Annotated in this window: 98 protein-coding genes (2 of these 98 running past the window's edge); 63 read left to right on the plus strand and 35 right to left on the minus strand. The window is 42.5% G+C overall.

Annotation, left to right across the window (positions count from 1 at the left end; translation table 11 throughout):
* Window positions 1-824, minus strand: the 5' portion of a protein-coding gene (gene yidC, locus ACNURT_RS11675) for a membrane protein insertase YidC (RefSeq protein ID WP_419701894.1). Its footprint begins 1,003 nt before the window's first position; only the first 824 of its 1,827 coding nucleotides appear in the window; it begins with the start codon at window positions 822-824; its stop codon lies beyond the left edge, outside the window.
* A 196-nt stretch (window positions 825-1,020) separates the two neighbouring features.
* On the minus strand, window positions 1,021-2,631 hold the full coding sequence (locus ACNURT_RS11680; RefSeq protein ID WP_419701895.1) for a CTP synthase: 1,611 nt from the start codon (window positions 2,629-2,631) through the stop codon (window positions 1,021-1,023).
* A gap of 342 nt (window positions 2,632-2,973) precedes the next feature.
* Here ACNURT_RS11680 and ACNURT_RS11685 point away from each other — a divergent pair, with 342 nt between their 5' ends.
* Window positions 2,974-6,012 carry a protein O-mannosyl-transferase family gene (locus tag ACNURT_RS11685; RefSeq protein WP_419701896.1) on the plus strand — a complete coding sequence of 1,013 codons (3,039 nt, stop codon included), beginning with the start codon at window positions 2,974-2,976 and terminating at the stop codon, window positions 6,010-6,012.
* Between the two features lie 203 nt (window positions 6,013-6,215).
* On the opposite strand, the gene ACNURT_RS11690 is transcribed toward ACNURT_RS11685, so the two are convergent.
* From ACNURT_RS11690 to trpS, 6 genes are all read right to left on the minus strand, one after another.
* Entirely contained in the window at window positions 6,216-6,791 is a 576-nt protein-coding gene (locus ACNURT_RS11690) for a dihydrofolate reductase family protein (protein WP_419701897.1), read from the minus strand.
* A 184-nt stretch (window positions 6,792-6,975) separates the two neighbouring features.
* Window positions 6,976-7,554, minus strand: coding sequence for a hypothetical protein (locus tag ACNURT_RS11695; protein ID WP_370994234.1), 579 nt, complete (start codon window positions 7,552-7,554; stop codon window positions 6,976-6,978).
* Window positions 7,555-7,721: 167 nt separating this feature from the next.
* The gene (locus tag ACNURT_RS11700; protein ID WP_419701898.1) at window positions 7,722-8,348 is read right to left on the minus strand and encodes a hypothetical protein; all 627 of its coding nucleotides are present in this window, start codon (window positions 8,346-8,348) and stop codon (window positions 7,722-7,724) included.
* Window positions 8,349-8,381: 33 nt separating this feature from the next.
* Window positions 8,382-9,110 carry a 3-deoxy-manno-octulosonate cytidylyltransferase gene (gene kdsB / locus ACNURT_RS11705; RefSeq protein WP_419701899.1) on the minus strand — a complete coding sequence of 243 codons (729 nt, stop codon included), beginning with the start codon at window positions 9,108-9,110 and terminating at the stop codon, window positions 8,382-8,384.
* A gap of 136 nt (window positions 9,111-9,246) precedes the next feature.
* Window positions 9,247-9,861: a deoxynucleoside kinase gene (locus tag ACNURT_RS11710; protein WP_370994229.1), complete on the minus strand. Its 615-nt coding sequence runs from the start codon at window positions 9,859-9,861 to the stop codon at window positions 9,247-9,249.
* A 136-nt stretch (window positions 9,862-9,997) separates the two neighbouring features.
* Window positions 9,998-10,993, minus strand: a complete 996-nt coding sequence (trpS, locus tag ACNURT_RS11715; protein WP_419701900.1) for a tryptophan--tRNA ligase — start codon at window positions 10,991-10,993, stop codon at window positions 9,998-10,000.
* Window positions 10,994-11,116: 123 nt separating this feature from the next.
* Here trpS and ACNURT_RS11720 point away from each other — a divergent pair, with 123 nt between their 5' ends.
* The 5 genes from ACNURT_RS11720 (at window position 11,117) to ACNURT_RS11740 (ending at window position 15,564) form a co-directional block, all read left to right on the plus strand.
* The gene (locus ACNURT_RS11720) at window positions 11,117-11,848 is read left to right on the plus strand and encodes a lysophospholipid acyltransferase family protein (RefSeq protein ID WP_419701901.1); all 732 of its coding nucleotides are present in this window, start codon (window positions 11,117-11,119) and stop codon (window positions 11,846-11,848) included.
* A complete protein-coding gene (gene gatC / locus ACNURT_RS11725; protein WP_419701902.1) occupies window positions 11,845-12,135 on the plus strand; it encodes an Asp-tRNA(Asn)/Glu-tRNA(Gln) amidotransferase subunit GatC in 291 nt (96 codons plus the stop codon). The genes ACNURT_RS11720 and gatC overlap by 4 nt, the downstream gene beginning before the upstream one ends.
* A 117-nt stretch (window positions 12,136-12,252) precedes the next feature.
* Window positions 12,253-12,993 (plus strand): ABC transporter ATP-binding protein, encoded by a 741-nt coding sequence (locus ACNURT_RS11730; RefSeq protein WP_370994225.1) that lies wholly within the window; start codon window positions 12,253-12,255, stop codon window positions 12,991-12,993.
* A 45-nt stretch (window positions 12,994-13,038) separates the two neighbouring features.
* On the plus strand, window positions 13,039-13,854 hold the full coding sequence (locus ACNURT_RS11735; protein WP_419701903.1) for a helix-turn-helix domain-containing protein: 816 nt from the start codon (window positions 13,039-13,041) through the stop codon (window positions 13,852-13,854).
* A gap of 60 nt (window positions 13,855-13,914) precedes the next feature.
* Window positions 13,915-15,564 carry a serine hydrolase domain-containing protein gene (locus ACNURT_RS11740; protein ID WP_419701904.1) on the plus strand — a complete coding sequence of 550 codons (1,650 nt, stop codon included), beginning with the start codon at window positions 13,915-13,917 and terminating at the stop codon, window positions 15,562-15,564.
* Window positions 15,565-15,622: 58 nt separating this feature from the next.
* Here the strand turns inward: ACNURT_RS11740 and ACNURT_RS11745 are convergent, their stop codons facing one another.
* From ACNURT_RS11745 to ACNURT_RS11755, 3 genes are read right to left on the minus strand one after another with little or no spacing between them, the layout of a single operon-like run.
* Window positions 15,623-16,672, minus strand: a complete 1,050-nt coding sequence (locus ACNURT_RS11745; RefSeq protein WP_419701905.1) for a cyanophycinase — start codon at window positions 16,670-16,672, stop codon at window positions 15,623-15,625.
* 10 nt (window positions 16,673-16,682) lie between these two features.
* Window positions 16,683-17,093 carry a hypothetical protein gene (locus tag ACNURT_RS11750; RefSeq protein WP_419701906.1) on the minus strand — a complete coding sequence of 137 codons (411 nt, stop codon included), beginning with the start codon at window positions 17,091-17,093 and terminating at the stop codon, window positions 16,683-16,685.
* An 11-nt stretch (window positions 17,094-17,104) separates the two neighbouring features.
* Complete coding sequence (locus ACNURT_RS11755; RefSeq protein ID WP_419701907.1) at window positions 17,105-18,112, minus strand: chitinase; 1,008 nt, start codon at window positions 18,110-18,112, stop codon at window positions 17,105-17,107.
* 251 nt (window positions 18,113-18,363) lie between these two features.
* Between ACNURT_RS11755 and ACNURT_RS11760 the strand changes: the two genes are divergently transcribed.
* From ACNURT_RS11760 to ACNURT_RS11770, 3 genes are all read left to right on the plus strand, one after another.
* Complete coding sequence (locus ACNURT_RS11760; protein WP_370994220.1) at window positions 18,364-18,912, plus strand: cob(I)yrinic acid a,c-diamide adenosyltransferase; 549 nt, start codon at window positions 18,364-18,366, stop codon at window positions 18,910-18,912.
* A gap of 91 nt (window positions 18,913-19,003) precedes the next feature.
* Window positions 19,004-19,225, plus strand: a complete 222-nt coding sequence (locus tag ACNURT_RS11765; protein ID WP_002996718.1) for a DUF2795 domain-containing protein — start codon at window positions 19,004-19,006, stop codon at window positions 19,223-19,225.
* A 103-nt stretch (window positions 19,226-19,328) separates the two neighbouring features.
* Entirely contained in the window at window positions 19,329-19,475 is a 147-nt protein-coding gene (locus ACNURT_RS11770) for a lmo0937 family membrane protein (protein ID WP_143013900.1), read from the plus strand.
* Window positions 19,476-19,516: 41 nt separating this feature from the next.
* Here ACNURT_RS11770 and ACNURT_RS11775 read toward each other — a convergent pair whose 3' ends face one another.
* Window positions 19,517-20,245 carry a 2-C-methyl-D-erythritol 4-phosphate cytidylyltransferase gene (locus ACNURT_RS11775; RefSeq protein ID WP_419701908.1) on the minus strand — a complete coding sequence of 243 codons (729 nt, stop codon included), beginning with the start codon at window positions 20,243-20,245 and terminating at the stop codon, window positions 19,517-19,519.
* 80 nt (window positions 20,246-20,325) lie between these two features.
* Window positions 20,326-21,375, minus strand: coding sequence for a tRNA preQ1(34) S-adenosylmethionine ribosyltransferase-isomerase QueA (gene queA / locus ACNURT_RS11780; protein ID WP_090468721.1), 1,050 nt, complete (start codon window positions 21,373-21,375; stop codon window positions 20,326-20,328).
* Window positions 21,376-21,623: 248 nt separating this feature from the next.
* On the opposite strand from queA, the gene ACNURT_RS11785 reads away from it, so the two are divergent.
* The 5 genes from ACNURT_RS11785 (at window position 21,624) to ACNURT_RS11805 (ending at window position 28,022) form a co-directional block, all read left to right on the plus strand.
* Complete coding sequence (locus ACNURT_RS11785; protein ID WP_370994218.1) at window positions 21,624-22,871, plus strand: ABC transporter permease; 1,248 nt, start codon at window positions 21,624-21,626, stop codon at window positions 22,869-22,871.
* 8 nt (window positions 22,872-22,879) lie between these two features.
* Entirely contained in the window at window positions 22,880-23,413 is a 534-nt protein-coding gene (locus ACNURT_RS11790) for a DUF3347 domain-containing protein (RefSeq protein ID WP_419701909.1), read from the plus strand.
* A gap of 329 nt (window positions 23,414-23,742) precedes the next feature.
* Entirely contained in the window at window positions 23,743-25,029 is a 1,287-nt protein-coding gene (locus tag ACNURT_RS11795; RefSeq protein WP_419701910.1) for a citrate synthase, read from the plus strand.
* Between the two features lie 226 nt (window positions 25,030-25,255).
* Window positions 25,256-27,151, plus strand: a complete 1,896-nt coding sequence (locus ACNURT_RS11800) for a RecQ family ATP-dependent DNA helicase (RefSeq protein ID WP_419701911.1) — start codon at window positions 25,256-25,258, stop codon at window positions 27,149-27,151.
* A 268-nt stretch (window positions 27,152-27,419) separates the two neighbouring features.
* Complete coding sequence (locus tag ACNURT_RS11805; protein WP_419701912.1) at window positions 27,420-28,022, plus strand: GIN domain-containing protein; 603 nt, start codon at window positions 27,420-27,422, stop codon at window positions 28,020-28,022.
* A gap of 67 nt (window positions 28,023-28,089) precedes the next feature.
* Here ACNURT_RS11805 and ACNURT_RS11810 read toward each other — a convergent pair whose 3' ends face one another.
* The 3 genes from ACNURT_RS11810 to ACNURT_RS11820 all read right to left on the minus strand — a co-directional run bounded on the left by ACNURT_RS11810 (window position 28,090) and on the right by ACNURT_RS11820 (window position 30,335).
* Window positions 28,090-28,323 carry a hypothetical protein gene (locus tag ACNURT_RS11810; protein WP_419701913.1) on the minus strand — a complete coding sequence of 78 codons (234 nt, stop codon included), beginning with the start codon at window positions 28,321-28,323 and terminating at the stop codon, window positions 28,090-28,092.
* Between the two features lie 444 nt (window positions 28,324-28,767).
* Complete coding sequence (locus ACNURT_RS11815; protein ID WP_419701914.1) at window positions 28,768-29,340, minus strand: shikimate kinase; 573 nt, start codon at window positions 29,338-29,340, stop codon at window positions 28,768-28,770.
* Between the two features lie 164 nt (window positions 29,341-29,504).
* Window positions 29,505-30,335, minus strand: a complete 831-nt coding sequence (locus ACNURT_RS11820) for a helix-turn-helix domain-containing protein (protein WP_419701915.1) — start codon at window positions 30,333-30,335, stop codon at window positions 29,505-29,507.
* Between the two features lie 101 nt (window positions 30,336-30,436).
* Between ACNURT_RS11820 and ACNURT_RS11825 the strand changes: the two genes are divergently transcribed.
* The 8 genes from ACNURT_RS11825 to ACNURT_RS11860 all read left to right on the plus strand — a co-directional run bounded on the left by ACNURT_RS11825 (window position 30,437) and on the right by ACNURT_RS11860 (window position 39,123).
* On the plus strand, window positions 30,437-30,733 hold the full coding sequence (locus tag ACNURT_RS11825; RefSeq protein ID WP_419701916.1) for a hypothetical protein: 297 nt from the start codon (window positions 30,437-30,439) through the stop codon (window positions 30,731-30,733).
* Window positions 30,734-31,190: 457 nt separating this feature from the next.
* On the plus strand, window positions 31,191-31,802 hold the full coding sequence (locus tag ACNURT_RS11830) for a GIN domain-containing protein (protein ID WP_419701917.1): 612 nt from the start codon (window positions 31,191-31,193) through the stop codon (window positions 31,800-31,802).
* 177 nt (window positions 31,803-31,979) lie between these two features.
* The gene (locus ACNURT_RS11835) at window positions 31,980-32,699 is read left to right on the plus strand and encodes a head GIN domain-containing protein (protein WP_419701918.1); all 720 of its coding nucleotides are present in this window, start codon (window positions 31,980-31,982) and stop codon (window positions 32,697-32,699) included.
* 388 nt (window positions 32,700-33,087) lie between these two features.
* Window positions 33,088-34,077, plus strand: a complete 990-nt coding sequence (locus tag ACNURT_RS11840; protein WP_419701919.1) for a c-type cytochrome — start codon at window positions 33,088-33,090, stop codon at window positions 34,075-34,077.
* 102 nt (window positions 34,078-34,179) lie between these two features.
* Window positions 34,180-35,538, plus strand: a complete 1,359-nt coding sequence (tig, locus tag ACNURT_RS11845) for a trigger factor (protein ID WP_419701920.1) — start codon at window positions 34,180-34,182, stop codon at window positions 35,536-35,538.
* Between the two features lie 353 nt (window positions 35,539-35,891).
* Window positions 35,892-36,620, plus strand: a complete 729-nt coding sequence (locus ACNURT_RS11850) for an ATP-dependent Clp protease proteolytic subunit (protein WP_076374519.1) — start codon at window positions 35,892-35,894, stop codon at window positions 36,618-36,620.
* Between the two features lie 204 nt (window positions 36,621-36,824).
* Window positions 36,825-38,063, plus strand: a complete 1,239-nt coding sequence (clpX, locus tag ACNURT_RS11855) for an ATP-dependent Clp protease ATP-binding subunit ClpX (RefSeq protein ID WP_370994202.1) — start codon at window positions 36,825-36,827, stop codon at window positions 38,061-38,063.
* 205 nt (window positions 38,064-38,268) lie between these two features.
* Window positions 38,269-39,123, plus strand: a complete 855-nt coding sequence (locus tag ACNURT_RS11860) for an AMP nucleosidase (RefSeq protein WP_370994201.1) — start codon at window positions 38,269-38,271, stop codon at window positions 39,121-39,123.
* Window positions 39,124-39,369: 246 nt separating this feature from the next.
* Here the strand turns inward: ACNURT_RS11860 and ACNURT_RS11865 are convergent, their stop codons facing one another.
* The gene (locus tag ACNURT_RS11865) at window positions 39,370-39,534 is read right to left on the minus strand and encodes a hypothetical protein (protein WP_419701921.1); all 165 of its coding nucleotides are present in this window, start codon (window positions 39,532-39,534) and stop codon (window positions 39,370-39,372) included.
* Window positions 39,535-39,816: 282 nt separating this feature from the next.
* On the opposite strand from ACNURT_RS11865, the gene ACNURT_RS11870 reads away from it, so the two are divergent.
* Window positions 39,817-41,178, plus strand: coding sequence for a pyridoxal-phosphate dependent enzyme (locus tag ACNURT_RS11870; protein ID WP_419701922.1), 1,362 nt, complete (start codon window positions 39,817-39,819; stop codon window positions 41,176-41,178).
* A 57-nt stretch (window positions 41,179-41,235) separates the two neighbouring features.
* On the opposite strand, the gene ACNURT_RS11875 is transcribed toward ACNURT_RS11870, so the two are convergent.
* The 5 genes from ACNURT_RS11875 to ACNURT_RS11895 form a co-directional block, all read right to left on the minus strand.
* Window positions 41,236-42,354 carry a DUF6438 domain-containing protein gene (locus ACNURT_RS11875; protein WP_419701923.1) on the minus strand — a complete coding sequence of 373 codons (1,119 nt, stop codon included), beginning with the start codon at window positions 42,352-42,354 and terminating at the stop codon, window positions 41,236-41,238.
* Between the two features lie 267 nt (window positions 42,355-42,621).
* Window positions 42,622-43,554, minus strand: coding sequence for a hypothetical protein (locus ACNURT_RS11880; RefSeq protein WP_419701924.1), 933 nt, complete (start codon window positions 43,552-43,554; stop codon window positions 42,622-42,624).
* Window positions 43,555-43,648: 94 nt separating this feature from the next.
* Window positions 43,649-45,214: an ArnT family glycosyltransferase gene (locus ACNURT_RS11885; protein ID WP_419701925.1), complete on the minus strand. Its 1,566-nt coding sequence runs from the start codon at window positions 45,212-45,214 to the stop codon at window positions 43,649-43,651.
* 188 nt (window positions 45,215-45,402) lie between these two features.
* Window positions 45,403-46,710, minus strand: coding sequence for a UDP-N-acetylglucosamine 1-carboxyvinyltransferase (gene murA, locus ACNURT_RS11890; RefSeq protein WP_419701926.1), 1,308 nt, complete (start codon window positions 46,708-46,710; stop codon window positions 45,403-45,405).
* Window positions 46,711-47,013: 303 nt separating this feature from the next.
* On the minus strand, window positions 47,014-47,748 hold the full coding sequence (locus ACNURT_RS11895) for a DUF4290 domain-containing protein (RefSeq protein ID WP_370994195.1): 735 nt from the start codon (window positions 47,746-47,748) through the stop codon (window positions 47,014-47,016).
* Between the two features lie 205 nt (window positions 47,749-47,953).
* Here ACNURT_RS11895 and ACNURT_RS11900 point away from each other — a divergent pair, with 205 nt between their 5' ends.
* Window positions 47,954-49,051, plus strand: coding sequence for a mandelate racemase/muconate lactonizing enzyme family protein (locus ACNURT_RS11900; protein WP_419702128.1), 1,098 nt, complete (start codon window positions 47,954-47,956; stop codon window positions 49,049-49,051).
* A gap of 43 nt (window positions 49,052-49,094) precedes the next feature.
* On the opposite strand, the gene ACNURT_RS11905 is transcribed toward ACNURT_RS11900, so the two are convergent.
* The 5 genes from ACNURT_RS11905 to ACNURT_RS11925 all read right to left on the minus strand — a co-directional run bounded on the left by ACNURT_RS11905 (window position 49,095) and on the right by ACNURT_RS11925 (window position 52,383).
* Window positions 49,095-49,220, minus strand: coding sequence for a hypothetical protein (locus ACNURT_RS11905; protein ID WP_419701927.1), 126 nt, complete (start codon window positions 49,218-49,220; stop codon window positions 49,095-49,097).
* Between the two features lie 298 nt (window positions 49,221-49,518).
* Window positions 49,519-50,889 carry a dipeptidase gene (locus ACNURT_RS11910; RefSeq protein ID WP_419701928.1) on the minus strand — a complete coding sequence of 457 codons (1,371 nt, stop codon included), beginning with the start codon at window positions 50,887-50,889 and terminating at the stop codon, window positions 49,519-49,521.
* 115 nt (window positions 50,890-51,004) lie between these two features.
* A complete protein-coding gene (locus tag ACNURT_RS11915) occupies window positions 51,005-51,898 on the minus strand; it encodes a hypothetical protein (protein WP_419701929.1) in 894 nt (297 codons plus the stop codon).
* A 126-nt stretch (window positions 51,899-52,024) separates the two neighbouring features.
* Window positions 52,025-52,168 (minus strand): hypothetical protein, encoded by a 144-nt coding sequence (locus ACNURT_RS11920; RefSeq protein WP_370994191.1) that lies wholly within the window; start codon window positions 52,166-52,168, stop codon window positions 52,025-52,027.
* Between the two features lie 71 nt (window positions 52,169-52,239).
* Window positions 52,240-52,383, minus strand: coding sequence for a hypothetical protein (locus tag ACNURT_RS11925; protein ID WP_419701930.1), 144 nt, complete (start codon window positions 52,381-52,383; stop codon window positions 52,240-52,242).
* A 502-nt stretch (window positions 52,384-52,885) separates the two neighbouring features.
* On the opposite strand from ACNURT_RS11925, the gene ACNURT_RS11930 reads away from it, so the two are divergent.
* Complete coding sequence (locus ACNURT_RS11930; protein ID WP_419701931.1) at window positions 52,886-54,325, plus strand: tetratricopeptide repeat protein; 1,440 nt, start codon at window positions 52,886-52,888, stop codon at window positions 54,323-54,325.
* 24 nt (window positions 54,326-54,349) lie between these two features.
* Here ACNURT_RS11930 and ACNURT_RS11935 read toward each other — a convergent pair whose 3' ends face one another.
* The 3 genes from ACNURT_RS11935 to ACNURT_RS11945 all read right to left on the minus strand — a co-directional run bounded on the left by ACNURT_RS11935 (window position 54,350) and on the right by ACNURT_RS11945 (window position 57,695).
* A complete protein-coding gene (locus ACNURT_RS11935) occupies window positions 54,350-54,652 on the minus strand; it encodes a hypothetical protein (protein ID WP_370994188.1) in 303 nt (100 codons plus the stop codon).
* A gap of 232 nt (window positions 54,653-54,884) precedes the next feature.
* Window positions 54,885-55,253: a helix-turn-helix domain-containing protein gene (locus ACNURT_RS11940; protein WP_370994187.1), complete on the minus strand. Its 369-nt coding sequence runs from the start codon at window positions 55,251-55,253 to the stop codon at window positions 54,885-54,887.
* Between the two features lie 144 nt (window positions 55,254-55,397).
* Window positions 55,398-57,695: an ATP-dependent helicase gene (locus ACNURT_RS11945; RefSeq protein WP_419701932.1), complete on the minus strand. Its 2,298-nt coding sequence runs from the start codon at window positions 57,693-57,695 to the stop codon at window positions 55,398-55,400.
* Between the two features lie 662 nt (window positions 57,696-58,357).
* Here ACNURT_RS11945 and ACNURT_RS11950 point away from each other — a divergent pair.
* A complete protein-coding gene (locus ACNURT_RS11950) occupies window positions 58,358-59,131 on the plus strand; it encodes an AAA family ATPase (protein WP_419701933.1) in 774 nt (257 codons plus the stop codon).
* A gap of 178 nt (window positions 59,132-59,309) precedes the next feature.
* Here ACNURT_RS11950 and fabV read toward each other — a convergent pair whose 3' ends face one another.
* Together fabV and ACNURT_RS11960 are read right to left on the minus strand one after the other, a co-directional pair.
* The gene (gene fabV / locus ACNURT_RS11955) at window positions 59,310-60,503 is read right to left on the minus strand and encodes an enoyl-ACP reductase FabV (protein WP_419701934.1); all 1,194 of its coding nucleotides are present in this window, start codon (window positions 60,501-60,503) and stop codon (window positions 59,310-59,312) included.
* Between the two features lie 335 nt (window positions 60,504-60,838).
* Window positions 60,839-62,674: a right-handed parallel beta-helix repeat-containing protein gene (locus ACNURT_RS11960; RefSeq protein ID WP_419701935.1), complete on the minus strand. Its 1,836-nt coding sequence runs from the start codon at window positions 62,672-62,674 to the stop codon at window positions 60,839-60,841.
* A 90-nt stretch (window positions 62,675-62,764) separates the two neighbouring features.
* Here ACNURT_RS11960 and ACNURT_RS11965 point away from each other — a divergent pair, with 90 nt between their 5' ends.
* Complete coding sequence (locus tag ACNURT_RS11965; RefSeq protein WP_419701936.1) at window positions 62,765-63,874, plus strand: DUF4097 family beta strand repeat-containing protein; 1,110 nt, start codon at window positions 62,765-62,767, stop codon at window positions 63,872-63,874.
* 261 nt (window positions 63,875-64,135) lie between these two features.
* Complete coding sequence (locus tag ACNURT_RS11970) at window positions 64,136-64,660, plus strand: REP-associated tyrosine transposase (protein ID WP_419701937.1); 525 nt, start codon at window positions 64,136-64,138, stop codon at window positions 64,658-64,660.
* Between the two features lie 222 nt (window positions 64,661-64,882).
* Here ACNURT_RS11970 and ACNURT_RS11975 read toward each other — a convergent pair whose 3' ends face one another.
* A complete protein-coding gene (locus ACNURT_RS11975; RefSeq protein ID WP_419701938.1) occupies window positions 64,883-66,847 on the minus strand; it encodes a M1 family metallopeptidase in 1,965 nt (654 codons plus the stop codon).
* A 214-nt stretch (window positions 66,848-67,061) separates the two neighbouring features.
* Between ACNURT_RS11975 and ACNURT_RS11980 the strand changes: the two genes are divergently transcribed.
* From ACNURT_RS11980 to ACNURT_RS11990, 3 genes are all read left to right on the plus strand, one after another.
* A complete protein-coding gene (locus ACNURT_RS11980) occupies window positions 67,062-67,994 on the plus strand; it encodes a DUF6438 domain-containing protein (protein ID WP_419701939.1) in 933 nt (310 codons plus the stop codon).
* Between the two features lie 220 nt (window positions 67,995-68,214).
* On the plus strand, window positions 68,215-70,227 hold the full coding sequence (locus ACNURT_RS11985) for a thioredoxin domain-containing protein (protein WP_419701940.1): 2,013 nt from the start codon (window positions 68,215-68,217) through the stop codon (window positions 70,225-70,227).
* A 25-nt stretch (window positions 70,228-70,252) separates the two neighbouring features.
* Complete coding sequence (locus ACNURT_RS11990; RefSeq protein ID WP_419701941.1) at window positions 70,253-70,750, plus strand: FKBP-type peptidyl-prolyl cis-trans isomerase; 498 nt, start codon at window positions 70,253-70,255, stop codon at window positions 70,748-70,750.
* Between the two features lie 501 nt (window positions 70,751-71,251).
* On the opposite strand, the gene ACNURT_RS11995 is transcribed toward ACNURT_RS11990, so the two are convergent.
* Complete coding sequence (locus ACNURT_RS11995; protein ID WP_419701942.1) at window positions 71,252-71,941, minus strand: hypothetical protein; 690 nt, start codon at window positions 71,939-71,941, stop codon at window positions 71,252-71,254.
* A gap of 278 nt (window positions 71,942-72,219) precedes the next feature.
* Entirely contained in the window at window positions 72,220-75,015 is a 2,796-nt protein-coding gene (locus tag ACNURT_RS12000; protein WP_419701943.1) for a TonB-dependent receptor, read from the minus strand.
* 125 nt (window positions 75,016-75,140) lie between these two features.
* On the opposite strand from ACNURT_RS12000, the gene ACNURT_RS12005 reads away from it, so the two are divergent.
* The 32 genes from ACNURT_RS12005 to ACNURT_RS12160 all read left to right on the plus strand — a co-directional run.
* The gene (locus tag ACNURT_RS12005; protein ID WP_370994174.1) at window positions 75,141-75,710 is read left to right on the plus strand and encodes an acyl-CoA thioesterase; all 570 of its coding nucleotides are present in this window, start codon (window positions 75,141-75,143) and stop codon (window positions 75,708-75,710) included.
* 495 nt (window positions 75,711-76,205) lie between these two features.
* Window positions 76,206-77,282 carry a fatty acid desaturase gene (locus tag ACNURT_RS12010; protein ID WP_419701944.1) on the plus strand — a complete coding sequence of 359 codons (1,077 nt, stop codon included), beginning with the start codon at window positions 76,206-76,208 and terminating at the stop codon, window positions 77,280-77,282.
* A 372-nt stretch (window positions 77,283-77,654) separates the two neighbouring features.
* Entirely contained in the window at window positions 77,655-79,151 is a 1,497-nt protein-coding gene (locus ACNURT_RS12015) for a TolB family protein (protein WP_419701945.1), read from the plus strand.
* A gap of 235 nt (window positions 79,152-79,386) precedes the next feature.
* Window positions 79,387-80,301 carry a sugar phosphate isomerase/epimerase family protein gene (locus ACNURT_RS12020; protein WP_370994171.1) on the plus strand — a complete coding sequence of 305 codons (915 nt, stop codon included), beginning with the start codon at window positions 79,387-79,389 and terminating at the stop codon, window positions 80,299-80,301.
* A gap of 579 nt (window positions 80,302-80,880) precedes the next feature.
* The gene (locus tag ACNURT_RS12025; RefSeq protein ID WP_419701946.1) at window positions 80,881-82,560 is read left to right on the plus strand and encodes a GMC oxidoreductase; all 1,680 of its coding nucleotides are present in this window, start codon (window positions 80,881-80,883) and stop codon (window positions 82,558-82,560) included.
* Window positions 82,561-82,589: 29 nt separating this feature from the next.
* Entirely contained in the window at window positions 82,590-84,020 is a 1,431-nt protein-coding gene (locus ACNURT_RS12030; RefSeq protein WP_370994169.1) for a Gfo/Idh/MocA family protein, read from the plus strand.
* A 129-nt stretch (window positions 84,021-84,149) separates the two neighbouring features.
* A complete protein-coding gene (locus ACNURT_RS12035; protein WP_419701947.1) occupies window positions 84,150-84,716 on the plus strand; it encodes a gluconate 2-dehydrogenase subunit 3 family protein in 567 nt (188 codons plus the stop codon).
* Window positions 84,717-84,810: 94 nt separating this feature from the next.
* Entirely contained in the window at window positions 84,811-85,962 is a 1,152-nt protein-coding gene (locus ACNURT_RS12040; protein WP_419701948.1) for a Gfo/Idh/MocA family protein, read from the plus strand.
* A gap of 6 nt (window positions 85,963-85,968) precedes the next feature.
* The gene (locus ACNURT_RS12045; protein WP_419701949.1) at window positions 85,969-87,021 is read left to right on the plus strand and encodes a sugar phosphate isomerase/epimerase family protein; all 1,053 of its coding nucleotides are present in this window, start codon (window positions 85,969-85,971) and stop codon (window positions 87,019-87,021) included.
* Window positions 87,022-87,166: 145 nt separating this feature from the next.
* Window positions 87,167-88,474 carry an MFS transporter gene (locus ACNURT_RS12050; RefSeq protein ID WP_370994165.1) on the plus strand — a complete coding sequence of 436 codons (1,308 nt, stop codon included), beginning with the start codon at window positions 87,167-87,169 and terminating at the stop codon, window positions 88,472-88,474.
* A 140-nt stretch (window positions 88,475-88,614) separates the two neighbouring features.
* Window positions 88,615-89,055 carry a c-type cytochrome gene (locus tag ACNURT_RS12055; RefSeq protein ID WP_370994163.1) on the plus strand — a complete coding sequence of 147 codons (441 nt, stop codon included), beginning with the start codon at window positions 88,615-88,617 and terminating at the stop codon, window positions 89,053-89,055.
* Between the two features lie 28 nt (window positions 89,056-89,083).
* The gene (locus ACNURT_RS12060) at window positions 89,084-90,334 is read left to right on the plus strand and encodes a nucleoside permease (RefSeq protein WP_370994162.1); all 1,251 of its coding nucleotides are present in this window, start codon (window positions 89,084-89,086) and stop codon (window positions 90,332-90,334) included.
* 6 nt (window positions 90,335-90,340) lie between these two features.
* Window positions 90,341-91,234 (plus strand): hydroxypyruvate isomerase family protein, encoded by an 894-nt coding sequence (locus ACNURT_RS12065; protein WP_370994160.1) that lies wholly within the window; start codon window positions 90,341-90,343, stop codon window positions 91,232-91,234.
* A gap of 51 nt (window positions 91,235-91,285) precedes the next feature.
* Window positions 91,286-92,161, plus strand: coding sequence for a sugar phosphate isomerase/epimerase family protein (locus tag ACNURT_RS12070; protein WP_370994159.1), 876 nt, complete (start codon window positions 91,286-91,288; stop codon window positions 92,159-92,161).
* A 110-nt stretch (window positions 92,162-92,271) separates the two neighbouring features.
* Complete coding sequence (locus tag ACNURT_RS12075; protein ID WP_370994158.1) at window positions 92,272-93,042, plus strand: 3-keto-disaccharide hydrolase; 771 nt, start codon at window positions 92,272-92,274, stop codon at window positions 93,040-93,042.
* Window positions 93,043-93,454: 412 nt separating this feature from the next.
* Window positions 93,455-94,249, plus strand: a complete 795-nt coding sequence (locus ACNURT_RS12080) for an NIPSNAP family protein (protein WP_419701950.1) — start codon at window positions 93,455-93,457, stop codon at window positions 94,247-94,249.
* Window positions 94,250-94,654: 405 nt separating this feature from the next.
* Window positions 94,655-95,902 (plus strand): efflux RND transporter periplasmic adaptor subunit, encoded by a 1,248-nt coding sequence (locus ACNURT_RS12085; protein WP_419701951.1) that lies wholly within the window; start codon window positions 94,655-94,657, stop codon window positions 95,900-95,902.
* A 130-nt stretch (window positions 95,903-96,032) separates the two neighbouring features.
* Entirely contained in the window at window positions 96,033-97,490 is a 1,458-nt protein-coding gene (locus ACNURT_RS12090; protein WP_419701952.1) for a TolC family protein, read from the plus strand.
* A 139-nt stretch (window positions 97,491-97,629) separates the two neighbouring features.
* Window positions 97,630-98,295: an ABC transporter ATP-binding protein gene (locus tag ACNURT_RS12095; RefSeq protein ID WP_370994154.1), complete on the plus strand. Its 666-nt coding sequence runs from the start codon at window positions 97,630-97,632 to the stop codon at window positions 98,293-98,295.
* A gap of 25 nt (window positions 98,296-98,320) precedes the next feature.
* Window positions 98,321-99,565, plus strand: a complete 1,245-nt coding sequence (locus ACNURT_RS12100) for an ABC transporter permease (protein ID WP_419701953.1) — start codon at window positions 98,321-98,323, stop codon at window positions 99,563-99,565.
* Between the two features lie 23 nt (window positions 99,566-99,588).
* Window positions 99,589-100,782, plus strand: coding sequence for an ABC transporter permease (locus ACNURT_RS12105; protein WP_419701954.1), 1,194 nt, complete (start codon window positions 99,589-99,591; stop codon window positions 100,780-100,782).
* 21 nt (window positions 100,783-100,803) lie between these two features.
* Window positions 100,804-102,177 (plus strand): sigma-54-dependent transcriptional regulator, encoded by a 1,374-nt coding sequence (locus ACNURT_RS12110; protein ID WP_419701955.1) that lies wholly within the window; start codon window positions 100,804-100,806, stop codon window positions 102,175-102,177.
* On the plus strand, window positions 102,161-103,465 hold the full coding sequence (locus ACNURT_RS12115; protein ID WP_419701956.1) for a sensor histidine kinase: 1,305 nt from the start codon (window positions 102,161-102,163) through the stop codon (window positions 103,463-103,465). The genes ACNURT_RS12110 and ACNURT_RS12115 overlap by 17 nt, the downstream gene beginning before the upstream one ends.
* Before the next feature lie 488 nt (window positions 103,466-103,953).
* The gene (locus tag ACNURT_RS12120; RefSeq protein ID WP_419701957.1) at window positions 103,954-104,274 is read left to right on the plus strand and encodes a hypothetical protein; all 321 of its coding nucleotides are present in this window, start codon (window positions 103,954-103,956) and stop codon (window positions 104,272-104,274) included.
* 101 nt (window positions 104,275-104,375) lie between these two features.
* The gene (locus tag ACNURT_RS12125; RefSeq protein WP_419701958.1) at window positions 104,376-106,046 is read left to right on the plus strand and encodes a hypothetical protein; all 1,671 of its coding nucleotides are present in this window, start codon (window positions 104,376-104,378) and stop codon (window positions 106,044-106,046) included.
* 486 nt (window positions 106,047-106,532) lie between these two features.
* The gene (locus tag ACNURT_RS12130) at window positions 106,533-107,843 is read left to right on the plus strand and encodes a hypothetical protein (protein WP_419701959.1); all 1,311 of its coding nucleotides are present in this window, start codon (window positions 106,533-106,535) and stop codon (window positions 107,841-107,843) included.
* A 9-nt stretch (window positions 107,844-107,852) separates the two neighbouring features.
* Window positions 107,853-110,051 carry a PQQ-binding-like beta-propeller repeat protein gene (locus tag ACNURT_RS12135; RefSeq protein ID WP_419701960.1) on the plus strand — a complete coding sequence of 733 codons (2,199 nt, stop codon included), beginning with the start codon at window positions 107,853-107,855 and terminating at the stop codon, window positions 110,049-110,051.
* A 316-nt stretch (window positions 110,052-110,367) separates the two neighbouring features.
* Window positions 110,368-111,591, plus strand: a complete 1,224-nt coding sequence (locus ACNURT_RS12140; RefSeq protein ID WP_419701961.1) for a glycoside hydrolase family 88 protein — start codon at window positions 110,368-110,370, stop codon at window positions 111,589-111,591.
* A gap of 17 nt (window positions 111,592-111,608) precedes the next feature.
* Window positions 111,609-112,211, plus strand: coding sequence for a TMEM175 family protein (locus ACNURT_RS12145; protein WP_419701962.1), 603 nt, complete (start codon window positions 111,609-111,611; stop codon window positions 112,209-112,211).
* Window positions 112,212-112,389: 178 nt separating this feature from the next.
* On the plus strand, window positions 112,390-112,989 hold the full coding sequence (locus tag ACNURT_RS12150; RefSeq protein ID WP_419701963.1) for an RNA polymerase sigma factor: 600 nt from the start codon (window positions 112,390-112,392) through the stop codon (window positions 112,987-112,989).
* A gap of 95 nt (window positions 112,990-113,084) precedes the next feature.
* Window positions 113,085-114,290 (plus strand): FecR family protein, encoded by a 1,206-nt coding sequence (locus ACNURT_RS12155; RefSeq protein WP_419701964.1) that lies wholly within the window; start codon window positions 113,085-113,087, stop codon window positions 114,288-114,290.
* A 288-nt stretch (window positions 114,291-114,578) separates the two neighbouring features.
* On the plus strand, window positions 114,579-115,343 hold the beginning of the coding sequence (locus tag ACNURT_RS12160; protein ID WP_419701965.1) for a TonB-dependent receptor. Its footprint extends 2,640 nt past the window's final position; 765 of the gene's 3,405 nt are visible here — the first part of the coding sequence; the start codon lies at window positions 114,579-114,581; its stop codon lies off the right edge, out of view.

The following is a 115,343-nucleotide window of genomic DNA, read 5'->3' on the forward strand; positions in this document are numbered from 1 at the left end:
AACACGTTTGAGAAGAAGTGCTGTTTAAAGGCTACCCATGCTAATTTTTTATCAGCTATTTCTTTCTGGTCGTCTTTGGAAACGCTTAGGTATTCATCATGACTTTCGGAGTCAAGATAATACACAGTTGAATACTGACGTTCCTGCTTGATGTCTTTTTCCTGTTTGTGCAGGCTGGCTGCCCAATTCAGGTTGATATTGCCACTGTTATTGATGATGCCGTCAAGTCCGGTTGGCTTAATGGTTAAGCCCAGTTTATAACCGGTACCTTTTAAGCTGTATACATAATCAATATACTGGGTAGGGCTGTAGCTTAAACGTAAGGTAACCGAAGCCGAATCTTTTTCGGCAACTTTAAGCCCAGGGGCACTTGATGTAAAATAATAATTGTCGGTATTGATAGGTGTATTACCCGCGGTGAAAGTTAAACCAAAATGATTTTGATCGCCGCTAAAAAGTATAAGTGGCTTTTTATTAAACGTTTTGAAGTTTTTCAACTCTACCGATGCAACTTTACCCCCGTGTGTGCTCAGTTTTACCAATAGTTCCTTATTCTCTAAGGTAATCACTTTTTCGCTGCCTACAGAGGCTGCTCCGAAAGGGCTTTTTAATAGGGCAGAGTCAACTGCGTGGGTTTTGCTGGTGTCTGTTTTAGCTGCTGTTGTCGCGGCAGTTTTAGCTTTGGCTAAGCCCTTTCTTATTGAGTCTTGCTGCTGTACCAGTCGCTCTTTTTTAAGTTCGGCATCAGATGGCTTCAGAAAATAAATTGAGCCAGCTATAATTGCCATGATCAGGAATAATCCTGTGAATGTATTTTTATCCATTATCTATTGTATCGAATGATCAGTTTTTTTATCAGTTATTGATCATCACTGTTAAATTTTCGTCTTTATTGTTCATGATCGATGCCCCCTTTGTTACACTATAATATTGCTTAGAGTTATCATCTGCAGGTATGTTACGATGGCTTAACTCAATTATAGTATATTCAAAACGCGTTCGGGCATTATAAATCTGTACTTACTTCTTGCGGGCATAAGCCAGTGAAGCGGCGACAAAGTTAATAAAAAGTGGGTGTGGATTAGCAACTGTTGATTTTAATTCGGGATGAAATTGCGCGCCCACGAAAAAGGGGTGGTTTTTTAACTCCACAATCTCTACCAGGTCGTTTTCCGGATTGATACCAGATGGGGTTAAACCAGCGGTTTCATATTGTTTAAGATACCCGTTATTAAACTCATAACGATGCCTGTGGCGTTCAGAAATTCGGGTTTTTCCGTATATGGTGGCGGCTTTACTACTCTTTTTTAATTCGCAGGCATAAGCGCCCAGGCGCATGGTACCGCCTTTAGCGGTGATGTTTTTCTGATCCTCCATCATGCCGATCACCGGGTACGGAGTTTCGGGGTTCATTTCGGTACTGTTGGCGTTTTCCAGCCCTAAAACATTACGGCCAAATTCCACAACCGCGCATTGCATGCCTAAACATATACCAAAGAAGGGAATATTATTTTCGCGTACATGGCGTATAGCCTGTATTTTACCTTCAAAACCACGCTCACCAAAACCCGGGGCAACCAGTACGCCGTGCATACCTTTTAATTTTTCAACAGCGTTTTCGGGTGTTAGTTGCTCCGATGGGATATATTCAACCCTCACTTTACACTCCATTTTGGCTCCAGCATGTATAAACGCTTCGGTGATAGATTTATAGGCATCTGGGAGTTCTACATATTTACCTACCAAAGCGATGCGTACATCAGCAGTAGGGTTTTTTAAACGGCCCAGGAAATCTTTCCAGCTTTCCAGATCTGGTTCATTTTTATGGGGAAGTTTAAGTTTGGTTAGTACTGTTTTATCTAATTGCTCCTTCAGCATCAGCAAAGGCACGTCGTAAATAGTTGAAGCGTCGATCGATTCGATAACCGCATTGATATTCACATTACAGAACAAAGCAATTTTTTTACGGATATCGTTGGAAAGCGGATGTTCGGTACGGCAAACCAATATATCGGGTTGAATACCATATTCCAACAACATTTTTACGGAGTGTTGGGTTGGTTTGGTTTTTAATTCACCTGCAGCTGCCAGGAAAGGCACTAATGTTAAATGGATAACCAAAGAGTTACCAGAGCCATTTTCCCATCTAAACTGGCGCACTGCCTCAATGTAAGGTAACGACTCGATATCGCCTACGGTACCACCCAACTCGGTGATCACGATATCGTACTCACCACTTTCACCCAATATGCGGAAGTTTCTTTTAATCTCATCAGTAATATGGGGCACAACCTGTACGGTTTTACCCAAAAAAGCGCCCTCACGTTCCTTATTGATCACATTTTGGTAAATACGGCCGGTAGTAATGTTGTTTGCTTTGGAAGTAGGGGTATTTAAAAAGCGTTCATAATGGCCAAGGTCCAGATCTGTTTCGGCGCCATCTTCGGTCACATAGCACTCTCCGTGTTCATAAGGGTTTAATGTTCCCGGATCTATATTGATATAGGGATCAAATTTTTGGATAGTGACGCGATAACCGCGTGATTGAAGAAGTTTGGCTAAAGAGGCTGAGATAATACCTTTTCCTAACGACGAGGTAACGCCGCCCGTAACAAAAATATATTTAGTCATGATTTTGTGTAATGTGGTACCTTTTTTACATGGTACCAATTGTTTGTGTACGGGATACAAAAGTATGAAAAATTTTGGGTTTCGCCTTAATAATTATTGAATTATTGATTTAGTGAATTGGTGATTTAACAGGATGTATTTTCTGTTTACTGAATTATACATTATATCTATAATGATTTATCCGGGCGATATATGCTAATCAATATCGAGCGCTATCGCCTTTAAATCAATATGTTAAAATGTGTTAAAAGATGTTAAGGAATGTTAATGCTCATGGACTTTTGACCCTTTAACCCGAACTTGGTCTTCAGTTACATATGACAAAACTTTACAACCTTATTTATGATACGCTACAATAAGATCAATAACCTGTTTGGCTGGCTTTGCCTGGTGATAGCCTTTGCCACCTATGTTTTAACCCTGGAGCCATCCGTTAGCTTTTGGGATTGCGGCGAGTTTATTGCCTGCGCCTACCGCTTGCAGGTATCGCATCAACCAGGTTACCCGATGTTTGCCATGCTGGGTAAATTGTTTTCGCTGTTGTCATTCGGCGATAATACCAAGGTGCCTTATTTTACCAACCTGGGTTCGGCGCTGGCCAGCGGGGCAACTATCATGTTCCTGTTCTGGACGATAACGGCCCTGGCTAAAAAGTTGCTGATTGCCAAAAACGAAGAAATTACCACATCACAAATGATTACCATCATGGGCGCTGGTTTGGTAGGAGCATTGGCCTTTACCTATACCGATACCTTCTGGTTTTCGGCGGTGGAAACCATCGTTTTCGCATTATCGTCATTATGTACCGCTGTTGTGTTTTGGGCGATACTGAAATGGGAAGCCCATGCCGATGAGCCCGGCGCCGATAAATGGATTGTAATGATCGCCTATATCATGGGCCTGTCCATCGGTATACATTTACTTAACCTACTTACCATACCGGCCATAACTATGGTTTATTATTTCCGCCGGTATAAAAATCCTACTATAAAAAGCAGTATCGTGGTGTTTTTGAACAGTATTGTGATCCTGGGTCTGGTGCAATACGGTATCAGGGAATATACCATCAAAATAGCTGCCTATGCCGATCTGTTTTTTGTAAATACCCTGGGTTTGGGTTTTGGCAGCGGGGCGGCATTCGTGTTTGTAACTATCGTTGCGCTATTGATTATGGCTATCAGGTATAGCATCCGTCATAAAAAGCCGGCACTGAACCTGGCGCTGGTTTGTGTGGCCTTTATCTATTTCGGTTATGGATCATTTATTTATATCCCAATCAGAGCTACTGCCAACACCAATTTGAACAATACGCATCCTGATAACGCTTTTACATTGAATAGTTATCTCAACAGGACTCAATATGGCGATAACCCTTTGTTATACGGCCCGCAGTTTGATGCCAAAGTTATTGACCAAAGCGAGGGCAGCGCCATGTACCGCAAGGGCCGTAACCGCTATGAGGTATCGGGCAAAAAGCAGAATTATGTGTTTGACCATAATACCATAATGCCCCGCATGCACAGCACCGAAGGCGATCAGGACTTTGCCCAGAACGTGCAATTCTACAAACAATGGCTTAACCTGCCCGATGGGCAAAGTCCGACTTTTGCCGATAATATGCGATGGATGCTGAGCTGGCAGATGTACCAGATGTACTGGCGCTACTTTCTATGGAACTTTGTTGGCCGGTATAACGACCTTGACGGGCAAACCAGCACCGCATCTACCGACGGCAACTGGACATCGGGCCTGTTTGATGGTGCGCGTCATCTGCCTAAATCTATCACCACTTCAAATACTTATACGCCTTTATATGCCCTGCCATTGGTTATTGGTATACTGGGCATGGTTTATCATTTTAAACGCAGGAGGGGCGACGCCACAATAATTGGCCTGCTTTGGTTTTTTACCGGCCTGGCCATTGTATTATATGTAAACCAGGTTAACCTGCAACCCCGCGAACGCGATTACTCGTACGTAGGCTCCTTCTATGCTTTTGCTATTTGGATAGGGCTGGGGGTGCTGGCTATTAATGATCTTTTACGCCGCAGGGTTAACGCCCACGGCGCTGCGCTGGCATCGGTGGCAACTTGTCTGTTGGTTGCCCCGATACTGCTGGCCCGGCAGGAGTGGGGAGCGCATGACCGGTCGACCAAAATGATCCCGCATGATATGGCCTATAATTTCCTGATATCCTGTCCCAAAAACGCTATCCTGTTTACTTATGGCGATAATGACACTTATTCGCTTTGGTACGACCAGGAGGTGGAAGGTATCAGGCCAGATGTACGCATTGTATGTAATAGTTTGCTCGGGATGGACTGGTATATACACCAGATGGATAAGCCTATGAATCAATCGGCTCCTTTACCGTTAACCATGCCCTTTGAAAAATACAGGTTGGGCACACGCGATGTAATAGCGTATAATGATGCCAAAATAACCGGATCGGTAGATGTAAAAGATGTGTTTGATTTTATTACTTCGGATGATAACCGAACTAAGGTACAGTACCAGAACGGCGAAACCATGAACTATCTGCCCACCAAAAACTTTAAATTGAGCATCAACCCCGATGAAGTGCTGAAGAACGGCGTAATAACCGCACAGCAAAAAGATAAACTGACCACCGAGATGGAGTGGAAATATCCGGCTAATTATATTTTTAAAGATAACCTGGCCCTGATAGATATAGTTGCGCATAATAACTGGCGCAGGCCTATCTGCTTTAGTCTTGGCTTTGGACCCGAAAGTATGGGCGGTCTGCATCCATATGCGTACAAAGAGGGTTTTGTTTACCACCTGATACCGTTTAAGGCCGATACATCTGTACAAAACCAGTTGAGTAAGGTAAATAGTCAGGTGATGTATAATAATGTGATGACCAAGTTTAAATTCGGAAATTTTAAACACGCCAGGTATCTTGATCCGGTAGCAAAAACTGAATTTTATCCTTTTATGGAAACTACTTTCCATGATTTGGCACAGGGGCTTATCAAGGATGGCCGGAATGATCTGGCTCTGAATGTGCTGCATAAATTTGACCAGGAAATGCCGGATATCAACCCCAATATCGATTCGGCCCACCGCAAACTCATGCTGGCACAGGTGGCCTATAAACTGAATGATAAAGAACTGGCTAACCGCTATGTAAAAGGTATTGATAGCTATTTGACGGATCAGCTGGCCTATAATTATACATTGCTGCAAAATAAGCCCGAAGCGCTGAATGCCAATGAAGTACAGTTTCAGCTATATGTATTGAACGGACTGGCAGATACTACCAAAAACTACAAGGAAACAGCCCTGCATCAACAATACCAGGCACAACTGGATGATTATGGGAATAAGTTTGCGGCTTTACTGAACAGGCAGGAGTAATTATAGTCTAAATTCTTTTTGGCACGATGCTCCCGCGGGATACACTTCGCTAATCCCATGGGACGTGCTTAAAGCCTGCGGCTTAAATTCAGCTGAAAACTGAAACCATATACCTAACGAGTTGGAAACTCGCCGGAGCGGGTAACAAATCAACCCTAAAATAAGATGACTGCCTCAATGTGAGATAGCCATCTTTTGGCTAATTAGTTTTCATGCTGCACCTCGTGTTGCAAACAAATTACACCTGAGCTAAAAACATGCGTTTTCAGGAGTTTCAGCGACTGCTTTTCTTTAATATTTTTAAATACCGGAATTCCTGCACCCAACAATACTGGATTGACGAAAAGCCAGCATTCATCGATCAGGTTTTCTGCCAAAAGGGTGTGCGCTGCGGTAGGACTTCCGAATAACAAGATATCTCCTGTTGTTTCCTCTTTTAATTTATGAAGAGCTGCAGCATAGTCCTTACTAATCACCGTTGTATTGGTGAATGTTGCCTGGTTCAGCGTGTTTGATAGTACCACTTTATGCGCGGTTTTGTACCAGGCGGCATGTACCCTGTCGTGTTTGCTTGCATCGGGCTGCTCTGCTGCTGTTGGCCAATAGCTTTCCATCATTTGAAAGGTTACCCTCCCATATAATGCCGTATTGGTTTGCGCGATCCTTTCCTCAACGAAATCAAAAATCTCCTGATCTACTTGGATCCAGTTCATTTCGCCTTTTGTACCGGCAGCAAAGCCATCGAGCGATGTATGCATGAATAATACTATCTTTCCCATATTGGTTTTTATTTTAATTAAAATGATTGCTTTGTATGTGATACAAATCTCAGGGAAATATAGGTAATAGAATAGGGAAAAACCGACAAATAACAGGGGTAATTACGACAAATACCGATTTGCTTATTTATCCGGATAAGCTGATAACATAAAAAAAGCCGTCTCGGGGACGGCTGCTCCTTTTTTAAATACTTGTGGTACTATTATATTGTTGAACCAGGTTCCTGATCCGTTTAAAGCTAAACTTATTTTCGGCGGTATACTGGGTGTAAACCGCATTGTTATCGCTGATCAAAGTGGTAAATTCTCCCTTACGCTGCTTTTTTGATTTAGTCATAAATACATCATCAGTTTTTAAGGGGCGGGCAATATCCGAGCCTTTGGCAACATACCACTTGGTAACTTGAGTAACAGTGTTATTTACATAAACATCGGTAGTTTCTTCGTACAAACTTATTTTCCCGGTCTCCAGAACAAGCAGGAACTCAGGCTTTGTTTTTCCCTCTTTGATAACAGCGCGGTATAGGGTATTCTTTTTGCTGATATAGTATTCTTTGATCTCTTCAGGTTTGATTTTTATAGCCTGGCTATTGGCGCTTGTTTTGTAATTGCCATAGCCGCAGGTTATTAAGGGGATCTTGATGGTACAAGGTATCGAATCACCCTTGGTAGTGATCACATAGTCCTGGGCTTGTGCTTTCACACCAAAGGTAAATAAGGCAGCAGCTATGTAGGTGATTACTTTTTTCAATAGAGGCTTCATAGCAGTGTGAGGTTAATGTAAAGGCAAAGTTATTACATGTTTAACCCCATAGTGTTATATGAATGCCATATTTTAATCAAACGATTAACTTCGGCTAATAAATAAAAGGAAGCCACTCTTCCGAAACACAGGACTAAAGTATGGTAGTTAAATTCAGCAGAAATATATTAATAGTCCAGATGGTTGTCTGGCGGGGATGGAGGTATTTGTTGACCAGTATTATACCAATGAATAAGATTGCGAAGCTGATCATAAGTGAATTTATTCTCGGTTGTATATTTATTGTATACAGCTTCGTTATCCTTGATGAGCTCAGAGAAGTTGTCTTTTCGTTCTTTCCTGGAGGAGGAAAATAACATTCCGCTGCTTTTTAGTTTTTTTGAGGTATCAGAGCCTTTGGATACATACCATTCAATCTTATTAACACCGTAGGTGCTGGGGTAATAGTCCTCGTAAAGATTTATTTTCCCTTTTTCTAAAAGTTCCAAAAATACTCTTGATGAATGATCTTCTTTAGTAGTAGAGCCCCAGAGTATATGCCGGCGGGCCACATAGTATTCTTTTACTTTATCAGGTTTGATTTTGGTTAACTTGGTAGAATCAGTTGTAGAGTACCTAAAGCCGCTGAATATGCTGATATTGATATTACAAGGGATGGAATCCCCATTCATCATAATTACATAATCCGGATATTGCTCCGGAGTTTTGGGTCTCTCCGCTTGTTCTTGTGCCTTGGCGTTTAAAGATAAACACAACACTGTGCAAGACATCAGTATTTTAGTGAAAAGTTTCATAACAAGGTTAGGTTTAGGTTTGATAAATATAATTTAAAACTTCAATTTCAACAGATCTTCCGGTACATCAACCGCGTAGGTTTCCAGTTCGGTTTCGGCAACTTTAATGCGGTAGCCGTTCTCTATCCAGCGAAGCTGCTCCAGACTTTCGGCTTTTTCCAGTGGCGACACTGGTAGTTTGGTGATCTGCTGTAATACATCGGCCCTGTAGCCATATATGCCAATGTGTTTAAAGAACGTATAAAACTCCAGCCAGTTTTCGGGCTCCTCTCCGCGGATATGCGGGAGGGCTGAGCGTGAAAAATAAACGGCTTCAGATAATTTGTTTACCACTACCTTGGGCGAGTTGGTATTGAATAGCTCTTCTTCGGTTTTTATCCTTTTAATGAGGGTAGCCAACGGTGTATCCTTGTCGGTAAAGCAAGTTGCCAGTTTACCGATCTGTTCGGGATCGATAAAAGGTTCATCGCCTTGGATGTTGATAATCACATCGTGCTCCGGATGCAGCAGGGCCACTTCAGCGCAACGATCGGTGCCGCTTTGATGCGTATCAGCTGTCATCACGGCAACGCCGCCAAAGGCCTGTACGTGGCTAAATATGCGGTCGTCATCGGTAGCTACAACTACTTCGTTCAGACTCCTGCACTTTTTGGCCTGCTCATATACCCGCTGTATCATGCTTTTACCGCCAATATCAACCAAGGGCTTACCCGGGAACCGGGAAGACGCGTAACGGGCGGGGATGATGCCGAGAGTTTTCATTTTTTGGTTCGGGGTTCGTGTTGTGTGTTTTGAGTTATCGGTTGCGGGTTTTGTGTTTCGTCTTATCAGTTGTGAGTATATGATTTGTTTTTGCGCCAAACCAACCCAAACCTCGATCCACGCCCCTCGAACCTCACTAAAACAGCCCGTTAATTTCGCGTTCGATCAGCTGAACAATGGTGGCCATATCTTCGGTGTTATTGGCAAAATCAAGATTGTCTTTATCCAATATCAATAGTTTACCCAGCTTGTAGTTTTTTATCCATTTGTCGTACTTCTCGTTCAGTTTGGAAAGATAATCCAGGCGGATACCTATTTCATATTCCCGGCCGCGGCGTTGTATGTTGCTGACCAGGGTAGGTACGGATGCTTTGAGGTAAACCAGCAGATCGGGTGGTTTAATAAACTCGGTGATATTATCAAAGATGGATTGGTAGTTTTCGTAATCGCGACTGGTCATCAGACCCATATCATGCAGGTTTTCGGCAAAAATATAGGCATCCTCATAAATAGTGCGATCCTGCAGAATATTGCGCCCGCTTTTTTGTATGTCGACTATCTGGCGGTAACGGCTGTTCAGGAAATAGATCTGGAGATTAAAGCTCCAGCGTTTCATGTCGCTGTAAAAATCTTCGAGGTAGGGATTGTTATCAACGGCTTCAAACAGCGGTTCCCATCCATAGTTCCGGGCCAGCATTTCGGTGAGGGTAGTTTTGCCCGCTCCTATGTTTCCTACAATAGCTATGTGCATACGTTGGGTTTTAGTTCATGGATAATAGTTCATAGATCATAGTAGTAGCAGAAAAATAGCTTTGAACATTTATTCTTCACCAAAATCTAGTCCCTAAAAATACACTATGAACAATGAACTATCAACAATGAACTTATTAAAATTTCCTGAAACCTATAATTTCCCTTACCTCTCGTATAGTTTTTGAAGCACTTTCGCGGGCTTTATCGGCACCGTGCTGGGCCACTTTACTCAGGTAAGCGGCATCGTTGGCAATAGCATTGATACGGTCGCGGATAGGGGCGGTGGCTGTGATCATATCTTCGGCCAGTTGCTTTTTCAGGTCGCCGTAACGGATGCTGCAGGTATTGTACAGGTTATCGAAATGAGCCAGTGTATCTGCCGACGAAACTACTTTCATCAGATCGAATAAATTCTGGATCTCTTGTGGTTTGGTTTGGTTTTCAACGGTTGGCCCCGCATCCGTCACTGCGCGCATTACCTTTTTGCGGATGGCTTCGGGTGTATCACTCAAGAAAATGGCATTGCCTTCACCTTCTGATTTGCCCATTTTTCCTTTACCGTCAAGCCCCGGAATTTTTACCAGGTTATCGCTGTAGCTAAAAGCAAAAGGTTCGGGAAAATAATCGTGATTGTACAGCCTGTTAAAACGGTTGCCAAAAGTGCGGGCCATTTCCAGGTGTTGTTCCTGATCTTTACCTACAGGTACTTTGGTTGCTTTATGGATAATGATATCGGCAGCCATTAATACCGGGTAGGTAAGTAGTCCGGCATTTACATTATCGGGATTAGCACGCACCTTATCCTTAAAGGAAGTTGCGCGTTCCAGCTCGCCCAGGTAGGCGTTCATGTTGAGGTACAGGTATAACTCGGCAATCTCAGGTACGTCTGATTGTACGTAGATAGTAGCCTTATCCGGATCAATGCCCGCTGCCAGGTACTCTACCAAAACCTGCTTTACGTTGGTGTGCAGGTCGGCAGGGGTAGGGTGCGTAGTTAAGGAGTGCAGGTCGGCGATAAAAAAAAAGCAGTTATATTCCGACTGCATTTTTATAAAATTTTGCAGTGCTCCGTAGTAATTTCCTAAGTGCAGATTTCCGGTTGATCGGATGCCACTAACAACAGTTTCCATAGGCTGCGAAAGTAAGGAATTTTTCTATTTTTGGTGGAGATGAATATGATATTGAACGGTGTTGATATTTAACATAACAGTTTAGCCTGTGGCGATTGAGTATTTTTTCTAATTTTGGTCGCCATGAAATTAGCATTAAAAAGGATCCACACTTATTTTTACAGGTATAGTGTAGGGTTTTTTTTTATACTTTTCTGGCCATTGTTGTTCCTGCTCTCCAAAAGGCCGAAACTTTACCGGTACATTAATAAGCTGCGGCAATTTATCGCCTTTATCAGCTCGGCATTCTCGGGCATATTTTATCGGGCTACCTTCGAAGAACCTATTGACTGGAGCCGTACGTATGTCATCTGTCCTAATCATACCTCCAATCTTGATGTATCAGCCATCAGTGTGCATTTGCGTAATAACCATTGTTTTATGGCTAAGGAGGAGCTCCGGAGTCATTTTATACTGAACTTCTTTTTTAATACTATTGATATCACCGTTAACCGCGAAAGTAAAATGTCGTCCTTCCGGGCGTTTAAAAAAGCATCCGAAAAATTAAATGAAGGAGTAAGTATGGTGATATTTCCCGAAGGTACTATCCCCGATGTTTATCCGCCTGCCTTACACGCGTTTAAGAATGGCCCATTCAGGCTGGCTATTGAAATGAAGGTTCCTATTATTCCGATCAGCTGCCCCGATACTTGGAAGGTACTTTGGGATACCGGTTTAGAATTTGGCAGCAGACCAGGAATTTGTGATATATTTGTACATAAACCCATTGAAACGGCCCATTTAACTTTAGATGATGCCGACGCGCTTCGAGATGAGGTTCACGCTATTATTAAACAAAAATTGCAACAGGCATGACCATTGATAAAGAAACAGTTGAAAAAGTTGCCCACCTGGCCCGTTTGGAACTCAGCGAAACAGAAAAACAGGAAATGATTAAGGATATGAGCAAGATCCTCGACTTTATGGCAAAACTGAATGAACTGGATACAACAGGTGTTGAACCCCTGGTTTACATGACCGGCGATGTCAATGTGTTGCGCGACGATGTGGTAAAACAACAGATAACCCATCAGGAAGCGCTTGAAAACGCTCCAAAACATGATGAGAACTACTTCCTGGTTGCCAAAGTGATTGAGAAGTAAGTTAAAAGTCAGAATTAAAAAGTCAAAACCCGTTCATTACACTTTTGAACTTTGGCTTTTTAATTTTGAATTATTGTAACTTCACAGGCATATCTTAGTCAAAACCAAAAATATTATATGGAGCCATTGAATACTGACAAGCCATTAATAACCATTAAAGATATCGGGCGTAAGTACGTGATCGGTGCCGAGGTGATCCACGCGCTGAAGTCGGTTACCCTGAATATCAATAAAGGCGAGTTTGTAGCATTGATGGGCCCTTCAGGTTCGGGAAAATCAACCCTGATGAATATCCTGGGTTGCCTCGATACTCCTTCAAAAGGCGAGTATATCCTGAACGGTATCAACGTAAGCCACATGACCGATAACGAGCTGGCTGAGGTGCGTAACTCCGAGATTGGTTTCGTTTTCCAGACATTTAACCTACTGCCCCGTAACACCGCGCTTGATAATGTGGCCCTGCCGTTGATTTATGCAGGGGTTAACAAAGAAAACCGCACAGAACGTGCTACCAACGCCCTCAAAAATGTGGGTTTAGGTAATCGTATTGATCATAAACCTAATGAATTATCGGGTGGTCAGCGGCAGCGTGTAGCTGTGGCCCGTGCATTGATCAACAATCCGTCCATTATTTTGGCCGATGAGCCTACGGGTAACCTTGATACCAAAACATCCATCGAGATTATGGGCCTGATAGAAGATATCCACGCCAAAGGCAATACCATCATCTTAGTAACGCACGAAGAAGATATCGCCCTGCATGCACACCGCATTGTACGTATGCGCGATGGTTTGATAGAGAAGGATTACGCCAATACCGAGATCCAAACCGTAAACCGCAAAGTAGAGGAAGTGTAGAAAGGGACAAGTCCATTAGAGTCAGTAATCAGGAAAAAAATATCCGTGAAACATTTACAAACTGGAAGCTTTTACGGACAAACCAATCAAACTATCTGTTTAAAAGGGATTACTTTAACAGATACCGAATACACCCATGATAAGGTAGATTGGCACTATCACGAAAATGCCTACTTCACTTTTATATTAGCCGGCCATGTTATTGAAGGCAACAAGAAAGAAATTTACAATTGCTCGGCAGGTAGTTTGCTGTTTCATAACTGGCAAGATCCACATTACAATATAAAACCCAAAGGCTTTACGCGTGGTTTCCACATTGAACTACAAAAAAACTGGTTTGATGGGTTTAATCTTTCTCAGGATAAAATTCAGGGCAGTTTCACCATCAATGACCCAGATGTTAAATTTTTGTTATACAGGCTCTTTAAAGAATCAAAAATTGACGATGAGGTAACCGCTCTTTCTGTTGAGGCCCTATTGTTGCAAACATTGGTCAAAATGCAGACGGGTAAATTAAGCTCATCCCAACAGGTGCCGCTTTGGGCTAAAAAAATAAAAGAGATCCTGGCAGATGAGTTTGCTCAAAAGCACACACTTGATGATCTGTCGGCTCAGTTACAAATTCATCCGGTTCATCTTTCCCGTGATTTTTCAAAATATTTTAATTGTAATCTGGGCGAGTATATCAGGAAGTTAAAGGTCGAAAGATCATTTTCCTTGTTGCATAACCACCATTTGTCGTTAACAGATATTGCTTTTCAATGCGGTTTTGCAGACCAGAGCCACTTTTTGCGCAGCTTTAAACAGTTTAGCGATGCCAATCCATCGGCCTACCGTAAGTTGCTTATGCGGGCATGTTAATTCTGTTCTATTTTGTATGAGTTTATCCATGCAGCTTTGCATATATCATATCATAAAAAAATGAAACACTATATACTTTTTATCTTAACCTTTGTTACTGCTGCCACATCATCATTTGCTCAAACCAGCAACATTACCCAACCCGAGTTGCTCACGTTACCCATTTATAAAGCCAATGTAGGGAAAGTGATTTTTTTGGCTGATACCATCAATTTAATAAGGTTAAAACAAACCGATCTACTTAATCAATTTGAATCAAGGCCTCAAAATAATCTGTATATGAGGTTTTTTATAGCTAATTCCTTAACCAATTATCAACATCAGTTAAACCCTTCGTTAAGCGTGGAGGATTTAAATAAAGGTAATTTTCAGTTTACTTTTTATGTCGACGGAAAACTGGTTTATCAGGAAAACCTGCATCGGGGTGCTAATTATCCCGCAGTAAAAAATACCAAAACAACCATAAGCATTCCGCTGGCCAGTAACAGGGGCGAGGATTCATGGGGGCGATCACTTTGGTATCGTTTTACGGTAAATGGAGGAGACAGCGCGCTTACAACCGGTCAGCATTTGCTGAAGATTGAAGTAAGACCTTATATCAGTATCCCCGACCTAAAGGTTGGTGATCTGATTGCCCGAGGCGAAATTAAATATATAGTACCCGTTATTTCTGTCAAAGAATCAAAGGTACAGGCTATAAAACCCAATAGTGGCTGGCCGGTATCAACGGAAACATTTGATTCAAAAAAAATAACTGAGCTCAATACCCTAATAGCTCAAAACAAATTCAAAGATATTACCAGCATTGTCGTTATCAAAAACGGGAAATTATTGATCGAAGAATATTTTAATGGCAGCTCGCGCGATTCATTGCATGATCCCCGTTCGGTGGGTAAAACTTTCGCTTCGGCCATGATGGGTATTGCCATTCATGACGGATTTATTAAAAGCGAAAACCAAACGCTAAAGGATTTTTACGACCTCAAAAAATTTAACAACTATTCGCCCCGGAAAGAAGGTATTACGTTAAAAAGTCTGCTCACTATGAGCTCCATATTTGACGGGGATGATAATGACAGCGATTCGCCCGGGAATGAGGAAAATATGTACCCTACACCCGATTGGGTAAAATTTACGCTTGATCTTCGTATAGACAGTACCAAAACAGCCGGCAAACAGTGGAACTATTTTACAGCTGGAGCTACACTTCTGGGCCACATTATCAATAAATCTGTACCCGGAGGCTTAGAAAAATACGCGGATAGAAATTTGTTTAAGCCTTTAGGAATAACAAAATATCAATGGCCATATTCTCCTCAACATGTTCCCAGTACTGCCGGTGGATTGCAGATGCGTTCATTGGATTATGCCAAATTTGGACAGTTATACAAAAACAATGGGACATGGAACGGTAAACAGATTATCCCCGAAAGCTGGGTAAAGCAATCGTTCACTAAATATCTTACCTTGCCAAAAGATGTGGTGGGCGAAGGATATTATGGCTATCTGTTCTGGAACAAAACCTACACCGTGAATAATAAACTATACGAAACCTTTTATTGCTCGGGCAATGGCGGTAACAAGATATTTGTGTTTACTGATGTGCCATTGGTTGTAATTGTTACGGCTACGGCATATGGCAGACCCTATGCACACTCGCAAGTTGATAAAATGATGCAGCAATATATTTTACCGGCGGTGTTGAAGTAGGTTATGGTTGACCCAAGTTGTAGTTCCAGCGTTAGACCCTTGAACTGGCAGCGGGGAATTACTTCGCCTCCTGTCGTTTTAATTTCCCTGCTTCTACCCACCACCATTGCCATTTGCCGCCCGATGCCTGTGTTGGGTTAAAATTGCTTACATCAAAACTTCCGTTGCCGGCCGTTGACCCCTGCACTTCATAAACCCGGATGGCCTGTTGGTTATTGTCCCAGGTTAAAGGCTTGCCTGGTTCGCATGTTTCGGGTGGTTTTTGGTTATTGGTCAATAAAAAGTAGGCTTTGCTGGTACCAAATACCACTGCATGACCCGTTTCGTCGACACAAACCGCGGTGTGTTCATCAGCCGCTATGCCATTAGCAAATAAGTGCCAGTCTTTAGCAATCCGACTTAAAAAGGCCACATGGCGGCCCTGCCTGTCACGGGTAATATAGTGTTGATCGGTGATTACCGATTGGAGGAATGGAGCATGAAGCAAATTATCATGATATAATGTTATCAACGGATTGTAGGGATTGGCCAGGGCCTGATCGGAAGTAACGCTGGCATTTTCGCCGCTGTAATAGATACCACCCATAATAGCGCAGCCGGCGCTGGTGCCGCCAACCGGCGCGTGTTTTACATTAAGCAGGTAATTGATGGCATCCATGGTTTTGGTGCCACGCCAGTAGTTCATGTAATTGGATTGATCGCCACCCGAGATAAAAAGCATTTCGGCATTGCGGATGATGTAGGCTACCGTATCATTATTAGCCAAAGTTCGAGAGTCGATCTTCAGGGTTTCCACCGAATTTACCTTCCCCAGGTTATAGATATAAGGGTTATAGCCATCCTTTCCCGATGCGCGGATGATCACCACATCGCCGCCGCCACTGCGGTCAATCATCCATTTAAAAGCTTCGTCAACATCCCGTCCGCCACCTATCATCACCAGGCCGGCTTTAACCGGTGTATTTACATTGGCAGTATCACCAATAATACCTATTGACGATGGACGACCGGGGATATGCTTATCTTTTTTAAGGGTATCAGGTGCACGATAAGCCCAGGAGGTTAAGTTTAAACCTAACAAAATAACGATGGAAAGAAAGCGGCGCATGTGTAAATATCTATTCGGTATTCAACCGGAATATAAATTGGTTTCGTTTATTATCGAAGTAGTAAATATCGATATATTTATAGTGGTAGCGCGCTTTTATGGCTAAAATACTTTTTACAGATATTTTTATTGGAGCAAATGGACTTTCACCTCGTGCCAGGATCGTTTTTTTCTTTTTAACAAAAAAATATAAACCTGTTTTGTTATTATAATCAAGTACATCCATTCCGTAGGATACCTTGAGTGTATCACTGGGTTTAACATCAGATTGTTTAATAACTACAACCCGATGTTTATCTCCTTCATTATATTCAGCGATAATTTTATTATTATACAGAACATGCCAATAATCAATCGTATCTGGATTGGCTGGTTTATGTAGTGATAAACCGGCCAATAATACCAAAGTGAATATGTTCATTGTTTGGGTGCTTAATATTTATAAGGTTCCATTTTACCACATGAGCAGGCACAGTTGGCATCGGTAATGCCCAGTTTCTTTAAAAAGAATTGGTAAAAACCAATGCGGTCATTCATGTTGTACATGTTTTCGCCTTTATTACATTCCACCTCTCCATTTACTATGTTGATGGTCATGCCAAAGCCAGGGGTACGGCCTTTTGCTTTGTCAACCGCGTTGGGCTGCCATTTGCCCGTCATCACATCATGTGCCGATGGTTTGTGTGTTTCTGGCGTCATCCAAAAATAAATAGCCGCTTTAAAAGCTACTATCGGGTCGGTCTCTACCAGGTCGGGATTGTTTAATAAAATTTTGGCATCACCAAATATACAGGTAGAAGCCAGGCCGTAATTACCGTTATAGCTTAGCTGCATGGGGCCGCGGCCATAATACTTTTTGCCGGCAACAGGCGGATATTCGTCGCTCTCGGCAATATAAGCCTGGCTGGTGTTGCTTTCATGGATAAACATCAGTCCGTCGGTATAAGTGGCGTTTACCCCGTGGCGGGTTTCATGAGCTATGTGCGCGAAAAATGCGGCCAGTTCCTTTTTATTAGCTTCGGTACCAAATTGGGTACAAAAGTTACCGTAATCTACTGTAAAAGTGCTGTCGGGTTTCTTTTTGGCCCAGTCCTCATTCCAATCCACATCCTGGCGAACAACGCTTGTTTTGCCCGTTTTTTTATCGGTACGAATGTATTGATAAACAGATGTTGCCCTTCGGGTGACCTTTATTCTTATCTGGCCCAATTCGTCGGCAGCCTTGATGAAGGCTGCATAGGTGTAAAACTTATCGCGTTGTGGAAAAAGATCATTGAATTGCTTTTCGCTGATCAATGTTGATATAGATGCCGTTTTTTGACCGGCGTTTTTCACAGCAGGGGCCTTGGAACTATTACTATTGCCGCAACTAAAAGCCGAGACCACTAATGCAGCAAAGGGTATAATGACAAGTTTTGATGATAATATGATCGATCTCATGATTAGTAGTTTTATAGTTATAGATTACAGTTCATGGATCATAGCTCATGATTGCACAGCTGAATTTCTTAAAACGTCGTAAGGTAACTTTTCAACTATGAACTATGATCAATGAACCATCAACTAAATGCAAGTTTAAGCGTATCATTTAAAAATTTACACTTTATTAGCAAAAATTATACTACAATAGTATCGATACAAAATATATACACGTATATTGAACTTAAAGTATAAATGCTGCCGGATAAAATATGAAGATATATACTAAAACGGGTGATAAGGGGTTTACATCATTAATAGGAGGAACCCGGGTTGCCAAACACCATATACGAATTGAGAGTTATGGAACTGTTGACGAACTAAATTCCTATATCGGCCTCATCCGCGATCAGGATATTACTGACCATGATAAGGACATATTGAAGCAGATACAGGACAGATTGTTTACTATAGGCTCCTCATTGGCTGCCGATCCGGAAAGATCAAAAATGGTAATCCCCGATCTGTATATGACCGATGTGGAGTTACTGGAACAGGAAATGGATGCCATGAACGAAAAATTGCCTGAATTGCGTCATTTTATTTTGCCGGGCGGAAATAATACCATTTCGTTTTGCCATATTGCAAGATGTATTTGCCGGCGGGCCGAAAGGATAACCGTTCATTTAGCTGAAGAAAGCCCGGTTGATGAAAAAGTGAACATTTATTTGAACAGATTGAGCGATTACCTGTTCACTTTAGCACGTAAGATTGCAAATGAGCATAAAATACCTGAAAATCAATGGATACCCCGCATGTAAAAAATGCGAAAAAAAAACTTGATTTTTCAATTGAAAATATTATACTTTTGCGAAAAAGTTAATTTACTGAAATAAATATAAATAGAGAAACATGTATTGGACACTTGAACTGGCATCTCACCTTGAAGATGCGCCCTGGCCCGCAACAAAGGATGAATTAATTGATTATGCTATCCGTTCAGGAGCTCCTGTTGAGGTTATTGAAAACCTGCAGGCACTGGAAGACGATGGTGAACCGTATGAAAATATCGAGGAAATATGGCCTGATTATCCGACAAAAGACGATTTCTTTTTTAACGAAGACGAATATTAGCAACATTAAAAGCCCTCTTACGGAGGGCTTTTTTTATGGATAACGCATTTTGGAATGATTTTAGTAATAAACCTAAAATATTTATCACTTAAAACATATCAAAATGAGAGGTCTATTGTACATTATCGCCGTTATCCTGGTAATAGGATGGATATTTGGGTTTTTCTTTGGTCATGCCACCGGACTGATCCACATTTTATTGGTTATAGCTATTATAGCTGTACTTTTAGGAATTATCCGCAGGGCATAGCAATTACCTGCTCATGCAATTAAGATTTTAAGCCAATGGCCTCAGGCCGTTGGCTTTTTATTTAAAAGCAGTTCAGCAATGGCAATATCTTCCGGAAAAGTGATCTTAATATTTTGATGACTGCCTTCGGTGAGATGTACCTCGACACCATATTGTTCAACTACGCTGGCATCATCTGTAAAGCTTTCGTTATAGGGCTGTTCGTAAGCTTTTTTTAACAAATCTGCTTTAAACGTTTGCGGGGTTTGTATCAGATAGATCTGATCTCTCAATAAGCTTACAGACCTGCCATTGATCAGCTGCCTCACCGAATCGCGGCTTTTAACGGCCGTAACCGCATTGCCATGTTCCCGGGCGTACTGATATGAGGTTTCGATAATATGATTGCTGGTAAGTGGCCGTACAGCATCGTGAACGGCTACCAGGGTGCTATCATCGGCTGGTATCTGATGAAGCCCGTTCCTGACAGAATGAAAGCGAGTCTCGCCACCGATTACTAAAGTGTGGGGCGTATTAAATTGATGGGTGTGGCAAAGCTCTTTCCAGTAATCATGATAGGCGCCCGGTAAAACTAAAATGATATTAGGTTTTATAGCCGATTGGGTAAAAGCCTTTATAGTATGCATTAAAACAGGTAAGCCGTTAAGCAACAAGAATTGCTTTGGAACAGCTGATTGCATCCTGGTGCCTGTACCGCCCGCTACTATAATGGCGTAGTTTTTATTAGATGTGAGATGTGAGATGTGAGATATGAGATTTTGATCGTCCATAAAATTTACCCAAATCTAAGGCAAAAAAAATGAGATACAAGAAAGTCTCATATCTCAAATCTTATATCTCATATCTAAACTTAGATGATCAGCATGGCATCGCCATAGCTGTAAAAGCGATATTTTTCTTTAACTGCAACCTCGTAAGCGTTCATTACATGCTCATAACCACCAAATGCCGATACCATCATCAACAAGGTTGATTCCGGTGTGTGGAAGTTAGTGATCATGCTGTTGGCAATGCTGAAATCATACGGCGGGAAAATGAATTTGCTTGTCCAGTCATTAGCGGCTTTTAATGTTTTACCAGCAGATACTGCCGATTCAATGGCACGCATAGAGGTAGTGCCAACGGCACAAATGCGTTTTTTACGCTCGATACCACGGTTTACGATATCAGCTTGTTTTTGCTCGATAATGAATTGCTCGGAATCCATTTTATGCTTGGTCAAATCTTCCACCTCAACCGGGCGGAAAGTACCTAAACCAACATGCAGGGTAACTTCGGCAAAATCAACACCTTTTAACTCCAGGCGTTTCATGAGCTCGCGACTAAAGTGTAAACCAGCGGTAGGGGCGGCAACAGCGCCTTCGTGCTTGGCAAAAATGGTTTGGTAACGCTCTTTATCTTCGGCAGTAGCCTTGCGTTTAATGTATTTTGGCAGTGGTGTTTCGCCAAGGATCTCCACGTTTCTGCGGAATTCCTCGTCGGTACCATCAAATAAGAAACGGATGGTGCGGCCGCGTGAAGTAGTGTTATCCACAACTTCGGCAATTAACAGATCGTCGTCACCAAAATATAGTTTGTTACCTACGCGTATTTTACGGGCCGGATCAACCAGTACATCCCATAAACGTAATTCCTTATTAAGTTCGCGTAATAAAAATACTTCAATTGTGGCGCCTGTTTTTTCTTTATTACCATACAAACGTGCAGGAAATACCTTGGTGTTATTCAGGATCATTACATCCTGATCATCAAAATAATCCAGTACATCTTTAAATATTTTATGCTCAATTTTTCCTGAATCTTTGTGTAAAACCATTAAACGGGCTTCGTCGCGGGTGGCAGATGGGTTATGTGCTACTAATGATTCGGGTAAATTGAATTTGAATTGAGATAATTTCATGCTTGTATTTATGAATTTTCAGGGCGCAAATGTATGAATTTTTTTTGTTACTTTCACGGATTTTTTTATGAACAACATGATTTGGATATTATTCAGTTTATATATAAAAAGAATGTAACTTAACAGCTGTAATATCGTCTAAAAAACTAAATATTCCACACCGGTATATTTTTACAAAAATATTTCGCCATTGCGGTTTATAAGTCGGTGTATCAGAATAATTAACCATCGAGATCAAAATAAGTTGTATGCTATTTTTAAAACTTTTCAGAGAAAGCTTTTTGTTTGCTTATGATGCGCTAAGGCAAAATAAGTTGCGCACCATGCTTTCCTTACTTGGTGTAACCATTGGCATATTCACGATCATCGCGGTTTTTTCGGCTGTAGACACCTTGCGTAATAATCTGCAAAAGAGTGTTGATAAACTGGGTAATAATAGTGTTTACATCCAAAAATGGCCCTGGGTTGGCGGCAGTGATTTTCCGTGGTGGAAATACTTACAGCGCCCGGTACCCAAGCTGCGCAATTTTGAGGAGCTGCAGCGCCGAAGCCAAACCGCCGAAGCATTATCATACGAAGTATCAATAGATAACCGTACCATTAAGTATAAAAGTAATACCGTTGAAGGGGCACAAATAGATGCCGCATCAAAAGATCATGATAAAACCTGGAACTTTGATTTTGCGAGCGGCAGGTATTTTACTGAAATGGAATCGAAAACGGGAGCGCCGGTTGTTAATATTGGCTTTGATATTGCCGAAAACCTGTTTCCGGCGGGTGATGCTGTTGGTAAACAGATCAAAGTATTAAATCGTTATGTTACAGTGGTAGGTGTGTTTTCAAAACAAGGAAAGGACATGCTGGGCATATCAACAGATAAAGAGGTTTTGTTACCGCTTAATTTTGCGCACAACCTGATTGATGTACAAGCTGAAAAATATGGCCCGCAAATTATTGTAAGGGGTAAAAAAGGTATCCCGGTTGATGATGTGGAAAGCGAGCTGCGGGGATTAATGCGCTCGATCATGAGCCTGCGTCCCGGACAGGAAGATAACTTTTCGCTAAACCGCACTACGATGCTTACCAATGCCCTGGACGATCTTTTCAGCATCGTAAATAAAGGAGGCTTTATTATCGGTTTGTTCTCGATGCTGGTGGGTGGTTTTGGCATAGCTAATATCATGTTTGTATCTGTAAAAGAACGTACCAATATTATAGGCATTCAGAAATCGCTGGGTGCTAAAAACTATTTTATACTCCTCCAATTTTTGATCGAATCCATTGTGCTTTGTTTGTTGGGAGGTTTAGTAGGACTTTTACTGGTGTATTTTTCAACCTTCGGGGCCAAAGCGCTATTTGATGTACAGGTTGTGCTGGATATCAATAATATTTTAAAGGGTTTAGGTTTTTCTTTGGGAATAGGTGTAATTTCGGGCATTATTCCGGCGTACTCCGCTTCAAGGCTTGATCCTGTTGAAGCCATACGCACAAATTAATTACCGATATGAAGATCAATCTTTTCAACAGTACTTTATTTGCTGGCCTCATTATAGCTGTAGCCGCCTGTAAACAAGCTAATAAACCCACACAGGAAACAACAGAAAAACCAGATAGTGTTAAAACTATCGTAGCTAAAGTAGCAGATACATCAAACACTGCAGATGTATTTAATAATTATATAGGTCTCAAAAATCAGTTTCTGAGATCAAATGTAAAGGGTATTAAGAGTACTGCCGGTATGCTGGAGGATAAACTGGCCGGCATAAAAGGCTGTACAGAAACAGCTGCGCTTGCTCATCAGATAGCAACAAGCGATGATATCAAAGCACAACGTGACGCGTTTTTGATATTAAGCAAAGACGTCATTGGTCTTTTAAAAGGTGCCAAATTCAAATCAGTTCCTATATATGTTGATTTTTGTCCAATGGCCGATAGTGGCAAAGGCGGTTACTGGCTATCGGTAAACAAAGCCATCGAAAATCCATACTTCCCCGAGCATATGAAAACCTGCGGACAGGTTAAAGAGCAGATCAATTAAATTTCAGTATAAGTATCAAGTATCAAGACAATTTTTGCTTTGTACTAAGGGAATTTCAAGAATCTCGACACCGACTATTTGATACTTAAATTATGACTGCGATGGTTGGGCATCGGAAATTTCAAAAATCCTGATACTCGATACCAGCTACTTGATACTAAAATTAAGACCGCTGCAGTTCTGCATTCGGAAATTTCAAAAATCTTGAAACTTGATACCGACTACTTGATACTAAATGATAGATTTGCACATAAAATTTACAAACAGTAAACGATCTGGATGGTTATAACACACAGATTTAATTACATTTGTTGCAACAATTATTTTCTATGTCGGATACAGCACAACTAAAGATTGGTGATAAAACATTTGACCTCCCGGTAATTGAGGGTACAGAAGGTGAAAAAGCTATTGATATTTCAAAACTCCGGGATCAAAGCGGTTACGTAACGCTGGATATCGGCTATAAAAATACAGGTGCTACCAAAAGTGCCATCACATTTTTAGATGGAGAAAAAGGCATATTAAAATATCGTGGCTACCCGATTGAGCAACTAGCCGAAAATGCCAGCTTCATTGAAGTTGCGTACCTGCTTATTTACGGCGAATTGCCAAGTGAGCAACAACTCACCGACTTTCAATACCAGATAAGCCGCCATACGCTGGTTCATGAGGATATGAAGAAGTTTTTTGATGGCTTTCCATCAAAATCACATCCAATGGGGCAGTTGTCATCATTGATTGGCGCTTTGGCTGCTTTCAATCCGGAATCATTAAAGCAGGGTCTTTCGACCGAGGAAGTTAACCTGGAGATCATAAAACTATTGGCTAAAATGAGCACAGTAGTATCCTGGATCTACAAAAAATCATTGGGCCACCCGGTTGTGTATCCTCAAAATAAATACGACTATGTAACCAACTTCCTGTACATGACCTTTGCCGAGCGTACGGAAGATTATAAGGTTGACAGGGTAGTGGTTGATGTAATGAATAAATTACTTATCCTGCATGCCGATCATGAGCAAAACTGTTCAACATCAACCGTACGTATAGTAGGTTCGTCCGATGCTAACCTGTACGCTTCAATTTCTGCTGGTATATCTGCATTATGGGGTCCGCTGCATGGTGGTGCTAATCAGGCGGTTATCGAGATGCTAGAGAAGATTAAGAACGATGGCGGCGATACTGATAAATGGATAGCCAAAGCAAAAGATAAAAACGATCCGTTCCGTTTGATGGGATTTGGTCACCGTGTATATAAAAATTTCGACCCGCGTGCAAAGATCATCAAAAAGGCCTGCGACGATATATTAGAGAAACTGGGCATCAATGACGAGGTTCTGGAAATAGCCAAAAAGCTGGAAGAAGTAGCCCTGAAGGATCCATATTTTGTGGAGCGTAAATTATACCCGAATGTTGATTTTTACTCAGGCATCATTTACCGTGCATTAGGCTTCCCTACAGAAATGTTCACTGTACTGTTTGCTTTGGGTCGTTTACCGGGATGGATAGCGCAATGGAAAGAAATGAAAGAGAACAAAGAACCTATCGGTCGCCCGCGCCAGATCTACACCGGCGATACTGATAAGGAATATGTTGACGTGGAAAAAAGATAAATTTTTGGTTCATAGATCATAGTTGATGGTTCATAGTTCATGGTCTTCAACTATTAAAAATAGCGATGATTAAGTCATCGCTATTTTTTTTCAAGTCATTCGAAGTCTCTGACTTTGAATGAATATGTTTGTAGTTTGCAAGTGAGGATGACAAATTTGTTTCCGACTGCCTTCAGACGGTTATCTATGAACCATCAACTATGATCCATGAACTACCATGAACCACATGACCATAGAGGAAATATTAAAACAGTACTGGAACCACGATAGTTTCCGGCCTATGCAGGCCGAGATCATCAAATCTGTTTTATTGGGGCGCGATACTTTGGCTTTATTACCTACCGGTGGCGGTAAATCTGTTTGTTTCCAGGTGCCAGCGTTGGCTAAAGAGGGGATCTGTATTGTAGTATCGCCGCTGATAGCCCTGATGAAAGACCAGGTAGAAAACCTGAAGGCTAAAGGCATCAACGCGGTATCCATCGTGTCGGGCATGGGTTTACGGGAGATAGACCTGGCACTGGATAATTGTGTTTATGGTTCGGTTAAGTTCCTTTATCTATCGCCCGAGCGTTTATTGTCTGAACTGGTTCGCGAGCGGATCCGGTATATGAAAGTAAACCTGATCGCTGTTGATGAGGCGCACTGTATATCGCAATGGGGATATGATTTCCGCCCGCCATACCTGCACATTGCCGATCTGCGGGAATTGCACCCCACAGTGCCCGTATTAGCTCTTACAGCCACCGCTACGGCTGAAGTGAAGGATGATATTCAGCAGAAATTATTATTCAAAGACGCGGTTGTTTACCAGCAAAGCTTCGAACGCCGAAACATCAGCTATGTAGTACAAAATGCCGAAAATAAGTTGCAAAAGATGCTGGATATCGCCCGCGGTATAAAAGGCAGCGGCATTGTTTATGTACGCAGCCGGCGGGATGCTGCAGATATTGCCAAATTTTACAACGAAAATGGTCTCAAAGCCGATTATTATCATGCCGGCTTATCCATGGATCAGCGGGCCGAAAAACAGGAAAGCTGGAAAAATAACCGTACGCGTATCATTGTAGCCACCAACGCGTTTGGCATGGGCATTGATAAGCCTGATGTGCGTTTTGTGATCCACAAAGATATGCCCGAAAGCCTGGAGGCCTATTATCAGGAAGGCGGCCGCGCCGGCCGCGACGAGCAAAAAGCCTACGCTGTTTTACTATATACCCATTCCGACCGGCTAAGGCAGGAAAAAATGTTTGTGCTGAATTTTCCGTCGGTAGATGAGATCAAACATGTGTACCATTGCCTGGCCAATTATTACCAGCTGGCTTATGGCGCAGGTGAAGGGCTGAGCTTTGACCTTGACCTGGGTGATTTTTGTAGTCGCTTTAAGCTTGACGCGGTGAAAACGCTCAATGCACTCAAATTTTTGGAAAAAGACGAATACCTTTCCTTCAACGAAAGTGTGTTTCTGCCATCACGTTTCCGGTTCGAGGTGGTTAACGAAGTGTTGTATAATTTCCAGATACAGAATGCAGGTTGGGACCCTTTTATAAAAACGCTGCTGCGCTCATATGGCGGTTCATTTGAAAACTATGTACGCTTAAAGGAGTATGACCTGTCGCGCCGCACTAACCTGAATGTTCAGCAGGTGATTGACGGCTTAATGCAGCTACAGAGCTTTGGGCTCATTAGCTATTTACAGCAGACAGATCAGCCTCAGGTAACCTATTTAAAGCCGCGCCAGCAAGCCGATCGTCTTTTTATAAACAAAAAATATATAGAAGAGCGCAAGCAAACCTATCGCCAAAAAATGGAAGCGGTTTTTGCTTATGCAACAGCAAAAAAATGCCGCAGCCAGATGTTACTGGCTTATTTTGACGAAGCCAATGCCCGTAAATGCGGCGTTTGTGATATTTGCCTGGAGGAGAAACGCCAGAAAAATGCCGACGAGATATTTGACAATATCATCCACGAAATTGTACAATTGCTTGGCATATCCACCCCGGATATAGGTACGCTGATAAATACCATTAACGTAGGTACCGAAAAAGAAAAGATGGAAACCATCCGCCTGTTGCTGGATGCCGGCAAAATAAAAACCGACGGCGAGAAGTATTACCTGGCGTAAGAAGTGGTAAGTTATAAGTCTTGAGTTTTGTGTTTAGGTGATGTGTTTTATTCTTGTTCTGGTGGTATTTGACTCGTTAACCCACAGACTTACAAAATCAGCTCTTTTTGTTCACCCTTTTCACCGACAACATTCTTTTGTTTACCGACAAAATCCCGGCGTACAACTAATACAGGCCATATTGCTGTAACGTTTTTTTAGTGCGATCGTCATATTGGTGTATTTAAAATAACAACATTAATCAACTGACAATCAAAATATTAAAATCATGAAAACTTTAGCAATCACCCTTTTTACTGTAGCAGCTATAGTATTTGGAATTGGAAATCAAGCACAAGCCACTGTTAACACAAACAACAACAAAGGCATCGTTTTAACCGACATCACCAGGATCAACCAGATCGAAGTTTACGGCAATGTTCAGGTATATGTATCCAACGGAACAGCCGACGAAGTAAAGGTTTACAATCGTTATTATGCCGAAAGCGCATTGGTACAAGCAAAAAATGGTGTGTTACGTATATCATCTTATAACAAGGCCGAAAAGTTAGTGGTTTGGGTAACCGCGAAACAACTTTCAGGCATCACTGCTTATGACAATGCTAACATCAGCTCATTTGGTAACTTTTCTGCCATTGAACTGGATGTAAAACTATACAACAACGCATCTGCCACTTTAAAATTAGATGTTTACAGCGCCCGTGTTACCATGAACGATAAAGCCTGTGCTAATCTGAGCGGTACCGTTAATGAATTCAGCTTAAACCGCAGCTATGGCTCAAGTGTAAACGGATCAAATCTGGTAGCCGAACACACCACCGAAGTGTTGAATAGTGCAAAAGTTAAAGCTGACGAGTATGCAGGTTTATAATCACCATAACAGCAGGCTAACCACCGAACAAAGCCACCTGAAGCCGGGTGGCTTTGTCTTTTTATAGCTATTTGCCCTCTATTAGTTTTTCAACAACATAAGGTGCGATGATCTTACTGGCGCCTTCAGGATCAGGGTGCAGGCCGTCAGGTACATATTTCAAATATTCTTCTTTTCCTTTATCCAATATGGCTTTCCAATGCGGGTAATGATCTATCAGTAAAAGCTTTCGTTTTTTGGCAACCTGGCGATAGAGGTCATAATAGCTATTCAGCTCGGGCCTGTCGGCCGCGTGTTCCATAAACAACCAGGATTTGGGATTTACCCGCCTGCAGATTTTTAACCAGCCGCGTTTGCGCCAAAACCGCTGCTGAAAATAACATCAGAAAAATGATGAATAGATTTAATGAATTAAAATGGGATTTCATACGTTTATTTAACAGCAAAACTTTTTAAAGCTTTATTTTAACACTTTTTTAACTAAAAAGGGGATGGAAATCACTCAAAAACTATCGAAAATTTATTCAAAACCATCGATTTTAACACTTTTTAACAAATTTTAACATGGTTTTGAAAAGTTTAAAAAGTATTAAATTATTGATGGTTAATGAAGTATTTACAAACGGTTAGTTTTTGGCCTTGTTTTTTCCTTAACTAAACAGCCCGCTTGTCTCCTGAAAAGACAAGCGGGCTGTTTAGTTATATAAATGTACGGAAAATGAGCGTCAAATTCAAATACTTGTTTTTATTTCCGCCCCGCAGGAGGGTGTGCTATGTTGTATAACTCTTTCATCTTTTCCAAAACCAGATCCACGCGCTGTTGTACCGTAGTATCGCCGCGTATCTCTAAAACGGGAGAGTTTACCAGCTTTAGCCAGTTTTCGTGTACCTGCAGGGTGCGACCCTGGGTAGTGTTATCGTCATATCCTTTGGCCCATTTAATAAATGCCTGGTAATTGGCTGCTCGTTCGGGATCGGTAAAAATAGCTTCGCCGTAGCGTTCCAGTTCGCGGTTATGCAATCGCTGCATCCGGATGTGGTGAGGGATATATAAAAACACTACCAGGTCAAACATATCCAGCCATACTGGTCCCCAGCTTACCATTGATCCGGTGAGTATCCAGTTTGAGTTACTGTTAACATCGTGCATCATCATAGCATTCCGCAATTCCGGATCACGCCTTACGGTAAAAGGTTGCTCGGTTGTCTCCCAGAAATATTTGTCGCTGTCAAATAGCGGATAGTTCAATTGTTGGGCAAGGGCGGCACCTAAAGTTGTGGAGCCGGCACATGATGCGCCCATGATGTGTATTTTCATATGTTAGGTAGTGGTGAATGGTGAATGGTGAGTAGTGAGTAGTGAGTAGTGAGTAGTGAGTAGTGAGTGGCGATGGTGAGTAGTGAATGGTGAGTAGTCAGTTCTATGTAAGGAAAATAAAAACAGAAAATCGACTCACCATTCGCCACTCACTACTCACCACTTCATACCCTCCTGTAATGGCTTGCGTTAATGTTGGTTTGTTTTTTAAAATAGTTGGATAGATGGCTTACGTCGGTGAAACCAAATTCTTCAGCTATCTGGCTCAGGGTAGAAGTTTTGTTGCCGATACGGATCTCGATCAGCTTAACCCGGTACCCGTTGATATAATCGCGGTAGCTGATATCAAAATTCCGTTTAAACCAGGCACTAAAATAACTGGTAGCGATATTAAAATGCGCGGCTACATTTTTGATCAGGATGTTTTCAGGTTCGTAAATATGCTGATGGATATAGGATATCAACTCCTGTTTACCCGGCGGACAATTAACTAATTGCGCGTCGATACGGCCCAATGCTTGTGTTATTAAACCAAAGAGCGACAATATCTGATAAAAGATGTAGGGGCAGGTAGCTATATCTGTTGACCCATTGTAGGTGGTAATATTATCAATAGTACTCCTTAAAATGGTTTTAAAGGGTTCGTCAAAGGTGAGTTTGATCTCTTTTAGCAGTTTGTGCCGCATCAGATCCTGCGGACTGAAAACGATACCTACATGTGGAATGGACTGATTCTGAGAACTAAAAAACTCATCGGTAAATTTGATCAGTGTAACGCAGGTGTATTTTTTATAGTCGAAACAGTGTTCATCCTCCGGGCATATTAAAAACAGATCTCCTGTTTTATAGGGCAGGCGGTTTTGATTAAGGATGTGTGTGCCCGATCCTTTTTGCACATAAATAATTTCATAATAAGTATGGCTGTGCCGGGATTGTATCATGCCCTCGCCTTCCACATTGCAAATTACCAGGGGCGCAAATTGCTTTTTCTTCATGTCGTAAATTTACAATTATATCGCCCCTATGTACAACAATTGTACGTGCATATATTTTTTTCTTTGAAATAGCTAAACAGTATTTTAATTGAATCACAGTTATGACACACTTCAACCTATCGGCAATAGCCCTTCCCGATGAATTTGTACAATATTGTCATCTGCATCAGTACAACCTGTCGGTTAAAAAAAAGCACATTATAGCGCACGTTTTAAAACTGGCCCAGGATGCCGATGTAGATACCCTGTCGAGGCATATCCGCGTTAATGGCGTTAAAGTGAGTACCAGCAGTATTTACCTGGTACTGCAATGGCTTATTGAGCATGGCTTTGTAGTGAAAACAGTGAACGGCCGCAGTGAGGTTTATTATCGGCCGGTAAGTCCAATGGTTAACTGAGTATTTATAATAGGTGTCATGCTGAGCACCGTCGAAGCATGGTGGGCAGGCCTTTATGCGCTATCCTTCGACGGGCTCAGGATGACAGACTGTTTTTTATAGCAACTAACTAGGAAGTATGTCATTGCGAGCGAAGCGTGGCAATCTCCTCGTTTGCATATTGAACACGATGAGATTGCTTCGTCGTTCCGCAATGACATAATGGTTTATTTTTACTTCTACTTTAGCCCCTGATCCGTTATTTCTCTTCATTTCATCCCACAATCAGCCATTTCCCTCTTTTCCTCCTAAAAATATTTTCGCCGTTCACCGATGTAAATCCCCGGTTCACCGATAAAATAAGGCCGTACATCTAATTGACCCAAAATAGCTGTAACGTTTTAAAAATGGAGGCGTCATATAGATGTATTTAAAAAATAAGGCAATACAATTAATTGACAATCAAAATATTAATATCATGAAAACAAAATTATTTACCATCGCAACTATGTTAGTTTTAGTAGGTGGTATCACCAGCACAACTTATGCAACTACCCATAATTATAACAATAACAACACCGCTACTGTGGTAAAAGAAGTAAGCAAGATCAGTAAGATCGAGATCCACGGTAATGTGGAGCTGTTTGTATCTGACGGTTCTGCCGACCAGGTAAAAGTTTACAATCGTTATTATGGCGAAAACGCCCTTGTTCAAAATGAAAACGGTGTATTGCGCATTACCTCATACAAAGCCGAAAAACTGGTTGTTTGGGTAACCGCTAATGACTTGCGTGCCATCAGCGCTTATGACAATGCACAGGTAAAATCATTTGGTAAATTATCAGCCCTTGAACTGGAAGTTAACTTGCACAATAACGCTACCGCAAACTTAAATGTAGATGCATACACTGCAAATGTTAACCTGAATGATCGTGCAAAAATTGACCTAAGTGGTACAGCTACTATATACAGCTTAAACCACAGCATTACATCAAGCGTAAACAACAACAGCTTTGCTGCCGAAAGCTTTACCGATAAATTGAATGGTATGCCTAAAGTAGATATCGCAGACGAGTTTGCCGGTCTTTAATCCAACTTTTGCAAAAGTTCATCATATATTTCTGAGAAGCTGGCACAAAATGTGGCAGCTTTTTTTATTTTTGATGTAACTTCAACCCTTTAAACAACGTCACAAAGTAAAAAATACCCATAAAACTATCATGGGCAAAAAGACCAGATAGCTTTATGACCACAAAAATCTATCATTATGAAAAAAGCAGGTTTAGCTATTGCCATTATCGCGTGCGCATCATTAAGTATCATATCGTCATGTAAGCTTGTTTGCGTGCATGGCTCAGGAAAAATAACTACCGAACAACGCAAGGCCAATGATTTTACCCGGATCGATATATCAGGCGCCTATAAAATTCATTTAAAGCAGGATAGCTCCTTAACTATTTCTATTAGCGGTGATGATAATCTGCTCAAATATGTTTCCACCTCTGTTAATGGTGATAAACTGACCATCAAAACCACCAAAACAATATGTTTGGATGATAGCCTGGTGGTAAACATTGGCATACGCAAACTGGAAGAGCTCAAATCATCGGGAGCGGTAGAGGTTTCATCAACGGGTAAAATAACTACGGGCGATCTGAATATCCACTTATCAGGCGCTACTAAAGTTAATCTTGATCTGAACGCGGCTAATGTAAACAGTCACGGCAGTGGTGTAAGCGAGTTGAATTTAACCGGGCAGGCGGCAACGCACCACGTAGAGTTTAGCGGCGTGGGCAAGATTAACGCTTTTGATTTTGTGGTTGGCGAATACACCATTAATTCATCGGGTGCGAGCCATTGCAAGATCAACGTTTTAAAAACACTGAATGTGCACTCATCAGGCGCATCAGAGATCAGGTATAAAGGGTCGCCTGCAACGGTTAACAATGATAAGTCGGGCGCATCAAGCATTGAAAAAGTTGACTAAATAGGTATTACTATTTTGTAAAAAGCAGGGGCGAAGGTCTCTGCTTTTTTTGTTGAGGTGGGAGCCTCACCTAAACGGCGAAGCCCTCATGTAATAAGCCTCTCCAAAGGAGTGGGAACTAAAAAATAACGTCATTGCGAGGTACGAAGCAATCTCTATGCTATACAGAGCAAATTGAACAGTTTAAACCCTTAATAGTTACCCTGCCTATGTAGAGATTGCTTCGTACCTCGCAATTGACGTGTGTGGTTATCGAGATGTAGCGATGGCGGGGTGAGTCGAAACAACGTAAATCTACCGCGCTATTTTTCCGTGAAAATACGGTGTAAAAGGTTGATTATAAGTTTAAAAAGTTGCTTAGTTTTGCCGCGTCCCTATTTACCCTATCATGAAAAAGATCTTAAAGTTTGCAGGCTATATGGTAATAGCCATTGTTTTAATAGCAGTAGCCGGTATAAGCTATATTACCCTGGCCTTGCCCAATGTTGGCGAACCCGAAAATATTAAAGTGGAAGCTACGCCAGAGCGTTTGGAGCGTGGTAAATACCTGGCCAATTACGTAACGGTTTGTGTTGATTGCCACTCCACCCGCGACTGGAGCATACTCGCAGGACCGGTGAAAGCGGAGTCGTTAGGAGCAGGCGGCGAAAAGTTTGATGCTAATGTTAGTTTCCCGGGTTCGGTTTATGTGCCCAATATTACCCCGTATCATTTAAAAAACTGGACCGATGGCGAATTGTTCCGGGCTATTACCACGGGGGTTAAGAAAGATGGATCGGCCATATTCCCGATCATGCCCTGGGAGTCATATTCCAAAATGAGCCGGGAAGATGTTTATTCCATCATTGCTTATCTGCGTACGCTAAAATCGCAAAAAACAGACTACCCTGAGCGTAAACTTGATTTTCCGCTGAATATACTGGTACATACCATGCCGGCAAAAGCTACGCTGGGTACAGTGCCCGATCAGCATGATACGCTGGCGTACGGCGCTTACCTGGTGCGGATAGCTGCCTGTAAAGATTGCCATAGTCAGGCCAACAAAGGTAAAATAATTGAAGGGTTGGAATTTGCCGGCGGGCATGAATACACCTCGCCAAATGGGGGTATCATTCGATCGTCAAACATTACGTCTGATAAAGAAACCGGCATAGGCAGCTGGACAAAGGCGCAGTTTTTAAGTCGATTTACACAGTATGCCGATAGTACCCATAAACAGGTTGCTGTAAAACGCAATGAATATCAAACCATTATGCCCTGGTACAGGTACGGCACCATGAAGGTTACTGATCTGGAGGCTATATACGCTTATATTAAAACCATAAAGCCTGTAAAAAACAAGGTTGATAAATTTACTCCGGCAGAATTGCGTGATTAAATTTAAAATAAAATTCATACTTTTGCGCCTCGAAATTTGTATAGCCTGAATTGGTTTTACGGCTACGTTTTGAACCATTAAATTAAAATACCCGGTAAAAAGATGAATATTACACAGGAAAAAGTAGATGCCCTGAACGCAGTTGTTAAGATCAACATTAACCCTGAAGATTACCAGCCACGTGTTGATAAAGCCATAAAAGAAAACGCTAAAAAGGCTAAACTGCCAGGCTTTCGTCCCGGAATGGTGCCCGCAGCACATATCAAAAAAATGTACGGTAAAAGTATTTTGGTTGATGAGATCAACAACTTGTTATCAGATACTTTAAATAAATACATCGACGAGCAAAAACTGGAAGTATTGGGTCAGCCATTACCAAAGGTTGATGACGAGAAAGAATACAACTGGGATTTTAACGATAATTTTGAATTCAACTATGAGCTGGGCTTAGCTCCTCAGTTTGAAATTAATTTTTCATCAAAAGATAAAGTGACCCAGTACGTGATCAAAGTTGATGACGAAACCCTGGCTTCACGTATCAAAAATATCCGCCGCAGCTATGGCAAAATGACAAATCCTGACGTATCGGCAGATGATGACGTGCTTTACGCGGATTTGGCCCAGCTTTCTCCGGATGGTTCTGTTTTTGAGGGAGGCATAAGCAATACCGCATCAGTTAGATTAGATCAGATCAAGGATGAAAAGATAAAAAAATCATTGATCGGCCTGAAAAAAGGTGATGTAGTAACGCTTGATATTCAGAAAGCTTTTGATAACGAAGCACCAAAGGTTGCCGGTTTATTAAAAATAGAAGAAGATGAAGCGGCTGAGTTGAAATCGAAATTCCAGTTAACGGTTAAAAATGTAAACCGTTTGGAAGAAAGCGATCTGAACCAGGAGTTCTTTGACAAATTATTTGGTGAAGGTACAGTAACTACCGAAGCGGAATTTACAGCTAAAATTACTGAAGAAATTGAAACCATGATGGTTCAGGACTCAGAGCGTAAATTACAGGACGATATTTACAAAATGAGCGTAGCTAAGGTTGATTTTAACCTGCCTGATGAGTTTTTGAAACGCTGGTTAAAAGCCACAAACGAAAAACTGAGCGATGAGGAACTGAACGGCGGCTATAATGATTTTGCCACCAACCTGAAATGGACATTGATCGAAAATAAGATCATTAAAGATGGCCAGATCGAGATCAAATACGACGAGGTTTTTGCTTTGGCAAAAGTTCGTCTGGATCAGCAGTTCAGAATGTACAGCCCGCAGCCTATCCCTGATGAGCAATTAGGTCAGTACACTGTACAATATCTTCAAAACAAAGAGAATGCTAACAAGATATTTGAAGAAGTAAAAGCGCTTAAAGTATTTGATTATATTAAAAGCGTGATCACTTTAGATAAAAAAGATATCCTTTATACAGATTTCAGCGAGCTGGTAAAAGAGCAGCAATAAGCTCATTTTACTTCTGTACAAAACACCAAAAGCAACTCACAAGGTTGCTTTTGGTGTATAAAGGAAATTGCATCGGAAAACATAGCGTAGACGACTCACCCGGTCATCGCTTCGCTCGACCACCCTCTCTTCGCCTTTGGCGAAAAGAGGGGTCTCAAAACTCTCAATGTATTTTCAATACCCTCTATGCGACGAAGTCGGAGAGAGGGTCGACAAGCGCAGCGAAGTCGGGGTGAGTCTTAGGAGCGTAAGATTAGCACCTTCACCAGCAAAATATTTTACTTTTTATTCAACTAAAAACTATATTTATCGCAGGTAATACCTGCATCTAAACAAATAACATAACAAAAACCATGAGTAGTAACATCGATAAGAACGAATTCAGAAATTATGCTGTTAAACATCACCGTTTAAACAGCTTACACGTAGATAAATATATCTCTGCTGTTGACAGAAGCAGAATGCCGTCTGGTATTTATACCCCAACCGGCATGACCCCGTACATCATTGAGGAACGCCAGTTGAATGTTGCCCAAATGGACGTGTTTTCACGTTTGATGATGGACCGTATCATTTTCCTTGGCGATGCCATTTATGAAAATATTGCAAACATTATTCAGGCTCAATTGCTGTTCCTGCAGTCGGCTGATAGCAAACGTGATATCCAGATCTATATCAATTCACCAGGTGGCTCTGTTTACGCGGGTTTAGGTATCTATGATACCATGCAATTTATATCAAATGATGTGGCCACTATTTGTACAGGTATGGCAGCATCAATGGCCGCAGTATTATTATGTGCCGGTACCGAAGGTAAAAGGGCTATATTGCCGCATGCCCGTGTAATGATCCACCAGCCATCCGGTGGTGCACAAGGTCAGCAGTCAGACATCGAGATCTCTTACCATGAGATCACCAAGCTGAAAAAAGAGCTGTACCAGATCATTGCCGATCATAGCGGTGCCCCATTCCAGAAAGTTTGGGATGCATCAGACCGTGATTACTGGATGATTGCCGAAGAAGCCAAAGAATTTGGTATGGTCGACGAGATTTTAAAAGGCAGCGGCAAAGCGAATAAATAAGTCGTTAGTCGGCAAGTCGGAAAAGTCCGTAAGATAGGTAAGTAGCTGCAATAGCAGGCGAATTTAAATATCTGATAAATAAAGGGTTAGGAAAGTCTGAAAAGTGGGTTTCACTTCCAGACTTTACTGACTTTCCCGACTTTCGGACTAAAGAACTTTTTTTTCTGCCACTAATTAGTTAATTTTGAATTACAAACGAATCAGATGAATAAGAACAGTAAGGAAATCAGGTGTTCATTTTGCGGTGCAGGTAAACAGGATTCCCTGATGTTAATTGCGGGGCTTGACGCTCACATTTGTGATAAATGCGTTAACCAGGCTAATGAAATATTGGCTGAGGAGTTAAAGGTACGTAAGGTAAAAGCTTCGCCTACGGCGCCTTCGTTATTAAAACCTGCCGAAATTAAAACGCATCTTGATCAGTATGTTATCGGTCAGGATGATGCTAAAAAGATACTTTCTGTAGCCGTATATAACCATTACAAACGCTTAAATCAGCGGATTGACAAGGACGAGGTAGAGATCGAAAAATCAAACATCATTATGGTGGGCGAAACCGGTACGGGTAAAACCTTACTGGCCAAAACCATGGCCAAGATACTGAACGTTCCGTTTTGTATCTGTGATGCTACCGTACTCACCGAGGCTGGTTATGTAGGGGAGGATGTGGAAAGCATATTGACCCGTTTGCTGCAATCGGCAGATTATGATGTAACCCTTGCCGAAAAAGGTATTGTTTACATTGATGAGGTTGATAAAATAGCCCGTAAGAGCGATAACGCTTCCATCACCCGCGATGTATCCGGCGAAGGTGTACAACAGGCTTTATTAAAGATATTGGAAGGTACCATGGTTAACGTACCACCACAGGGAGGCCGCAAGCACCCCGATCAAAAAATGATCACCGTAAATACCAGTAATATATTGTTTATCTGCGGCGGTGCATTTGACGGTATCGATCGTAAAATAGCTAACCGCTTGCGTACGCAAACTGTTGGTTACAAACTAAAACGTGACGATAGCGAGGTTGACCTGAAAAACCTGTATAAATATATTACCCCGCAGGATCTGAAATCATTTGGTTTGATACCAGAGCTGATTGGTCGTTTGCCGGTATTAACGTATTTGAACCCGCTTGATAGGGATGCCTTGCGCAACATATTAACCGAGCCTAAAAATTCCTTATTGAAACAATACAAAAAATTGTTTGAATACGAGGGTGTAAAGCTTGATTTTGACAATGAAGTGCTGGAGTTTATAGTTGATAAAGCCATGGAATTTAAGCTTGGCGCAAGGGGCTTGCGCTCTATCTGCGAAGCAATCATGATTGATGCCATGTTTGAGTTCCCATCCAAGAAAGATGTGAAACGCCTGCAGGTTACTTTAGACTATGCCCACGAGAAGTTTGAAAAATCGGATCTGAAAAAATTAAAAGTAGCGTAACAATTTGATATCAATTAAGTAGCTATCTTTATTACAATAAACACAGACCCTGGTGAAACGCCGGGGTTTGTTGTATAAGAAGGTTTTTATTTATTAGTATCATAATTGGTATCAAGTAGCAAGACTTGAATATTATAGCAAATACAAAAAGGATGTTTGTCGTGATACTTGATACTAACTACCTGATACTCAAAAAAAGAAAAATATGAATGAAGAATTGAATGTAAAAAAGAACCCTACCGACGCACCGGTAGTAAAAGAAGTGCACTCACCTGTAAAAGCCGGGTTGAAAACCAAAGATGCCATTGTGGTAAACTGGTTGCCGCGTTATACTGGTCGCCCGTTGGAAGCTTTTGGCGAGTATATTATACTAACCAACTTCTCGAAGTATATCCAGCTGTTTTCGCAGTGGAATGATAATGCGCCGATCATGGGGTTGGAAAAACCGATGCAAAGCGTTACTGCCAATGGTATTACCATCATTAATTTTGGTATGGGTAGTTCGGTGGCAGCTACGGTGATGGACTTGCTTACTGCCATACACCCCAAAGCCGTTATATTTTTGGGTAAATGCGGCGGTTTGAAAAAGAAGAATGCTGTGGGCGATCTGATACTACCGATAGCCGCTATCCGTGGCGAAGGTACATCAAACGATTACTTGCCACCAGAGGTGCCCGCCTTGCCGTCATTTGCTTTACAAAAGGCGATATCAACCACCATTCGCGATTTTTCGCGCGATTACTGGACCGGTACCTGCTACACTACCAACCGCCGTGTTTGGGAGCATGATAAAGTATTTAAAAAATACCTGAAAGATTTACGCGCTATGGCCGTTGACATGGAAACCGCTACCATTTTTACAACAGGTTTTGCCAACAAGATCCCGACAGGAGCATTGTTACTGGTGTCTGATCAGCCGATGATCCCCGAAGGTGTAAAAACAGCCGAAAGTGATTCATCTGTAACCGAGCAATTTGTTGAAACGCACCTGCGCATTGGTATCGAATCGTTAAAACAGTTGATCAATAACGGATTAACGGTTAAGCATTTGAAGTTTTAATTGGTTCATTAAAGTTGTCATGCTGAACGAAGTGAAGCATCTATTCAACAATAGGTATGTTGAAGAATAGATTCTTCGCTATGGTCAGGGTGACAGTTATATTTATTTCCAGCTTGTCATTTTGAAATGGTTGAGGGAAAATTTTATACGATTGATGTATCTCGCTCATGTATAAGATCTCTCCCCGTGCCTTGTTCAAGATGACATTTGTTTTTATATCCACGTTGTTTGTGTGCCACAAACAATTCAATAATCTTCTGCCGATATTTTATAAGTATAATAACTGCTCTGTCTACTTGGGCTCAGCAGCTTTTGCGAAAACGCCGGACTCTCGCAAATGCCTATCAATAATAAAATAAATATGGCAATTTTTAATGATAAGGAAAGGTTGCTATAGGTTGTAGATACCATGGGTTAAATATAAGCTTTTGGGTTATACTTAAAAGATGCAGGTTGATTAACTATTCCATAAAAAAATGTAAAGTTTGTGTGGATGAGAATCAGGAATCAAGAATCAAGACAGGAAAAAATATTAGTTTTATTCTTTCTATCTTTTGCATGAAAACAGGAGTCTTATATCTTGACTCTTGATTCTCAACTGATGTTTCTTTTTTTAAAGAAATATCATTTAAGAAAGCTAATTTTGAGGCATAGCCCGGCTAAGTATACCGGGTTAGTAGATATTAGAAATTTATGTGGTATAACAATATATTGGAAACCATTGGTCACACGCCTCTGGTTAAATTAAACAAAGTAACAAAAGACATCCCGGCAACGGTTTTAGCTAAGATAGAAACTACTAATCCGGGTAATTCTATCAAAGACCGTATGGCCCTTAAAATGATAGAGGATGCTGAGAAAAGTGGCAAGCTGAAACCCGGCGGTACTATTATTGAAGGTACATCGGGCAATACCGGCATGGGTTTGGCCATTGCAGCCGTTATTAAAGGGTACAAATGTATTTTTACCAGTACCGATAAACAATCAAAAGAAAAGTTTGACGCCTTGCGCGCTTTTGGCGCCGAGGTGATTGTTTGTCCCACCAACGTAGAGCCCGAAGATCCGCGTTCATATTACTCTGTATCATCCCGTTTGGAACGCGAAGTACCCAACTCGTGGAAACCAAACCAGTACGATAACCTGAGCAACTCCCAGGCGCATTATGAACAAACCGGTCCCGAGATATGGGAGCAAACAGAAGGTAAGATCACGCACCTGGTAGTAGGGGTGGGTACAGGCGGTACCATATCAGGCACGGCGCGTTACCTGAAAGAGAAAAATCCAAACATACAGGTGCTGGGGATTGATACTTACGGCTCTGTTTTTAAAAAATATAAAGAAACCGGCATTATGGATAAGAATGAGATCTATCCATACATCACCGAAGGTATTGGTGAAGACTTTTTACCACAGAACGTTGACTTTAGCCTGATTGATTATTTTGAAAAGGTAACTGATAAGGATGCCGCCCTCATGACCCGCGAAATTGCCCGTAAAGAAGGCATCTTCGCCGGTAACTCCACAGGATCTGCTGTGGCCGGCGCTTTACAAATGAAGGATAGATTTAAAGAAGGCGATGTGGTGGTGATCATTTTTCCGGATCATGGCACGCGTTACCTGGGCAAAATGTATAATGACGACTGGCTGCGCGATCGTGGATTTTTAAAAGATGGAAAACTAACAGCCGCCGATATCATCAGCAAAAAGGATGGGCAGGAAATCATCACTATCGACTGCGAAAAAAGCGTACTGGAGGCTATCAATACCATCAAATCGCTTAATATATCACAGATCCCGGTTACCCAAAAAGGCATGGTGATCGGTAAGATCACGGAGAGTGATATCCTGGATTCACTGATCGAGAACCCATCTATCAAATCGCAGCCGATCAAAAACATCACTACAGCGCCGTTCCCATTTGTTGATCTGAATACCTCTATTGACAGGATCTCAGCTATGATCAATAAAGATAACATCGCGGTGCTTGTTGAAGACGGACAGGGCAAAATTGAGATCATTACCCAATATGATATCATCAACGCGATATCAGCTTAATTATTTAGGCGAAAGGTAAAAGGTGTTGTGCTGTAGCATGACACCTTTTTGTTAATCTTATTTTGTGATTTTTCGCCAGTGCCAATTTTTCTCGTTTATATCAAAAAAATTAAAGCCGATGTCAATAATTACTGGCTTTTTATTTACTTCTAATTTATAAAAACGCCCATCCGTATCAATATGATGGCGCTTTTGTATATCAAAAAGCGAGCTCAATTGATAACGTGATTTAAAAGTAACGGTTGATATTTTTCCTTTTTGTAAATAATAAAACAACAAAAAGGTTTCTGATTGAGTTAAAGCCATATCCATATTAGCTGTTTTAATATATGCACCATAAGGGTAATTAAAATGTGAAACAACTTTAAAGTTAGTTGCACTTTTTAAGTTTATGCTTTGGTATAAACACCTTAATGGTGCATAAGCCCAGGTAAATTGTGCCGGAGCTGCAGCGCCATAATCGTTTACCGACTTATATATTTTGCCATTTTTTACAAAGGTTGTACTGATGGTTTGGTCATCTGTCCAGGCTACGTTGTAATAGTTTTTTAATAGATTAAAATCGGTAGTCCTAAAATTATCTTGCAGCTGTTTGTACTGCACTTTGGTAATTGAACCGGTAAATAATCCTTTCTTGGTGGTGTAAAATAGTCCATTAAATAAAACAGATCCATCAGCATTTATCATAGTACTTGAAACAGAGCAAGTACCAAAACAGCCTAAAGTTGATAAAATTATTTGATCAAACTCCGGTGTGTTGTTCTTTTTGATCTGATAATGTTTAAATGTTGCCAATCTTCCGTCAAAGAGGAATTGTAACGAATCGGTAGTAAGCTTAATAAGGCGATAATTGTTCCATTTATTACTGTCTAAGTCTAAAATCATCAGATTATTACCCATGATCTTAAATTTAGATTTTGTACCTAAAAAGATATTGATACCATTAGTGTTTTTAAAGAACCCTAATTTATAGTCAACAGAATGATCTGCATAAAAAATAAATCCAGGTTTTTCGTATTCAGGTGGTTCGAGTACTACGTTTTTACCGGTTGATACTGTTTTGTTTCTGACCTTAATCCAATTGCCCAGTATGTTTTTTTCGTTTGCCTGCTGCTTGTCATTACATGCAGAGCCACAAATGCAGATCAACAAAAGTACGGCCAATAAGTATTTCATATGATAATAAGGTTGGTATAAGTGAAACGCTTTAGAAGCGTGATTTATTACAGAAGGGTTTTATATGGCAACTGATAACTGTGCTATTCGAGGCCTTTTAATTCGAATGATAATGAATATGGGTCGCAACAGCACAAAGCGTTTTAGGTAGTCAAAAGACTACTATATTATAGTCCTTCAAGGCCAGAGACTTTTTATGTGAGTAGAATATTGATCTTTAAGTATTTTGGGAGCAAAGAGCAACGATTTTTAATCCTTTCCCTTACATCATATTTTTTCCAGTTGTTTGGTCCGTGTGTTGTAAATTTCCAGTCCGTGTAATATTTTTAAACGGTCTGCACCATTTATATAAGTTAAATTACCTTTTTTATCTCTGCTTTCACGGAATTTTGATAATACGTAACCACTTTTTGCATCCAGCGGTTTAAGATCCTGTATTTTGTCTTTTCTTACAAAATATGCATTATTCCCATTGCTATTTGAACCGATAAAATAGTACCCTTTTTCTTCGGCGAGGTCGCATAAAGCAGCTAACGAAGCTCCAAAATACAGGTTGCTATGATGTGCAACAGTACGGTCAAAATCGGATTTATAAGGAACAGACCAGGTATTCTCGGCGCCAAATACGCTATTATATTCTACAATAACAATTATTGGCGATACCGCAGTAATTTCCTTCCAAACCCAATAATCATTTCCGTCAATATCGATATGTAAAAGCCCGATATCACCTTCAAAGCCATTTTCAACGATAAGAGAGTTAATATTTTCGGCGGTAATAAAAACCGGTACAGCTGTAAGATGATAATGCCAATATAAGTTATCCTTTTTAACTGAATCCATATTGTTTTTATCCCCATCCATTATCAGCCCGGTCCAATTATTATTTATCAGTAAAAACCGCGTATTGGATTCTGTATAATCCTCCACACCAAATTCAATAAATGTGCGCTCTTGTATGTTAAGGTAGTTTATTAAAAACTGAATAATACCATCATCACCCCATTGTGAAAATACTTTAAACTCTGCTAATTGAATATCTTCAATAATTTGCCTGGCATTACTTTGATTTTGTTTTATTAAAATATTAGCAACTAACACTTTAACAGTACTGCTTTCCCGTTCTAAACGTTTTAGTTTTTTTAAAACAGATATCACTCTTCTTAAGTGTGACTTAAATTGTAGTACTTTTGAAAACATAGGTTAATAAGTTGTTAGGTTTTAAAAGTAAATATAATAAACAAAAGCGGAGTGCAGGCGAACGTTGAACACTATTGGTTTTATGGTAAGTAGGCTACTCCAGTCTTTTCCGGGCCAGTTCTTTTGTATAACGTTCCTGTAAAGGAGCTTTAATATCGGTTATCAGATAAATGCCGGTGCCTTTTTCACGGGCCAGGTAATGCTCAATTTCTCCCAGTTTTTTGTAAGAGCCTATCATCTTGCCGGCTACAAACTGCCGGATGTTTTCGCCGCCGTTATCATCCACATAAATGAGGTATTTGCAGTTCAGGCTATCCGGGGCCCAAAGCGTAAAGCTGCTGTTGAGTGATATAGCCTTCGGAAAGTTAAATTGTTTGCTGTACTGATTCAGGGCGCCTGCTTCGCCATAATTATCTGCATAAACAAGGGTTTGTTTTTGTTGCTCCTGTGTTAATCCATTATAGGCTTTTCCTACTTTTTGGGCCAGTTCATCCCAGCCATACATATCGGCATAGTCCTGGGTTAAGGGGTGTTGTTTTTGATCTTCCCAGGTGATCAAAAAATCTGTAGCCGGTATGTTTTTATGAGCAAACCTGAAAAACGCCAGCGTGTGCTCTATCGGAAATATAGGCAGCAACATGGGCAGCAAGATCATATTAGGCAACACAAATATTGTTACAGTAAAAGTGCGAAGCACATAACCTTTGGTTTTTAGCCATCGCTCAAAACCAAAGCCCCCTGCGGCAAATAGCATAGGGTAGGCGCCAAAAAGGTAATAGTTTTTGCCGTCCATCTCCAATAAAAAAATAAATATCAGCACATAGGCAATGGCCAAAAATTGAAAGTTGCGGAGCCTGAAAGAAAATATAAGGAACAGCAAACCGGTGAACCAAACAAAAAAGGCTACACCATGCACCAGCAACTGCTGTTTAATAAATTCAGTAGGTTTAATATAGCTTAATTGCTCCTGGCGCAAGGCTTTCATATGATGGATGAGCGGCCAGTGATGCTGAATTTGCCAGATGAGATTAGGCAGGCAAATTAAAAAGGCTACTAAAACCGCACCCAGTATATGCCTGTTGAATAATAGTTTACGCTGCTTACTGATAAGTATGCCAATGATCATGGCAAACGTAAAAAAGGCCATGGTGTACTTAGTGAGCATACCCAGGCCCACGGCCAGGCCCAGCCAATACAGGTATTTAACATCAGTAGTGTTGAGGTATTTGATTAGCAGCCAAACGGTAAGCACCCACCAAAACTGATCGAACACAACAGGCTGAAAAAGATAGCCGCTTGCCACAAACGCGGGCGAAAATATAAGCGCAAGGCAGGTTAAGGTGATAGCAAACTTGCGCCCGCCAAATTCAACCGTAATTAAACCGGTGAACCAAACAATAAGTCCGCTGCAAATGGTAGGAAAAATACGCGCAGCAAAAATTGAATGCCCAAAAAGAGTGTTGGAAACTTTGGCCACGATGGCAATAAACGGGGGCACTTCCTTATAACCCCAATCCAGGTGATCAGCCAAAACCAGGTGCAGTAATTCGTCGCGGTGAAAGCCAAAACGGCTTATAGCGAATAAATTAAGAACAACTTTTATAAATACAAAAATCAGTATGAAGTATGCATAAGTTGACCTTCGGTTTTTATATGGCATTGTTCTGGTAGGTTTTATAATGGCTTAAAGCAGGGGCAAAGCCAAAAGCTAAAGTAACATAACAATCCTTAAAAAGCAAAAAGATGAAATGTAACTATTTAGGGGGAGGGGAGCTGGAGGCAGAAAGCTTAAAGCTAAAAGCAAGATAAAAGGCTTTGAGCTTTAAGCTTTCCGCTTTGAGCTTATAATTATATTCTTGTTATATCGGCGCCAAGAGCTTTCAGACGATCATCGATATGCTGATAACCGCGTTCAATTTGCTCAATATTGTAAATGGTTGATTGGCCTTGTGCCGATAAAGCTGCTATCAGCAAGGCCACACCGGCACGGATATCGGGCGAGGTCATGGAGATGCCGCGCAGTTGTACTTGTTTATCCAAACCGATAACGGTAGCGCGGTGCGGGTCGCAAAGGATGATCTGCGCGCCCATATCCAACAGTTTATCTACAAAGAACAAACGGCTCTCGAACATTTTTTGATGGATGAGAACCGAGCCCTTGGCTTGAATAGCTACCACAAGCACAATACTGATCAGGTCGGGCGTAAAGCCTGGCCAGGGGGCATCAGCAACGGTCATGATAGATCCGTCGATAAAAGTTTCTATTTCATAATGATCCTGGGCAGGAATGTAAATATCATCGCCACGCAGCTCCAGTTTTATACCCAGGCGTTTAAATACATCAGGTATCATACCCAGCTCAGGGTATTTCACATCTTTAATAGTGATCTCGGAACCAGTCATAGCCGCAAGGCCAATGAATGAACCTATTTCGATCATATCCGGCAGTAAACGATGGTCTGTGCCGCCTAAATAGTCAACACCCTCAATGGTAAGCAGGTTGGAGCCGATGCCGCTTATTTTGGCGCCCATGCGGTTCAGCATTTTGCAAAGCTGCTGCAGGTATGGCTCGCAGGCAGCGTTATAAATGGTAGTAACACCTTTGGCCAAAACGGCAGCCATTACAATATTGGCTGTGCCGGTTACCGAAGCTTCATCCAGCAAGATATAGGTACCTTTCAGATTTGAAGCATCGACATTAAAAAAGCCATCGGCGGGGTTATAGTTAAATTGCGCGCCCAGTTTTTCGAAACCCAGGAAGTGGGTATCCAAGCGTCTGCGACCAATTTTATCGCCGCCTGGTTTGGGGATGGATGCTTTGCCAAAACGGGCCAGCAGCGGACCTACAATCATGATGGAGCCACGAAGGCCGCCACCTTTTGATTTAAAAGTTTCTGACTGAAAGAAATCCTGATCAATATCTTTTGCTATGAATGTATAGGTATCAGGAGCTGTTTTCTCCACAACAACGCCCATGTCGCCTAATAGCTCTATCAGTTTATTTACATCTTTGATGTCTGGTATATTACTGATGGTAACTTTTTTATCAGTTAGCAATACCGCCGAAATTACCTGTAAAGCCTCATTTTTTGCTCCCTGCGGAGTAATCTCGCCCTTTAGCGGTTTCCCGCCGTTTATCACAAATGCGTTAGTCATAGGAGTTTATAATTGATTGATCATGATTCGTTCTTAAGCACGCTTAATTTAGCAAAACAAGCGCGCTACTTTAGGGCAAAGATTATAAAATTTCCTGACTGTTCATGGGTTCAATTGTTCATTAGTCAATTGATTGTCTGAGTTTGTTGATCAAGCGTTATCAGAAATAAAATCCATATCAAAAAGCCCGGTTACTTTTGAAGATAACCGGGCTTTTTGATATGACATTGATCGTATGTACGTGCTGCTGATATATTTTAATAGTCAGGCACCAATGAACTAATGAACAATGGAACCAATGAACTAATATTTTTTGGCGCCGCCGTTGTTACGGTTACGATTGTTTTGATTGTTATTGTTACGGTTGTTTTGATTGTTATTCTGGTTGCTGCGCCCGCGGTTGTTTTGATTATTGTTCTGATTGCGCCCACGGTTGTTTTGGTTGTTATTGCTGTTGTTTTGGTTAGGACGGAACTCAACGCGGTTAAGGTTGATGTTTTCTTCCAGTTTCAGCGTACCGCCAGATAAGGCGTATAGATCGGCCAGGATGCTTTCATCGGCAACCGAATCTTTGTTCCATTGCACGTAAGCCATTTTCATGAAATTAGCTATAGCTTGTACCATGTGGCGTTTACGATCGGCATCATCAATGCTTTTGGCTTTTTCGATCATCAGCTCAATGGTTTTGCCATAATGCTTATACCTGATGCGCTGGTGTGGGTATCTTAAAGGCTGCGGTTTAATATGGATAGCCTCGGGCGATGGTTTTGGGTATGGCGAGTCTACATCAATCTGATAGTCAGATATAATATGCAGGTGATCCCAAAGCTTATGCTTAAAATCGGCCACATCGCGCAGGTGCGGGTTTAAAAAACCCATCAGGTCTATCACTACCTGCGCGTAGCGGTTACGTTCTTCTTTAGTGGGCAACGCAACAATGTATTTAACCATGTTTTGTACGTTGCGGCCATATTCAGACAGGATAAGTTTTTTCCTGGTTGAATTATAGTCAAATTCAGGCGTGTTTTGTTGAGCCATGTTTATGCTGTTGTAATGTTATTATTAAGAAGGATTTAAATTTAACCAGACAAATGCCCGTGAATTTGGGATATGAGGCTAAAATTGAATTGTTACTAATATTGTAGTAACGCAAATATAACGTAATAGTATCAATGTGCAAATTATTAGGCTAAAATGTTACTTTAGGCAATCAAAACATAAAATCTGCCCCGTGAAAAATAAAATAGCTATTACCCATATTGATATATACCGCTTTAGCATCCCTATGGAACCGTTCACCATTGCTACGGGGACTATGGATCATGCGCAGAATGTTTTTATCCGGGTACATACCGATGCCGGTTTTTATGGTGTGGGAGAATGTTCGGCCTTCCCCATGATCGTAGGCGAAACACAGGATACCTGCCTGGTGATGGCCCGTGAATTTGCAAAGTTGTGGAAAGGCTATGACGCCCTGGATATACCCGCCCGCATGCAGCAGCTGCACAATTTTACTGCCGGTAATACCACTATTAAGAGTGCCTTTGACATAGCCTTGTTTGATATTGCCGCCAAAAATGCCGGTGTACCCCTATATCAGTTATTGGGAGGAGAACGGCGCGAAGTAGAATCGGATATTACCATAGGTATTGCCGGGCCGCACATGATGGCACTTAAAGCGCTTGATTTTAAAGCTACGGGGGCCACTATTCTGAAGGTAAAACTGGGCAAAAATGCGGTGGAAGATGTTGAACGTATTCGCCAGATCCGGGAAGCGGTGGGCGACGATATCAAAATACGTATTGATGCCAACCAGGGCTGGAGCTTTGACGATGCCGTTTTTGCCCTGCAGGCTATGGGGCAATACGATATTGAATTCTGCGAACAACCTATGCGTACCTGGTATGATGATCGTTTGCCGCAACTGATGCAGCTATCACCCGTTAAGATCATGGCCGATGAAAGCGTATATAACCACCATGATGCCCGCAAACAGATCAACAGTGGCTCCTGTCATTATATCAATATCAAAATGTCAAAATCGGGTGGGATACTGGAGGCTAAACAGATCCATGATGAAGCAGCCTCAAAAGGAATTGCTTGTATGATGGGTGGCATGCTCGAGAGCCGAATTGGTTTGAGCGCTAAACTGCATTTTGTTTATGCCTGTCCTAACATTCAATTTTATGACATGGATACCTGCATGCTGGGCCATCTGGAAGACCCCTGCATTGGTGGAGTAAGCTACGAAGGTTATCAGTTAAGCATCGGAGATGAACCCGGGATAGGCGCTGATGCCAATGAGGCATTTTTGGCCCATCGTGAACATTTTAAGATTTAGGCAATGGGGGCCGCGGTGTTTGCCGGAGCCCCATCGTATGGTTTTATAACAACGGCTTGCGCTTATATCTGTTGGCACTTTTTGCCGTAGTGATCTTTTCGGCTTTAGTGTTTTTAACTTCCCTTACTTCCTTTACATTTTCGCCCTTTGATTTTTCCTTCGTTTCCATAATAGTATGTTTTATTATAAATAATACTCTCTATCAGGTGCTTTTGTTTCAAGTAAATATAACGAAAACTGTCATATTATTGTATTTATTTAATGTGAATAAAACGTTGTCATATCTATGTCAAAGGTTGCGTTGGTTTTTAGCACCTTAGTGTATTTTCCAGATGAAATTTGTATTTGAGTTTGTGGAATATTAAATGTCGAATCACCCACCGATAACAACGGGACTTTTATAAAAGCATAAGGGGTAATCGAAAGCTACCCCTTATGTATTGATATTTGAGTTATCAGTCTCTAAACTACTTACTTAGTTCCGCAAAGTATTTGTGGAACAATGGAATCGTTTCAATGCCTTTATAGTAATTGAAAATATCATACTTTTCATTAGGAGAGTGGAGCGCATCGCTATCCAGACCAAAGCCCATCAATACGGTTTTAAGACCAAGCTCGGCTTCGAACAGTGCCACAATAGGGATACTGCCTCCACCACGGGTAGGTATCGGGTCTTTACCAAATGATTCGGCAATAGCTTTTTGAGCTGCGCGGTAAGCTACACTATCGGTAGGGGTTACAGCCGGTTCGCCGCCATGGTGCGGTGTTACCTTTACTTTAACGCTTGCCGGGGCTATGCTTAAAAAGTGTTCGGTGAATAGTTCGGTGATCTTTTCGCTGGTTTGATTAGGTACCAGGCGCATGGATATTTTGGCGCTTGCTTTTGATGGTAATACCGTTTTGGCACCTTCGCCAATATAACCGCCCCAAATGCCGTTTACCTCTAATGTAGGACGAGTACCGGTACGCTCAAAAGTAGTATAACCTTTTTCGCCCCAGAGCTCCTGTACATCCAGGTCTTTTTTATATTCATCCTCATTGTAAGGTGCATTATTTAGCGCAGTACGTTCTGCCGGTGTAAGATCAATTACATCATTATAAAAGCCTGGGATAGCAATGTGATTGTTTTCGTCATGCAGAGATGCAATCATTTTGGCCAGTATAGTGGCCGGATTAGCTACAGCGCCACCATAGACACCAGAGTGCAGATCGCGGTTAGGACCGGTTACTTCAACTTCCAGATACGATAGACCACGCAGACCAGTCTCCAACGAAGGATGCTCCATACTGATCATCGAGGTATCTGATATCAATACCACATCAGCTTTAAGGCGTTCTTTGTTAGCTTTTACAAAAATAGCCAGGTTTGATGAACCAACTTCTTCTTCGCCCTCTATCATGAATTTGATATTGCAGGGCAGGGTGTTGGTTTGCATCATCAGTTCAAACGCTTTTACGTGCATGTAAAACTGTCCCTTATCGTCGCAAGCGCCACGAGCATATATTTTACCATCGCGTACAGTTGGCTCAAATGGTGGGGTTTTCCAAAGCTCCAGTGGATCTGGTGGCTGCACATCATAATGCCCGTAAACCAATACGGTAGGTTTTGAAGGATCGATTATTTTCTCGCCGTAAACAATAGGATAACCAGCAGTTTGGCAAACCTCAACCTTGTCGGCGCCTGCATCGCGTAGCTTGTGTGCCACATAGTCGGCGGTTTTTAAAACATCGGGTTTGTATTTAGGATCGGCGCTAACCGAAGGGAAACGCAAAAGTTCAAACAATTCGTCAAGTAAACGTTGTTTGTTTTCGTCTACATACTGTTTTATATGCTGCATAGTTATAGAATTTGCAGCAAATATATTGATGTTTATTGACTTAAAACAGCAACAGTTCATGCTGTCTATTGCACAAACTGTTATGATATTATATAGAGTATATAAGCTTTTGTAATTAGGCTGTAAAATCAGCCTGGCCCAGATCTTTCTTAGTACCAGCGGCAAAATCAGCCTGACCTAAATCTTTCTTAGTGCCAGCAAAATCAGCCTGACCTAAGTCTTTCTTAGTACCTGCGGCAAAATCAGCCTGACCTAAGTCTTTCTTAGTACCCACGGCGAAATCAGCTTGACCTAAATCTTTTTTAGTACCGGCAGCAAAATCAGCCTGACCTAAATCTTTCTTGGTGCCCGCAGCAAAATCAGCTTGACCTAAATCTTTCTTAGTACCGGCAGCAAAATCAGCCTGGCCTAAGTCTTTCTTAGTACCCACGGCGAAATCAGCTTGTCCTAAATCTTTCTTGGTGCCCGCGGCGAAATCAGCCTGTCCTAAATCTTTCTTAGTACCGGCAGCAAAATCAGCTTGACCCAAATCTTTCTTAGTACCGGCGGCGAAATCAGCTTGACCTAAATCTTTCTTAGTACCAGCAGCAAAATCAGCTTGACCTAAATCTTTCTTAGTGCCTGCAGCAAAATCAGCCTGACCTAAGTCTTTCTTGGTACCAGCGGCAAAATCAGCCTGACCTAAGTCTTTCTTGGTACCAGCAGCAAAATCAGCTTGACCTAAATCTTTCTTGGTACCAGCAGCAAAATCAGCCTGACCTAAATCTTTCTTGGTACCCGCAGCAAAATCAGCTTGACCTAAATCTTTCTTGGTACCAGCAGCAAAATCAGCTTGACCCAAATCTTTTTTAGTACCGGCAGCAAAATCAGCCTGGCCTAAATCTTTCTTGGTAGCTGTGTTAGGAGTTGCTTTTTTACCACCATCAGGAGTAGATGCATTTGAAATGTTAGCCACTGAAGTTAAAAAGAAGCTTAGCGCTAAAGCTGCTATGGTTGTTGATTTTTTCATGATTTTTTAAATTTGGGGGAGGAGTGAATATTTTTATTTATGAATTATTTTTGGCTTAATACTAAGATTATGTTTCTATAGCTTTCGTATTAATAGTTATTTTATCGTGTATCAGAAAATAACAGATCAATCGGCGTTGCCCAGGTCTCTTTTAAACTTGCTTGCAAATGATTGTACCTCGGTAAAATCAGTATGTGTATGTTCTTTTTTGCAGGCCGAAAAGATGCCGGTAAAAATGATAGCAAATGCGAGGATGATCAATTTTTTCATGATATATTATTGTTAATGTGCTGTTATATTTTTAAGTAGAATGTACGACGTCAAAAGCTTTAAATGCCAGGTTAATCGGCATTACCCAGGTCTCTTTTAAAAGGGGTAACTGTTTTAACAAAACTTGCTGCTTGCGGTTCTGCAACTTTTTTTGTTGATGACGATAAAATTCCCGCGCTTATCATAAGTAGCGCTAATAAGATGAATTTTTTCATAGCGGTTAATATTTGTATTCTTGTTTTACTTGATTAACTATTGTTTAATAAATATTGTGTAATTAATATTACATGCCCGGTTTGTATTTTGCTCCATTTGAACGACCCGAAACAACAGCGACTTTTTCGATATAATTCGTATCGTTTCTTGAAAAAAAATGGTAATTTTAATGACTATGACATTTTGTAAAATATTTTTTTAGTTTTTATTCGTTTTTAAATAATCAGATAGTACAGTAGCCGCACATATACCCTCGAATATTTTTTATGCTATTATTATAGTGTAGTGTATATTTTTTGTTTAAAAAGTACAATAAAATAACAAGCAATATTAAATCAACTAATTGTATATCAATTAATTAACAGTGCAAATATAGATATGTTTTTGAGTTTTGAGTAAAAAAATAAAAAATAGTTTTCCACAAGGTTTTTGCTGCAGTTATTAGATATATTAACGCTTATTTCATAACTTTCACGCTAAATTGATCGTAAAAGCGCTTTAATGAGAAAAACCTATATTCTCCTATTGGTATTTTTTATATCACTTGCTGCATATGCAAAGGATTTTAATGAAGTGACGGTACCAGATACTAATGCGGTAATAAAATTAAATAACCAGGCTTTCGCTAACCGGTTAACAAATCCCGAACAAACAGTTATTGATGCAACAGAGGCATTGGTACTGGCCAAAAAGTTGAATTATTATAATGGTATTGGGGAGGCTTACCGTATTATTGGCATTGGTAAATCTTATCTCAATCAATCTGAAAAGGCCTTTGATAATTACCTTAACGGGGTTACCTATTTTATTAAAGCAAAAAATTTGGCAGGAGAAGCAAAAACGTATAATAATATAGGTAACTTATTCCGTGACCAGGATTATAACCGATGCCTGGATTACCTGAATAAATCGCTTGCAATAGCTAATAAGATAAAAGACGAGCACCTGATAGCCGCCCTGAGTTTAAATTTAGGTAATGTATATACACGTAAAAATAGTTTTCAGCAAGCATTAAAATACTATGATCAAAGTATGGCGGGTTTTGAAAAACTTCAGGATGATGTAAACCTTGTTCAATGTGTGCTCAATAAAGGCTTTGTTTACTACAAGCTTAATCAATATGATATGGCCTTGAAGCTTTTGCTGGAAGCCCATGACTCCGCAAAACGATTAGATCTGAATGAAACGGTAGCCAGTGTTAACCTTACGCTTGCTTCATTGTATATGGCCCAGAAAAAATATACTGCAGCCATAAATGTTGTAAGAGAAGGTTTAGCCTATGCCACACTGGTTAAAGATCCTAAACTTAATTATGATTATAAGCATACCTCTTACGAATTAGAATATAGCCGGAAAAACTATGAGCGCGCTATTTTTTATTTACGTGAGATATACAAAGAAGATAGTGTAACTTTTAAACAAAATACATCGGTGCAGATAAGGCTGATAGAGGCCAAACGTAAACAGGAAGAGCAGACAAAAGAAAATGAGCGGGTTGCCGACAGGCAAGCCTATGAACGTTCCCGTTTCTGGGCCGTGAGCACTGTGGCCGGTTTACTGCTGGTTGTTATTGGTTTATTAGTGGGTAATGTGAAGCGGAAGGCAAAAACCAATGCACAACTTACCATGCTCAATGAAGAGGTTTTAAGGCAAAAAGATAACCTGGACAGGATTAATCATCACCTGGAAGAGATCATTGATGAAAGAACAAAAGATCTTCAGATCAAGAACAAAAAACTTTCTGAGCATTCCTCTTATCTTTCGCATCAGATCAGGGGGCCGATTGCTACACTGCGGGGGCTGATAAACCTGGAGAAGGAGGGCTTAGTTGATCAGGAAGAATGTATCAGTATGATGGATAAATGTGTTTCGGAAATTGACGAAAAAATAATTGAAATGAGCGATATGTTGCACGGTCCTTCACACAATAGCAATTCCTGAAATAGCCCCTGCATTTTATAATGATCAACCCAGGTTAAATGCGGCTGGCCACGTAGAGTGTATTTGTGCTTCAATAAGACCAAGGTAAATACAGTATCTGGATATCATTTGCAAAATGAGCAATTGCCTGTGCTTATCATAACCCTCGGTTTCAAAAGCAAGTGTTTCATCTCCCGCCGTAACAAAAAATCTAACCTCGCCCTGTCTGGGTTTAAATCTTGACTGTAAAAGATCAAATACCTTAACTTTAAGTTTGCTTTTGGGGTCATGAATGGTCCCATCTTTCAAGGCCTGGTTGTTTGAAATAGATATAAGATAATTTGACATAAACATTTTTTATGATAAAAAATGTTTATGCCACAATTTTTACTCCAATTTTCAATTATATGGGATATAAAATGAAATTGTGTTTATTTATTTGCCTTTTTCTTGAAAAATTTACTGAAATTAAATATTGTTAACCAATATTTAATTGAATGGAAGGTAAATTAATCGGTAATCGTATTAAGGCATATAGTATAAAGGTATAACTGTAAGGTTTACAGAACACAATATTAAATTATAGGACTAAAATGCTTTTGTTTCGCAATTCTTCGTACAGTAAAATCACTTTGCGTTGCAGACTTGCTATCTCCGATTCACGGTCTACCAGTTTTTTCTGAGCAATGCTCAGGTTTGATGGAGCAAGATCAACCTCGCCTTCTTCAACACTTAAAATTTGAGCAACTGTTATTTCGAATATATTGGCAATTTGTTCCAGGCGCGACAAGTTGATATCGGTTACACCGGTTTCGATCTTGGAAAAAGCCGGAATAGAAATGCCCAGACGGTTCGCTATATCTTCCTGGCTCCATCCGCGTTGGTGACGTAAAGTCCTGATGTTTTTCCCAACGGACTTGTTTGATTTCTTTTTGGTGCTGTCGTTCATATCAATGTTTCCTCATAATTAACTGAGCAAACATATCCAAACGGTATGCCATATTAATTTCCGTTAAAGTTATCATGAATAGCCTGCTTTTTAACGGGATACATAAAAAAGTGGGGAATTATTTACACAAAAACGGCTTAACCTTCAGTTCATATTATTTACGATGTAAAGCTTGGCAAACTTAAGCAGCAATTGTTTCTGTCCTATTTCCTTAAAAAATATGGTTGCCTTAACGTCGGGCTTATTGCCTTCCAGGCTCAACACCTTCCCAAAACCAAAACGTTCATGCTCCACTTCCATACCTACCTGCAAATTTGAAGTATCAGAAGGTTTAAAATTTGGCGATGGCACGTGTGCTTTAGCCAATATTGATGTGGTTTTAACCGGGGGCGATGTTGCCGGTTTCGGCTTGGAGAATGCGTCGGCTTGTTTGCCGCCGCTCCAGGCTTTACGGTCATCGTCAAAAAAGGCGCTGCTGCCACTGCTTGCCGGTTTGGCGCTATAGTCGAGCTCGAGGTATTTGGCATCTATCTCATCCAGGAAACGGCTTGGTTCGCAGCTTATCAGCGTACCAAATTTGAATCTTGAGGTGGCGTAACTGATGGTCAGTTTGGTTTCGGCACGTGTAACGGCCACATAAAACAGGCGGCGTTCCTCTTCCAGGTCGCTCCGCGAATTGAGGGACATTTGTGAGGGAAACAAATTCTCTTCCAGCCCTACCACATATACCTGCGGAAACTCCAATCCTTTGCTGGAGTGGATGGTCATTAATGATACGGTATCGGCATCTTTGTCCTTGTCTTTATCATCATTGGTGAGCAGGGCTACATCCTGCATAAAAACATCGAGCCCTTTTTCTTCAATATCTTCCCGTTCAGAAAACTCCTTGATACCGTTCAGTAATTCCTGTATATTTTCGTAGCGGTTAAGCCCCTCTACTGATTTATCCTCATACAGATCTTTCAGCAAACCGGAATGCTGCGCGATATATAAAGCCGACTCATAGGCAGATTTTGATTTGGCCAGCACCTGGAAACTCTGGATCATGGTGGCAAACGTGCTTACCGCTCCAGAGATCTTTCCTTCCAGGTATTTGCCCGGCTCCACAATTACTTCCCATGGGGTGATGCCATGCTGATCGGCGCTTACAATGATCTTGTCAACCGAAGTATCGCCAATGCCCCTTTTAGGGTAGTTGATCACCCGCTTCAGTGCTTCCTCGTCGTTAGGGTTAAAGGTAAGCCGGAAATAGGCTATCAGGTCCTTGATCTCCTTACGCTGATAAAAAGACAGTCCACCGTATATTTTATAGGGGATACCGAGCTTGCGCAAGGCTTCCTCCATTGATCGGGATTGCGCGTTGGTACGGTACAAAATGGCAAAATCATGCCATTTGCGGCCTTTCAGACTGCGATCCTGCATAATGGTTTCGGCTACCATTTTACCTTCTTCGTTATCGCTGAAGGCACGCATTATCTTTATTTTGTCGCCGCTTTCTTTTTCAGAAAAAACGTTCTTTTTAAGCTGATCTTTATTATTGCTGATGATGCTGTTGGCAACATTTACAATATTTTGGGTAGAGCGATAATTTTGCTCCAGCTTAAATACCTTCAGATCCGGGTAATCCTTTTCAAAGTTGAGGATGTTTTGAATGTTGGCGCCACGGAAGGCATAGATACTTTGCGCATCATCACCTACCACACACAGGTTTTCATTTACGGCAGCCAGCTTTTTTACGATCAGATACTGCGAAAAGTTAGTATCCTGATACTCATCCACCATAAGGTATTTAAACTTATGCTGGTATTTATTGAGCACTTCCGGGTGCAGTTTCAGTAACTCGTTGGTTTTGTATAGCAGATCGTCAAAATCCATAGCGCCGGCCCTGAAACAGCGGGTGGCATAAGTTTGATAGATAAGCCCCAGCTGTCCGCGGCCGCTCGAAAAATCATCGGCCTGGATCTGTTCGTTCTTTTGATATTCCTGCCACGAGATGAGGTTGTTTTTGGAGGCCGATATGCGGTTAAGTACAAAGTTTACATTGTACAGCTTATCGTCAAGGTTCATTTCCTTTAAAATGGCCCGTAGCACGCTTTTGCTGTCGTCTGTATCATAAATGGTGAAATTGCTCGGGTAGCCAATTTTGTCGGCTTCCACGCGCAGTATTTTGGCAAATACCGAGTGAAAAGTACCCATCCAGATATTTTTGGCTTCGGTACCCACCACATGGGTAATACGCTCGCGCATTTCGCGGGCGGCCTTGTTAGTAAATGTTAATACCAGTATATTAAAGGCATCGACACCCTTGCGTACCAAATGTGCCACCCTGTATGTGATAACCCGTGTTTTGCCAGATCCGGCGCCGGCAATAATCATTACCGGTCCTTCGGTTTGTTCAACCGCAGCCCTTTGTTCGGGGTTTAAACCCTGTAGATAATCCAAAATCTTGTCCTCTTTTCTTGAATCAGCGAAATTAAGGTTTTGAGCCGAAAGGGAAAAGTAAGATTGATGCCGAACAGGATAAAAATATCAACAATAGTAAAGGCGCGAAAAATGAGTGTTCAAAACTTTCGCCCTGATTCCGGCCGACGTTTTTATCAACAAAAAACAAAACTTACAAAATTCAAACCGCCTCCTGTACACGGGTGACTTTTTAAACCTTTATTTTAACACTTTTTCAGCCAAAATGAGGGTGAAATTGCTCAAAAATTGATCAGAAACTCAATAAAAACCATCGATTTTAACACTTTTTAACAAATCTTTGATAGATTTTGAAAGCTTTAAAAAGTATTAATTTATTGGTATTCAAATAACTACATACAAAACGGTCGGTTTTTCGGACGTTTTTGTCCTTTAACCAAACAGCCCTGCTTACAATTTTCAAAGTAAGCAGGGCCGGTGATTTATGTACTTAAATATACAAAAAATAGTCGGGGTTTGCAAGATCCTCCTAAATCTCCCCCGAAGGGGGAGACTGAAAAAAGCGTCATTGCGAGGTACGAAGCAATCTCTAAGCTGTACAGAGCGGCTCTGCTAACAGGGGATTGCTTCGTACCTCGCAATGACGCATGAGTTATTAATGGTATATTTAAATTTAACCAGTCATGGAAGCAAAGCCCTATCTGCAGCAAATATCGCTTAAGCGCGAGTCGGTGCCGTCATTTGACGCGTATCCTTTTCATATTCCGGCGATAAAGAATTTGGAGTCGATGATGTTTCACCGGGACGTTACTTTTATTATCGGCGAAAATGGCTCGGGTAAATCAACGCTCATTGAAGCCATATCCCTGCACCTGGGGTTTAGCATTGAAGGCGGCAGTAAAAGCGTACAAACCCAAACACATCATAATGCCTCGGTGTTGTTTGATTACCTGAGCAGTGCCAAAAGTTATCGCAAACCTTCTGATTATTTCTTTTTGCGGGCCGAGAGTTTCTATAATATAGCTACTTACCTGGAAGAATTGGACAAAGAGGAGGAGAACTATGGAAAGGGTAACTATGTAAAGGATAACTATGGTGTTAAATCCTTGCATGAGTGCTCGCATGGCGAATCGTTTATGGCCACATTAACTCATAGGCTTTCGGGCAACGGGCTTTATATTTTTGATGAACCCGAAGCTGCTTTATCGCCTGCAAGGCAATTGGCAGCCTTATCGGCTATTCATGAGTTGGTACAGGCCAATTCGCAATTTATTATAGCTACGCATTCGCCTATTTTACTGGCTTATCCCAACGCGGTTATTTATCAGTTGGATGGGGAAGGGATGCATAAAGTAAAGTATGAAGAAACCGAACACTTCCAGATCACCCAATACTTTTTGAATAATCACGAAGCAATGACCCGGACGTTGATGGGCGATCCCCTCGATCTTTCCTAAGGAAAAGACTTCAAAGAAAACGCGTCATTGCGAGGCACGAAGCAACAGCCTCACCCAACCCTCTCCAAAGGAGAGGGTCCTTAAAACATTTTTAAAGTCTCCTCCTTTGGGGGAGATTTAGAGGGGGCTGTTGCCTCGTGCCTTGCAATGACGCGCGGTTATATATTTTTATTGCTTTTTAGCTTACCAATCCCGGTATCTCAACCATTTCGTCAACGTCTTCCTGGTAGTTTACGCCGGGAACGTCAAAACCGAAAAGGTTCAGGAAATCAGTTCTGTAACCTTTCAGGTCGCCCAGATCAGGTAGGGTTTCGGTAGTAGCTTGCAGCCATAGTTTGGCTATTTGCGCTTGTACTTCGGGGTTCATTTCCCAGTCGTCCACACGTACCCTGCCTTCAGCATCGGTAGGTATAGTACCGCCGGTGAACAGGCGTTGTTCAAATAAGCGTTGTATCTGTTCAATACAACCTTCCTGCGTGCCTTCGGCTTTCATGATCTTATATAGCAATGAAATATACAGCGGAATAACCGGTATAGCCGAACTTGCCTGGGTTACCAGCGCTTTGTTTACCGATACCAGGGCTTTACCGTTAATATCTTTCAATTGCTCGCTGATCTGTTTCGCGGTAGCCTCTAAATGGTCTTTAGCGCGACCGATAGTTCCCTTGCGATATACTTTTTCGGTAACTGCCGGACCGATGTAAGAGTAAGCAACGGTAAGGGCACCATCGGCCAGTACACCGGCTGCTTTGAGGTCGTTGATCCAGAATTGCCAGTCTTCGCCGCCCATTACGGCCACGGTATTGGCTATTTCTTCGTCGGTAGCGGAGTTGATAGAAATTTCGGATACCACGCCGGTATGAAAATCGACAGTTTTATTGGTAAAAGATTCGCCGATAGGCTTTAATACAGAGTTATGGGTAATACCGGTTTTTGGATTAGTACGACGTGGTGAAGCCAGGCTGTAGATCACCAGGTCAACCTGTCCCAGATCAGCTTTGATCAGGTCGATCGTTTTTTGTTTGATCTCGTCAGAAAAAGCGTCACCGTTGATGCTTTTGGCATATAAACCGGCGGCATGGGCCTGTTTTTCAAAAGCGGCGGTATTATACCAGCCTGCAGATGCCGGTTTGCCGGGTGCCGGTGGTTTTTCAAAATAAACACCCACGGTAGCTGCACCAGACCCAAACGCGCTGGTGATCCTGGACGACAAGCCGAAACCGGTTGACGCGCCAATAATGAGCGCTTTTTTAGTACCCGCAGGGTTGTTTTTTGATTTAACGTAATTGATTTGGTTTATTACGTTTTGCTCGCAGCCTTTTGGATGTGTAGTTAAACAAATAAAGCCGCGAATTCTGGGTTCAATGATCATAATGTAAAATTGATTTTAACAATATCGGGGGCATATATAAGAATTCTTTTTCTAAAATGGTTTTAAAATTTTTAAGGAAGGGGATATATATCCATTGGGGAGACACATGTAATGTGTCTCTACGGGTAAAATGTAGAGACGCATCACATGCGTCTTAAACGAGCGCAAGTAGAGAAACATGCCGCAGAGTTTACTCACCCGGTCTACGCTTCGCTGGACCACCCTCTCTTCGGCTTCGCCGGAAAGAGGGTAGGGGAAAGATCCCCTCTATGCGCAAAGCGGAGAGAGGGGTGACGAGCGCAGCGATGTCGGGGTGAGTCGATATGCGCCTGATATTAATGCCCAACAACATTCCCAGATACCTTTACATCGACACAATCTTTCAGCTCCAAACCCTTTTTAATATCAAAAGCCTTTTCTGCCTTGATGGTGTTGTTGTTAAAAATGATCCCCGAAGTGCTTTTAGCAGAAAGTACGTGCAAGCCTTGCAAGTTGAACCGATTATCGGTAATTACTATGTTTTGATGCACCGGGCCGTCTGACCGGGTGTTTTCCGGGCAGATGATAATAGCAGGCTCGCCGCATTGTATAAATTGATTATGCCGGATGGTTACGTTTTTAGCCATGCCCGATTCATACCAGCTGGCGGCATCGTTGGCAATGGATATACCGCTCATGTGCGGATGCAGGAAAACAGTATTTTCGATCACTGTTTTTCTACGTGAGGTAACCAGTATTCCCCGTGTGGGGATACGGGCCACGGTATCGTGATGGATCCATACCTGCGGCGTCCAGGTTGTATTTTCTATTACATCTGTTGGATTTATAGACGTGGGTACGGGTTTTTTAAGCGTTAGCAGGAAATCTTTATCATTTACCTTTTGCACTTGTGTTATCACATTGCTGCTATACTCCCGCAGGGTTTCGGCATGAATAAAAGCGATGCTATCGCCCGCGGTAAAAGCATCAAAGCCATAGGTTTGGTTGTGCATAAATCGCACCAGTACCTGCCGCGGCTTTGTGGTGCTGATCACCCGTAAATACGTGCCGTGTATGTTAATGGCATCATCATTGGCGCCCGAGAGATAAGAATTACTGATCTCGATGTTGCCGCGGCAGCCCGAAAAGTGAAGGATATCTGCCCAGGCGGCACAGGTACGACCGGATGCTGGATCGGGCCTTACACTGATCCTGTCCATGCGAATGTTTTGGCAAAACTGGCTTACCACACCCATGCCATGCATAAAATTGATGCGGATGTTTTTGAGATTGATATTTTTGCTGCGCTGCATAAATATACCCGAGCAATCACGGATTACGTCACGGTTCTGGTATATTAAGCCGGTTTTAAAGCCCGGGTTCTTTTTAAAATAGGCACGCACCAGATTAGTGCCGGTTTCGGCATACCGGATGCCATCCATAGCTATATCCGTGCGCTGCAGATCATCGGTTTGCGGGTCAAGTATCTGCCATAGCCAAAAAGGTTTATGCTGCCAGCCTTCGCCCTGCCAGGTCAACAGGCTATCTTTAATGCTGTATTTCGATTCGGGATGAATTTTTAAGTCGGCAAAATGCTCACCGGTATTGACTACCTGCAACTCAGATACGGTAAGGCGATAATAATCATAGGTTATACCATCCAGGCAGATGTTTTCACTGTGATCAACGCAGGTTTCGATCATTTTACCACGCAATACTATTTTGGCCCCCTGCGCTTTGATATCCACAAACCTGCAATTGTTTACATACAAAGCGATGGCTTTCATACCATTGGGTACATCATTGGTGTTGGAGATCTGGAATTGTTTTTTTAAAGCCCCATCGGGATAAAAATTATAAACTCCCGGCGTAAAATTAACGGTAACATGCGCCGCGCTGCTCCCTTTGGCATTTAGCACCAAAGAGGTATGGAAATCGCCGGGGGCGATGATATTCACCTGGTTGCCAGCCGAAAGAGTGAGCCGGTTAAGCGGGGCAAATGTTTTCCAGGCGTGGCGGCTGTTGGTACCGGTATTTTGATCGTTGCCGTTTTGCGGGTTAATGTACCAGGTTGTTTTATCCCGGGCCATAACGTGGTTAGCCAATATCAGCCAAAAAATAAACAGCAGGAGGAGAGGGCGGTAGTTTTTCATATCAGGCAGAAAAATATAAAAAATAGTGGCAGCGTTCATGATTATTTTTTGTTGTGCAACGCGCCGGAAAATTATTTGTCATTTAAGACAGAATGTATCACTATCAACAAAAATTAAGCAACCTACAACATGAAACCTAAGCTCATTTTATTATGCCTCATCGCCGTAGTATTTGGAACAAATGCGGCAAATGCGCAAGCTCCTTCTGATAATGACGTTGCCCGCATAGATACGGCCTTTGTCCCGGTGATTACCAAAGCTTTGCCGAGCCCCTTTGAAGCTGAATATTCCGACAGCGATCTGAAAAATAAAGTGGAGAACGGCGAGGTGAAAGAAAAGGTTAAAACCTACAGTAAGGTTTACCCGGCAGCCAGCACTGATGAGTTAAAAATAGAGAACAGCTTTGGCGAGGTATCTGTAAACACCTGGGACCGGAAGGAATTTAAGATAGAGGTACAGATAAAAGTTTACGCTAATGTTGATGCCGATGCCGACAAGTTTCTGGATGTTATACAAATAAGTGATAATAAAACAGCCGGACTGGCATGGTTTAAAACCGTAATTGGCGATAATGGCAGCCTGAGCCCCGAATTATGGAAGGGGGAGGGTAAAAGCCATATCAAAAAAATTGAGATCAATTATGTGGTTTACATGCCGGCAAAAAATACGCTGAGCATCACCAATAAATACGGTAACACCACCTTGCCCCAACTAAAGGGAAAAGTAACCATACATAGTTTTTATGGCAGTTTAAATGCAAAAAGCCTGTCAAATCCGCAAAGTGAAATTAAAGTTCGCTCTGGTGATGTTAGTATCGGTAGCCTCACGGGTGGGAACTTACAAATAGCTTTCGGCAGCCTCAATTTATCAGAAGGAGACAAATTGAATGCGGATATCAGCTACGGCCCTGTTAAAATAGGCACCCTGCACACTTCTGCAAATATTAAGGTTAAATATTGCGGTAAATTGCAGATAGCCACCCTGGATAAAAACCTGAAAATACTGGATATCACCGAGGCTTACTCCGGGGTAAAAGTAGGTATCAACAACAACGAGAACGCCAACTTTGATATCACTACCTATTATGGTTTATTTAATTACGATAAAGCCCACACCAGTATGTTTGGTAAAGCACCTGGTACCGAGCCTCAAAGAAATTATACAGGTCAGTTAGGTAGGGGTAGCAAGGATAAAACGATTACTATCCGGTCGAATTTTGGACGTGTAGACTTTAATTAAGGGGTAGCCAGACAGCTTATTAAAGATTATTGGACGGGTGATAGGATTGGTGAGCGTGGACGCTCACCTTTTTTGTATTCAAGCGTTGACGTATGAATAGGCGACAAATAAAAAAAGTGCGCCAGGTCAAATGTCCACGCTCACAATAAATACCGCGCCAGTTCGAGCGTCCACGCTCGAACTAACTTTTTGTGAGCGTCCACGCTCACAAATAAATGTGGTATAATTTATTCTTCATTCAAATATATATCGGCATATTTAATGATGTCAAGAAATGCCTCAACTGATGAATTGTATTTTGTTACGCTAACAGTAACTGATTGGGTAGATGTATTCATAAGAAGAGTATACAGCGATTTTATAATAGATAATCTTGCCTACTGTCAGCAATATAAAAAGCTGAATATTTATGCCTATGTGATCATGACTAATCATATTCATATGGTCACTAATGTCTCAGAAGGCTCGTTGGGAGATGTACTGCGTGATTTTAAGACTTATACTTCAAAGCAGTTGATAAAGATGATCACCGATAACCCAATTGAAAGCAAGAAAGAATGGATGATCAGACTGTTTGAAAACGCAGGTAAGGACAATCCAGCGAATAAAATTCATCAGTTTTGGCAGCATGGGAATCACCCGGTATTGTTGTACTCGGCTAATGTTATCCAACAAAAGATAGACTATATTCATGATAATCCGGTAAGAGCCGGTTTTGTTGGTTCGGCCCATGAATACTGGTATAGTAGTGCTAATCCAGATAGCCCTTTAAAGATTATTGAATGATTGGCGATGTTTGTGAGCGTGGACGCTCACCAGGTTTGCATTCAAGCGTGGACGCTTGAATGGGCGGTCGATTTACTTGAGTTTAAAAATAAAAAAATTATGCCAGTTCAAGCGTCTACGCTTGAACTAACTTTTGGTGAGCGTCCACGCTCACTATTTTATACGCAACAAAAAAAGCGACAGGTAAAACACCCATCGCTTTTTAAAATTGTTCACTACCCACTAATTTTCCTCGTACTTGTTATTCCTCAGGTCAACATCCGGTAATTCACCTTCCGGGTCGATCACGATGGATTTGATGGCCGATGTGGATGGATATTTAAAAGTCCACACAGCGCCGCGCTGCCAGATGTTTACCGGCAGGTGAAGTGTTTCGGTTTTACCATTAGCCTGGGTGATCTTCAGATCAACCGGCATAGCCATTTTTTCTTTATTGGTTAGTGTGATCATGGCGCCTTTAGCAGCGTCGTCCTGTATATATTTAACCGAAGTAATGGCCTGGTCAAGTTTCCAGGTGGTAAAGAACCATGGTTTCCAGAACCAGTTCAGGTCTTCGCCGCTGGCATCATTCATAGCGCGGAAAAGATCATAAGGCAGTGGATGTTTAAACGCCCAGTGTTTGATGTACTCGCGGAACGCATAATCAAAACGCTCAGGTCCAAGCACTACGTTACGTAATATATCCAAACCTAAAGCGGTTTTATTATAGTACTGACCATAATCATTTAAGCCAATGGCTTCAGGCGCGGTCATTAAAGGATCTTTGCTGTTGCGGTAGGAGGCCAGTATATTCTGTGCCTGTTTTGATGGATCAGCATACTCGCCGTTGTTAAACTGCTCGCTGGCATACTCATTAATAAAGGTGTTGAAACCTTCGTCCATCCACATGTATTTGCGCTCGTTTGAACCAACGATCATCGGGAACCAGTTATGACCGATCTCGTGGGTAACATCACCCCAAAGCTGACCTTTTTTAAAGTTGCTCAGGCAAAATATGGCGCCCGGGTATTCCATACCCAAAGCCACGCCCGATACGTTAACGGCCGAATTCCACGGGTATTCAAAATAAGCTTTGGAATAGATCTCCATGCTGTTTTTTAGATATTCTGTTGAACGGCCCCAGGCATCGTTACCGGCGCTTTCAACCGGGTAAGCCGACATAGCAATACCTTTACGACCCGAAGGAAAATTAACCTGCGCGGCATCCCATATAAAGGCATTGGAGGCGCCCCAGGCAATATCGCGCGTGTTTTCCATTTTATAGTGCCAGGTTAAACTGCCTTTGAACGGACGGGTAGAGGCTTTACCAACTTCGCCGGCTTTAATGATCATTTCTGTTTTATCGCTGGTTTTTGCTTTGGCCAGCCGGCTAAGCTGGGCTGGACTAAGCACTTCCTCCGGGTTTTGCAGATCGCCGGAACCCACCACGATCATGTTGGCAGGGGCAGTGATATAATAATCAAAATCACCATATTCACAGTAAAACTCGCCCAGGCCCATGTAGGGCAGGGTGTTCCAGCCTTCTACATCGTCATATACACACATGCGTGGGTACCATTGTGCAATTTCATATACATATCCTTGTTTAAATTTTTTACGACCCATACGGTCGGCGCCATAAAAGGGGATTGCGAAATCATAATTGATCTTTACCTGGATTTTTTCGCCCTTGCCATCCAATGGGGTATTCAGGCGTAACTGCATGCGCGCATCGGAGATAACTGGCGTTACGGTATAGGTTTCGCCTTTATAGGTTACGGTAACTGAACCGATGTTGTACCCGCCGCGACTAAACCCGCGAACATCAAAACGATCGCCTGATACGGGCGTGGTTGCTGCACCGTGAGAATCGGGGCGAAAGAGGTTTTGATCCAGTTGCAGCCACAGGTAATCCAGTTTATCCGGGCTATTGTTGGTATAGGTGATAGTCACTTCACCGGTAATAGTTGTATCGCGGCCTTCGTTTAGCGTGGCTTTTATTTGATAGTCGGCGCGGTTTTGCCAGTAATTGGCTGCTGGTTGGCCGCTGGCCGAACGAGTACCGCCGCTGGTAACCGGCCAGGTAATAGGGCCAAAAACGTCCTGGTGATTGTATTTTGATGTATCGGCAGTTTGGGCTGCCGCGGGTATTGCACCGGCCAATAAGCCCATGGCGCATAAAAAGGTGATCAGTTTAAAATAGCGCATTTGAATTTTTAGTAATAAAGGCGCAAATAAAGGGAAATAATTTGTGAAGTTGGTAATCTGATTGCTTAACCGATTGCGTATAAGCGAATTTTGTCGTATGAGTAATAGTAATGTTACCTGATAAGTAATAATGGGTATGCAAGCATAAGTAACACTTTGATATATAAATTTATTGAACGACTTTCATATAGATATATTAAGTTTCCCAAACCATATGAAATACCTGCTCTTATTTTTGATTTTTTCATCCTTTATTGTTTCAGCCTTGGCCAACGGCATTGATAACCTTAAAACTGATAACGACGTTTTGAAATTTATGCTTAAAACGGATACCAATTTTAGTTATAAGGGTGAACCTCAAATTACAGTAGTACCCACAGATACTTTATTTAAATTGTTAAAATGTAATGATGTGGCACGTCAATGGAGCATTAAAAGCTGGGAAAAGACAGACTTTAATCAGGATGGAAAGACCGACCTGCTCGTAATGCTAAAAATGTCTGTAGGTTTTTATGTATATGCTGTAATTGATAAGGGAGATAATACATTTAAAATGTTGCCCATGAACCAGGGACACACCGGTGACAATTGTGAAATGGCAAAGCCCATCATGATCAATAAACAACAGTTGCTCCTTTTTTATTCAAAAATGCTCAGAATGCATAGAGATAAGGATGAACTTACTGTTGACACTGGTCCAAGAATCGATACTTTAATTTTAAAGCACGGCAATTTTGTGGAGTATAATCCCAAGCCGGATAACTATCAGATCAGTTACTTTACGATAGAAGCGAAGGGCTGTTATGGCGACTGCCCCGTCTATAAGCTCCAGGTTTCGGCCGATGGAAAAGCAACGTATGAGGCTTACGCTTATAATGAGGTAGAAGGTAACTTTAAAGGTGCCGTTTCGGTTGATAAATTAAACAGGATCAAATCGCTGATCAATTATATTCAGATCAGGAAACTCCGGGATGATTATCGTGTAGCCTGGACAGATGATGTTAAAGCGATACTTAAAGTAGGGTTTAAAAATGGTACGGTTAAAGAGATAACAGATTATGGTATGATTGGCACGCACGGATTAAGTCAGTTGTACAACTTGATTGATGAGTTGAGAACGAGTGAAAAGTGGGTTAAAGTTAAGTAGACTCATTCTGTCATCCTAAACGTGAAGGATGTGTTATGCAATTGCAAAGTCTAACAACAGATGCTTCGTTCCTCAGCATGACAAAATAGTTTTGACCTTTTTAGTAAATCTGTTCATCACGAAAAGTACCACCTCCCTGTAAAAACTTTCCAAACTTAATCTTGGTATGTTTTACAGCTTCATTTATATCCGCATCTTTGCAATAAATAACACATCTATTATGAATCGCCTGGCTAATTCGTCATCTCCATATTTATTGCAACACGCTAACAACCCTGTAAACTGGTATCCCTGGGGTAAAGAAGCCCTGGATAAAGCCAAAGCCGAAAATAAACTCATCCTGGTAAGTATCGGTTACTCGGCCTGCCACTGGTGCCACGTGATGGAGCATGAAAGCTTTGAGGACGAAGCCGTGGCCGCAGTTATGAACGAATATTTTGTTTGTATAAAGGTGGATAGGGAAGAGCGCCCAGATGTCGACCAGATCTATATGAGTGCTGTGCAACTGATGAGCGGCCGCGGGGGATGGCCTTTAAATTGTATCTGCCTGCCCGATCAGCGGCCTATTTATGGCGGTACTTATTTCCGCAAGAACGATTGGACATCCTTATTATTTAACCTGGCCGATTTTTATAAGCAAAAACCCGAGGAGGCCGAAGAATATGCCGGACGCCTTACCGAAGGGATCCAGAATTATGAATCGGTACAGTTTGTTGGGGAGCAACCCGAATATACCAAAGCCGATCTGCAAGTGATAGGCGATAACTGGAAACGCTATTTTGATCAATATGAAGGCGGCACCGGCAACGCGCCCAAATTTCCGATGCCTAACAACTGGTTGCTGCTGATGCGCTACGCCCACCTGATGAAGGATGATGAGATAGCCGCCCAGGTAAAACTCACCCTGCATAAAATGGCCTTTGGTGGTATTTATGACCATATAGGCGGCGGTTTTGCCCGGTATTCGGTTGATGGCCGCTGGCATGTACCCCATTTTGAAAAAATGCTGTATGATAATGCCCAGCTTATCAGCCTGTATTCAGAAGCTTACACCTGGAACCCTGACGCGCTTTACAAACAGGTGGTGGAGGAGATCATTACATTTTCGACCCGGGAACTGGCCTCGCCTGACTTGGGTTTTTACTCGGCCCTGGATGCCGACAGTGAGGGGGTAGAGGGCAAGTTTTACATTTTTACTAAAAAGGAAATAGAAGAGATCTTGGGTGAAGATGCCGCCGAACTCTTCTGTATTTACTACCATATCACCGAAGATGGCAACTGGGAGGAAGAACATGCTAATGTATTGTTCCGCCGGGAAAGTGATGGGGAGCTGGCCGAAAAATTAGGTTTAGGCGTGGATGACCTGCTCTCGCAGATCAAGGCTTCGCGGAAAAAGGTATTTGAAGCCCGCAGGCATCGCGTGAGGCCCGGGCTGGATAATAAGATCCTGGCTTCCTGGAACGGATTGATGTTAAAGGGGCTGTGTACTGCTTACCGGGCGTTTAATAATCCCAAGTACCTGGAACTGGCATTGCAGAACGCTCAATTTATTCTGAATAAACAAGTAAGCCAGAATAACCGGATATCAAGAGTTTATAATGTCAATAAGGCAGATGAATCTCCGGTAGCGTTTCTGGACGACTACGCCAATATCATCGATGGGCTCATTGCCCTGTATGAAGTTACTTTTGATGAACAATGGTTACATCAGGCTAAAAAACTGACCGACGCTGCTATAGAGCACTATTACGATGAAGTGAACGGCATCTTTTTTTATACCGCCGATGACGATGAACAGCTGATAGCCCGCAAATCGGAGATCATGGATGGGGTAACGCCGGCCAGTAATTCGGCCATGGCGCTTAACCTGAAAAAGTTGGGCTTGCTTTTTGATAACGAAAGCTATGCAGCGGTTTCGGCACAACTGTTACGTAACATTATGCCGCAGCTTGCAAAATATGGTACAGCCTATTCTAACTGGACCTTATTGTTGCTGGATGAGGTGTTTGGTATCTATGAGATAGCGATAACAGGCAACGAGGCCGAAACTGTGCGAAAGGAAATGGAAAATAATTACATCCCAAACAAAATAATCTTGGGAGGTAAAAAAGGAAGTTTACCTTTGTTGCAGGATAAGTTTGGTCAATCAACACAAATTTTTGTTTGTAAAGATAAAACCTGCGGATTACCTGCCAATAATATGGCCGATGCTTTAAAACAAATTGAGGCCTGATTGCTTATTAAAAAAATACTTTACAATGAAGATTGAACCACAACACGTAGTGTCATTAACTTACGATTTGTATGTTGACCGTGACGGAGCCGAAGTTTTAGCCGAAAGCGCCACACAAGAACAACCATTAACCTTTTTATTCGGCGCCGGCCAGATGCTGCCTAAATTTGAAGAAAACCTGAGCACCCTGTCAACTGGCGATGCTTATGAGTTTCGTCTTTCTGCAGAGGATGCTTACGGCGAATATGATGAAGAAGCTGTAGCTAACCTGCCAAAAGAAATGTTTCAGGGTCAGGACATTCCGGAGATCGGCAGCATTTTGCCTTTACAGGATAACCAGGGTAACCGTTTCCAGGCACAGGTTGTATCAGTAGCAGAAGATGCTGTTATTGTCGACCTGAACCACCCGATGGCTGGTCAGGAACTGCACTTTAAAGGCAACATCCTGAATGTACGTCCGGCTACCCCAGAAGAGTTATCACACGGCCATGCACATGGTCCGGATGGTCACCATGATCACTAATTTTATTGATATAAAATAGACAAGAAAACGCCGGGCATTATGTCCGGCGTTTTTGGTTAAATATGTCATCGCGAGGGAACGAAGTAATTTCATTTAAGTTTGTCATCCTGAGCGGAGCGAAGGATCTATTCTTCGACCCCGTCTTTAGCGCAAGTCTTGTGAGGTTGCCTGTGGGTTGATGACTTGCGCTTGTATACGATGCGTTGAGGTCACAAGTCAGCCTTTACTCTCAATCCCTCACACAAGACTTGCGCCATTAGGGGCCGTTGAGGTCACAAGTCAGCCTTTACTCTCAATCCCTCACACAAGACTTGCGCCATTAGGGGACATGATGGAAACACTGCATGCTGAGCGGAGCGAAGCATCTATTATGCAATTGGTATTATCGAAGAAGATCCTTCGTGCCTCAGGGCGACGAACTTTTTTAGTCTGTGGTGCGGTGGTATCACACACTCCGAACTGATTAGAGAAACATCACTAATTCACTAAATCAATAATCTACTAATTAAACTCCAAACCTCCCTCATTATCTATCCAGCACCTGATCATAATACGGCAGCCTATGGGATCGCCGTTTACGGTAGCGGGTATAAATATTTTATCTTCTTCGTTGGGCATATCAGTGCTCATGGCAAATACTCTATGATAATTGAGGCCGCTAAATAAATGCACCTTAAAATCGGCCAGGCGGCCACCCGGACTTACCAGCAGTTCAATAACCGCGTAAGATGCAGTACGACTGATGCCCATGAGCTCATTCGGTAGTTTAAATACTTTGAGGTAGGGGAGATAGCCAAAGTACCGGCCGCCGGCTTTAACAGGTTTGGTGGTTCTATCTGAATCGGTTAGTGCTTTATCTACAAAATACCGCAGGCTTGAGGTGGTATCTTCTGGCGCTTCAAATAATAAAGTCTTTTTCGTGTAGTCGTAATTTTGGAGTAAGCGGCCCTGCGGATCGTAAAAATGCCATACGCCAACTTTCTTGTCGTTATCAAAACTGCCGCTGGCCACGGCTATGTTTTTTTCGGTTACGGCCTGGTAAATGCCTTGCCGGGTACTTTTATCACTCTTGAGTACAGATATCCGTTCGGTTATCTGATCGGTAAGGCGATGTTTGCGTACTACCGTTTCCTGTGCAAAACTGGTGTTTAAATAAAAAAGCAGGGCGATAAATAAGGTTATAATTTTCAACACAGTTCAATTTCGGTAAATATAAAACAGCTTTACGTAATGTCAAAAACGGCACTGTTTAAATTATCACCACTGGTGTTCGGAAGAATATCTTTTGGCTAAAGCCCGCAAATACTTTTATTATCCGTCCCATAAATGGGACGGCAATGAATAGAAAAGCAGTTGGGTTATCTTTTATTGCCGTTGGTTTTAACCAACGGGCGATAATTAAACGTTTATGGGCTTTAGCCAAATCTTCTATTTAACTTTTATTTCGATTCTTCCCAACTCTGGTGAAATTACCCCCTGCCGCCACCACCACCTCTGCGGCCACCGCCTCCTCCACCGCCATTCCTGCGACCACCACCTCCGCCACCCGATGGGCGACTACCTTTAAATTTTTGTAAGCGCAACGTAAATGAAAGCATAAAATACCTGCCCAGCCTGTTGGTGCGGGTATCGATGATCTGGTTGCCTGATACGGTACGGCTTACACCCTTGTTTTCATTGAACAAATCGAATGCCTGGAAACGTACCGAGGCAATGTGCTTGGCCAGGAACTGGTATTCAACATAACTGCTTAGCAGGGTAGGGTTGGCCTTTACCGTACTGCTAAAGCCGTGGTTTATGGTTTGTGTTAAGTTATAACCCAGCACCCAGCTATAAAAAAAGTAGTTGCGGCCGTCAAGCCCCAGCGTCCAGGTGTTGGCATCGGTGTTTAAGGATGACGGCAGGCTGTAACGGGTGGTATTTACGCTATAGTTACCGCTTACTTCGGTGTCCATAATGCTGTCTATATCCACTCTTAGTTTCAATCCCTGACTCCATACCCAGTTTTTGCTGATATTACGCTGATTTTCGATAAAGGATACATTATTGCTGTAGCCAGCGCTGCCATTTAATGATACCGTGAATTTACGATTGGCAAATGGTTTGGAGAAAGAGTAATTACTGTTGATATTATAAAGGCCATTGGTGTTTACATAGCGGGTTTCCTGTATGGTGCTGTCGCGTTGGTTGGTTGAGCCTGTAGCCGAGGAAACAGGCGAAGTATTAGTCACGATAGCGTTTTGCGTTTCGGAGAAAGAAAGGTTAGTAAACAACGAATTACCGCTGGCGATATCAAACTGGTTGTAACGTAGGTTGATGTTATTGGTAAATGATGGTTTAAGGTCGGGGTTACCGTACACCCGGTTCTGTGGGTTCGAATAATCGGGCTGTATTTGCAATTGCGTAAATGAAGGCTGACTATTAGATCCGCTGTAATTAATGGTAAAAGAATGGTTGCGCGAGAAATTATAAATAAACCGGGCTGTAGGTATTACATTAAAAGTATTGGTTGTGGTACGGAAGTTATGCGATTCGCCCTCCAATGTTGATGGTTGTACCGCCATTCCGATGGTGTAATTGTACTTGGCGCCTATCCCGCGAATGTTTAATCCAAAACGGTTGGTAATAAACTGGTAATTATAAATAGTACTGAGCGAATCGACAAAAGTTTGACTGCCTGTTAACGGATCAACCCGGTAGTTGTACCGGTTATTGTCGGTATTGGAATAACTGTAACCATAATTGGCCTCCAGGTAAGTGGTTTTACCGATAGGCTCGATGTAGGATAGATGTACGTTTGCCCGCCGCGAGTTGTTGTCGCTGTTTACTTGCTGAAAGAGTGGTGTTTCAATGGTATCCTGCCGGGTAATGTACTGGTCGTTTAAACTCTGGTCGCTTTGCGAAAGGTTTAGACCTGCGCTTATACTGAAGTTTCGTCCTTTTTTATGAAACTTATGATTGTATAGTACATTGATGCCCCCGCTTTTTGAGGTGGCGTTGGTTAAAGCCAGTTCGTTACCCGTTACCAGCGCACCTTTGCGGGTATTACTGAAGATATCGGTACTGATATTGTCGGAGATGTTGTACGAAAAACTGGGATTGATCTTCAAATAATTGGAGGTATCTATTTTATACTCCATGTTAAAATCAAACCGATGATTAATACCATGGTTCCTGTTATCGCTGGTATCGGTATTGATGAGCGTGCCCGATTGAAAAAGGTTTTGTTGTACGGTAGTGCTATTCTGATCCCTGTCTTTATCGGCAAAACTGTAACTGCCATAAACGGTGATCTTTTTGCCCCAGTCGTCGCGGTAATTGGTACCAATCGACCGGTTGGTGGTAATGCCGTTAGCCGTACTGATCTGCGAGCCGCCACTGCCACCGCCACGACCGGCCCTGCCACCCCCTCCGCCTGCGCTGCCCAGGTTAAACGAGTTGGTATTGGTGTTGTTGAGCGTACCAATCAAGGCTATCTGCCGCGTATCCATAAAAGTATTGGCCGACAGGCGCGCCTGGTACCTGTCATCGCTACCAACACCCACGCTGCCCTGGCCAAAATTGCCCCTGTTTTTATCTTTCTGTATGGTAATGTTCAGGATCTTATCTGGATCGCCGGTTTTGATGCCGGTGAGGTTGGCCTGATCGCCGTAATCATCAATCACCTGTATGGCGTCAACAATATCGGCCGGGAGGTTTTGTGTAGCGGTTTGTACATCGCCGGTAAAATAATCCTTGCCATTAACCCGCACCTTAGTTACTTGTTTACCATGCGCTGTAACGTTGCCATCTTTATCCACACTTACACCGGGCAGTTTTTTAAGCAGATCTTCTACCGGCGAACCTTCGCGTACTTTATAGGCGCTTGCCTTATATTCTACCGTATCTTCTTTAATGGTGATTGGATTGGCTTCGGCCACGATGTGTACCGTTTTTAAAAAATTGGTTTGCACCTGGATCTTTATCGGATCGAGTTTAATGGGTTTGGTGTCATTGTCCATCACATAGCGCCGTATCAGGGTTTGATAGCCAATACCACTGATGGTTATTTTGAAATTTTTTGAATTGACCGCCGGAAAACTGAATGTTCCGCCCGGGCCTGTAGCGGCATTAAGACTGTCTTTATCGGATATTAGCTTTACGTTAACACCCGGTACGGCGCCCACGCTGTCTACCACCGTTCCGCTTACCTGCCGGCTTTGCTGCGCAAGAGCCTGCATTACGAATAAGGAAAAAATAAGAAACAGTAGTAGGTGTCTGGTCATAGTTCAGGTTTAATGATACAAATGACCATAAAGATTTGATTAAGTTTAACACGTTAAATGTATGTAATACAATTGTTGCAAATATTGCTGGCAGATGCTTAAACTTGTAACCAAACATATAATGCATGACAGCTCTCGCCGATCAATCCGATTACAAAACGGTAAGTTTTTCGCAAACTACCATTACCGAACTGATGATACCTTCGTACTCCAACTTTGGCGGGAAGATACATGGGGGTATTTTATTATCGCTGATGGATAAGGTGGCTTATGTATGCGCCGCTAAACATGCCGGTAACTATTGCGTAACAGCATCTATTGATACAGTTGATTTTTTACAGCCGGTAGAAGTCGGCGAGCTGGTATCGCTCATGGCATCGGTTAATTATGTGGGTAAAACATCGCTGGTGGTTGGCATCCGGGTGATATCCGAAAATATCAAGAACAGCTCGGTAATGCACACCAATACCAGCTACTTTACCATGGTAGCCAAGGATGATAACAACAAACCGGTAAAGGTACCCGGCCTGATCCTGGAAAACCGCGAGCAGGTAAGGCGTTTTATTGAAGCACGCCGGCGCAAGGAGATCAAGCAATCTTACATGAAGGAAGTAGAGCAGATCCAGATGCCTGATAACTATGAACATTGCATAGCCATGCTCATGGGAGAGCGCTGCCTGGTAGCGGGGGAGTAGGCGGGAAGTCAAAAGTCAAAAGTCAAAAGTCAAAAGTCAAAAGGCAAAAGGCAAAAGGCAAAAGGCAAAAGGCAAAAGGGCATTATGTTAAGTGGATTAAATCCTGAGAATCCTTCAATCGTGTTAAAAAATCAGCGAAATCAACGTAATCAAAAAAATCAACGTTGACATTTATTTGACAATAGATGAAATAAAGTATTCGATCCGGAGTTTAAACTATAGGCGTTAAGTTTAATGCCTGCGCTCATCACGAATTAACCTGCATCAAATGGAAGGACTTCATCGTCGCTAACCAACATACACACTTACTGCCCCTACTAATTGTCGGTCCCACTTACAACCCGAAGGAATACTCCGAAAAGGGTTTAAGTTTTGGCGGGGATTTGGCACAATATAATATATCTTTAGAAAATGACAATTCGGTGATATTATATCACTACATTGTGGCACTTATCCCTCTTTTAAACTATTTACTATTAACCCCCACAAAACTTAATGGCTTTTTTAAACACGGTACTTGAACCGCCTTCGTATGGCTGGACGGATGAAAACGGTGACCTCTCCAAACCCTCCAACGGCAAAATTGTAAAAGAATTTTTTTTAAGACTCAACGTATTTAAGGACAAAAAAAACTGGCTGTCGTTTCTAAGCTGGTTCCTGGTATTGGCACTGGTGCCGTTTTTAGGCCTGTTTATATTTAAATATTTCAGCATTACCGGTTTAATAGTGGCATTTGTGTACAGCATGATCATCATGGGTACGCATGGTACTATCTGGCATCACCGGTATTGTACGCATAGTGCTTATACCTTCAGCAATAAATTCTGGCGGTTTTTTACCCAGAACCTTACGCTGAAGATCATCCCGGAAGAGATCTACGCGGTATCGCACCATGTGCACCACGCCCTTTCAGATCAACCTGGTGATCCATACAACGCGCAGGGCGGCTTTATGTACTGCTTCCTGGCCGATGTAAACCACCAGCCTATTGCCCGCAATATGGGTGAAGCCTGCTACAAAAAATGTGTTAACCTCATGAAACATGTGGGCGTTATACCCAATACCTACAAACAGTATCAAAAATGGGGAACCATTGCTAACCCATTCCGTACTATTATGGGTATTATATTAAACTGGGGTTTCTGGTTCACGGTATTTTACCTGATTGGCGGTATGCCATTGGCTTGCGCCGTTTTTGGTTCGGCTGGTATCTGGGCCGTTGGCGTACGTACCTTTAATTATGAAGGTCATGGTAAAGGTGAGGATAAACGCCGCGAAGGTATTGATCATAACCGCGAGGATATGTCCATCAATCAGCTATGGCCGGGTTATGTTGCCGGCGAGTGGCATAATAACCATCATTTATTTCCAAAAAGTGCCCGCTCTGGTTTCAAACCACATCAGCTTGACCTGGCCTGGTGCTACATTAAATTTTTAAGCTTGATAGGGGCGGTGAGCTCCTACCGCGATTCCAAGAAAGAATTCCTGCTGGAGTATTGTACCGTGAAACCGGTTGTTGGGCCAGTTGCCCAATATCCGCAAACGGCCAAAACTCTGCTCGTGACCGAATAATAATATTAACAAATACGCGCTGTGCGCTGTCCGAAGTCTCTGACTTCGGACCACTATGTTCGTAGTCTTTAGACTACATGAGTTAGTTATTGAGTTATGAGGCTGTAGTTGCAATCTACAGGCATAGTCGTTCGAAGTCAGAGACTTCGAACAGCGCTGGGAATAATTAACCAATACTAAAATTAAAAGGGGGAGTGATAGCTTAGTTATCACTCCCCCTTTTTTGTTGAAAGAACGCGAATAAAACATAAAGACAGGTTGGTAAAATATATGATACTGATAAATAATGCCATACTATTTACAAATGTATTTTATAACTTAGTGAGGCCAATTATATAGTGTAATATAAACACCCGATCCATGTGTAGTAAAATGCGATTTTTGTTTTTTTGCCTGCCCTGTTTTATTATTCTTCTTAACCAAAAAGCAATTGCGCAGGTTTCCCCAACAGGGATATTTGATGATCAAAGCGATGTAGGAATTGTAAAGCATAAAGGTAATTTACAATATGACCCTAAACTACAGCAATATCATCTGGAAGGCTCCGGTGCAAACATCTGGGCCACCAGCGATGCTTTTTATTTTGTGTGGAAACGCATGAAAGGCGATTTTATATTGCGCACCAATGCCGCTTTTATAGGTAAAGGGGTGGAGGATCACCGCAAAATTGGTCTGATGATCCGCAGCACACTTGATTCCAATTCCAAACATATCAACGCGGTTGTTCATGGCGATGGTTTAACATCCTTGCAATACCGCAAAAAGGCGGGAGGCATTACCGAAGAGAAAAAATCAAGTATTACCGCTGCCAATGTGATCCAACTGGAACGGAAGGGTAATACCTATACCATGTCTGTAGCGCGCAAAGGCGACATGTTTGTGACCGAAGAGATAAACGACCTTGACCTGGGCGATGAAGTTTATGTTGGCATATTCATTTGCTCACATAACGCCAATGTAACCGAAAAAGCTGTTTTTAACAATGTGCGCATCGTAGTACCTGCCCCGTCAACGCTGGTGCCCTATAAACAATACCTGGGCAGCAGCATCGAATTGCTTGATCTGGCTACGCAAAACAGCACCGTTATTTATCAATCGCCAAAATCACTACAAGCCCCCAACTGGATGCACAACGGGCAATCGCTTATTTACAACAGCGAGGGCTCCTTATACAAATTCAATCTCAAAACCGGGCAGCCAATGGTGCTAAATACCGCTCCGGCCAAAAATAATAATAACGATCATGTGCTGTCATTTGATGGTAAAATGCTGGCCATCAGCAGTAATGACGGTGGACCTTCGATTGGTTATACCGTTCCGGTTACTGGCGGTAAGGCCAAAAGAATATCCGCCGTTGGTGTTGGCGCAAGTTATATGCATGGCTGGTCGCCAGATGGTAAGTACATTGTATTTTGCGGCGAACGGAATAATGAATTTGACGTGTACCGGATTCCTTCGGGTGGTGGAAAGGAAGTAAGACTGACCACCAGCCCGGGTTTGGATGATGGCCCCGAATATACACCAGATGGAAAATACATCTATTTTAATTCGGTACGCAGCGGCCTGATGCAGGTTTGGCGCATGAAAGCCGATGGCAGCCAACAAACCCAGATCACCCATGACGATTACAATAACTGGTTTCCGCATGTATCGCCCGATGGTAAATGGATCTGCTATATCACCTTCCTGAAAAACGAAGTGGAGCCCGGCGATCATCCATTTTATAAGCACGTATTCATCCGGGTAATGCCGGTTGGCGGCGGGCCATCAAAAGTGGTAGCCTACTTATATGGCGGGCAGGGTACTATCAATACCCCGTCATGGTCGCCGGATAGTAAACATATCGCGTTTGTGAGCAATTCTCAGTAAAGAAGCAAGAGATAAGAGTCAGGAAACAAGATATAAGAATCAAGAAGTAAGAGTCAAGAATCAGGAAATAAAACGGAGAAATTAAAGATCGAAAAATGTGCGAAAATCACCTTAATGAATTCAAAGAGATAAATTGAATTAAATGAAACGAAATAACCTAATATGTAGCTATCTTGTCTCTTGATTCTAATATCTTGATTCTTTTTCCAAATTATAACCTTAATACATCAGTCCAATGCAAACCTCCCGCAGATCATTTTTAAAAACAAGCGCTGTAGCCTTAGCGGGCGCGGCTTTATTACCTGATAGTTTAATGGCATCAGAAAAACACCTGCAGCGTGTGGGCGTACAGTTGTATAGCGTACGCGATGCTATGAAAATAGACCCAAAAGGTACATTAAAAAAACTGGCCGATGCGGGTTATCATCATGTAGAACATGCCAACTATGTTGATCGTAAATTTTATGGTTTTACTGCCAAGGAGTTTAAAAAAATAATAACCGATCTGGAAATAAAAATGCCAAGCGGCCATACCGTAATGACTGCCCAACATTGGGATGACGCCAAAAACGATTTTACCGACGCCTGGAAATATACCATTGAAGATGCCGCTACCGTTGGTCAGCGTTATGTGATCAGCCCATGGCTGGATGAAAGCCTGCGCCATGATACCGATAAATTAAAACGCTTTATGGAGCAGTTTAATAAATGCGGAGAGCTGTGCCAAAAATCGGCCATGAAATTTGGCTATCATAACCACAACTTTGAGATCAGTACCAAAGTAGGAGATATCACCCTGTATGATTTTATTATCCAGAATACCGATCCAAAATTGGTGGCCCAGCAAATGGATGTGGGCAATATGTTTAGTACGGGTGGCGTAGCGCTTGATTTTATCAATAAATATCCAGGCCGGTTTGAGTCGTTACATGTTAAGGATGAGATTAAAGTAGCTCCACGCGCTGATGGGGATGATACCGAAAGTACCATACTGGGTCAGGGTGTTTTGCCGGTTAAAGAAATTGTAAAAGCAGCAAGTAAAAAAGGAGGCACTGTTCTGTTTATTATTGAGCAGGAAGCTTACCAGGGAAAAGACCCGGTTGATTGTGTAAAAATTGATTTACAAATCATGAAAAAATGGGGTTATTGATATTATTAAGGTAATTTCACCAGACAATATTTCCTGATACACTCTTTTTTTAGTGTTTTAAGTTACTAAGTTTGATAATCGTTTTATAAACCAGGGTTCATTTATTAAGTCAATATGCCTGTAAGTACAGGTAATTTAACTAAGAACTGCTAAAACCATTTACCATATTTGTAAACACATTTGTTTAACCTATATGGCTTATACCATTCGGTCGGCTGGCTATGCATGGGGTGAAATAAAAAAAAGGAATATACATTATAGGATACACCGTAAATTGTATTTATATTTTTGAGATTGTTGTTTTTTAGAATAGATTGATAAATAATACTTTATGTTTTTAAAACACGTTTTTATTTTAAATTTTCGGTATACAAATAGGTAATGCAACGGAGTGGTTTTACTTTAGGGCGGCCAAAGCGTCGACCCCTGATGCAAAGCCAAAACAACGCTAATTGTTATAAAACCGATCAATATTCAAAGTGTAAAAAAAACACAATGCAATATTTGTAAAATAATTTTTATTCATACATTTAGCGGGATAACCAAGTACTAAACAAAATTCATTTTAACCGAATAGATATGTCTGCAAACACTTATGACGCTATTGTCATTGGCTCAGGAATTTCAGGCGGATGGGCTGCCAAGGAACTAACAGAAAAGGGTTTAAAAACCATTATGCTGGAGCGTGGTCGTAACATCGAGCACATTAAAGATTATGTGAACGCTAATAAAGCACCGTGGGAATTTCCGCACCGTGGCGGGCGTACGCAAAAAATGATAGATGATTACCCGGTATTAAAACGCGATTATCCCTTGAACGAAACCAACCTGGATTATTGGGCGAGTGATAAAGACAGTCCATATACGGAAGTAAAAAGATTTGACTGGTTCCGCGGTTATCATGTTGGCGGTCGTTCACTCATGTGGGGCAGGCAATCATACCGCTGGGGAGATATTGATTTTGAAGCTAACCTAAAAGATGGTATCGCTGTGGATTGGCCTATCCGCTATAAAGATATCGCTCCATGGTACAGCTATGCTGAAAAATTTGCTGGTATATCTGGTAACAGGGATGGGTTGGCCGTTTTACCCGACGGCGATTTTATGCCGCCGATGGAATTGAACGTGGTTGAAAAAGATGTTGCCAAAAGATTAAAAGAATACTATAAAGAAGAAAGGGCCATGATTATTGGTCGTACTGCCAATATCACTGTACCGCATAATAACCGCACCAACTGTCAGTATCGTAACAAATGCTGGTTAGGCTGTCCGTTTGGCGCTTACTTCAGCACACAATCGGCTACTTTGCCTGCGGCTATGGCTACCGGTAATTTAACCGTTCGTCCATGGTCAATCGTTACCAAAATTTTGTACGATAAGGATACTAAAAAAGCCAAAGGTGTAGAGGTATTGGATGCCGAAACCAACAAAACTTATGAATACTTTGCAAAAGTCGTATTCCTGAACGCTTCTACCATTAACTCGGCCTGGATCCTGATGAATTCGGCGAATGATGTTTGGGAAGGCGGTTTAGGCAGCAGCAGCGGCGAGTTGGGTCATAACCTGATGGATCACCACTTAAATGTTAATGCATGGGGCCATGTAGAAGGTTACGAGGATAAATACTACTTCGGGCGCCGTGCAAATGGATTCTATATTCCTCGTTTTGCCAATCTGGGTAACGATAAACGCGATTTTATACGTGGTTTTGGTTACCAGGGCGGTGCAAGCCGCGAAGGGTGGAGCCGTGATATTGCCGAACTGAGCATAGGCGGTGCCTTTAAGGATGCCTTAACCGAGCCGGGTTCATGGTCGGTAGGTATGGGTGGTTTTGGTGAAACTTTGCCTTATCATGATAATAAAGTGTTCATCGATAAAACCAAAAAAGATAAATGGGGGCTTCCTGTTATTGCAATCGACGCTGAACTGAAAGACAACGAGAAAAAGATGCGTATTGCCATGGAAAGCGAAGGAAAGGCCATGTTAGAAGCGGCAGGCGTTAAAAATGTGCAAACAAGCAGCAAAAACCCATATCTGGGCCGTGGTATCCATGAAATGGGAACCGCACGTATGGGCCATGATCCAAAAACATCTGTATTGAACAAGTGGAACCAGGTTTGGGATGCCAAAAATGTATTTGTTACTGATGGTTCTTTCATGACATCGGCAGCATGCCAAAACCCGTCACTTACTTATATGGCCATGACCGCCCGTGCAGCCAATTACGCGGTTGAGGCTTTAAAGAAAAACGAGATCTAATTAACCGGATATCCAAAATATACAAACCAATGATTGAAGAACAGGACAAAAGTACTCCCGACGCCTCCAGACGGGATTTTCTTAAAAAGGGTACATTAGCCGCTGCAAGTTTCATGATCGTTCCGCGTTTTGTGCTGGGCGGCAAAGGCTTTACAGCACCCAGCGACAAATTGCTTATTGCCGGCGTAGGCGCGGGCGGTAAAGGACAGAGCGATATTGCCAACTTTTACAAAAGCGGCAAAGCCGAGATCGCTTTCTTATGCGATGTAGACGACAGAAGAGCCGCCAATTCACGTGCTAAATTCCCTAAAGCCAAGTACTATAAAGATTGGCGCGAGATGTATGATAAAGAGTCGAAAAACTTTGACGCGGTATCAATCTCAACGCCAGATCATAACCATGCCATCATTACCTACCATGCTATGCAGTTAGGTAAGCACGTATACGTGCAAAAACCAATGACGCATGATATCTGGGAGGCCCGTTTATTAACCGAGGCAGCCAAAAAATATAAAGTAGTAACCCAAATGGGTAACCAGGGATCATCAAACGATGGTACCCGTCTGATGTCTGAATGGTATGATGCTGACCTGATTGGTGATGTGCACACCATTTACTGCTGGACAAACCGTCCGGTATGGCCCCAGGGTATTGCCTGGCCTCAGCCTGCAAAAGAGATCCCAAAAGAACTGGATTGGAACCTGTGGTTGGGTACTGCTCCTAAAAAGGATTACGTAGATAAACTGGTACCGTTTAACTGGCGCGGATGGTGGGATTACGGAACCGGCGCTCTGGGCGATATGGGCTGTCACCTGGTTGAGGCTCCGTTCCGTGTATTGGGTTTACAATATGTTAAAGATGTACAGGCCAGTGTAGGCAGTGTTTATGTGGATGAGTTTAAACAAGGCCACTTCCCTGAAAGCTGTCCTCCGTCAAGCCACATTACCTTAACTTTCCCAAAAACCGAGAAAACAAAAGGTGATGTTACCATGCACTGGATGGATGGTGGCATTACACCAGAAAGACCTGCTGAGTTAGGAGCAAATGAAAAATTTGGCGGCGAAGAAGGTAATGGTACATTGTTTATTGGTACAAAAGGTAAAATGTATGCCAGCACTTATTCAGATGCGGCTACTTTATTGCCAAAATCATTAACTGCAAGCGCCAACGCGCCGCAAAAATGGAAAAGGGTACCAGGCGGCGCCGAAGGTCACTACGCGCAATGGGTTGAAGGCTGTATAGCCGGATATGGTAAAACCGAACTAAGCTCATCATTTGATAAAGCTGGTCCGCTTACCGAAGCTTTGTTAATGGCCAATCTGGCTGTACGTGGTCATGACCTTAGCGGTGGACAGGTGAAACTGTTATGGGATAACAAGGCCATGAAGGTGACCAACTTTGATGCGGTAAACCAATACATCCACAGGGATTATCCTGATGGATTTAAACTGAAAGCCTAAATTAGTTATTGAATTATTGAGTTATTGAATTATTGATTTGAAAAGTCGATATTCGATAACTCAATATTTGCTTACTTAGTAATTCAATAACTCAATAATTCGATAATTCAATAAATCAATAATTAAATCATGAATAGAAGAGAAGCTATTGGCAGGGTTGGATTGATACTGGGAGGTACCATCATCGGCGCTGAGTTTTTTATCTCGGGCTGTAAACCAAGTTCCAAAAAAGTGAACGAATTGTTTGATGAAAACAACGTAGCCTTATTTGATGAAATTGGCGAAACCATTTTACCAGCTACCAGCACACCTGGCGCCAAAGCCGCCGCTATTGGCAATTTTATGGCCCTGATGGTTCAGGATTGCTATAAGCCCGAAGATCAGAAGGTTTTTGTAAAAGGTATCTCCAATCTGGATGAGGCCAGCAAGAAAAAATTCAGCAAAACGTTTATGGAAGCCGATGCCAAACAACGCACCGAACTGCTTACCGAACTGGATGCCGAGCAAAAGAACTACACGAAAAACAAAAAGCCCGAAGATCCGAACCATTACTTCCGGATGATGAAAGAGCTAACCCTGCTGGGTTACTTTACTTCAGAAGTTGGTGCAACTAAAGCCCTGCGCTACATTGCTGTACCAGGACGTTATGATGGCAACGTGCCCTACAAAAAAGGTGATAAAGCCTGGGCGACATAAAAAATTAGTTTTTAGTTGATTAGGTGAGTGGAGAATGGTTATAAACTTATGCAACCACTCACCAATCGATTGAATTAACCACTCACTATAAAGAATGAAACTAAGATTAGGAATGATCGGTGGCGGTCAGGGCGCGTTTATTGGCGCCGTGCACCGTATAGCCGCCCGTATAGATGGTGAATATGAACTGGTTTGCGGCGCTTTTAGCAGTAATGCCGAAAAATCACAAGCCAGCGGTTTGTTACTGGGACTACCCGCCAACCGTATCTACAACTCGTACACCGAACTCATCGAAAAAGAAAAACAACTGCCAGCGGACGAGCGTGTACAGGTGATCAGCATTGTTACACCAAACCACGTACACTTCGCTCCAACAAAAATGGCATTGGAAAACGGCTTTCATGTTGTTTTAGATAAACCCATGACCTTTTCCCTGGCCGAGGCCAAAGAGCTGGATAAAATAGTAAAAGCTACAGGTAAACTATTTTGCCTTACGCATACCTATACCGGCTACCCGATGGTTAAAGAGGCCAAACAATTGATCAAAACAGGAAAATTAGGCGCTATCCGCAAAGTATACGTAGAGTATCCGCAAGGGTGGCTCAGCAGCTTTCTGGAAGGCGATGATAATAAACAGGCCTCATGGCGCACAGATCCGGGTAAAAGCGGTATCGCAGGTGCCATGGGCGATATTGGTACCCATGCCTTTAACCTGGCCGAATATGTTACAGGTTTAGAGGTTACTAAAATTTGTGCCGATATCAATATTGTAGTTGAAGGCCGTAAGCTGGATGACGACGGCGCCGCGCTGCTCAAATTCAACAACGGCGCAAGCGGTGTACTCACCGCCACACAAATTGCTGCAGGCGAAGAAAATAATGTTAAAATACGCGTTTACGGCGAAAAAGGCGGACTGGAATGGCACCAAAGCGATGCTAATTCCCTCACGGTAATGTATACCGATAAACCGATGGAAGTATGGCGCACAGGTGGCGGTTATACCAGCTCGTTCGCACAGCATAATACCCGTACGCCAGCCGGTCATCCCGAAGGATATCTGGAAGCCTTTGCCAACCTGTACCGCAACTTTGCGTTAACCGTAAAAGCAGGTATAGAGGGCAGAACACCTACCTCCGAAGAGTTGGATTTCCCGGGAGTAAAAGAAGGTGTACGCGGCATGGCATTTATTGAAAATGTGATCGCCTCGGGTAAATCAGATAAAAAATGGACTGAATTTTCTATTTAAAAAACTATGACAACTATAAAAGGACCAGCCATATTTTTAGCGCAGTTTATAGGCGATACCGCGCCATTTAACAGCCTGGAGTCAATTTGTAAATGGGCCGCTGGCCTGGGTTACAAAGGTGTTCAGCTGCCAACCAATGATGCCCGTTTTATCGATCTGCAAAAAGCTGCCGAAAGCAAGACCTATGCGGATGAGATCAAAGGCATAGTGAATGCTGCCGGATTAGAAATAACCGAACTGTCAACACACCTGCAAGGGCAGTTGGTTGCTGTAAACCCGGTTTATGATTCGCTTTTTGACGCTTTTGCGCCTGAGGCTTATCGTAATAATCCGGCCGCCAGACAAAGATGGGCGGTGCAGCAACTGAAATATGCTGCTGAAGCATCAAAAAATTTAGGTCTTAACGCTTCTGTTACTTTTAGCGGCGCCTTACTTTGGCCAATGGTGTACCCATGGCCGCAACGCCCTGCAGGTATAGTAGATACTGGTTTTGATGAACTGGCCAAACGCTGGAAACCTATCCTGGATGTGTACGAAGAAAATGGTATTGACCTTTGCTACGAACTGCACCCTGGTGAAGATCTGCATGACGGTATCACCTTCGAAATATTTTTAGATAAGGTTGGTCATCATAAACGTGCCAATATCCTGTATGATCCATCGCATTTTGTATTGCAGTGCCTGGATTACCTGGAGTTTATCGACATCTATCATGAACGCATCAAAATGTTCCACGTAAAAGATGCCGAATTTAACCCAACAGGCAGGCAGGGCGTTTATGGCGGTTATCAGAATTGGGTCGACCGTGCGGGCCGCTTCCGCTCATTGGGCGATGGCCAGGTTGATTTTAAAGGGATCTTCAGCAAATTAACCCAATATGATTTTAAAGGATGGGCCGTATTAGAATGGGAATGCGCGCTTAAACATCCCGAAGATGGCGCAAGAGAAGGCGCCACATTTATCAAAGATCATATCATCAGGGTTACCGAGCGTGCTTTTGATGATTTCGCCGCGTCAGGTTCTGACGAAGCTTTTAACAGGAAGACGCTGGGGATATAAACACACCCCCTCTAAATCTCCCCCAATGGGGGAGACTTTTTATTTAACAATAGAAAGCCCTCTCCCTTGGAGAGGGTTGGGTGAGGTAAAAAGCATTATATTTGAGATACCAATTAACCAATTAATTCAACCTAATTATCTTTAAATGCAAACCATTAACCGTACACAGCTTTTCAGGGCCAGTTGTTTATCCCTGTTGGTAACATCATTATCATTTGGCATCCGTGCCGGAATATTGAATGATCAGGGCGTCAGATTTCACCTTAATGGCTCAGAACTGGGCACCATTGCTGCAACGGCTTTCTGGGGATTTCCGTTAGCCATTATTGTAGGAGGCTTTATTGTGGATATTATCGGTATGAAAAAATTACTGGTATCTGCATTTGTTTTCCATTTGATAGGTATCCTGCTCACTATTTTTGCAAATGGATACTGGACCCTGTTCCTGTCTACCTTAATGATCGGGATTGCGAACGGTACTGTCGAAGCATCCTGTAATCCTTTGGTTGCGTCGCTTTATACCGATAATAAAACCACTAAGCTCAATCATTTTCATCTTTGGTTCCCGGCAGGTATTGTTATTGGTACGCTGATCGTATTTGGATTGGATACCGCGCTTGCGCATGGTGTATCACCTAAGCCTTATTGGATCTCCCAGCTGGAAGTAGCTATCATGCTTATTCCAACATTGGCTTATGGTTTCCTGTTCTCCAAACTGGAATTCCCGGTAACCGAAAGGGTATCGGCAGGTGTAAGCACAAGCGATATGTACGTGTCTTTGATGAACCCTTTGTTTTTGTTTATGATCATCTGCATGTTTGGTACAGCCATAACAGAATTATTTACTAATCAATGGACGGATGTATTATTCAAAACGGTTACTAACAATGCTATCCTGATCCTCACTTTTGTTGCCTCGGTGCAAGTACTGGGGAGGGCATTTGCGGCTCCCATCGTACACCGGTTGGCTCCCCAGGGTGTATTGCTTATTTCAGCGATCCTGTCGGCTCTGGGAATTTACCTGATGGTCCATTTACATGGCGATGCTATTTATTTTGCGGCCGTTATTTTTGGATTAGGCGTTGCTTTTTTCTGGCCTTGTATGATAGGCTTTGTAGCCGAAAACCTGCCCCGCACCGGTGCGGTAGGATTAAACCTGATGGGCGGAGCAGGCATGTTTGGCGTGTCAATTTATATGATATTTATGGGGGGGCGTTATGATGCTATCATGATTCAAAAACTTCCGGCAGGAGCCAATCTGGATGCTTACCGGTCGGCAGCGGCAGGTACGGATATGGCCAAAGCTTTTGATGCTGCCCGGTCGGCCGCCGGTCCCGAAGTGCTGAATACTACGCTCATTATCCCTGTAGCATTGATAGTTGCTTTTGCCGGTTTGGTATTTTATATGCGCGGCAGAAAAAAAACAGCGCCGTTAAGCACAGTTAGCGTGTAAAAAGTACACTGATTATAATAAAAAATTGTATTTTTCACCCTCGTTAATCACAACCAAAAAAACAGAAGTAAACCAACAGGAGTAATAAGCTAAAACAGATATGCCCCTGTCAGGTTATTATTAAAAAACAAAAAACACTCATGAAAAAGGCTTTTTTTATTCTTTGTATCAGCGCGGTAGTTACAGCTTGCGGCAGCAATTCATCAACCAAAGGCGGCAGCGACAGCACCAGTGCGGCAAACCAAACCGCAAAAGCGACTAACTCTGATGCTGATACCGTTGTTGCAAAAACAGGTACAGAAGGTGCAGGCGGATCAGCAGGTTCGGCTAAAGGCGAAAGTTTGATCGCGGCGGCTGATTGCAATACCTGTCATAAAGTTGATACCAAGATAATAGGTCCCGCGTTTCAGGATGTAGCGGCTAAATATCCGGCTACCGAAACCAACATCGAAACCCTGGCCAAAAAAGTTATTAACGGTGGTAAAGGTAACTGGGGCGATATCCCGATGACGCCACACCCAACTGTATCATTAGATGATGCCAAAGAAATGGTTAAATACGTTTTATCGCTGAAAAAATAACCTGGTTTTATCTACTTAAAAAATAACTATGACCACTGGAATCAGGGTAAAACTTTCTACTATGATGTTCCTCGAATTTTTTATTTGGGGAGCATGGTTTGTAACAATGGGTACTTACCTAACAACTACGTTAAAAGCCACCGGTACACAAAATGCCGGGGCTTATGCAACACAATCGTTAGGCGCAATTATAGCACCGTTTATTATAGGACTTATAGCCGATAAGTATTTTTCGGCACAAAGGATATTAGGCGTACTGCACTTGCTTGGTGCAGCTTCGCTTTTTTATGCCACTACCATAGCCGATTTTGATAAATTTTATCCCAATATTTTGTTTTACATGATCATTTACATGCCAACGCTGGCATTGGTAAACTCGGTATCATTTAAGCAAATGCAAAACCCAAGTAAGGAATTTCCAACTATAAGGGTATTCGGTACTGCCGGATGGATAGTAGCCGGTTTGATCATTGGCTGGCTGGGCTGGGAAAAAAGCGGTTCGCTGGTGTTAACCTTTAAAATGGCTTCTGTTGCATCATTGATACTCGGATTGTTAAGTTTTACATTACCTGATACCCCACCAGTTAAAAAAGGTCAAAAAACCTCATTCGGAGATATTATTGGCTTGGATTCGATCGGGTTGCTTAAAAACCGGTCATATCTTACGTTTTTCCTGGCATCGGTTGCCATTTGTATACCGCTTGCGTTTTACTATAATTTTACCAATCCGTTTTTAAATGAAGTTGGAGTAACCGCCGCTGCCGGTAAGCAATCAATGAGCCAAATGTCTGAGTTATTATTCATGGCATTGATGCCCTTGTTTTTTGTAAGGCTGGGTGTTAAAAAAATGGTTGCTTTGGGTATGCTGGCCTGGGTGTTACGTTACATATTTTTTGCATACGGCGATGCAGGCAGTAACTACTGGATGCTGATAGCCGGTATTGTACTGCACGGCATTTGTTACGATTTCTTCTTTGTAACCGGACAGATCTATACAGATAACCTGGCCGGCGAGCGTTTTAAAAGTGCCGCGCAAGGTTTTATTACCCTGGCTACTTATGGGGTAGGTATGCTTATTGGTTCCTACATTTCGGGGCCGATAGTTGATCATTGGAAAACTTCGGCTACCAGCCATAACTGGCAAACCATATGGCTCATACCGGCTGGAATTGCAGCTGTTGTATTGATATTATTCCTTCTGTTATTTAAGGATAAAACTGATATGGCTGCTAAACCGGGCTTAGATATACAGGAACCTTCTGCACAAACTGAAATATAAAAACCTATGTCATCAAATCAAAACCGGAGATCGGCTATCAAAAACATGCTTGCAGGCACGGCTGCTATTACAGCGTCGGGTGTGCTTACTTCATTTACATCAACCGAACAAGATAAACCAATGTTACCTGATACGCTTAAAGGAAATATTAACCACGCGGTTTGCCGCTGGTGTTATGGCGATATAACCGTAGAGCAACTTTGCGCCGCCGCCAAAGATATCGGCATCAAAGGGATCGACCTGGTTGGCCCGGCCGATTGGCCTACACTTAAAAAGTATGGCCTGTATTCATCCATGTGTAACGGCGCCGAAATAAACCTGACCGATGGTTTTGGTGACAAGCAATTTCATGCACAGTTGCAAAAAAACTATTCGGAAATGATACCTAAAGTAGCCGCGGCAGGATATAAAAATCTGATCTGCTTTAGCGGCAGCCGCCGGGGTAAGGATAACGAAACCGGCTGGAACAACTGTGTGGAAGGTTTGAAGCCTTTGGTAGCACTTGCCGAAAAACATAACGTAGTATTGGTAATGGAACTGCTGAACAGCAAGATAGACCATAAAGATTATCAGTGCGACCGTGTATCATGGGGTGCCGAACTTTGCAAAAGATTAGGTTCAGAAAACTTTAAGCTCCTGTATGATATTTACCACATGCAGATAGATGAGGGCGATGTGATCCGCAACATCCGCGACAATCACCAATACATCGCGCATTATCATACAGGTGGTGTACCCGGACGTAATGAGATCGATGATACACAGGAATTATATTATCCAGCTATTATGAAAGCTATTGTGGGAGTAGGGCATAAAGGCTTTGTGGCACAGGAGTTTATTCCGAAGCAGCCAGATCATATCGCTTCTTTACGTAAAGCGGTACATATCTGCGATGTTTAAACCTTATGGTTTGCAGCTGCTCTAACCAATACATTAACCAAATAATTATACATGACAACCAGAAGAACATTCTTAGCACAGGCCGGTTTAGTTGCGGCAGGTGTGATGATAAAACCTAATTTACTATCGGCCAAAAGCACTAATGGTGTCGGGCTGCAATTATATAGCCTGCGTGATCAGTTGCCGAAAGATGTAAAAGGTGTAATAGCCCAGGTGGCCAAAGCCGGTTACAAAGAAGTAGAAACCTTTGGTTTTAATCAGCAAACCGGTTACTGGGGTTTACAAGGTAAAGATTTTGGTCAGCTGTTAAAGGATAACGGTTTGAGCACGCCAAGCGGTCACTACGGTCTGGATCAGTATTTTGGCGAAGGTAAAACCGATGACCTGAAAGCTTATATTGAAGTAGCTAACACCATAGGTCAAACTTATATTATTATCCCTTCATTAAACCATAACTTCATCAAAACGGTTGACGACTGTAAAGCCGTAGCCGATAAGATGAACAAGATTGCCGAGATCTGCAAAGCATCGGGCTTAAAGCTTGGTTACCACAACCATAATTTTGAATGGCATCCCGTTGGCGATACTACTTTTTATGATGTAGTGTTAAATAATACCGATCCAAAACTGGTGAACATGGAAATGGACCTTTACTGGGTAGTTCGCGCCGGTCAGGATCCGATAGCTATATTCCAGAAACATCCGGGCCGTTTTACATTTGTACACATTAAGGATCGTGATAAAACCAATGCCAACCTGAACACCGAAATTGGAAATGGCGACATTGATTTTAAAACAATCTTAAGTAAAGCCAAACTGGCCGGCATTAAACACTTTATTGTGGAGCAGGAAAACTATACCAATATCGATCCGTATGTAAGTATTGCCAAAAGTGCGTCGTACTTAAAAAATACACTCCACATTTAATGAGAGTGAATAGTGAGTGGTGAATAGTTAAAAATTTGCTTACGCAATCAACCACTCTCCACTCACTATTCACCATTCACTATTAATTTAAAACCAACTATAATACTAATATGAAATATCCAATTGTATTAACAGCGCTTTTAGCAGGAAGCTTTTTTGTAGCTAACGCGCAGCAGGCCAAGCCAGAAGATACCGAAATATGGGAACCTATACCCAAAGTTGTTGTACCGGGAAAAGTTTTGGGCGAGGCCCCGTCTGACGCCATTGTTTTATTTGATGGCAAAAATGAGGACGAATGGGTTTCTGTAGCCGACCAAACACCTGCATCATGGGTGGTTAAAGGCGGTATTTTAACCGTTGATAAAACCAAAGGAAATATCGAAACCAAAAGAAAGTTCACCAATTACCAGCTGCATATTGAGTGGCGCGTACCTGCCAGTATTACCGGCGAAGGACAGGCCCGCGGTAACAGCGGTATCTTCCTGGCATCATTAGGTAAAGGCGATGCGGGATATGAATTACAGGTTTTAGATTCATACAACAATAAAACTTATGTTAATGGCATGGCAGGCAGCTTGTACAAACAGGCTATCCCATTGGCCAATCCAGGCCGTAAACCAGGTGAGTGGAACGTATACGATGTAGTTTGGACCGCTCCTGTATTTAATGAGGATGGCTCTCTGAAATCAGCCGCTAAAGCTACCGTGTTCTTTAATGGTGTGCTTGTTGAAAATAACTTTGAACTGTGGGGCCCAACCCAATACATTGGCAAGGCATCTTACGAAGGTAAAAAACACGGCGCAGCGCCAATTAAATTACAGGCACACGGCGATAAAAGCGAACCGCTTAGCTTCAGAAATATCTGGGTACGCGAGTTGTAATATCCCGCATTCGTTTAAAAAAAATCCAGGGCCTGTAAATGAAGATTTATGGGCCTTTTTTATAGCTGCTTAAAGCCATGAACGCGTAATAGCCCATGAAAAGGTATAAGGCAAAACCAGGCGTCTATCGATTCACCCGGTCTATCTCCACCAGCTGGCGGATGGACCATCCTCTCCTCGCCTGCGGCGGAAAGAGGGTAGAAAAAGAAAAAAAGCCTCTATGCGCGAAGCGGAGAGAGGGGTGACAAGCGTAGCGACGTCGGGGTGAGTCGGTTCTGCGACCAGGCTTTGACCCATAGATTTGATAACTGTCCAATGAGGGGTTATTGTCCTCAAAATTGTGACAATCTCCATCGAGAAAAACACAAAAAATAACCAGATTTGAACCTATCTTTACCATTTTAATAAACTCATGAAATCACTTTACCAAATCCGCTATTCACTGTTTACAGTTATATTATTTTTTATGCTGGGCTTGTCGGCTTCTTCGGCTATGGCAGCTAAAAGGTTTTACTATCAACTTAAAATTTATCATTATAAAACAACGGTGCAGGAGGGTAGGATTGAACGCTACCTGGAGCAGGCCTATGTACCGGCTATGCACCGCGCAGGTGTAAAAAACGTAGGCGTATTTAAACCGGTAAAGCAGGATACCGCCGATATGCGTATTTATGTTTTTACGCCTTTTGCGACTTTTGACAAGCTGATAGGTATCGACAAAAAATTACAGGGTGATACAGAATACCTAACCAATGGCGACGATTACATCAACGCTGGGTATAAAGATGCCCCGTATACCCGTATAGAAACCATCGTATTACAAGCCTTCCCGGGAATGCCCGCCCCGGCTGTACCAAATTTAACGGGCGCCAAAGCGGATAGGGTTTATGAGCTGCGTAGCTATGAAAGCGCTACTGAAAAGTATAATTTTAATAAAGTGCGCATGTTTAACGTAGGCGATGAAGTAGGACTGTTTAAACGTTTGGGCTTTAATGCCGTATTTTACTCCGAAGTAATAGCCGGTAGTCATATGCCTAATTTGATGTACATGACCACTTTTAATAATAAAGAGGACAGGGACAAGCACTGGGAAGCCTTTAGTAACGATGCCTACTGGAAAAGTCTCTCAGGAAAGGCCGAATATCAGAATAATGTATCGCATGCGGATATCATTTTCCTGTATCCTGCGGCTTATTCTGATTTTTGAATTTTTGTGTAGCTGTTGTCATTTCAAACATACAAGGAGAAACTATCTCTTGAGCGGAGTGAAAAATCTTTTTCGATTAGCATATCCCGCGCAAAAGATCTCTCCTCCTACCTTCGAGATGACATTTGTTTGTTTTGTTGTTAGCATGTCCAAAAAACAGCGTTGTCATGCTGAACGTAGTGAAGGATCTTCTTCGGCAAGGATGTCGAAGAAGATCCTTCGTCCCTCAGGATGACAAAAGAGTAATCTCCCATCTCACCTCAATTCCTCATCCCCACCTGTCCATTATCATTGAAAATGTCCGGAATCGATCACTTTTTGGAAATTAAAAATTTGTAATCGTCTTGTAACCAATAGCTTGATATTGGTATAGCTCTTGCAATCCTTGTCCAAAAAAGTATCACAATGGATAAGGAAATAGCCCTTGAAGTAACTGCACAAAAACGCCGGAAAGCCGTACTGATCGCGATGATCATTATCAGTGGTTTAGTGCTGGCTGTATGGATACTAAGGGGATTCATCAAATCGTCAATAAACAGGAGCCAAATTACAGCATCCGCGGTTGTAGTAGGCAATATCGAAAATACCATCAACGCCACAGGTGAGGTTTTGCCCGAGTTTGAGGAGGTGATTACCAGTCCTATCAATGCCTCTATCAAAAACGCGCTCCTGGATGCCGGTAATAAAGTAAACGTGGGCCAGTCCATCATCACCCTTGATAAAACAGCGACCCAAACCGAATACGACAAACTTAACTTTCAGCTGGAGTCAAAGCGGAATGAGATCAGCAAGCTCAAACTCGACCTTGATAAAAGTTTTTATGATATCCAGTCAAATAATGATATCAAGCAACTGCACATCAGTAACCTGGCCGATGCGGTTGAAAATGCCAAACGCCTGTACAAAGCCGGAGGGGCCACCCGCGAAAATATTGAGCAGGCCGAGCTTAACCTGAAAGTAGCGCAGCTGGAAAAAAAACAGCTGGAAAACGAGATCAAAAATAAGCAGCAGACCATGCGTATCGAGATCAAAGAAGCGGAGATTGCCGCCGCTATACAGCAAAGCGATCTGAGCGCCCTGCAACGCAAGCTGCAACTGGCAAACATTGTGGCTACCCGTAAAGGGGTTATCACCTATGTAAACAAAAACATAGGCGCCAACATACATGAAGGCGAAACACTGGCCCGCATTGCCGATTTGGGCAGTTTTAAGGTACAGGGCAGTATATCCGACAATTCGGTTGATCAGCTGCACGCGGGTATCCCGGTAATTATCCGGTTTAATGATAACCAGTTGCGCGGGCATGTAAGCAATGTATCGCCATCAATCCAAAACAGCATCATTTCTTTTGATATCCAGTTGGACGATCGTTCCAGCAAACTGCTGCGGCCCAATATGAAAGTAGATGTGTTTCTGATAACCGCAACGCATAGCAAGGTAATGCAGGTGGCTAACGGACCGGCATTTAAGGGATCGTCGTTACAGGATATTTTTGTGATCAATGGCTCCAAAGCCGAGCGCCGGACGGTTCATATCGGGCTAACCAATTTTGATTTTGTGGAGATAAAAGACGGCGTAAAACCCGGTGATGTGGTGATCACTTCGGATATGAGCGAGTATAAGAACTCAAAAGAGATAACTATAAATAACTAAAATAAAGAGATACGTCATTGCGAGAGCCCCCTCTAAATCTCCCCCAAAGGGGGAGACTTCAAAAATATTTTAAAGCCCTCTCCTTTGGAGAGGGTGGGGTGAGGCTTCAATAACATTTACAATAAAAAGAATGAAAATTTTATATATCATAAGTTTGTTGACCATTAGCGCAGGGGCATTTGGCCGCGGTAACAGCGATACGCTGCGGCTAACCCTGCAGCAGGTGGTTGAAATGGCCAAAGTAAACTCCATAGCGGCTAAGCAGGCGGCTACGTTACGTGAAACCAAATACTGGGAGTATCGCACCTATAAGTCAAATTACCAGCCCCAACTGGCCCTGAGCGGTACCCTGCCCGATTATAATAAAACCTTTACCCAGGTGCAGCAGCCCGATGGTACCATATTGTTTCAGCCGGTTCATAATGATAATTCATCACTAAAGCTTGATTTTAGCCAAAGCATTACCGCTACCGGAGGTACCATTTATGGTACAACTCAAATACAGCGATTTTCTGATTTCGACAGGCATAATGTATTATACAATGGCGTTCCGTATGGAATTGCGTATGCCCAACCGCTTTTTCAGTTCAACAAACTGAAATGGGATAAAAGAATTGAGCCCCTAAAGTATAACGAGAGTAAACAGAAGTATATTGAAGATCAGGAAAATATAGCGGTTACAGTTGAAGGGTATTTTTTTGATCTGTTGCTGGCACAAGTTAACTTGCACGTTGCCGAAACCAATTATGCCAATACGCAAAAAATAATGGCTATAACCAATATTAAATTTGAATTGGGGAAAGTATCAAAAAACGAAATATTACAATTGCAGTTGGAACTCATTAACGCCAAAAAAGCCGTAGGAACCGCCAGGCGCGATATAGAAGTGGCCACCCTCAATCTTCGCAGCTATACTGGGCAGGAGGATGATAGTAAAATTGTATTGGCAATACCCCAAAATATCAGTCAGATGAGTGTTACTTCAGATAAGGTATTGGCCGAGGCCTATGCCAACCGGGCAGATGCTATCTCTTTTTTAAGGCGTATTGCCGAAGCTAAAAGAGATGTGGCTAAAGCTAAGGGCGAAACCGGTTTAACCGCCACGCTTAATGCCAGTTTGGGTTTTTCAAATACAGCTGCCAGTATCCCTGGTTTGTATAATAATCCGCAAAACCAGCAGATCGTATCGTTAACGCTATCGGTGCCCATATTGGATTGGGGCAGGTCGAAATCGCGTACGAAAACGGCGCTGGCAAACCAACAGCTTACCGAATATACAGTAGAGCAGGACAAACAAACTTTTAAACAACAAATTGTAACCCAGGTATCTCTTTTTAATATGATGAAGGAACAACTGATATATACCGCCGAGGCCGACAGCATTGCCTCGGAAAAATACAAAATAGCCCGCGAACGCTATGTACTGGGCGACCTGAGCATTACGGACCTGGGCATCGCCTTTAGGGAAAACGACCAGGCCAAACGCGATTATATCACTTCGCTCCGCGACTTTTGGGGGGCCTATTACCAGTTACGTCAGCTGTCATTATATGATTTTGAAAACAACCATAAGATAAGCTACCAGTAGATTTAAGTCAAAATTCAAAAAGAAATCAATAATTCAATAATAATTACCTAAACCCTATCACTAATTCACTAAATCAGTAATTCAATAATTAACCTACATCACTAATTCACTAATTCAATAATTCAATAATTAAAAAGATATGATCCGTTTACAAAACATTGAGAAAGTATACCGTACAGATACGATTGAAACACTGGCCCTCAACAGCATCAGCCTGGATATAGCCAAGGGCGAATTTTTATCCATCATGGGGCCATCGGGCTGTGGCAAAAGTACGCTGCTGAATATCATGGGCCTGCTGGATACGCCCTCTAAAGGCGATATCAAGATAAGCGATCAAAAGACCGATCATTTATCCGACAAGCAATTGGCACAGTTCCGGAACCAGAAACTGGGCTTCATTTTCCAAAGCTATCACCTGATTAACGATCTGCAGGTACTGGACAATGTGGAGCTTCCACTGCTGTATCGTAACACTACCGCCAAAGAACGTAAAATGCTGGCTACCGAAGCTTTGGAGAAAGTAGGGCTATCCAATCGCATTAAACACTTCCCAACACAGTTATCGGGTGGTCAGCGGCAGCGTGTGGCTATAGCGCGGGCCATTGTGGGCCGCCCGGAGATCATCCTGGCCGATGAGCCAACCGGTAACCTGGACAGCGCTATGGGCAACGAGATCATGGAGATCCTCATCAACCTGAACCGTAATGAGGGCACCACCATTGTAATGGTAACGCACGATGAAAATATGGCGCATAAAACTCACCGGCTGGTGCGCTTATTTGATGGCTCGCAGGTTCAGTAATACATCAGCTTAAAAAATTAAGATCATGCTTAAAAATTATTTTAAAATAGCCATAGCGGTATTACGCAGACGAAAGTTCTTTACGTTTATCAGCTTATTCGGCATCAGTTTAACGCTCACGGTATTAATGGTGCTTGCCGCTTTTATTGAAAAGGTTACCAATCCGGTTTATCCTGGCGATAAGAATAGCCGGTCATTATATATCAAACGGTTAACTTATACCTCAAAAAAGGGATGGATAAATAGTGGTGGCTCCTCATTTTATTTTTTAACCCATTACGCAGGCAGTTTAAAAACGCCGGTTAAAATGGCTATTGTTTCCAGAAGTACTTCATCAAATGCGTATGTGAACAATAAAAAAATAGTGATCGACATGAAGTACACCAATGCCGATTTGTGGAATATTGCCAATTACCAGTTTATAGAAGGTAAGCCATTTACCCCCGATCAAATTAACAAAGCCGACCGTGTAGCCGTGATTTCCGAACGTACCCGGAAAGAGTATTTTGGCGATGTTGTAACCGTAGTTGGTAAATACATAGAAGCTGATAATATAAGCTACCGGGTAACAGGTGTAATTAAAAACGTGCCAGAAATTGAGGAAGTTTTTTATGCCAACATGTTTCTGCCTTATACTGTAGCTAAGAGTGATTACCGGAATAAAGACTTTTGGGGAGATTACTCCGCGATATTACTTTCGCCATCTGAACAACTGGTAACGAAGATGCGCACAGAGTACGAGCAAATGGTTACCCGGATACCTATACCCGATGACATGAAAAAGGATTTTGATACCCTGCATTCCGATGCCGATACATACTTTGAAACCTTTACCCGCGGGTTTTTTGGCAATGCCGATAATGCAGGGTATGCACGCTTTTTGTTTTTTATGAGCCTGTTTATTTTGTTGTTTATGTTGCTGCCCACTGTAAACCTGGTTAATGTAAACATCACCCGCATCATGGAACGATCGTCTGAAATTGGTGTGCGCAAGGCTTTTGGGGCCTCGTCAAAAACGTTGGTTTACCAGTTTATTACAGAAAATATCATACTCACCATATTGGGTGGCATTATTGGCCTTATACTCACCGTAATTATTTTACAGGTTATAAACGGCAGCGGGCTCATACCTGATTTTGATTTAAGTATCAACCCCCTGGTGTTACTATATAGTTTACTGGCCTGTTTATTTTTTGGCCTTCTTTCTGGCGTTTACCCTGCCTGGCGAATGTCAAGACTTGATGTAGTAACAGCCTTAAAGGCACAATAATTCACTCTTTAATCAAAACTTTTATGATAAAGCATTTATTCAAACTCATCTGGAATAAAAAGAAACAAAATTTTTTATTGATCACCGAAATATTTATTTCGTTCCTGGTCATCTTTGGGGTGTTTACCTCATTGGTCTATTATTACCGCAACTACAAAAAACCAATGGGCCTTACTTATAATAACGTGTGGGTTATTAATTTTCAAAATAACAAGCAGTTTCACAATACCGACTCCGTAACACAGTACTATGCAACGCTGACCGCTATGCTTAAAAATATGCCGCAGATAAAAACGCTCAGTTATGCATCAAGCAATATTCCGTTTACCAGCAGTACAAGTACAACCAGGCTTATTTATAAGGGACAGGAAATAAGGCCCATTAACTTTTACCGTGTCGGTGATAACTATAGTGAAGCTTTCAATATGAACTTATTGGAGGGCCGTTGGTTTAACCATGATGACGTGGTAAGCAGCAATAGGCCGGTAGTTATCAATGCTTCGCTTAAGGAAAGTTTATTTGGAAATGGCCGGGCCTTAGGGCAATTAATAGACGATAGCCATGACGATAAACATGTTAGAAAAATAAAAGTAATAGGTGTTGTGCAGGATGTTAAGGATAAGGGCGACTATTTACCATCGGGCATGGCTATGTACAATCGTGTAGATACCAGCGATATGCGCTATATAGGTAAGCTGGTCATTAAAGTATCGCCCGATGCGGATGCAGCCTTTGAAAGTAAATTATACAAAGCCGTTGCCGGTTATATGAAGGAAGCATCGGTTGAGATTGAGCATTTTTCAAAAAAACGGGAAAGCACCAACAGAAGTACTTTAATCCCCATTATTATATTCTCTATTGTAGCCGCTTTTCTCATCATCAACGTATCATTGGGTATCTTTGGCGTGTTATGGTATAACATCAATCGTCGCCGCAGCGAGATAGGGTTACGCAGGGCGGTAGGGGCATCAGGCGGCTCGGTTTCGGAGCAGCTGATTTCTGAATCGCTTATATTAACCACCTTTTCCTTAATTATTGGGGTGTTTTTTGCCATTCAGTTCCCGTTGCTCAATGTTTTCAACATGGCGGCAAGTACTTATGTAATGGCCATGTTTTTGGCTGTAGCCTTCATTTACCTGCTGGTATTCCTGTGTTCATTGTATCCGGGCAGGCAGGCAGCTGCAATTTACCCGGCAGTGGCTTTACATGAAGAATAATTACGATATTAACCTGCTGTTATGATATTGGTAATTGATGATGATTTGGCGGTACGCACCTCGCTCGTATTGTTGCTTAAAGGCGAAGGATACGATGTGCAATGTACAGAAACTCCGGCAGAGGCATTGAAGGTTATCCGGAAACAAAATCCGGAACTGATCATACTCGATCTTAATTTTTCTATAGATACCTCGGGCAAGGAGGGCCTTGACCTGCTGGCCAAAATAAAGCAGATCAACAGCGCTATACCCGTGATATTGATAACCGGCTGGGGTAGTATTGAACTGGCTGTAGCCGGTATGAAAATAGGGGCCAGCGACTTTATCAATAAACCCTGGAGCAATGAACACCTGGTACAGTCGGTTAAAACCCTGCTCAATCTGCAGGATAACAAAGCCGAACACCGCACCCGCAAACAGCTCGACAAAAGCTACAACTTTCAGCACATTATAGGGGAGGACCCTAAAATGCTGGATATACTGGAAACCATTGGCCGGGTTGCCCAAACTGATGCCTCGGTACTCATTATGGGCGAAAGCGGCACGGGTAAGGAACTGATTGCCGAGGCTATTCACCAGAATAGCCTGCGCCGCAATAAACCATTTATCAAGGTAAATCTGGGCGGTATCAGTACCTCCTTGTTTGAAAGTGAAATGTTCGGCCATATCCGCGGGGCGTTTACTGATGCACGCTTTGACAGGATCGGTCGTTTTGAAATGGCTAACAAGGGTACCATATTTTTGGATGAAATTGGCGATCTGGATGCCAGCAGCCAGGTAAAGCTGCTGCGTGTACTGCAGGACCGTACCTACGAGGTATTGGGCAGTAGCCGCACAAAAACGGTTGATGTGCGCATCGTTTGCGCCACCAACAAAAATCTCAACGAAATGGTGAGTAAGGGAACTTTCCGTGAAGACCTGCTGTACCGTATCAACCTTATCACGGTTTACCTGCCTGCCCTGCGCGACAGGCCAAAGGACATCCCGCTGCTGGTGGAGTTTTTTATCAATAACCTAAAGGATATCTACAACCGGCCCAAACTCTCGGTAGCGCCGGGCGCTATGAAATGGCTGCAGCAGTTGCCATTGCCGGGTAATATCAGGCAGCTTAAAAACCTGGTGGAGCGCTCCATCCTGGTGAGTAAAAAAGATGAATTGGGTATTGATGATTTTCGCTCGCAACTGGAGCTATCGCCGGTAAAAAAGGGCAATATGCAGCTGCCAGGCGTGGGCACCCTTACACTGGAGGAGGTAGAGGTAGAGATGATCAAACGGGCTATGGATCACCATAAAAACAAAATAAGCCGGGCTGCCGCCGCGCTGGGCCTTACACGCAGCGCCCTGTACCGCCGCTTAGATAAATACCAGATCCCTTACGATGAAGCTGAGGACTAAATATATTTTATTTGTAGTTACCCTGCATCTGCTCGCGCTGGTGCTCACTTACTTTATTTTCAGCGATAATAAAATATTCTTCATTGCCTCAGAGTTGGTTGTCATCATTTCGGCTATCATAGCCTGGCAGCTTTACCGACAGCTGATACAACCCCTTAAGCTATTGATGCAGGGCGTAGATGCCATTAAGGACAAGGATTTTAACGTAAAACTGATCTCCACGGGTAAACATGAGGTTGATGAACTGATTGAGGTGTATAACCGGATGATGGATGAGTTAAGAAAGGAGCGTACTATGCAGGAGCAGCAGCATTTTTTTTTAGAGAAACTGATCTACACTTCGCCAACGGGCATCATGATATTGGATTATGACAATCGCATTCAACAGGTAAACCCCAAAGCGCTGCAACTGCTGTCGGTTAGTGAGGAAAGCCTAAAGGGATACTCCATCTATGAATTAGAGCATCCACTGATACAACAGATCCGGAATTTACAATCGGGCGAAACGGTGGTGGCCAGGGTTGATGGCATCAGTTCGTTTAAGCTGCAAAAATCGCACTTTGTGGATCGGGGCTTCTCCCGTCATTTTATCATGATCGAAGACCTGACCGCCGAGATCCTGGCTGCCGAGAAAAAGGTGTATGGCAAGGTGATCAGGATGATGGCGCATGAGGTGAATAATACCATTGGTCCGGTAAATTCCATTATGCAATCGGCCATGCATACCGATCGGCTTTGGGAAGGGCACGACTTTGATACCTTGAAGGATGCCTTGCAGGTAGCCATGGACCGCAACCAGAACCTGAACCATTTTATGCGCAACTTTGCCGACCTGGTAAAACTGCCGCAGGCCAACAAACAACCCATCGTACTGCAAAAAATAATCAATTCGGTAGCTACGCTCATGAGCGCCAGGGCCCGTGAAAACAATGTAGTATTTGAAATAGAACTGCCAGCCGATGAGATCCGTATCCAGGCAGACGAACAGCAACTGGAGCAGGCATTTATCAATATTGTAAAAAACGCAGTGGAGGCCATTGAAGAAGGAGGTGGCTCAGTGAAATTTACAGTCATACCAACCCAACGCCTACTGGTGATCACCGATACCGGCAAAGGCATTAGCGCCAGTGAGCACGCCAACCTGTTCTCCCCATTTTTCAGCACCAAAAAAGACGGGCAGGGCATAGGCCTTACCCTCGTGCGTGAGATCCTGATCAACCATGGTTTCGAATTCAGCCTCAAAACTGTTGCTGACAGGCAAACGGAGTTTAGAATACATTATAGTTAATCACTCCCACGTCATTGCGAGCGAAGCGTGGCAATCCCCAATTAGCAGGGCCGTTCTGTAAGTAGGGGATTGCCACGTCGTTCCTCCTCGCAATGACGTACTTTTTCTAAACCCTCTTTCCGCCGCAGGCGAAGGGAGGGGAGTCCAGCGAAGCGTAGACTGGGTGAGAAAAAAACCGGTTCCCATTCAGTGCCGTAGGTACTGTACTCGGGTTGCATACCTACGGCATGCTAAATGATTGTTGTTTGTTTTCTATAAAGCTTTTACTCCTACGGAGTATCCTTAAATAATGACATTGATCGTAGAGGCAAAATGTGTATAATGAATTACTACAAACAGGTAGCTTCCTAACGGAGCATACTTACTTAATAATACTTTAATAAGGTTTCTGCTCTTCCCAACACTTGTGGGCTGGAGTCGAGCGGCTGCATGGAGATTAATTAAAAACTTATTTATACATTTAAGCTTACCTATCCATTGGTGTTTTTATGAAATCGAAAAACGTATTATTCTTTTTGGTTCTTTTTGTTCTGGTTGCCTGCCAAAATATGGTCGATGATCAGAGTGGAATAAATAGTAAGATTGAGGATTTTGTAAAAAATAAATTATATCCGAATGATTCCTTACAATCGATAGGTTTTTCGAGATTCGTAAGAGGGACAGATAATAAACTTGTATATTATTGGCTTGACTATACTTTTAGTATAAAAATTAATGGTCAAAGAAAAGCTTTAAAATATCATTTTGAAACAGATTCTTTGTTGCATATAACAAAGTATAAAAACATTTCAACGCCTCTTCAAAATTAATTCTAATGGAGATATTGTCTTTTCACTTCAGAACTTTTCCTCCCCAAAATATTTTTATTAGCTGAATCCTTTTAGTAACGTTGTAATACCAATTTACAACTATGCAAAGACGACACTTTTTAAAACTTTCGGTAACCGCTACGACGGCCCTGCTCTTTAGCCGGATCACGCATGCTACATCAACCCAAACCAGCCTCATCAACGCTCCCGATGAAGTCTGGGCACAATCCGGCGACGAATGGTTTAAGCTCAAGGGCACAAACGGTACTTCGTTTACCTATAAAGATATTGCCGTTAGTTTTAAAACCAGTGGCCATTTCAAAAGCGTATTTGTTAGCTCGCCAACACAGCAGCTCAACGCTGTGCGCCTGAAATGGAAGCATCACCTGTCGCCCAATTCCAAATTTCTGGGTGACCATTGGGAACGCTCTTACGGCGACCTGCAATGGAAAACCCAGACCGATCATGTTAAAAATCCATGGTATGTTATTATCCATGATGATAAGCAAACCGCCTGCTTCGGCGTAAAAACCGGCTGTAAAAGTATTTGCTGGTGGGGATTAACCAATGATAGCCTGGAGCTTACTTTAGATACACATTCCGGCGGTAATGGGGTACTGTTGGGCAGTCGCCAGTTACACGCTGCGGATATTATCACCACCAACAGCAGGCCGGGCGAAAACGCTTTTTATACCACCCATAGGTTTTGCGGCATGATGTGCCCTAACCCGCGCCTGCCCAAGCAGCCGGCTTATGGTATTAACGACTGGTATTTTGCCTACGGTAATAATTCCTTTGAGCTGATCAGGAAAACAACCGCCATGATGGCCGAATTGGTGACTGATACGCATAACCGTCCATTTTCGGTAGTGGATGCCGGCTGGGCCACCTATTCGCCCTTGTTGCCTGGCGATGGCGGCTGGAACGATGATTTCTCCAAGCCAAACGATAAATTTAAAGATATGCACCTGCTGGCCAACGAGATCAAGCAGCTGGGCATGCGTCCCGGTTTGTGGATGCGGCCGCTTTGTGCCCGTCATGATGAAAAGGTCAGTCTGCTGGCACCAAAGATTCCCGGCAGGGACGATCCCAAAAATCCGGTGCTCGATCCTACCATCCCCGAGAACATCGCCCGCATTAAACATAATTTTGATGTGTACAAGCAATGGGGCTACGATATGGTGAAGCATGATTTTAGCACTTATGATATTACCGGCAAATGGGGACCCGATATGAAGAATACTATCACCGCACCCGGCTGGAACTTTAACGACCGCAGCAAAACCACTGCCGAGATCATCAACGATCTGTACAGCGCTATCCGTGAAGCTGCCGGCGATGGCATCTGCATTATTGGCTGTAATACCATGAGCCATCTATCGGCAGGGGTATTTGAACTTTGCCGTATTGGCGATGATACCAGCGGCCACGAATGGGAGCGCACCCGTAAAATGGGTGTGAATACACTGGCCTTCCGTTTGCCGCAGCATGATAAGTTTTACGCTGTTGACGGCGATTGCGTGGGTTTGACCACAGATATTTCCTGGGAACGCAACAAACAATGGCTGGAGTTGCTGGCAGGAAGCGGAGCGCCGCTCTTCATTTCGGCCCACCCCGAAGCCCTGGGCGCCGAGCAGAAAGCCGCCATAAAACAAGCCTTTGCCCAGGCTGCCAAAGTACAACCCATAGGTGAACCCCTGGACTGGATGACCAACATGCAGCCCCAAAAATGGAAACTGAACGGGAAAATGGTTGATTTTGACTGGAAGTAGAAGCCCCCTCTAAACGGCGAAGCCCTCATGTAATAATCTCCCCCAAGGGGGGAGACTTCAAAAATGATATTAAAGCCCTCTCCTTTGGAGAGGGTTGGGTGAGGCTGCCATTACGCATCCCAACAATTTTTCGTATATTTATACAAACCACAGCCCGGTACTCTTACTTCAAGAGAACCGGGCTGTTTTGTTAGGGGAAAAATAAGCCCAAAAACCAACTGATTTTTATATAGTTATTTGATAGTCGGTGATTTAATACTTCTTAAACCTTTCAAAACCCGTCAAAAATTTGTTAAAAAGTGTTAAAATGGGATGTTTCGAATAAAAAACGGGCTGTTTTTGATCAGGTTTTGCCCGGTTTTTAGTTAAAAAAGTGTTAAAATAAAACTTTAAAAAGTTCTGGGGTGCCCGGATCTGGTGTTTTTTATTTTATAAACAATGGAATTATTATCTTGTTCCACTTTTACATCACCCCGAAAATCTACCATGAAGAAACTACTGCTTTTTGCACCTATACTGTTTATACTTTCGTGCAGTACCGACCCCGCCCATAACCGCGAAAATCAAAAGCTTAACAGCCTGGCTGTTAAATATGTTAAACTGGGCCTCACCATAGGCCAATACGATCCCGACTTCGTGGATGCCTATTACGGCCCCGATTCGCTTAAACCTAAAACGGAGCCTGCCAAGGAGTTCCCAAAGGACAGCCTGCTTGCTGATGCCAATATATTAATGAATGAATTGAGGAACGTAGCGACCTCAGCCATAGTGGATTCCAATAAAATGCGTGCCGAATGGATGTCTGATCAGTTGCTTGCTTTTAGTCGCCGGATACGCATTTTTTCTGGTGAAGATCGGCCCTTTGATGAGGAATCACGCGAACTGTTTGGCGTAACCGCCCCGGTTTATACCGAAGATTATTTTAAGGCCCAGATAGCACAGCTGGACAGTATTTTACCCGGCAAAGGGCGTGTGAACGACCGCTTCCAGAAACTGGCCAATAAGTTCATCATCCCCAAAGATAAGCTCGATCCGGTGATCAAAGCCGCCATAGCCGAGGCCCGCAAACGTACACTGGCACACTATAAACTGCCTGCTGGTGAAACCTTTACACTGGAATATGTGACCAACAAACCCTGGAGCGGATACAACTGGTACAAGGGCGGCCACAAAAGCACCGTACAGATCAATACCGATCTGAAGATCTTTATCGACCGGGCAATTGATGTGGGCAGTCACGAAAGTTATCCCGGTCATCATGTGTATAATATGCTGCTGGAGAGGAATTTATATCATGATAAAGGCTGGGTGGAGATCTCGATGTACCCGCTGTTTAGTCCGCAGTCGTTAATTGCCGAGGGGAGCGCGAATTACGGTATCGAAATGGCTTTCCCAGGAGAAGAGAAAGTGAAATTTGCCAAAAGCGTGTTGCTGCCGCTGGCCGGTTTAGATACCGCGGGTGTCGACCTGTATTTCAAAGCTTTAGCTATAAAAGGTAACCTGAACTATGCCCGTAATGAAGCTGCCAGAGGGCTGGTAAACAATACCATGTCGCGCGATAAGGCCCGGAATTACCTGACCAAATACTGTTTGATGAATGATGAAACCGCCGATAAATCGCTCAGCTTTATCAAAAAATACCGGAGCTATGTGATCAACTATAATTATGGACTCGACCTGGTGAAAAACTATATTGAACGTAACGGCGGCACAGCCAAAGATCCTCAAAAACGTTGGGAACTGTTTGGGCAACTGTTGAGCCATGAGATTGCGCCTGCCAGTTTGGTGAAAAAGTAGATCATTGTTATGAAAATAAAGTTTATCCTCTTATCAGGTCTGTTTGCTATGGCCTATTGTTCCTGCAAACACAAGTCCACTGCACCACCAACGGCATATAGCGGCTGGCAAACTTATGCAGGCACCAGGGAGGGTAACCGTTATTCATCAAATGAAGAGATTAATTTAAGTAATGTATATCATCTGAAAGTAGCCTGGACCTTCAGCACGAAGGATAGGGATACGGCTAACCGCAGCCAGAACCAGTGTAATCCTATTATAGTTGATGGTGTGCTGTATGGTACAAGTCCCAAACTGAAACTATTTGCACTGGATGCTGCCACGGGCGCTCAGCGATGGATATTTGACCCGGCAAGCGTGGATACCAGCGGTAAAAACGACCCAATGGCCTATTATAAGGTGAGCAGGGGAGTGATCTATTGGCAAAACGACAAAGGCGGCGAAAAGCGTATTTTTTATAGTGTTGGTGCTAAAACTTATGCCATTGATGCCGAAGCCGGTACTCCCGTAAAATCATTTGGATTGGGCGGATATATTGACCTGACCAAAGATCTTGGTCGTGAAACCAAATCGTTTGTGGCGGGCACTACACCTGGCGTGGTTTATCATGACCTGTTTATCGTCGGTACGCGTGTGGCCGAATCTGCTGATGCCGCGCCGGGCCATATCCGGGCTTATGATGTCCGCACGGGTAAAATGCGCTGGATCTTTCATACCATACCACAGCCAGGCGAAAAGGGATATGAGACCTGGCAGGATACTACTGCATGGAAAAAGTTTGGCGGTGCCAACAGCTGGGCGGGTATGTCGCTGGATGAAAAGCGCGGTATCGTATACATTCCGACAGGTTCTATCGGCGGCGATTTTTATGGCGGTTTCCGCAAAGGGAAAAATCTGTTCGGCAATACCCTGCTGGCGCTGGATGCCGCTACCGGGAAGCTGAAATGGCATTTTCAGGTGGTACATCATGACCTATGGGATCGTGACCTGCCTGCCAATCCCAACCTGGTGACCGTTACCCATGATGGTAAACAAATAGATGCTGTGGCGCAGATCACCAAGCATGGTTATATCTTTATGTTCGACAGAACTAACGGCAAACCCATATTCCCGATAGAAGAAAAACCGGTACCTACGATGGCCTTGCCGGGAGAGCAACCCTGGCCAACTCAGCCTATACCAACTTTACCGGTGCCTTTTACCAGGCAAACTTTTAATCCGGAGGATGTAAGCGATATTTCGCCTGAAACACATCAGGATATGCTGCAGAAATACAATCAGGTTAAAAACAGGCTGATGTTTACTCCTCCCAGTAAGCAAGGCGGCTGGATATTCCCTGGTTTTGATGGCGGCGGTGAATGGGGTGGAGCAGCGGTTGATATGGAATCAAAGATCATGTATATCAATTGTTCCGAAATGCCCTGGGCGCAGGTGATGATCAATGTGCCAAAAGGTGGGGATGATCACTCGTTAAAAGGCATGGGGCAAATGATCTATAATAAAAATTGTATTGCCTGCCACGGGCCGGAGCTAAAAGGCAATGGTTCGTCGTATCCATCATTGGTGAACATCGGCAAAAAGTATAAAGAGGAGCAGATCAGCCAGATCATCACTAATGGGCGCAATATGATGCCATCATTTAAGCAAATACCCCCGGCCGATAAGAAAGCCCTGCTGGCTTTTTTGCTGAAATTACCTGATGCTAAAGCAGTCAAAATAATGGCCAAAGAACCCTCGGCCAATCATACAGCCAGCACCAAAACAGAGCAAAAAGCAATGGACGAAGTACCTTATACCATGACGGGCTACAACCGCTTTTTGGATAAGGACGGCTATCCCGGCATAAAACCACCCTGGGGTACGCTGAATGCTATCGACCTCACTTCCGGTAAACTACTATGGAAAGTACCGCTTGGCGAATACGCCGAACTCACCAAAAAAGGCATCCCGGTTACGGGCACCGAAAATTATGGCGGTCCGCTGGTAACCAAAGGCGGCCTGGTATTTATAGCCGCCACCAAGGATGAAAAGATTCGTGCCTTTGATAAAAAAACAGGCAAAGTGCTATGGGAAGCCCAGCTACCCGCAGCCGGTTATGCCACGCCTGCCACGTATTCCATTGATGGTAAACAATATGTGGTTATAGCCTGCGGCGGTGGCAAAATAGGCAGTAAATCGGGTGATGAGTATGTTTGCTTTGCGTTGTAGAAGTGTGAAATTTCTTGATTTAATCATTATCCAAAACAAGCTCTTAGGGTAATGTCATTAAGTTAAGGATACTCCGTAGGAGTAAAAGCTTTGTAGAAAGCAAAAATAAGTATTCAGCATGCCGTAGGTATGCAACCTGAGTGCAGTACCTACGGCACTGAATTGGAAATTGCCTTTTTCTACAAAGCTTTAACCCCTATGGGGTTTGCAAAATTCCTTAACTTAATGACATTGCTCTTAGCGGCTAAATTATATTGCTTGCAAATCCAACCAAAATTCGCATTTTTACGCCCAGCCAAATCTATAAATGCCTTTTATGAAGTCCAGAACTCTACTTGTTATTGCTTTTGTATTTTTATTTTCGGCGCTTAGTCTGAATCTATGCGCGCAGAGTACTTTTAAGCCACAGAAAGAACTGCTATCTACCATCAAAAAAAACTTTAAGGATGCGGCTGATCAGTATAAATTTCTGGCAAAACAGATAGGTCCGCAAGAGTTTCCTAAAACCTATCACCCGGATACTAAAAAACAGGAAAACAGCAATTCAGGCTGGTGGTGCAGCGGCTTTTATCCCGGTAGTTTATTATACCTGTATGAACAGGATCATGATCAGCAATTACTGACCGAAGCTAACCGCATACTGGGTGTTTTGGCCAAAGAACAATTTAATACGCATACGCACGACCTGGGTTTTATGATGTATTGCAGCTTTGGTAATGCCAACAGGATTGAACCCAAATCGGAGTATAAACAAATTTTAATTAATAGCGCTAAATCGTTATCTACCCGGTTTAACCCAACAGTGGGCTGTATCAAATCATGGGATTCTAAAAATCCGTCGGACTACCTGGTGATCATTGATAATATGATGAACCTTGAACTGCTGTTTTGGGCCACGCATGAAACCGGTGACTCCAGCTATTACAAAATAGCGGTTACCCATGCCAATACCACCATGAAAAACCATTTCAGGCCCGATTACAGCTCGTATCACGTGATTAACTATGATGCGCAAACAGGAGCGGTTAAAGAAAAGAAAACTGCGCAGGGTTTTGCCAATGAGTCGGCATGGGCCAGGGGACAAGCCTGGGGCCTGTATGGTTATACCGTGATGTACCGCGAAACCAAAGACAAAAAATACCTGGAGCAGGCGCAAAATATAGCTAAGTTTATCCTGACGAATCCAAATCTGCCGGATGATAAGATCCCTTACTGGGATTATAATGCCCCCAACATCCCTAATGCGCTGAAAGACGCGTCAGCGGCTGCTATAGCGGCTTCGGCCTTGCTGGAACTTTGCCGTTATGCCGATAACAACAAAGGGCAGGAATATTTTACAACTGCCGAAACCATTTTAAAAACATTATCATTACCCGCTTATAAAGCAGCAAGCGGCACAAACGGAGGTTTTATACTGGAGCATAGCGTTGGGCATTTACCCGGTCATAGCGAGGTTGATGTCCCCTTAACCTATGCCGATTATTATTTTATTGAAGCGATGAAAAGGTACCAGGCTTTTAACATAAAGAATAAAAACTAACGCTAATAAAGAAATCTATGGCATTTGGCAAATCGAGGGTAGAAGCTTTTAGTGATGGCGTTATTGCTATCATCATCACTATTATGGTGCTGGAAATGAAAGTACCTCATAGCGACAATTTTGCGTCGTTGAGGCCATTGATGCCTGTTTTGTTAAGTTACGCGCTCAGTTTTATTTATGTAGGCATTTACTGGAACAACCATCACCATATGTTCCATATCGTAAAATCGGTAAACGGAGCGGTATTATGGGCCAATCTTCACCTGCTTTTTTGGCTGTCCCTGATCCCTTTTGTAACCGGCTGGATGGGCGAAAATCATTTTACCCAACTACCCGTAGCCTGCTACGGATTTATACTGGCTATGAGCGGCGGTGCTTATACCATTTTAGAAAAAGCGCTGATCAGGCATAATGGCAAAAACTCGGTTATTGCCAGTGTGTTGGGGCGCGATTGGAAAGCAAAAAGTTCGGTGGTTATTTATGCCGCGGCAATTGGTATATCCTGGCTAAGTCCTGTTATTAGCTTTGTGTTATACGGAGTGGTTGCTGCCCTTTGGTTTATCCCCGACAAAAGAATTGAAAATAAATTAACCCACGAAGCGCTCCAAAGTAAAGAATAACTATTAGTTTATATACCCCTGCAAGCAAGTAAAAGATTATCGCCAAAAAGCTGCGGTTTTCTAAAAAGAATAAACTTTATCACAATAGTACTGTTATTGCACTTGATTTAATTTGTTTAATCGGGCGCATTAAAGGTTTATAAAAGTTTAATTATTGGGTATTATTATACACTAAACTATGTTTGAAATTACTCATGCAGATGAGAGAGAGTTGTTGATGCAGGTGGCTTCGGGTAATGAAAATGCCTTTCGCCGGCTTTTTATGAGGCATCACCAGCAGTTGGGGGGGCATATGCTACGTATAACAAACTCCATTGAACTGGCCGAAGAAATAGTACAGGATGTATTTGTGAAAATATGGTTCACCCGCGAATCATTGGTGCGTGTTGATAATTTTAAATCGTACCTATTTGTAATATCCAAAAACCATGCGCTAAACTGTTTGAAAAAACTGGCTAAAGAGCGTGCTATGATCAAACAATTGGAAGTGAGTGATAGCCCTAACCCCGAAACAGCCGGCACCAATATGTACTATAATTTATTGGATGAGGCTATTGATCAACTACCCCCTCAACAGCAAAAAGTATATTTACTGAGCAGGCATGGTCGCCTGAAATACACCGAAATAGCCGATCAATTGGAACTGTCACGCGAAACCGTAAAAAAATATTTGCAGATAGCTACCCTGTCCATAACCGAGTATGTGCATGAACATCTGGAAGTTATAGCGTTTCTAACTGTCGCGCTAAAAAGTTTTTTTATTTTTTTTAAAAGCTGATACCCCCTTTTTTACCCTGCTTGTTGTCATGTACGTGAGGTTTTCCTAAAACCCTTCATTTACCAATTATTTACTATGATAAACAATTACACGGTATGAGTGCATTGAATGCAAGGTTACGTTATCTTTTTAACAGTTATTATAATCAAACCGCTACCAGAGAGGAGCAGGATGAACTGTTTCAAATTATTAATGCCTCAACCAATGATGCTGAATTAGCGGCCCTTATTCAGCAAGCCTGGAATGATCTTGAAGTAAATGAACCTCTTTTTGCCCCCTCAAAAAGTATGGATATGTTAAATAATATCCTGAAAAATGGAAATCAGGACAATGTTCACATCATTAAGCCTCCCGATCAATATAAATTATGGTTACGATTGGGCACTGCCGCTGCATTGATGATCTTTTTAGGATTTGGGGCCTATGTATTGATCAATAAAAAAAAGCCTTCTGATACAAAAAAAAATATAGCCAAAACGCAGCCCCGGCATGATGTGCAGCCTGGAGGAAACAGGGCATTATTGACGCTTGCTAATGGTAAAACGATTTATTTAGATAATGCGCAAAACGGTGTACTGGCAAAAGAGGGGAGCACACAAATTAATAAAACGCGCGATGGGCAACTGGTTTATAAAGGTGGCAAAGATGCGGATGACAAGGGGGCGGTACCTATAAATACCATTACCACACCAAGAGGGGGGCAATATCAGTTGGTACTTAACGATGGAAGCAAGGTTTGGTTAAATTCAGCATCGTCATTAAGTTTTCCGGCTGTATTTACCGGTAAAACCAGGGATGTGGAAATTACCGGTGAGGCTTATTTTGAAGTAGCCAAAAACGCGGCTATGCCATTCAGGGTAAAAACTAACCACACTGTTATTGAGGTATTGGGCACCCATTTTAACACCATGGCTTATAATGACGAAGCCGCGATGAAAACCACCTTGCTGGAAGGATCTGTAAAAATAAGCAATAACAACTATACCAGTATTCTAAAACCGGGCCAGCAGGCTTCGTTAAATCAGAGCGGAGAGATCAGGGTGGTTAACGATGCTGACGCAGAAGATTCGATTGCCTGGAAAGATGGTCTGTTCCAGTTTACGGGTGCCAGCATCCAGTCTATCATGAGGCAGGCTGCCCGCTGGTACGATGTGGAAGTTAGTTATGAAGGCCAGATCCCGGTTAGAGAGTTTACCGGGCGTATATCCCGTAATGTAAAAGCGTCTGAACTTTTGGGGATGCTTAAATACGCGGGTGTTAATTTCAAAATAGAAGATAAACACATTACTATAATGCAATGATCCTGTTGATCAGGATAAACTAAATCTCAAGACAACTAATCAATTATTCACCTTAAACAACCCTATGATGGAAGAAATACCAAAGATAAGTTAGCTCCGGCGGGGGATCCACAACTTGTCATGCACTGTTTCTGCCCGGTATAATTCACACGGCAGAAATCCAGATACAGACATATAGATAAAAAAACCGGGAAGTGTTCGCTGCACTTTCCCGGCCAAACTATCTGGGTCCCAGAAAAATGCAATCAACGAATTGAATTTAATGTTTAACCCAAACACAACAAACTTATGAATTTTAATTCTAAGGCTACGCCTTTGGCATGGCCTCAATTATCCAAAATAATACTGGCTATGAAGCTAACGGCTATTATTATAATTGTAGCCCTTACCAATGTAAGCGCAAAAAGTTTTAGTCAGATAGTGACCTTGCATCAAAAGAACACTACAGTTGAAAAAGTTCTGAAAGCAATTGAAAAACAAACCGGCTATCATTTCTTATATGATAAAAAGGATGTATCCCATGCAGGCGGAATAAATGTTGAAGTATCGAACGCTACGCTACAGGAAGCACTTGATCAGTGTTTTAAGGATCAGCCTTTAACGTACAAGATATTCGAGGAAACCATTGTAGTTAAAAAGAAAGATGCCGAAGCACCAACCGCTCCCGCGGCGGCCTTTAAGGTGCAGGGTACAGTGAGTGATGATAAAGGTCCTCTTCCCGGTGTAAGTGTCAGGGTGAAGGGTTCAAACGTGGGGGTAGTTACCGATGTGAACGGTAAGTATACTTTAAACGCGCCCGATGCCAACGGAACCCTTGTGTTTAGCTTTGTTGGTTATGTGACACAGGAAGTGCCTATCGCTAATAAAGCACAGCTTGATGTAAAGCTTGTTGAAAGTCCAAAAGCGCTAAGTGAAGTGGTGGTGGTAGGTTACGGTACCCAAAAGAGAGTTGATCTTACCGGCTCTGTAGGTAGCGTAAGCGCCAAAGGATTGCAAGAACGCCCCGCGATTAACGTGGAGCAGGAGCTTGCCGGTAAAATTGCCGGTGTTAAC

Origin of the sequence: Mucilaginibacter sp. NFX135 (assembly GCF_048565145.1) — a bacterium.
Classification (GTDB): Bacteria; Bacteroidota; Bacteroidia; order Sphingobacteriales; family Sphingobacteriaceae; genus Mucilaginibacter.

Coding starts and splice junctions, on each gene's coding strand:
- ACNURT_RS11680 (WP_419701895.1), bottom strand. CDS start 2,631: ATGACTAAATATATTTTTGTTACGGGCGGCGTTACCTCGTCGTTAGGA.
- ACNURT_RS11685 (WP_419701896.1), top strand. CDS start 2,974: ATGATACGCTACAATAAGATCAATAACCTGTTTGGCTGGCTTTGCCTG.
- ACNURT_RS11690 (WP_419701897.1), bottom strand. CDS start 6,791: ATGGGAAAGATAGTATTATTCATGCATACATCGCTCGATGGCTTTGCT.
- ACNURT_RS11695 (WP_370994234.1), bottom strand. CDS start 7,554: ATGAAGCCTCTATTGAAAAAAGTAATCACCTACATAGCTGCTGCCTTA.
- ACNURT_RS11700 (WP_419701898.1), bottom strand. CDS start 8,348: ATGAAACTTTTCACTAAAATACTGATGTCTTGCACAGTGTTGTGTTTA.
- kdsB (WP_419701899.1), bottom strand. CDS start 9,110: ATGAAAACTCTCGGCATCATCCCCGCCCGTTACGCGTCTTCCCGGTTC.
- ACNURT_RS11710 (WP_370994229.1), bottom strand. CDS start 9,861: ATGCACATAGCTATTGTAGGAAACATAGGAGCGGGCAAAACTACCCTC.
- trpS (WP_419701900.1), bottom strand. CDS start 10,993: ATGGAAACTGTTGTTAGTGGCATCCGATCAACCGGAAATCTGCACTTA.
- ACNURT_RS11720 (WP_419701901.1), top strand. CDS start 11,117: ATGAAATTAGCATTAAAAAGGATCCACACTTATTTTTACAGGTATAGT.
- gatC (WP_419701902.1), top strand. CDS start 11,845: ATGACCATTGATAAAGAAACAGTTGAAAAAGTTGCCCACCTGGCCCGT.
- ACNURT_RS11730 (WP_370994225.1), top strand. CDS start 12,253: ATGGAGCCATTGAATACTGACAAGCCATTAATAACCATTAAAGATATC.
- ACNURT_RS11740 (WP_419701904.1), top strand. CDS start 13,915: ATGAAACACTATATACTTTTTATCTTAACCTTTGTTACTGCTGCCACA.
- ACNURT_RS11745 (WP_419701905.1), bottom strand. CDS start 16,672: ATGCGCCGCTTTCTTTCCATCGTTATTTTGTTAGGTTTAAACTTAACC.
- ACNURT_RS11750 (WP_419701906.1), bottom strand. CDS start 17,093: ATGAACATATTCACTTTGGTATTATTGGCCGGTTTATCACTACATAAA.
- ACNURT_RS11755 (WP_419701907.1), bottom strand. CDS start 18,112: ATGAGATCGATCATATTATCATCAAAACTTGTCATTATACCCTTTGCT.
- ACNURT_RS11760 (WP_370994220.1), top strand. CDS start 18,364: ATGAAGATATATACTAAAACGGGTGATAAGGGGTTTACATCATTAATA.
- ACNURT_RS11765 (WP_002996718.1), top strand. CDS start 19,004: ATGTATTGGACACTTGAACTGGCATCTCACCTTGAAGATGCGCCCTGG.
- ACNURT_RS11770 (WP_143013900.1), top strand. CDS start 19,329: ATGAGAGGTCTATTGTACATTATCGCCGTTATCCTGGTAATAGGATGG.
- ACNURT_RS11775 (WP_419701908.1), bottom strand. CDS start 20,245: ATGGACGATCAAAATCTCATATCTCACATCTCACATCTCACATCTAAT.
- queA (WP_090468721.1), bottom strand. CDS start 21,375: ATGAAATTATCTCAATTCAAATTCAATTTACCCGAATCATTAGTAGCA.
- ACNURT_RS11785 (WP_370994218.1), top strand. CDS start 21,624: ATGCTATTTTTAAAACTTTTCAGAGAAAGCTTTTTGTTTGCTTATGAT.
- ACNURT_RS11790 (WP_419701909.1), top strand. CDS start 22,880: ATGAAGATCAATCTTTTCAACAGTACTTTATTTGCTGGCCTCATTATA.
- ACNURT_RS11795 (WP_419701910.1), top strand. CDS start 23,743: ATGTCGGATACAGCACAACTAAAGATTGGTGATAAAACATTTGACCTC.
- ACNURT_RS11800 (WP_419701911.1), top strand. CDS start 25,256: ATGACCATAGAGGAAATATTAAAACAGTACTGGAACCACGATAGTTTC.
- ACNURT_RS11805 (WP_419701912.1), top strand. CDS start 27,420: ATGAAAACTTTAGCAATCACCCTTTTTACTGTAGCAGCTATAGTATTT.
- ACNURT_RS11810 (WP_419701913.1), bottom strand. CDS start 28,323: ATGGAACACGCGGCCGACAGGCCCGAGCTGAATAGCTATTATGACCTC.
- ACNURT_RS11815 (WP_419701914.1), bottom strand. CDS start 29,340: ATGAAAATACACATCATGGGCGCATCATGTGCCGGCTCCACAACTTTA.
- ACNURT_RS11820 (WP_419701915.1), bottom strand. CDS start 30,335: ATGAAGAAAAAGCAATTTGCGCCCCTGGTAATTTGCAATGTGGAAGGC.
- ACNURT_RS11825 (WP_419701916.1), top strand. CDS start 30,437: ATGACACACTTCAACCTATCGGCAATAGCCCTTCCCGATGAATTTGTA.
- ACNURT_RS11830 (WP_419701917.1), top strand. CDS start 31,191: ATGAAAACAAAATTATTTACCATCGCAACTATGTTAGTTTTAGTAGGT.
- ACNURT_RS11835 (WP_419701918.1), top strand. CDS start 31,980: ATGAAAAAAGCAGGTTTAGCTATTGCCATTATCGCGTGCGCATCATTA.
- ACNURT_RS11840 (WP_419701919.1), top strand. CDS start 33,088: ATGAAAAAGATCTTAAAGTTTGCAGGCTATATGGTAATAGCCATTGTT.
- tig (WP_419701920.1), top strand. CDS start 34,180: ATGAATATTACACAGGAAAAAGTAGATGCCCTGAACGCAGTTGTTAAG.
- ACNURT_RS11850 (WP_076374519.1), top strand. CDS start 35,892: ATGAGTAGTAACATCGATAAGAACGAATTCAGAAATTATGCTGTTAAA.
- clpX (WP_370994202.1), top strand. CDS start 36,825: ATGAATAAGAACAGTAAGGAAATCAGGTGTTCATTTTGCGGTGCAGGT.
- ACNURT_RS11860 (WP_370994201.1), top strand. CDS start 38,269: ATGAATGAAGAATTGAATGTAAAAAAGAACCCTACCGACGCACCGGTA.
- ACNURT_RS11865 (WP_419701921.1), bottom strand. CDS start 39,534: ATGGTATCTACAACCTATAGCAACCTTTCCTTATCATTAAAAATTGCC.
- ACNURT_RS11870 (WP_419701922.1), top strand. CDS start 39,817: ATGTGGTATAACAATATATTGGAAACCATTGGTCACACGCCTCTGGTT.
- ACNURT_RS11875 (WP_419701923.1), bottom strand. CDS start 42,354: ATGAAATACTTATTGGCCGTACTTTTGTTGATCTGCATTTGTGGCTCT.
- ACNURT_RS11880 (WP_419701924.1), bottom strand. CDS start 43,554: ATGTTTTCAAAAGTACTACAATTTAAGTCACACTTAAGAAGAGTGATA.
- ACNURT_RS11885 (WP_419701925.1), bottom strand. CDS start 45,214: ATGCCATATAAAAACCGAAGGTCAACTTATGCATACTTCATACTGATT.
- murA (WP_419701926.1), bottom strand. CDS start 46,710: ATGACTAACGCATTTGTGATAAACGGCGGGAAACCGCTAAAGGGCGAG.
- ACNURT_RS11895 (WP_370994195.1), bottom strand. CDS start 47,748: ATGGCTCAACAAAACACGCCTGAATTTGACTATAATTCAACCAGGAAA.
- ACNURT_RS11905 (WP_419701927.1), bottom strand. CDS start 49,220: ATGGAAACGAAGGAAAAATCAAAGGGCGAAAATGTAAAGGAAGTAAGG.
- ACNURT_RS11910 (WP_419701928.1), bottom strand. CDS start 50,889: ATGCAGCATATAAAACAGTATGTAGACGAAAACAAACAACGTTTACTT.
- ACNURT_RS11915 (WP_419701929.1), bottom strand. CDS start 51,898: ATGAAAAAATCAACAACCATAGCAGCTTTAGCGCTAAGCTTCTTTTTA.
- ACNURT_RS11920 (WP_370994191.1), bottom strand. CDS start 52,168: ATGAAAAAATTGATCATCCTCGCATTTGCTATCATTTTTACCGGCATC.
- ACNURT_RS11925 (WP_419701930.1), bottom strand. CDS start 52,383: ATGAAAAAATTCATCTTATTAGCGCTACTTATGATAAGCGCGGGAATT.
- ACNURT_RS11930 (WP_419701931.1), top strand. CDS start 52,886: ATGAGAAAAACCTATATTCTCCTATTGGTATTTTTTATATCACTTGCT.
- ACNURT_RS11935 (WP_370994188.1), bottom strand. CDS start 54,652: ATGTCAAATTATCTTATATCTATTTCAAACAACCAGGCCTTGAAAGAT.
- ACNURT_RS11940 (WP_370994187.1), bottom strand. CDS start 55,253: ATGAACGACAGCACCAAAAAGAAATCAAACAAGTCCGTTGGGAAAAAC.
- ACNURT_RS11950 (WP_419701933.1), top strand. CDS start 58,358: ATGGAAGCAAAGCCCTATCTGCAGCAAATATCGCTTAAGCGCGAGTCG.
- fabV (WP_419701934.1), bottom strand. CDS start 60,503: ATGATCATTGAACCCAGAATTCGCGGCTTTATTTGTTTAACTACACAT.
- ACNURT_RS11960 (WP_419701935.1), bottom strand. CDS start 62,674: ATGAACGCTGCCACTATTTTTTATATTTTTCTGCCTGATATGAAAAAC.
- ACNURT_RS11965 (WP_419701936.1), top strand. CDS start 62,765: ATGAAACCTAAGCTCATTTTATTATGCCTCATCGCCGTAGTATTTGGA.
- ACNURT_RS11970 (WP_419701937.1), top strand. CDS start 64,136: ATGATGTCAAGAAATGCCTCAACTGATGAATTGTATTTTGTTACGCTA.
- ACNURT_RS11975 (WP_419701938.1), bottom strand. CDS start 66,847: ATGCGCTATTTTAAACTGATCACCTTTTTATGCGCCATGGGCTTATTG.
- ACNURT_RS11980 (WP_419701939.1), top strand. CDS start 67,062: ATGAAATACCTGCTCTTATTTTTGATTTTTTCATCCTTTATTGTTTCA.
- ACNURT_RS11985 (WP_419701940.1), top strand. CDS start 68,215: ATGAATCGCCTGGCTAATTCGTCATCTCCATATTTATTGCAACACGCT.
- ACNURT_RS11990 (WP_419701941.1), top strand. CDS start 70,253: ATGAAGATTGAACCACAACACGTAGTGTCATTAACTTACGATTTGTAT.
- ACNURT_RS12000 (WP_419701943.1), bottom strand. CDS start 75,015: ATGACCAGACACCTACTACTGTTTCTTATTTTTTCCTTATTCGTAATG.
- ACNURT_RS12005 (WP_370994174.1), top strand. CDS start 75,141: ATGACAGCTCTCGCCGATCAATCCGATTACAAAACGGTAAGTTTTTCG.
- ACNURT_RS12010 (WP_419701944.1), top strand. CDS start 76,206: ATGGCTTTTTTAAACACGGTACTTGAACCGCCTTCGTATGGCTGGACG.
- ACNURT_RS12015 (WP_419701945.1), top strand. CDS start 77,655: ATGCGATTTTTGTTTTTTTGCCTGCCCTGTTTTATTATTCTTCTTAAC.
- ACNURT_RS12020 (WP_370994171.1), top strand. CDS start 79,387: ATGCAAACCTCCCGCAGATCATTTTTAAAAACAAGCGCTGTAGCCTTA.
- ACNURT_RS12025 (WP_419701946.1), top strand. CDS start 80,881: ATGTCTGCAAACACTTATGACGCTATTGTCATTGGCTCAGGAATTTCA.
- ACNURT_RS12030 (WP_370994169.1), top strand. CDS start 82,590: ATGATTGAAGAACAGGACAAAAGTACTCCCGACGCCTCCAGACGGGAT.
- ACNURT_RS12035 (WP_419701947.1), top strand. CDS start 84,150: ATGAATAGAAGAGAAGCTATTGGCAGGGTTGGATTGATACTGGGAGGT.
- ACNURT_RS12040 (WP_419701948.1), top strand. CDS start 84,811: ATGAAACTAAGATTAGGAATGATCGGTGGCGGTCAGGGCGCGTTTATT.
- ACNURT_RS12045 (WP_419701949.1), top strand. CDS start 85,969: ATGACAACTATAAAAGGACCAGCCATATTTTTAGCGCAGTTTATAGGC.
- ACNURT_RS12050 (WP_370994165.1), top strand. CDS start 87,167: ATGCAAACCATTAACCGTACACAGCTTTTCAGGGCCAGTTGTTTATCC.
- ACNURT_RS12055 (WP_370994163.1), top strand. CDS start 88,615: ATGAAAAAGGCTTTTTTTATTCTTTGTATCAGCGCGGTAGTTACAGCT.
- ACNURT_RS12060 (WP_370994162.1), top strand. CDS start 89,084: ATGACCACTGGAATCAGGGTAAAACTTTCTACTATGATGTTCCTCGAA.
- ACNURT_RS12065 (WP_370994160.1), top strand. CDS start 90,341: ATGTCATCAAATCAAAACCGGAGATCGGCTATCAAAAACATGCTTGCA.
- ACNURT_RS12070 (WP_370994159.1), top strand. CDS start 91,286: ATGACAACCAGAAGAACATTCTTAGCACAGGCCGGTTTAGTTGCGGCA.
- ACNURT_RS12075 (WP_370994158.1), top strand. CDS start 92,272: ATGAAATATCCAATTGTATTAACAGCGCTTTTAGCAGGAAGCTTTTTT.
- ACNURT_RS12080 (WP_419701950.1), top strand. CDS start 93,455: ATGAAATCACTTTACCAAATCCGCTATTCACTGTTTACAGTTATATTA.
- ACNURT_RS12085 (WP_419701951.1), top strand. CDS start 94,655: ATGGATAAGGAAATAGCCCTTGAAGTAACTGCACAAAAACGCCGGAAA.
- ACNURT_RS12090 (WP_419701952.1), top strand. CDS start 96,033: ATGAAAATTTTATATATCATAAGTTTGTTGACCATTAGCGCAGGGGCA.
- ACNURT_RS12095 (WP_370994154.1), top strand. CDS start 97,630: ATGATCCGTTTACAAAACATTGAGAAAGTATACCGTACAGATACGATT.
- ACNURT_RS12100 (WP_419701953.1), top strand. CDS start 98,321: ATGCTTAAAAATTATTTTAAAATAGCCATAGCGGTATTACGCAGACGA.
- ACNURT_RS12105 (WP_419701954.1), top strand. CDS start 99,589: ATGATAAAGCATTTATTCAAACTCATCTGGAATAAAAAGAAACAAAAT.
- ACNURT_RS12110 (WP_419701955.1), top strand. CDS start 100,804: ATGATATTGGTAATTGATGATGATTTGGCGGTACGCACCTCGCTCGTA.
- ACNURT_RS12115 (WP_419701956.1), top strand. CDS start 102,161: ATGAAGCTGAGGACTAAATATATTTTATTTGTAGTTACCCTGCATCTG.
- ACNURT_RS12120 (WP_419701957.1), top strand. CDS start 103,954: ATGAAATCGAAAAACGTATTATTCTTTTTGGTTCTTTTTGTTCTGGTT.
- ACNURT_RS12125 (WP_419701958.1), top strand. CDS start 104,376: ATGCAAAGACGACACTTTTTAAAACTTTCGGTAACCGCTACGACGGCC.
- ACNURT_RS12130 (WP_419701959.1), top strand. CDS start 106,533: ATGAAGAAACTACTGCTTTTTGCACCTATACTGTTTATACTTTCGTGC.
- ACNURT_RS12135 (WP_419701960.1), top strand. CDS start 107,853: ATGAAAATAAAGTTTATCCTCTTATCAGGTCTGTTTGCTATGGCCTAT.
- ACNURT_RS12140 (WP_419701961.1), top strand. CDS start 110,368: ATGAAGTCCAGAACTCTACTTGTTATTGCTTTTGTATTTTTATTTTCG.
- ACNURT_RS12145 (WP_419701962.1), top strand. CDS start 111,609: ATGGCATTTGGCAAATCGAGGGTAGAAGCTTTTAGTGATGGCGTTATT.
- ACNURT_RS12150 (WP_419701963.1), top strand. CDS start 112,390: ATGTTTGAAATTACTCATGCAGATGAGAGAGAGTTGTTGATGCAGGTG.
- ACNURT_RS12155 (WP_419701964.1), top strand. CDS start 113,085: ATGAGTGCATTGAATGCAAGGTTACGTTATCTTTTTAACAGTTATTAT.